The sequence below is a fragment of the Flavobacterium humidisoli genome (assembly GCF_023272795.1).
Lineage (GTDB): Bacteria > Bacteroidota > Bacteroidia > Flavobacteriales > Flavobacteriaceae > Flavobacterium > Flavobacterium humidisoli.
The window spans coordinates 4,555,525-4,670,867 of the sequence record NZ_CP096829.1; the positions used below are offsets into that span (position 1 = coordinate 4,555,525).

The 115,343-nt window shown below is 35.3% G+C and carries 76 protein-coding genes and 1 pseudogene (2 of these 77 only partly in view); 27 read left to right on the forward strand and 50 right to left on the reverse strand.

Translation table 11 applies throughout. The annotated features are described in order from the left end of the window. The 19 genes from M0M44_RS19405 to M0M44_RS19495 all read right to left on the reverse strand — a co-directional run. On the reverse strand, positions 1 to 2,104 hold the 5' portion of the coding sequence (locus tag M0M44_RS19405; RefSeq protein WP_248727183.1) for a DUF6298 domain-containing protein. The gene continues 1,058 nt to the left of window position 1, outside the view; 2,104 of the gene's 3,162 nt are visible here — the first part of the coding sequence; its start codon is at positions 2,102 to 2,104; its stop codon lies off the left edge, out of view. 258 nt (positions 2,105 to 2,362) lie between these two features. Further along, positions 2,363 to 4,069, reverse strand: a complete 1,707-nt coding sequence (locus M0M44_RS19410; protein ID WP_248727184.1) for a polysaccharide lyase — start codon at positions 4,067 to 4,069, stop codon at positions 2,363 to 2,365. 42 nt (positions 4,070 to 4,111) lie between these two features. Next, on the reverse strand, positions 4,112 to 4,801 hold the full coding sequence (locus M0M44_RS19415; protein ID WP_248727185.1) for a DUF3826 domain-containing protein: 690 nt from the start codon (positions 4,799 to 4,801) through the stop codon (positions 4,112 to 4,114). Positions 4,802 to 4,872: 71 nt separating this feature from the next. Further along, on the reverse strand, positions 4,873 to 6,585 hold the full coding sequence (locus M0M44_RS19420; protein ID WP_248727186.1) for a polysaccharide lyase: 1,713 nt from the start codon (positions 6,583 to 6,585) through the stop codon (positions 4,873 to 4,875). A 101-nt stretch (positions 6,586 to 6,686) separates the two neighbouring features. Then, positions 6,687 to 8,663 carry a RagB/SusD family nutrient uptake outer membrane protein gene (locus M0M44_RS19425; RefSeq protein ID WP_248727187.1) on the reverse strand — a complete coding sequence of 659 codons (1,977 nt, stop codon included), beginning with the start codon at positions 8,661 to 8,663 and terminating at the stop codon, positions 6,687 to 6,689. Between the two features lie 18 nt (positions 8,664 to 8,681). Beyond that, positions 8,682 to 12,074, reverse strand: coding sequence for a SusC/RagA family TonB-linked outer membrane protein (locus M0M44_RS19430; protein ID WP_248727188.1), 3,393 nt, complete (start codon positions 12,072 to 12,074; stop codon positions 8,682 to 8,684). Positions 12,075 to 12,740: 666 nt separating this feature from the next. Beyond that, entirely contained in the window at positions 12,741 to 13,523 is a 783-nt protein-coding gene (locus M0M44_RS19435; protein ID WP_248727189.1) for a rhamnogalacturonan acetylesterase, read from the reverse strand. Between the two features lie 4 nt (positions 13,524 to 13,527). Beyond that, on the reverse strand, positions 13,528 to 14,514 hold the full coding sequence (locus M0M44_RS19440) for a pectinesterase family protein (RefSeq protein ID WP_248727190.1): 987 nt from the start codon (positions 14,512 to 14,514) through the stop codon (positions 13,528 to 13,530). A gap of 199 nt (positions 14,515 to 14,713) precedes the next feature. Then, a complete protein-coding gene (locus tag M0M44_RS19445) occupies positions 14,714 to 16,738 on the reverse strand; it encodes an aceric acid hydrolase (RefSeq protein ID WP_248727191.1) in 2,025 nt (674 codons plus the stop codon). Positions 16,739 to 16,860: 122 nt separating this feature from the next. Beyond that, positions 16,861 to 19,116 (reverse strand): pectate lyase family protein, encoded by a 2,256-nt coding sequence (locus M0M44_RS19450; protein ID WP_248727192.1) that lies wholly within the window; start codon positions 19,114 to 19,116, stop codon positions 16,861 to 16,863. 220 nt (positions 19,117 to 19,336) lie between these two features. Continuing rightward, the gene (locus M0M44_RS19455) at positions 19,337 to 21,664 is read right to left on the reverse strand and encodes a DUF5703 domain-containing protein (RefSeq protein ID WP_248727193.1); all 2,328 of its coding nucleotides are present in this window, start codon (positions 21,662 to 21,664) and stop codon (positions 19,337 to 19,339) included. Positions 21,665 to 21,695: 31 nt separating this feature from the next. Next, a complete protein-coding gene (locus M0M44_RS19460; protein WP_248726006.1) occupies positions 21,696 to 22,670 on the reverse strand; it encodes an IS110 family RNA-guided transposase in 975 nt (324 codons plus the stop codon). Between the two features lie 351 nt (positions 22,671 to 23,021). Beyond that, positions 23,022 to 24,455 carry a sialate O-acetylesterase gene (locus M0M44_RS19465; RefSeq protein WP_248727194.1) on the reverse strand — a complete coding sequence of 478 codons (1,434 nt, stop codon included), beginning with the start codon at positions 24,453 to 24,455 and terminating at the stop codon, positions 23,022 to 23,024. Positions 24,456 to 24,639: 184 nt separating this feature from the next. Further along, positions 24,640 to 28,032: a glycosyl hydrolase gene (locus M0M44_RS19470; RefSeq protein ID WP_248727195.1), complete on the reverse strand. Its 3,393-nt coding sequence runs from the start codon at positions 28,030 to 28,032 to the stop codon at positions 24,640 to 24,642. Between the two features lie 211 nt (positions 28,033 to 28,243). Continuing rightward, the gene (locus M0M44_RS19475; protein ID WP_248727196.1) at positions 28,244 to 31,594 is read right to left on the reverse strand and encodes a glycoside hydrolase family 2 TIM barrel-domain containing protein; all 3,351 of its coding nucleotides are present in this window, start codon (positions 31,592 to 31,594) and stop codon (positions 28,244 to 28,246) included. 141 nt (positions 31,595 to 31,735) lie between these two features. Then, positions 31,736 to 32,857: a glycoside hydrolase family protein gene (locus M0M44_RS19480; RefSeq protein ID WP_248727197.1), complete on the reverse strand. Its 1,122-nt coding sequence runs from the start codon at positions 32,855 to 32,857 to the stop codon at positions 31,736 to 31,738. A gap of 192 nt (positions 32,858 to 33,049) precedes the next feature. Beyond that, positions 33,050 to 34,729: a glycoside hydrolase family protein gene (locus tag M0M44_RS19485; RefSeq protein ID WP_248727198.1), complete on the reverse strand. Its 1,680-nt coding sequence runs from the start codon at positions 34,727 to 34,729 to the stop codon at positions 33,050 to 33,052. Positions 34,730 to 34,926: 197 nt separating this feature from the next. Next, positions 34,927 to 37,113, reverse strand: a complete 2,187-nt coding sequence (locus M0M44_RS19490; RefSeq protein WP_248727199.1) for an alpha-L-rhamnosidase-related protein — start codon at positions 37,111 to 37,113, stop codon at positions 34,927 to 34,929. 434 nt (positions 37,114 to 37,547) lie between these two features. Further along, complete coding sequence (locus M0M44_RS19495; protein WP_248727200.1) at positions 37,548 to 38,366, reverse strand: AraC family transcriptional regulator; 819 nt, start codon at positions 38,364 to 38,366, stop codon at positions 37,548 to 37,550. Between the two features lie 100 nt (positions 38,367 to 38,466). Between M0M44_RS19495 and M0M44_RS19500 the strand changes: the two genes are divergently transcribed. Next, complete coding sequence (locus tag M0M44_RS19500; RefSeq protein WP_248727201.1) at positions 38,467 to 39,681, forward strand: MFS transporter; 1,215 nt, start codon at positions 38,467 to 38,469, stop codon at positions 39,679 to 39,681. Positions 39,682 to 40,080: 399 nt separating this feature from the next. On the opposite strand, the gene M0M44_RS19505 is transcribed toward M0M44_RS19500, so the two are convergent. From M0M44_RS19505 to M0M44_RS19515, 3 genes are all read right to left on the reverse strand, one after another. After that, the gene (locus M0M44_RS19505; protein WP_248727202.1) at positions 40,081 to 41,661 is read right to left on the reverse strand and encodes a sodium:solute symporter; all 1,581 of its coding nucleotides are present in this window, start codon (positions 41,659 to 41,661) and stop codon (positions 40,081 to 40,083) included. After that, positions 41,658 to 42,722, reverse strand: coding sequence for a Gfo/Idh/MocA family protein (locus M0M44_RS19510; protein WP_248727203.1), 1,065 nt, complete (start codon positions 42,720 to 42,722; stop codon positions 41,658 to 41,660). The genes M0M44_RS19505 and M0M44_RS19510 overlap by 4 nt, the downstream gene beginning before the upstream one ends. A 150-nt stretch (positions 42,723 to 42,872) precedes the next feature. Then, on the reverse strand, positions 42,873 to 45,380 hold the full coding sequence (locus M0M44_RS19515; protein ID WP_248727204.1) for an L-rhamnose mutarotase: 2,508 nt from the start codon (positions 45,378 to 45,380) through the stop codon (positions 42,873 to 42,875). A 441-nt stretch (positions 45,381 to 45,821) separates the two neighbouring features. Between M0M44_RS19515 and M0M44_RS19520 the strand changes: the two genes are divergently transcribed. Together M0M44_RS19520 and pelA are read left to right on the forward strand one after the other, a co-directional pair. Continuing rightward, entirely contained in the window at positions 45,822 to 47,486 is a 1,665-nt protein-coding gene (locus M0M44_RS19520; RefSeq protein WP_248727205.1) for a glycoside hydrolase family 28 protein, read from the forward strand. Between the two features lie 13 nt (positions 47,487 to 47,499). After that, positions 47,500 to 48,681 carry a pectate lyase gene (gene pelA, locus M0M44_RS19525; protein WP_248727206.1) on the forward strand — a complete coding sequence of 394 codons (1,182 nt, stop codon included), beginning with the start codon at positions 47,500 to 47,502 and terminating at the stop codon, positions 48,679 to 48,681. A 283-nt stretch (positions 48,682 to 48,964) separates the two neighbouring features. Here the strand turns inward: pelA and M0M44_RS19530 are convergent, their stop codons facing one another. The 4 genes from M0M44_RS19530 to M0M44_RS19545 all read right to left on the reverse strand — a co-directional run bounded on the left by M0M44_RS19530 (position 48,965) and on the right by M0M44_RS19545 (position 52,828). Continuing rightward, on the reverse strand, positions 48,965 to 49,801 hold the full coding sequence (locus tag M0M44_RS19530; protein WP_248727207.1) for an amidohydrolase family protein: 837 nt from the start codon (positions 49,799 to 49,801) through the stop codon (positions 48,965 to 48,967). A gap of 6 nt (positions 49,802 to 49,807) precedes the next feature. Next, complete coding sequence (locus M0M44_RS19535) at positions 49,808 to 50,605, reverse strand: SDR family oxidoreductase (RefSeq protein WP_057116106.1); 798 nt, start codon at positions 50,603 to 50,605, stop codon at positions 49,808 to 49,810. Between the two features lie 170 nt (positions 50,606 to 50,775). Further along, positions 50,776 to 51,789, reverse strand: a complete 1,014-nt coding sequence (locus M0M44_RS19540; RefSeq protein ID WP_248727208.1) for a zinc-binding alcohol dehydrogenase family protein — start codon at positions 51,787 to 51,789, stop codon at positions 50,776 to 50,778. A gap of 184 nt (positions 51,790 to 51,973) precedes the next feature. After that, the gene (locus M0M44_RS19545) at positions 51,974 to 52,828 is read right to left on the reverse strand and encodes a fumarylacetoacetate hydrolase family protein (protein WP_248727209.1); all 855 of its coding nucleotides are present in this window, start codon (positions 52,826 to 52,828) and stop codon (positions 51,974 to 51,976) included. Positions 52,829 to 53,228: 400 nt separating this feature from the next. On the opposite strand from M0M44_RS19545, the gene M0M44_RS19550 reads away from it, so the two are divergent. The 7 genes from M0M44_RS19550 (at position 53,229) to fucP (ending at position 61,067) form a co-directional block, all read left to right on the forward strand. Further along, positions 53,229 to 54,377: an ABC transporter substrate-binding protein gene (locus M0M44_RS19550; protein WP_248727210.1), complete on the forward strand. Its 1,149-nt coding sequence runs from the start codon at positions 53,229 to 53,231 to the stop codon at positions 54,375 to 54,377. Next, positions 54,374 to 55,525 (forward strand): CaiB/BaiF CoA transferase family protein, encoded by a 1,152-nt coding sequence (locus M0M44_RS19555; protein ID WP_248727211.1) that lies wholly within the window; start codon positions 54,374 to 54,376, stop codon positions 55,523 to 55,525. Before M0M44_RS19550 ends, M0M44_RS19555 begins: the two co-directional genes overlap by 4 nt. Then, positions 55,522 to 56,661, forward strand: a complete 1,140-nt coding sequence (locus M0M44_RS19560; RefSeq protein ID WP_248727212.1) for a CaiB/BaiF CoA transferase family protein — start codon at positions 55,522 to 55,524, stop codon at positions 56,659 to 56,661. The genes M0M44_RS19555 and M0M44_RS19560 overlap by 4 nt, the downstream gene beginning before the upstream one ends. Further along, positions 56,661 to 57,917 carry an extracellular solute-binding protein gene (locus M0M44_RS19565; protein WP_248727213.1) on the forward strand — a complete coding sequence of 419 codons (1,257 nt, stop codon included), beginning with the start codon at positions 56,661 to 56,663 and terminating at the stop codon, positions 57,915 to 57,917. The genes M0M44_RS19560 and M0M44_RS19565 overlap by 1 nt, the downstream gene beginning before the upstream one ends. A 33-nt stretch (positions 57,918 to 57,950) precedes the next feature. Continuing rightward, complete coding sequence (locus tag M0M44_RS19570) at positions 57,951 to 59,024, forward strand: Gfo/Idh/MocA family oxidoreductase (protein WP_248727214.1); 1,074 nt, start codon at positions 57,951 to 57,953, stop codon at positions 59,022 to 59,024. Between the two features lie 110 nt (positions 59,025 to 59,134). Continuing rightward, the gene (locus M0M44_RS19575; protein ID WP_134142037.1) at positions 59,135 to 59,575 is read left to right on the forward strand and encodes a MaoC/PaaZ C-terminal domain-containing protein; all 441 of its coding nucleotides are present in this window, start codon (positions 59,135 to 59,137) and stop codon (positions 59,573 to 59,575) included. A gap of 187 nt (positions 59,576 to 59,762) precedes the next feature. Beyond that, positions 59,763 to 61,067, forward strand: coding sequence for an L-fucose:H+ symporter permease (gene fucP, locus M0M44_RS19580; RefSeq protein WP_248727215.1), 1,305 nt, complete (start codon positions 59,763 to 59,765; stop codon positions 61,065 to 61,067). A 66-nt stretch (positions 61,068 to 61,133) separates the two neighbouring features. Here fucP and M0M44_RS19585 read toward each other — a convergent pair whose 3' ends face one another. The 4 genes from M0M44_RS19585 to M0M44_RS19600 form a co-directional block, all read right to left on the reverse strand. Then, positions 61,134 to 61,634: a hypothetical protein gene (locus tag M0M44_RS19585; protein WP_248727216.1), complete on the reverse strand. Its 501-nt coding sequence runs from the start codon at positions 61,632 to 61,634 to the stop codon at positions 61,134 to 61,136. Positions 61,635 to 61,813: 179 nt separating this feature from the next. Then, the gene (locus M0M44_RS19590) at positions 61,814 to 63,220 is read right to left on the reverse strand and encodes an efflux transporter outer membrane subunit (RefSeq protein ID WP_248727217.1); all 1,407 of its coding nucleotides are present in this window, start codon (positions 63,218 to 63,220) and stop codon (positions 61,814 to 61,816) included. 18 nt (positions 63,221 to 63,238) lie between these two features. Then, positions 63,239 to 66,409 carry an efflux RND transporter permease subunit gene (locus tag M0M44_RS19595; protein WP_248727218.1) on the reverse strand — a complete coding sequence of 1,057 codons (3,171 nt, stop codon included), beginning with the start codon at positions 66,407 to 66,409 and terminating at the stop codon, positions 63,239 to 63,241. Positions 66,410 to 66,414: 5 nt separating this feature from the next. Continuing rightward, positions 66,415 to 67,569, reverse strand: a complete 1,155-nt coding sequence (locus M0M44_RS19600; protein ID WP_248727219.1) for an efflux RND transporter periplasmic adaptor subunit — start codon at positions 67,567 to 67,569, stop codon at positions 66,415 to 66,417. A gap of 265 nt (positions 67,570 to 67,834) precedes the next feature. On the opposite strand from M0M44_RS19600, the gene M0M44_RS19605 reads away from it, so the two are divergent. From M0M44_RS19605 to M0M44_RS19620, 4 genes are all read left to right on the forward strand, one after another. Continuing rightward, positions 67,835 to 68,884 (forward strand): sensor histidine kinase, encoded by a 1,050-nt coding sequence (locus M0M44_RS19605; protein ID WP_248727220.1) that lies wholly within the window; start codon positions 67,835 to 67,837, stop codon positions 68,882 to 68,884. Continuing rightward, on the forward strand, positions 68,881 to 69,612 hold the full coding sequence (locus tag M0M44_RS19610; RefSeq protein WP_248727221.1) for a LytR/AlgR family response regulator transcription factor: 732 nt from the start codon (positions 68,881 to 68,883) through the stop codon (positions 69,610 to 69,612). The genes M0M44_RS19605 and M0M44_RS19610 overlap by 4 nt, the downstream gene beginning before the upstream one ends. A gap of 19 nt (positions 69,613 to 69,631) precedes the next feature. Beyond that, entirely contained in the window at positions 69,632 to 69,925 is a 294-nt protein-coding gene (locus tag M0M44_RS19615; RefSeq protein ID WP_095930719.1) for a DUF3861 domain-containing protein, read from the forward strand. A gap of 354 nt (positions 69,926 to 70,279) precedes the next feature. Then, complete coding sequence (locus tag M0M44_RS19620; protein WP_420842788.1) at positions 70,280 to 71,509, forward strand: PQQ-dependent sugar dehydrogenase; 1,230 nt, start codon at positions 70,280 to 70,282, stop codon at positions 71,507 to 71,509. A gap of 76 nt (positions 71,510 to 71,585) precedes the next feature. On the opposite strand, the gene M0M44_RS19625 is transcribed toward M0M44_RS19620, so the two are convergent. The 7 genes from M0M44_RS19625 to M0M44_RS19655 form a co-directional block, all read right to left on the reverse strand. Further along, positions 71,586 to 72,200, reverse strand: coding sequence for a thioredoxin family protein (locus tag M0M44_RS19625; protein ID WP_248727223.1), 615 nt, complete (start codon positions 72,198 to 72,200; stop codon positions 71,586 to 71,588). Positions 72,201 to 72,206: 6 nt separating this feature from the next. Beyond that, the gene (locus tag M0M44_RS19630) at positions 72,207 to 72,686 is read right to left on the reverse strand and encodes a TlpA disulfide reductase family protein (RefSeq protein WP_248727224.1); all 480 of its coding nucleotides are present in this window, start codon (positions 72,684 to 72,686) and stop codon (positions 72,207 to 72,209) included. Positions 72,687 to 72,842: 156 nt separating this feature from the next. Then, positions 72,843 to 73,487: an Imm19 family immunity protein gene (locus M0M44_RS19635; protein WP_248727225.1), complete on the reverse strand. Its 645-nt coding sequence runs from the start codon at positions 73,485 to 73,487 to the stop codon at positions 72,843 to 72,845. A gap of 2 nt (positions 73,488 to 73,489) precedes the next feature. Next, positions 73,490 to 73,807 carry a peptidyl-tRNA hydrolase gene (locus tag M0M44_RS19640; protein WP_248727226.1) on the reverse strand — a complete coding sequence of 106 codons (318 nt, stop codon included), beginning with the start codon at positions 73,805 to 73,807 and terminating at the stop codon, positions 73,490 to 73,492. Between the two features lie 95 nt (positions 73,808 to 73,902). Next, entirely contained in the window at positions 73,903 to 75,252 is a 1,350-nt protein-coding gene (locus tag M0M44_RS19645; protein ID WP_248727227.1) for a DUF6138 family protein, read from the reverse strand. A 20-nt stretch (positions 75,253 to 75,272) separates the two neighbouring features. After that, positions 75,273 to 75,779 carry an SMI1/KNR4 family protein gene (locus M0M44_RS19650; RefSeq protein WP_248727228.1) on the reverse strand — a complete coding sequence of 169 codons (507 nt, stop codon included), beginning with the start codon at positions 75,777 to 75,779 and terminating at the stop codon, positions 75,273 to 75,275. Positions 75,780 to 75,799: 20 nt separating this feature from the next. Further along, on the reverse strand, positions 75,800 to 76,498 hold the full coding sequence (locus M0M44_RS19655; protein WP_248727229.1) for an SMI1/KNR4 family protein: 699 nt from the start codon (positions 76,496 to 76,498) through the stop codon (positions 75,800 to 75,802). Positions 76,499 to 76,784: 286 nt separating this feature from the next. Here M0M44_RS19655 and M0M44_RS19660 point away from each other — a divergent pair, with 286 nt between their 5' ends. Continuing rightward, a complete protein-coding gene (locus M0M44_RS19660) occupies positions 76,785 to 77,699 on the forward strand; it encodes a DsbA family protein (protein WP_248727230.1) in 915 nt (304 codons plus the stop codon). Positions 77,700 to 77,767: 68 nt separating this feature from the next. Here M0M44_RS19660 and tnpA read toward each other — a convergent pair. Both tnpA and M0M44_RS19670 read right to left on the reverse strand, forming a co-directional pair. Next, a pseudogene (tnpA, locus tag M0M44_RS19665) lies at positions 77,768 to 78,228 on the reverse strand (IS200/IS605 family transposase). 413 nt (positions 78,229 to 78,641) lie between these two features. After that, positions 78,642 to 79,118: a CinA family protein gene (locus tag M0M44_RS19670; RefSeq protein WP_248727231.1), complete on the reverse strand. Its 477-nt coding sequence runs from the start codon at positions 79,116 to 79,118 to the stop codon at positions 78,642 to 78,644. Between the two features lie 348 nt (positions 79,119 to 79,466). On the opposite strand from M0M44_RS19670, the gene M0M44_RS19675 reads away from it, so the two are divergent. From M0M44_RS19675 to M0M44_RS19685, 3 genes are read left to right on the forward strand one after another with little or no spacing between them, the layout of a single operon-like run. Then, entirely contained in the window at positions 79,467 to 79,955 is a 489-nt protein-coding gene (locus M0M44_RS19675) for a hypothetical protein (RefSeq protein WP_248727232.1), read from the forward strand. 33 nt (positions 79,956 to 79,988) lie between these two features. Next, positions 79,989 to 80,387 (forward strand): hypothetical protein, encoded by a 399-nt coding sequence (locus M0M44_RS19680; protein ID WP_248727233.1) that lies wholly within the window; start codon positions 79,989 to 79,991, stop codon positions 80,385 to 80,387. Positions 80,388 to 80,425: 38 nt separating this feature from the next. Beyond that, on the forward strand, positions 80,426 to 80,698 hold the full coding sequence (locus M0M44_RS19685; protein WP_248727234.1) for a PrgI family protein: 273 nt from the start codon (positions 80,426 to 80,428) through the stop codon (positions 80,696 to 80,698). 77 nt (positions 80,699 to 80,775) lie between these two features. Here the strand turns inward: M0M44_RS19685 and M0M44_RS19690 are convergent, their stop codons facing one another. From M0M44_RS19690 to M0M44_RS19710, 5 genes are all read right to left on the reverse strand, one after another. Beyond that, positions 80,776 to 81,144: a SpoIIAA family protein gene (locus tag M0M44_RS19690; protein ID WP_248727235.1), complete on the reverse strand. Its 369-nt coding sequence runs from the start codon at positions 81,142 to 81,144 to the stop codon at positions 80,776 to 80,778. A 372-nt stretch (positions 81,145 to 81,516) separates the two neighbouring features. Next, positions 81,517 to 83,286 carry a RagB/SusD family nutrient uptake outer membrane protein gene (locus M0M44_RS19695; protein ID WP_248727236.1) on the reverse strand — a complete coding sequence of 590 codons (1,770 nt, stop codon included), beginning with the start codon at positions 83,284 to 83,286 and terminating at the stop codon, positions 81,517 to 81,519. A 5-nt stretch (positions 83,287 to 83,291) separates the two neighbouring features. Next, positions 83,292 to 86,573, reverse strand: coding sequence for a SusC/RagA family TonB-linked outer membrane protein (locus M0M44_RS19700; RefSeq protein ID WP_248727237.1), 3,282 nt, complete (start codon positions 86,571 to 86,573; stop codon positions 83,292 to 83,294). Between the two features lie 71 nt (positions 86,574 to 86,644). Further along, complete coding sequence (locus M0M44_RS19705) at positions 86,645 to 87,568, reverse strand: FecR family protein (protein ID WP_248727238.1); 924 nt, start codon at positions 87,566 to 87,568, stop codon at positions 86,645 to 86,647. Between the two features lie 84 nt (positions 87,569 to 87,652). Beyond that, positions 87,653 to 88,177: an RNA polymerase sigma-70 factor gene (locus M0M44_RS19710; RefSeq protein WP_248727239.1), complete on the reverse strand. Its 525-nt coding sequence runs from the start codon at positions 88,175 to 88,177 to the stop codon at positions 87,653 to 87,655. 263 nt (positions 88,178 to 88,440) lie between these two features. On the opposite strand from M0M44_RS19710, the gene M0M44_RS19715 reads away from it, so the two are divergent. Beyond that, entirely contained in the window at positions 88,441 to 89,505 is a 1,065-nt protein-coding gene (locus M0M44_RS19715; protein WP_248727240.1) for a phosphatidylinositol-specific phospholipase C1-like protein, read from the forward strand. A 411-nt stretch (positions 89,506 to 89,916) separates the two neighbouring features. After that, positions 89,917 to 91,848, forward strand: coding sequence for a metallophosphoesterase family protein (locus M0M44_RS19720; protein ID WP_248727241.1), 1,932 nt, complete (start codon positions 89,917 to 89,919; stop codon positions 91,846 to 91,848). Positions 91,849 to 92,139: 291 nt separating this feature from the next. On the opposite strand, the gene M0M44_RS19725 is transcribed toward M0M44_RS19720, so the two are convergent. The 5 genes from M0M44_RS19725 to M0M44_RS19745 form a co-directional block, all read right to left on the reverse strand. Continuing rightward, entirely contained in the window at positions 92,140 to 93,765 is a 1,626-nt protein-coding gene (locus M0M44_RS19725) for a glycosyl hydrolase family 18 protein (protein WP_248727242.1), read from the reverse strand. A gap of 170 nt (positions 93,766 to 93,935) precedes the next feature. Further along, complete coding sequence (locus tag M0M44_RS19730; protein ID WP_248727243.1) at positions 93,936 to 96,590, reverse strand: beta-1,3-glucanase family protein; 2,655 nt, start codon at positions 96,588 to 96,590, stop codon at positions 93,936 to 93,938. Positions 96,591 to 96,717: 127 nt separating this feature from the next. After that, positions 96,718 to 100,098, reverse strand: coding sequence for a family 16 glycosylhydrolase (locus M0M44_RS19735; protein ID WP_248727244.1), 3,381 nt, complete (start codon positions 100,096 to 100,098; stop codon positions 96,718 to 96,720). A gap of 217 nt (positions 100,099 to 100,315) precedes the next feature. Further along, complete coding sequence (locus tag M0M44_RS19740; RefSeq protein WP_248727245.1) at positions 100,316 to 103,246, reverse strand: triple tyrosine motif-containing protein; 2,931 nt, start codon at positions 103,244 to 103,246, stop codon at positions 100,316 to 100,318. Positions 103,247 to 103,905: 659 nt separating this feature from the next. Continuing rightward, complete coding sequence (locus M0M44_RS19745) at positions 103,906 to 104,550, reverse strand: HAD family hydrolase (RefSeq protein ID WP_248727246.1); 645 nt, start codon at positions 104,548 to 104,550, stop codon at positions 103,906 to 103,908. A gap of 212 nt (positions 104,551 to 104,762) precedes the next feature. Between M0M44_RS19745 and M0M44_RS19750 the strand changes: the two genes are divergently transcribed. After that, positions 104,763 to 105,932, forward strand: a complete 1,170-nt coding sequence (locus M0M44_RS19750; protein WP_248727247.1) for a DUF4861 family protein — start codon at positions 104,763 to 104,765, stop codon at positions 105,930 to 105,932. A 95-nt stretch (positions 105,933 to 106,027) separates the two neighbouring features. Here M0M44_RS19750 and M0M44_RS19755 read toward each other — a convergent pair whose 3' ends face one another. Then, positions 106,028 to 107,098: a substrate-binding domain-containing protein gene (locus M0M44_RS19755; protein WP_420842789.1), complete on the reverse strand. Its 1,071-nt coding sequence runs from the start codon at positions 107,096 to 107,098 to the stop codon at positions 106,028 to 106,030. Between the two features lie 121 nt (positions 107,099 to 107,219). On the opposite strand from M0M44_RS19755, the gene M0M44_RS19760 reads away from it, so the two are divergent. The 6 genes from M0M44_RS19760 to M0M44_RS19785 all read left to right on the forward strand — a co-directional run. Continuing rightward, the gene (locus tag M0M44_RS19760; protein ID WP_248727248.1) at positions 107,220 to 107,669 is read left to right on the forward strand and encodes a NanQ anomerase/TabA/YiaL family protein; all 450 of its coding nucleotides are present in this window, start codon (positions 107,220 to 107,222) and stop codon (positions 107,667 to 107,669) included. Positions 107,670 to 107,672: 3 nt separating this feature from the next. Continuing rightward, complete coding sequence (locus tag M0M44_RS19765; protein WP_248727249.1) at positions 107,673 to 108,335, forward strand: bifunctional 4-hydroxy-2-oxoglutarate aldolase/2-dehydro-3-deoxy-phosphogluconate aldolase; 663 nt, start codon at positions 107,673 to 107,675, stop codon at positions 108,333 to 108,335. A gap of 127 nt (positions 108,336 to 108,462) precedes the next feature. Next, positions 108,463 to 109,275, forward strand: a complete 813-nt coding sequence (locus tag M0M44_RS19770) for an SDR family oxidoreductase (protein ID WP_248727250.1) — start codon at positions 108,463 to 108,465, stop codon at positions 109,273 to 109,275. A 116-nt stretch (positions 109,276 to 109,391) separates the two neighbouring features. Beyond that, positions 109,392 to 110,576, forward strand: coding sequence for a mannonate dehydratase (gene uxuA / locus M0M44_RS19775; protein WP_248727251.1), 1,185 nt, complete (start codon positions 109,392 to 109,394; stop codon positions 110,574 to 110,576). Between the two features lie 178 nt (positions 110,577 to 110,754). After that, positions 110,755 to 112,386, forward strand: a complete 1,632-nt coding sequence (locus tag M0M44_RS19780) for a hypothetical protein (RefSeq protein ID WP_248727252.1) — start codon at positions 110,755 to 110,757, stop codon at positions 112,384 to 112,386. Positions 112,387 to 112,603: 217 nt separating this feature from the next. Beyond that, a protein-coding gene (locus tag M0M44_RS19785) for a two-component regulator propeller domain-containing protein (protein ID WP_248727253.1) crosses the window boundary here: on the forward strand, positions 112,604 to 115,343 show its 5' portion. 1,355 nt of this gene lie beyond the right edge of the window; only the first 2,740 of its 4,095 coding nucleotides appear in the window; the start codon lies at positions 112,604 to 112,606; its stop codon lies beyond the right edge, outside the window.

The following is a 115,343-nucleotide window of genomic DNA, read 5'->3' on the forward strand; positions in this document are numbered from 1 at the left end:
ATTGATCCCATGCTAAATCCTGCCCGCTTCTGGCAAATGGCTGTTCGTAGAATGGAGGCCAAACATCGGCATCAAAACGGCGAACTCTTTCGTGATCGTCCATTCTTCTCTCGTACCACAAACCGTAATTGTGCTCTAAAGCAACCATATTATTGGTACTCAAATAATCTGATACGTCATTGATATTATCTGTAAATCCGGTTCCGGTTCTTCCGGGAACGAATCTTGTAACATCCGGAACCGACTTAGAAATATCACTATCTCTCAGACTTCCTCGCCACCACGGCACGCTTAATCTATTTCCCGCGATTACTTTATTGTCATAAGTAAGCCATCCATTTTTTGTGGTTACTTTTTTATCTGAAATTGTATTTTGTGTCGAATTTATTTTTAAATCATTCGCATTTTTGAGTCCTGAATTGTTTGTATTAATTGGATTTGCTTTTGATACTTCTGCGATCCATTCTACTAAACTTTCTTTTGGAGCTACTGAATTTTTGGTTAATTCGGCAGCAACTTCCATTGTAGGACTTGAAGAAGGTTCTGAACCTAAATCATATATATGCGGATTGACAGGAAGTTTTTCCAATCTGTTTTCTAGTTGTGCATAAAATAAACTTCTTGGCGCAATATGGTTGTTTACGTCTTTCCAATGCCCATCTCCAGCCATAATGCCGCCCCAAGTTCCAAAAGCCCAGTTTTGCGCTGTTGGCGGATTGTAGCATTCTATTTTAGAAGCAGATGTTTCCCAAATCACACTATTAGCAGCAGTCCAACCTGCGCCTCTTCCGTTTTGTTCTCTGTTATTGTAACTTAAAGTGTGGCCGTCTATATAAGAAATCTCAAATAATACGCCTGTTGCCCAGCTTCCGATAGCACCGCTATTATTGAATGGTAAAAATGATTCGCATTGAATAAATACATTTGGTCCTGTTGTTCCAAAACCGCCAACTGCAAAATCGTGGTAACCGTATTCTGAATAACAGCGTTGAAATAAGGTCTGCTGACCTTCTGTATAAAAAGTATGACGTCTAAAACCTGCAATTTCAGAAACGGGTTCTGTAGCAATACAATCTTCAACTGTAATTTGCTGTGCCGATTTTAATACCGAAACGGCTCCTCCTGCAAAATGCTTAAAACTTACTTGTTTTACCCATGCATTTCTTGTGTTTTCTATACTGATTCCGAACCATCTGTGTTCTTCGTCTTTTGGTTTTGAAGTATCATAAGCTGATTTCAACAAAATATTTTCGATTCCGATTTGCTCAATTCTTCCCGACCAAGAATATGTGTTTACTTTTGCAGTTCCGTAAACATCATCTAAAGCCATTGTTAGTGGAGCATTTAGAGTTATTTCATTGCCGTTGATTTTGGTTACGACTCTGTTCCAGGTAATATCCCAATCATTTTTTTTCCAGCCAACCCAACCTGTTTCTGCACCAAAATCATCCATTTTTAACTCTTTAATCCAATTATCTGTTAAAGGTTTTGTGATGATAATTTCATCTGATGGTTTTAATTTTGAGGCATTTTTTAATTGGAGTGTTTTGGTTCCCAGCGGCGTATAATTTGTATTGAATTCAAAGGTTTCACCCAGTTTTTTATCGTCAATTCCTAAAACTCTAATTACAGCTTCTCTTTTTAATCCAGTTCCTAAAAGAATAGTTCCGTTTTCATTATTACCGCTTCCGCGTAAAATAACGCCTGATTTTCTGATGAATAATGTTCCGTTAATTTTAAATGTTCCTTTGTCTAAAAGAACTGCTCCGCGAAAACCTGATTTATTTGGTTTTAAATTACTTACATAATCAATCGCAGCCTGAATTCTTTGTGTTGCATCTTCTTCTTGTTTTGGAACAAAAATTTTATTCTCGACATTCGGAATTGCTTTTTCTGATGCCATATATCCTGCATAAGAAAAATCAGGAATTTGATTTCCTTTATTATCTGTTGTGAAAGAAAGTTTTCCTTCTTTGGTTTTGATAATGTCAGGGAAATTGGTTTGTGCTGTTGTAATGCTAATGCTGAAAAGCATCACGAAAGTCGATAAAATTATTTTATCTTTTTGAAGGGAGATTGTATTTTTTAACTGGATAAAATTCACCTTATTATTTTTTTAGACTTTAAAATTAAACCATATGAGTAATATAAGCTCATATAATTTTTAGGTTTGTCTTTCTCCACAATCTTGTCATTTCGACGGAGGAGAAATCACACTCGCATATAGCCAAAGATTGATCACATACTTTGTGGATTTTCTAGTGTGATTTCTCCTCCGTCGAAATGACAAACTTTGTGTTTAATCTTTATGTTAATTAAACCTGATAGGTTTACGTTAATTCTTGTGACTAAATTTAAGACTTTATTGTAACAATCCCTTTAATTTAGCCAATGTATCGGTGTTATTTTCGGTTTTTGTCCAGTCAATTTTATTGTTTGGATCGATTCCGTTGAAATATTTCTCGATGTTGGTATATCCGTCTCCGTTTGAATCTTTAACCGCATCTGAAGCATCATTCGGGTTTAACCCAAATTTTTTCTCCCATGCATCTGGAATTCCGTCATTATCAGAATCTTTATATGCTTTTCCTTTATACGTTGGATAACCTCCCACTTGGTCAGGATGTGTTATAATACCTTTTTTATAAGAATCTGCAGGTAATCTTCTTTTAACAAATTCTTTTCCAATTGCGTTTTCTAAACCGTCTTTTACTTCGATTTTTCCGGTGCGCACTTGTTTAATGATTCTTTCGTCAACCGCATCTCTTTTTGGAATTGTTGCTCCTACATTCGTCAAAACAAAATCATATGCTTCCTCAGCCGACATGATATTAAACTTTGGCATTGAGAAAGGTTTTGGCTGTTTGATTGCTGCTAAAAAATCTTTTGTTTGAGCTTCCGGAAGATCTTCTAATTGTACACCGCCATTCCAGTTATCTGCTGTAACTTCTGGAGACCCCACAATAAAATTACCTGAAACATAAGCTCTTCCGTATTGTTTTGGTTCAATATACCCAGATTCAGGCTTTACAATTCTATGTGCAATTGGCTGATCTGCTGGTGTTATTGGACCTGGTTTGAAGTAATTATTGATGATATTCAGCATCGAGCGATAATCACCTCCGTCCAAAGTACGATTCCACCAATTGAATACTACGTTATTCACGAAATTGAAGTCGCCATACATTCCGATAGAAGCATTTCTCGAAATGTTGTCTGCCCATAAATTGCGCATAAACGTACTATTTAATCCGCCGATTGTACTTCCAAAAGCGTGATTATACGTATCTAAACCTTCAGAAGAGATGGTGTTTTGAATGGTGATGTTACAAGCTGGTAATTTCTCCAGTTTTGACTTTGCATTTGCTGCGAATTGATGTCTGTACAAAGAAATATTTTCGTCTAATCCCCAACTTACTGAGCAGTGGTCTACGATAATATTTCCCATCGGATTTCCGCCCAATGCGTCGTCTCTTCTTGTCACTTCGGTTGCACCACGTCTAAAACGCATGTGTCTGATAATAACGTCATGAGTATCAATTTCTAAAGTTTCTCCTGCAATGCAAATTCCGTCACCAGGAGCAGTCTGTCCAGCAATGGTCACGTAAGGCGCACGCATGCTAATTCTTTTTTTCAATTGAATAATTCCCGAAACGTTAAAAACAATAGTTCTTGCTCCAACTGCTTCACAAGCTTCACGAAAAGTTCCTTTTCCGCTGTCTTCTAAACTAGTAACCACAAATATTTTTCCGCCACGTCCGCCTTGTGTAAATGCTCCTCCGCCTTCAGCACCTGGAAAAGCAGGAATATCTGCCAAAACAAAATCTTTAGGATATGAAGCCCAAGGTAAATACGGTTTTCCTTGTTTTGCTTCTTCTTTGATTATATGAAGATTAGCATTCCAGATTTCGCTCAGTCTTTTTTCTTCGTCAGCTAAAATAGCATCGGCTTTTTCCTGAACAGGTTTTGGAATTACCGGATATTGGGCATATGCCGATGAAACAAGCGAACAAAATGACAACGCCATAAATGTTCTTTTTAAAGTACGGTTAGGGAAAATAGTATACATTGAATTGTGTGTGGTTGTAGTTAATAGTTGTAATAGAAAAAATTATTCTTTTGAAGTCGAATCTTTTACTTTATTCTTTTCTCTTTCTTCGATACGTTTGTGCCAGTCTGCACTCTCTTTGTTTAGATCGTAACCTTGTTTTGATAAATAATTGTTGATTCTTCCTTTGTATTTACCAAACCATCCGTGTTTTTCCTTAGATGAACCCGCGTCCATTGCATGTTCTCTGGCTTCAACTAAAGCTTTGTAGATATAGTCTTTTTGTTCTGCTGTTAAATTTGGCAACATGTCATTGTAACCTGCAACTGTTATAGGAAGTACGCCATAGGTCATTCCGTCTTTAACTTCAGTAATTTTATCTTCTGATAATTCTTTACCTAATTTTTTGATGTACGATTTGTGCAGTTTTACAATTGATTCATCTGCTTTTGATTTCAGTTTATCAATTTTCTCGTTTTGTTTTTCTTTGGCTAAGCTTGCATTTTCTTTTACTTTTTTGATTTCAGCATCTCTCCCATCCTGAATTTCAGTTAGATCTCTAAACTGTTGCGCAATGATGTTTGAAACCACTTTTTCTTTTGCCTCGTTTTTCAAATCTAATTTGGTAACGATTTTTGCAGCTCTTTCGTTAGTAACCTTTACATATTCAGGATCTAAATGCTGTTGTGCATTTAAAGTTGAAAAGGCAAAAACAAGCGATAACAAACCAGCATTTATTTTATTTAGTGCCATGATTTTATTTTTTAGTTATTTAAAAACATTCTTGCTCATTACTAAACAAGAATGTTTTCAAAAATTATTCCTTATTTTAAATCTAATAAAGGTCTAACTAATGTTTCTTTGTTATTAGCAAGATCTTTCCAATTTACTTTTATAGCAGGATTTACACCGTTGATGTAGTCTTCGATATTAGAATATCCATCTCCGTTTAAATCTCCTTTTGCATCAGATGGATCATTCGGATTTAAACCGTATTTTTTCTCCCATGCATCTGGCATTCCGTCTTTATCAGTGTCTACATAAGGTTTTCCTTTGTATTCTGGATATCCTCCAACTTGAGAAATGTCGGTAATAATTCCTTTTTTATAAGAATCCATCGGTAAACGTCTGTGTTCGAATTGATAGAATTCTTTTTTCTCTAATCCTTTTGCATATTCCGGAACTCCCGTTTTTACAGTTCTTACGATTCTTTCGTCTACTTTATCTCTGATTGGTAAAGTCGCTCCAACATTTTTAAGTACGAATTCATAAGATTCTTCAGCTGTCATAAATTTATTGAACCACGGCATTGGGAAAGGTTTCTCTACCTTCATTTTAGAGAAGTATTCTTTTGCTTCATCGTAAGTCATTAATTCCCCTTTTTTATTCTCTAGCTGAATTCCGCCATCCCAGTTGTCTTTGGTAACTTTTTCGTTTCCATTAACCACATTTCCATTAACATAAGCTCTTCCGAAAACCAAATAAGGCAATTTACTTCTTCCTGATTCTGGTTTTAAAATTCTATAGCTGATTGGCTGTGTTAAATCGGTTACAGGACCTGGTTTGTAGAAGTTGTTTATGATGTTGTAATTTGCTGTATAATCGCCGCCATCTGTTGATCTGTTGTACCAGTTGAAAACTACGTTATTCACAAAATTGAAAATTCCGTTCCAACCTATAGAAGGGTTTCTTCCTGCATTGTTAGCCCACATATTTCTCATGAAAGAACAGTTTTCTCCACCTAAAGTACTTCCAAAAGCGTGATTGTAAGTATCTAATGCTTCTCCAAATAAACTGTTTTGGATTGTAATATTTACAGTTCCAACTTTAATGTCTGGGTAACCTGGCCCTGGATTGTACATGTGTCTGTAGATTGACATATTTTCGTCTAATCCCCAAGTTGCAGAAACGTGGTCGATCATGATGTTTCCAACAGGATTTCCTCCAATAGCATCATCACGACGGCCTACAAAAGTTTCTCCACGACGGAAACGTACGTGTCTTATAATTACGTCATGAGTATCGATCCAAGTTGATTCTCCAGCAATACAAACACCATCGCCAGGAGCCGTTTGTCCTGCAATTGTAATGTAAGGCGCGCGAATAATCAATGGACTTTTTAATCTTATAATTCCGGCAACATTAAATACCACTATTCTCGCTCCTCCTTGCTCGCAGGCTTCACGCAAAGTTCCTGGTCCGCGGTCTTCAAGACTAGTTACCGTGTAAACTTTTCCACCACGACCTCCAAATGTGTACATTCCACCACCCTCAGCACCTGGGAAAGCAGGAATTTCTGCCTGAGGTAAATCTGTTGGTCTAGCTGCCCACGGAATATAAGGTTTACCATGTTTTGCTTCTTCTTCAATAACAACTAAAGCTTTTGTCCAAGCTTCATCAGAAAGTCTCTGAGCTTCTTCTTTAATTGCTTTTTCTTGAGCCTGAACTTCTGGACTTATCTTCGGATATTGAGCAAAACATTTTGCACTTCCTAAAAAAAGCAGAGATGATGCGATAAATAATACGGAATTTTTCATGTTAATTTCTAGTTGTGGTAATTCTTTTTAAACAAATCACCTGTATCTTTTGACGAATACAGGTGAAAAGCTTTGTAATATTTCTGTTTTTTAATAAAAATCTATTCTTGATAATTGAAAGTCCCTAGCCCACCAAAGTTATCATTCCAACCAATAGTTTGTAATAGCCAAGGATTTGCAGTTAAAGCCGTTGTATTTAATCCATTAATATAATAGTTAGGATTGAATTTGATATTAACCGCCGCTCCATTAAAGTTATCCATAGGCGTAACTAATGCTGTACGGATAAAGTTTGTATTATAGAATGTTGCCAAAGTTGCTAATTGAGCTTGGAAATTTGCCGCATCTGGATCTGCTACTATACTTGCACGAGCATTAGCCAAAGGATCGGTAGTCGCTGAAGTTGTTGCAACTTTATATTGTAAAAAGTTACCAGTACGTTTTGTTCCGTTAATTGGTGTTAGACCTAATTTACTTACAGTACCTCCTGTAACTCCAGGCAATACTTCATTATCATATAACATCCATCTTTGAACATCCCAAAAACGTTTTCCTTCGTAAGCTAACTCTACTCTACGCTCATATAAAACTGCTTCAATTGCTTGATACTTATCAGAAAGTGTTCCAATTCCGTAATTGTTTGCTGAAGGAATACCAACACGATTTCTAATTCTTCCTAAATAAGCTATAGTGTTAGTAGTTTGACCTAAAGCTGCATAACATTCTGCGATGTTTAATAATAATTCAGCATAGCGATATTCAAAAATATCTGTACCAGAATACTGGAAGTTTGTTTCTTTACTAGCAGCTGTATTTGTCATTTTTCTTACGAAAGCTGGACTTGATATTGCAGTATTTCCATCTGAAAACCCTGCTTTATTTGAACCATCTAACCAACGGTAAGCCCAAAGAACACTATTTGGAGTTTCTTTGCTTCCCCATTTAGAACCAGAAAAAGCGAAAGTTCTGTAAAATCTAGGATCTCTGTTAAGGAAGAAAGTAAAATCGTTATAACCATTTGCTGCAGTTGGTCTACTACCATCTGCCATCGGAAATAAATCAATCATTTCTTTTGGAGCAGCAACTCCTCCACCTGTACCTCCTAAACTCAATAAACGGATTCCTTTTTCCCAAGAGTTATTAATTGCTTGAGAAGTAACACCAAATCCGCAAAGTTGCACTGTGATTGCTTCTGAACAGAAAGCATTATCAATCAAGAACATTTGTTCCCATTGTTTTGCAGTGCTTCCATATAATCCATAACCGTCAGCTGTCAATTGAGCTTCTGCTTCCAATCCTGCTTTCAACGCCGCTTCCCAACGTTCGTTTGAACCATCCCAATTTTTATTAAATATAGGACTAGCAAATGTTAAAAGTACTCTAGATTTTTGAGCCATTGCAGCTCCTTTAGTAAAACGTCCGTAAGCTGCAGCTCCCCAGTTTCCAGGTAATAAACTTGCGGCCATGTCTAAATCACTAACGATTTGCGCCACCACTTCAGAAACTTTTGCTCTAGGCAACTGGATTGAAGCATCTGTAGCCGATGCATCTTGAACAGTAGTTACAATAGGAACTCCTCCATAAACACGCATTAGATCAAAATACTGCATTGCACGCATATAATACATCTGCCCTTTTGCTTGATCACGGAATGTTTTATCCAAATTAGAACCTTTTACATCAATGTCTTCTAAGAAAGCATTACATTCTCTAATTCTGTTGTATGGATGGTTATTGATACTAGTTGCTAATTTAGCTCCATAATAACCACTTGCATCAGCTGAGTTTATAAGTGTTTTGTTTGGATTGATAAAATCTTGCGTTCCACCCAACTCTTCTGTCAACCTTGAATTTGTATCTGTATAAGAACCAATAATTGTAGCAGTTGGTGACTTATAAGCATTATAAAAATCATAATATTGATTGTCTACATAGGCTTGTGCACGCTCTTGAGTTTGGTAGAATGTATCATCGTAAAAGCCATAACCTTTCTTATCCTTTAGAAAATCATCACTACAAGAAGCAGCACCTACTGCTAGCAATAGTGATAGTGTTATATATTTAAATGGTGTTTTCATAATTTCTTTTAATTTTGATTAGAATGATACGTTAAAATTAAGCGACCAAGTTCTAAGTGTAGGATAATTTACAGAAGAATTATCATACATATTTCTATAATGATCTGGATAAGGATTGTATAAATCCCAAAGATTATTACCTGTTACTCCCAACGTTATAGCAGCAATTTTTGTATCTGCAAAAACTTTCTTAGGGATATCATAGTTAAGACTTAAGTTTCTAACAAAACAACGGAAAGTGTTTAGCTGCCAGAAATCTGATGGGCTAGACATATACGTCCATTGCGCCACGTTTGGATATTTACCATTTGGATTATCCTCAGCATCATACATATCTCTCCAGAAACTCTCACGAGACCACATATTGTTTGCAGATGATGTACCTTGATTTACTAAGTCTACAAAATTAGCTCCTCCCCAAGAAGTTGCAATTTGAGTTCTCAAAGAGAATCCTTCATATTTAAAACCTAAATTGGTTGTAAAACCATAAGTTCTACTGCTGTTAGCCAACTTCACATAATCATTCTCTTTCATGATTTGTCCGTCTGCTGGTGCTAATGTTCCATCTGGATTAAGTTGTCCAGCAACATCTTGATAAGCTAAAGATCCTTTTCTCATTCCAGAAACAGAGTTGATATCGAAATATCTTGGCACTCCTCCAACTGCTGTAGCACGTTCTGTTAAATAGGCCCAGTAATTTGCAATATCTTCATCTGTACGTAAAATACCATCTCCTGTTGAAGTTCCTTTCCAAACTGCAAATCCCCATACTGGATTAAATGATGAATATCCTACACGTGTTGTATTGCTTGACGGAACAAGATTTCCTTGATCTGGATATTTTTTGATCTCATTATTATTGTAGCTAAAGTTGATTCCAACATTGTAGCTCATGTTACTTTTTATCTTATCACTCCAGTTAATAGCAAATTCATGTCCCCATGCGTCAATTTGACCATAGTTTTGTTCAGCATAAGCTCCTCCTACAGAAATTGGCACACCTACAGCACTGCTCATGTCTGTTAACATATCTGTATTTTTATCGTAATAAAAATCATACGTAAAGTTTAATCTGTTTTTCAACAAATTAATATCAAGTCCAACGTTGTTTTTTATAGTAGTATCCCATGTTACATTTCTATTTGGATTTACTCTAGGAGTCAAACCATTTCCATTAAATCCACCACCACTCGTTGCTGTACCAGGTCCAAACTGAAAACCTTTGTCTACGATAAGATCATAATACTGCTCCCATCTCCAAGGCTGGATATTATCTTTTCCTGTTTTACCAATAGAGTAACGAATTTTAAAGAAGTCAACCCAAGGCAATCCTTTTTCAAACCAATTTTCTTTAGACATTACCCAACCCACTTGAACAGATGGGAAAGTTCCCCAATAATTCTCTGGTGCAAATTTTGTCGAAGCATCACTACGTAAAATAAACTGGAATAAATATTTTTGTTTATAGCTATAATTTAAACGTCCAAAATAAGACAATGTTCCTCCTTCAACTTTTGTAGCCTGGCTATTAGAAGTACTTAATGTTCCAGCAGTACGATAATCTCCTAAATAATCTTTACCTGTTTGCTCATAAGCCAAACGTGTAAAAGTATTGTATACTTCAGAAGCTTCACCACCTACCATTGCACCAATTTGATGATCTCCAAAAGTTCTGTCATAGTTGATCATGAAATCTCCTTGAGTACTTTTACCGTCTGTATTGTTATAATACACTCTTGAGTTTCTTACATTCGTCTCTAAAATATAACTACCTGTTGGATTCGTTGTCGCATTATAAAAACTAGGATTAGCAGCACTTGCTAAGTGTTTGTCTTGAAGCTGATAATCTCTAATTCTAACTAAATCATACGGCAATTGAATTTGCTCTGTGTAAGCTGAACTTTGATTTCTTGAATAAGTAACTTTAAAAGATAATCCTTTAACTGCTGCCAGTTTATAATTTAAGGAAGCATTTACATTGAATGTATTATCATCAGTAACTTGATGTGAACCATTATTTAAATTGGCAAAATAGTTCCAACCTGCAATATTATTATTTGCATTTGCGCTTCCAAAGTTTTTGTTTGAATTAGGGAAAGGAGAAACATAATATTGATTACCATCTACAGTTGTTTGCCAAGGCACGTGTTGCGGCATGTGTAACAAGAATCCGTAATCTGCTTGTTCTCCACCAGCAGCAGAAGCATAACTACCGTCACTAATATTTGATGATGCTTTAGTGAATGATTTATCAACTGTTCCAACATTTCCAGAAACAGAAGCAGAAAAATCTAAATTCTTAGCAATTTTCGCGTTGATCCCTGTACGGAAATTCCATTTATCATATTTTTGGTTTCCTAAATTTGCATCTTGCGTTAGGTAAGTTGCTCCTGCAAAATAGGTAATATCTTCATTACCTCCACTCACATTAAAAGAGTGTTTTTGCTGAATAGCTGGTTTCCAAGCTTCTTTTAGCCAGTTATAATTTAAGCCTTTCATTTGCTCCAATTCTGCATCCGAATATATAGTAGCCGGATCAATAACAGCAGGCGCAGCTACTCTTGATTTAAAAAATCTATTGCTAAAAACTCCAAATTCATAAGCATCCAATACCTTACTATGGCTAACTGCATCATTTATTGCAAATTGGCTATTGTATGAAAACTTTGCCTTACCAGCTTTACCGCGTTTTGTTTTTACAACAATTGCCCCTTGTGAAGCACGCGAACCGTAAATTGCAGCAGAACCATCTTTTAATACTGTAATACTCTCAATCTCTGAAGGATCTAATCTATTAAACTGTTCCAATGTAGGCTTACCATTACTTGGATCAACTTGGATCATGTCGTCAATGATGATCAAAGGAGTACTAAAACCTCCATCTTTAGATAAACTAAAAGTTTGACGGATTTGAACACTTCCTGCATCCCCAGGACGACCAGTTCCGCTAGTAACAGTAACACCAGGAACTAATCCTTTTAATGCGTCAGATAAATTTGTTACAGGTAAATCCATTAAGTCGTCTGCCTTAATAGTAGCAATCGCTCCAGTAAGTTCCTTTTTCTTCTGACTACCGTAACCAACTACAACTATATTTTCTAATTGATTAAAATCGTCTTCCATTTTTGCATTAACAATAGAACGATTATTAAGAGCGATTTCTATTTTCTTCATTCCGATGAAAGAGAATACTAATGTAGCTCCGCTTTTAACTTTAATTTGATACTTTCCATTGTAATCTGTCGTCACCGAATTTTTGGTAGATTTTTCAGTTACGTTAACTCCAGGCAATAGTCCACCTAAATTGTCTGTAACGGTTCCCGTTACTGTAACTTGATTTTGAGCATAACTCAATACACTCATCAGTGCAAACAAAAGAAAACTACATCTTTTTATAAGTGCTTGTTTCATAAATGTTTTTTTTGGTTAGGTTATTAATTGTTAGTTAGTCATGTTTAATGTGCCTCTTCTATTAACAAAATTTTTCTTAATGGAATCTTAAATTAATTTTATTAAATGTTTAAAACACATTTATTTTAATATTCCAAAAATATGACGATGGCACATTAGAACCGTCCTGCTCTATCCTGTTTTAATCATGTTATTTCAAAAAAAAACACTTAAAAAAAACAATATTAATAAAAAACGAATGGAAAAAATAGATGAACCAAAATATTAAAGACAAATGTTTGCTTATTACAAAATTTAAAAACTCATTTTGACTAAAAAACAATAAGATTGTTATCAAAAATAAACATATAGTATATATTCTGCAAAACTAATTACTATCACCACTGATAAATAATAGCTTATAAAATACTAATTTTTACGAAAACGATAGAGATAAATACTCTAAGTATATTTTTTTTAGATAAAAAAGCTTACAAAATCAAATACAGGATACCTGTAGGTTACTCCAAAAAAATCCTTATTTTTTTTTATTAAAAAAAAATATTTTTAAACGTAAATTCTGACCAACAAAATTTAAACCGTTTTTTTTCGATTTTTTTGATTGATGAAAATAAAAAAAGCCCGCTAGATCCAATCACTAGCGGGCTAATATTATTCTTTCCAAATCTATAATTTCTTCATTGCATTAAAAACCAATTGAGCGATTTCAATTCCGCCCTGTGTTTGAAAATGCGTATTATCTTTTTGTCCGTTTGGAAAAGCAGGAAACTTTCCAGCTTCAAAATTCATAAAATAGTTTGTAGTTACATAGTCTTGTCCTTTTGAAGAAAAGAAACTCATCGAAAGTTCATTCAGATCGATATATTTTACCTTCAATTCGTTTGCAACCTCTATTGCTGCTTGAGGATATTCACCATGAACATTACTTAATTTGCCATCTTTCCAAGGATAATTTCTGGCAACTGGAGTAAGTACAATTGGCGTTGCGCCTTTTTCTTTGGTTTGATTGATAAAAAGACGCAGAAATTCTTTATAACCTTCAATGTTTACATAACGTTCTGTTTTTTCTACCGATGCATCATTATGACCAAATTGCATCATAACCACATCTCCTTTTTGAAGAGAATTGTAAACGGAAGCCCAGCGTCCTTCCTGAAAAAAAGTTCTGGTACTTCTTCCGCCCTTGGCACGATCGTCAATTTTCACTTCTTTAACATTGCCCAAAATATTTTTGACCAGTTTTAAACTATCCTTCTGGAAAAAAGGCTGAAAAACCTGCCCCCATCCCACCTGCGGAAATTTCTTAGTTTCATAATTTTCTTCTAATGAATAATCGGCAACGGTAGAATCTCCAATTAGGTAAATGGTCGTTACTTTTTGTTTATAATTAAAAGCGCCCAGCACTAGCAGAGAGCACAATCCGATTAATAAAATTCTAACGTTTTTCATTAATTTACTTATTTGGATTCCATCCGTTTAAAACTAAATCTTTACTATATTTTTTAAGGTCTTCTTTATTTAATTGATACGACCATGACACTCTTTGAGAAATCTCTTTAGCGCTTAAACCTTTGCTTCCGAATTCTGCATAATAAGCCGTTTTGTCTTTATCAGGAAATCTTGTATCGATCCATGCATTCCAACCCTCTGGAATAATATGCGAACCTAAATCTGTATTTATAAAAATAGTTTGAGCATAAGGCCTCCAAGGTCTTCCCAAAAATACTTTATCGACTAATTTGTCTTTGGCTGTAAGTTTACAATCAACGAAAACAAATCCGTAAGTTTGACCTTTTGGAGTCGAGGCTGCAGTGATATAAGAGTTCGTTAAACTTTCGATCGTACAATTATAAAAATAAGCCGTTGCTGCACCGAAAATAAAATCGGTTGTACCGTTGATGAAACAGTTTTCAAAGTAGATACGAGTTTTTTCTTCGGATAAATAAAGTGTATCCTGATTGCCTAGAAGATTGCAATTCTTTACAATAACACGATCACTTTTAATATGAAGCGCCACCGCCTGCCCTACTCTTCCAGCGGTATTTTCTACAGTAAGATTTTCTAGCGTACAGTCGTTTCCTTTAATCAAAAATGAATAAGATGTTCCCGTTCCAAAAGCTGTTTTTCCTGATGCATCTTTTTCTCGAAGCGGTTTTCCCGAATAGTCATCAAATGAAATAATCGTTTTGTTTCGATCAGTTCCTTTTAAAGTGATGAACGTTTTAGAAACTGGGATTTCCAATTTCTCCTTATAAACTCCTGGCTTTATAGTTATTACAACACGTTTCTCTGAATTGTCTTTCACATTATTAACCGCTTCCTGAATGGTTTTAAAATCTCCTGAACCATCTTGCGCAACGGTTAAAGCTAATTTGTTATCAAGCGTTTGGGCTGAAATTGAAAGTGTTGTGATTAAAAATAATGCTAGAATATATTTCATATATTTTTTATTTAGTTTTAGTGTTTTTTGTCATCTTGACGAAGGAAAGATCACACTCGAAATTCCGCAATCGTGATACCCAATCTTTGTCGATTTACGCGTGTGATTCCTCGTTCCTCGGAATGACAAACTGTAAGATTAAAATCCGTTTATAATCCGCGTCTTTACGAAGTAAATCCGTTTCATCTGTGTGCAAAACTTAATGCGACATCCAAACCGTCATTTCGCCTTTTCCTTTATTTCCCCATGCAAAATACGGAATCAATTTTACTGGTACTGCAGTTGCATCTTTGGAATTAAGCGGTTTGTACAAAGTTTTATTCCAAGAATTATCAGATTTTATGACCGCTTCTGCATCAATGCTAACTAAGTTTCTATTATTGAGTGTGAAGTTGTTAGTCGTAAATTTCGAATTCACATTTAATGCAATATCATTTACACTTGTTTTTGCAGGAAGCTGATCTGATTCTAAACAATAAACCAGCGGTCCCCTTTTTACAGCTATTTGATTTTTAACTTCTTCCACCAAAGGATTGGCTTCCATTAATTCAACCGGCATCGGAAGATTCAATTCGATCACATCTCCTTTTTTCCATTTTTGATTTAATTTTAAATAAGTACCGGAAACGATTTTTTCATTACTCTTTGCATTATTAACTGAAACCGAAGCATTCTGACTCCAGCCCGGAATTCTTAAAAAGAAATTTTGCAAATCTTTTGGAGCCTTTACAATCTTCAACGTTATTTTTCCGTCCCACGGATAATTGGTTTGCTGTTCGATTTCGATTTCTTCTCCGTTTAACGATTTTGTTTTCAAAGAATTACTTCCGTATAAATTCACATACAAACCTTCTTTTGAAAGATTGTAAGCATAATTTCCAACTTCGGCAATTGTTCTGGTTACATTTGGCGCACAACAGTTTGATAAGGCAATATAACCTTCACGCTCATTTCCCCATCTTTGGTGAAACGGCAGATCATTAGAAACATTCAGCGGATTATTGTAAAGGAATTTTTCTCCTTCTAAATCCATTCCGGAAAGTACACTATTATAAAGTGCCAACTCTACAATGTCAGCATATTTGGCATCTCCGGTAATTTGAAGCATTCTCCAGTTCCATAAAACATTTCCAATATTGGCACAGGTTTCGGTATGAGCTGTTGCATTTGGCAATTGAAAAGGTCTTCCGTACGCCTGGTGAATTTTCTGTACTACCGTTGGATCGTAAGAAGTTCCGTCTGGCGAAACGCCGTCATACAAAGAACCACAGCCTCCTGTAATGTACATTTTACGATACGTTACATCATCCCAAATCGATTCCAGATTGTCTAAGAGTTTCTTTTCTCCTGTTTCGGCGTATAAATCGGCAACTCCTGCATACAGGTAATTCGCTCTTACCGCGTGCCCCATGGCAGTAGTCTGTTGTCTAAACGGAATGCGATCCTGATTGTCGTCGGTTCCATCATTTGTAGTTCCTCTAATGTCAATCAAATTATTGGCAAGTTCCAAATATTTCGGATTTTTGGTCGTTCTATACATTTCGACAATTCCCATATAATGTGAAGGACAAATCGCATTTCGAGCCAGTTCCGGCGATGCTTTTTTGTAGAAATCATATAAGAAATCGGCAACGCCTTTTGCGATATTCAAAAAGTTGGTTTTTCCTGTAGCGCGATAATGAATACAGGCTGCAGTCATTAAATGTCCCATATTGTATTTCTCAAAACCCAACTGTTTTTTTACTTCTTCCGGTCCTAAAGTCCCCCAGCGTTCATCGATTAAAACGGGTGTATGAATGTAGCCGTCTTTGCGCTGTACTTTCGCGAAAAGCGCAATAGCTTTGTCCATTTCCTGATCAAGTTTCTTGTCTTTTGTAACGGCATAAGTGGCTGCCATTCCTTCAAAAATCTTGTAGAAATCACCATCATGAAACGAAGGTCCTTTAAAAGTTCCTTTGCTTATACCTGCTGCAATTTCGAAATTTTTGTAAGCATGCGAAATCTCATCGTTATGATACAAGTTCCACATATAAGGCAGGGTGTTTTTGGTTTCTACATCAAATTGTTCTTTCCAGAATCCGTTTGTCCATTTTACATCTTGTAAGCCAATGCTTTGCAGTTTTGAATACGGACTTTCTGAATTCGCAACCAAACCTTTGTTCTGAGACAGTAATCCAGAGCTAACAAAAAACAAACTAAGGGAAACATTTAAAAAATTTTTCATTTTATAATGATTTTTAACCATATAAGTAATATAAGTTCATTTAAAACAAACTTTCTTAAACTTGAAATGCATAAGATTAAGTCTATCTTATAATTTCTTATATCACTTATATGGTTTACTATTTATTTTACAAAGAAATTAATTGTTCTGCTCATTGAATCTCCATCGGCATCTTTTACGGTTAATACGAAAGAAGCGAATCCTTTTTCAACGGTTGTAAACTGAATTTCTTTTCCTTTTAAAACTACTTTTCCATTTTTAAGATCAGAGAAAGTGTAGACAGGTTTGTTTTCATAACCTTTGAAATAATCTGTTGCATCTAAAGTTTTCTTTTCTCCTGAATTCACAAAATAATGAGGTGTTGACAACCAATCCAGATAATTATCTAATTGCGTAAATCCGTCTTTATCATTATCCTGATTTGCATCTGAAAAATCTCCTGCTTTTGAATTTTCGTTTAAACCAAAAGCTTTTTCCCACCAGTTTGGCAATCCGTCATGATCTGTATCCCAATCTGATGGGCGTGTTTCTGAAGCAAAATTTGGCCATCCACCTGCATCTTGTTCGCTATCAATCATTCCACCAAGACCGCTTTTACTTCCTTTATAAGTGAAAGTTCCTTTTAAAGTTTCATCAACAATTCGGTTATCGTGTTTGTCGAAAAAAGGCTGATTTGCACCAACATCAGAAAGTACATTTTTATAAGCCGCTTTCGCCGATTGCGTTTCTACATACGAAGGAAAAAATGGTTTATCTACGAAAGTTTCATATTCTACTTTTTCATTATGGCTTATAGTAGATTTTCTGCCCTTATCCTGAGATTTTTCATCAAAATACCCCGGCATAATATTTCCATTAAAATAATAACGTTGCATTCCTTTTCCAACACCTTCATGCTGAGCATTCAACGCCACAAATATTTTAGTTGAAGCTCCAGGTTTGTAATAATTGTTTACAAAATTCACCTCGTTTGCACCACCGTCTGTAGTTCTTTGTCCCCAATTGTAAACCACATTATTGGTTATATCCAATCGGCCGGTATAATAACCGTCACCGTTTAAACCTCCACCAATACTCCAGTTACGACCGTAATTATGAGCCAGTAAATTATGGTGAAAACTACCAATATCACCGCCAATTGTAGCAGCAAATCCGTGCATTTTTCCAACCTCATATTTATCATGCCCAGCCACATTTAACGCCTCAGAAATTAAAGTTCTTTGTAAAGTAATATGATGCGCTCCGCGCGAACTAAACGATTCATCTATCGTCCAGCTGATGGAACAGTGGTCAATAATACTATAATCAGCACCTGTTAATCCCATTCCGTCAAAAGTAGTTCCGCCTCCAATTCTCACTTTCAAAAAGCGCACAACACCATCATTTCCAGTCAATCCAATTGGCGCCCTGCTAATGGTAATTCCTTCGCCCGGCGCTGTCTGACCCGCAATAGTGATATAAGGCTGATTTGCCACTAATCGTGAAGCCAGTTTTATATTTCCTGAAACATTAAAAACAATCGTTCTCGGCCCGATTTCCTGATTGATAGCATCACGTAAACTTCCTGGTCCGTCGTCATTTAAATTGGTTACTTCGATTACTTTTCCACCACGTCCACCAACAGCATAACGGCCGTAACCCTCTGCACCTGGGAAAGCCAATTGTGCAGGTTTAAACGACCACACATTTCCTAAAGTTACTTCTCCATTTGCATCAACTTCATCCACTCTCCAGTAATACGTTGTTCCTGAATATAAATCAGAAACCGTAAAACTTTTATCAGTTAATTTTCCTTTGAATTCTTTTGAAGCTTCTGTTGCATTTTCTACCGCATTTTTATCTTCACCAAAATACAATTTATGCGCTGCCACATTTTTTACAGCATCCCATTTTAAAGTTAGAGTTTTTCCCACTTCTACATGTTCATCGCGGTTTCTTGGTTCAGGAGTACGTGCTTGGTTCATCAGATTTGGCGTATCAATTTCAAAACCATTGATCACGATTTGTTTTACAACATCAGGATTTGAAGTTGGATCAATTTCAAAACGAACAATTACATCTTTGCCTTTTTCGGCATTAAAAGTGATATACGCCATCGTAGCATCAATTTTAGCATTGGCTCTCTGACTCGCATTTACCGTTTCCTGAAGTTTTCCGTTTACGAATATTTTTATCGGAGAAAAAGTTTTTCCTGTAATGACATCAAAAGCGTTATGAAAAGTTAAAAGTGTGTGTTTCCCTGCTTTCAATCCGCTGATTTTCAATTCTAAATTTTCAGAAGTTACTAAACCGTCGCTTCCTAATCTGTTGTAAAACGGAGCACTCATTCCAACTTTGTACCATTTTGAAGTAAAGTTTCCTTTTAGTTTAAATGACACATTATTAAAGGATTTAGCATCTTCTTTTCCTTCGTTGATTACCCAAGAATCATAACTCGGATCATGAACTTCTTCTAGTCTTCTTTGAAAAAAGTCAAAATCGATTTTTACTATTTGTTTATCAGTATTCCGAGCTGATTGTGCTTGTCCCGTTTGTGGTCAAAATCAGCGACAAAACAGCAGCGCTTATTAATTTCTTTATCATTTTGTTTGGTAATAGTTAGTTTAATTTTGTTTTTTCTGCTTCAGATTTTCCTAACAGATTTATAATGTCTTTTTTTCTTTCTTCCGGAATAACTTTTAAAACCTTCAATTCGCCATTCAGGAGTTCGGCTTCAATTGTTGTATTTTGTTTTGCATGTAATTTAAAATGTACGTTCCAATCTTTTGGCCAGGCTGGAAAGAGATAGATTTTTCCATCACTTTCCTGCAAAAGCATTTCCTGCATGCCAATCATTCCTGAACCTCCCCAATTATGATCTGGAACCCAGTCAAATCCTGGTCCCCAAAAGGCAGGGAAACGTCGGTCTGAATTGGCCATTTTTAAGGTATTGTATTTCGCAGCTTCTTCTGTTAAACCCAAACGTGCTGATAAAATATTGTCTTGTTTCCAGCCAATATGACTTCTAAATTTTAAAGCATCAGGATCGTATTTCCATGTGTTTAAAGCAGTTTCCAAATCAGGTTTTCCAACTCCGTAAATTCCCCACGGATAAACAGGATACAATTGTGGTACTTCCGAATTATTCACTCGTTCCCACGTTTTGGCAGGAAGTAAAACTTTATGATTTTCAATCTGCCCGAAATTTAAAGGCGGGATTCTATTTTGAAATCCTTTTAAATATTCGGCATCTTCTTTGGACAATTCTTTTGCAGAAAGGTTTAAAAGATTGGCTGTAATAACTTGTAAAGCCGAAATGGTACTATTGGCATTATTTGCCATTTTATACGTTTCTGCTCCCGAACCTGGAAAAAGAACCAATTTACCGTTTCCGTCCAAAGCTTTTCTACCTCTTTGTTTCGCTAAATATTGATAATGTTCATCAAAAAAACGAAGACAGCTGATTATAAAAGCATTGTATTTCTGAATATCTTCTCCAGCATATTCTTTTTGCTGTAACATCATTTGGCAGAATTCAAAAACCGTATCCCATTCATATTCCAGCCACGCATTATATTCCATTCCGGGATCGTAATCTGCAGGACGTTTCCATTCATATTCTGCAGGATTTGGTAAACCGAAATTTTCCAATTGTTCTGTAAATGATGCACCATTATGATTCCAATATACTTTGCTTCTTAGTTCGGCATTTTTCTGGAGACTCAAATAATAATCCAGCTGTGATTTCATCATATCAAAATCACCGCTTTTTACCATCGGAAAATAAACCAATCTTTGATTTTGAGCCGTCATGGTTCCTCCTCCCCAATTCCTGAAATCAGGTGTAAAATCTAAATCGGGATTTGTAAAAACGGGATCAACGGTAAACAATCCGCCGTTAAATTTTGTTGGATATTTTCCGTAAGCATTACAGCCGAGCATATATCGAAACAGCTGATAATTCTGTCCGATTTGATAAACCGAATCTTTATCGTTAGATTGATTTTTTTGCGTGAAAATAAAACTGCGGTTCCAGAAAGCATTCCACCATTTTATCGTGTTTTTTTCTGCTTGTTTCGAAGAATTTTTATTGGATGAAATCTGATTTTTTAAGCCCTTATCCCAAGTTGAAAGATCAGATTGATTGGTATTTAAATAAATTTCTAATGTATGTTTTTTGGATGCTTTTATACTCGTTAAATTAAAACCTTTAAAATCTGTCGATTGGTATTTTCCTAAGTACGTTCCGTCAGGTTTTAGATTATCACCCGTCATAAATCCCCCGAAAGTTAAATTTTTAAGTGGATTCAGCAGTTGTTCTTTAACCGATTCCATTTTTTGCTGTTTTACCGCTACATCAAAAACGGTGTTTTCTCTGTTTCTGTGATAGAATTTTATGCCGTTATTTTCAAATGAAATCGAATCTTTATAGGTAATAATATCTCCCTGAGGCGCCCATTTATAAGAATTGGCATTATTGGCTTTTCCTTTTGAATCTCGGTTTTTATAACGCCAGCTTTCATAAGAAGCTGTCATTTTTAATGCATTTTTACTTTCTAGATCAACGTGAATTATCGGCTTAAAAACATCAACCCAAAGTTTGATTTTAGTGTCATTCTGGCCAACTAAAACATATCCGTCTTTGAGTTTCAATTCCTGATGAAAACCTTCTTTTCTAGCAAAAGGATTTGGACTTAAAGTCACTTTTACTCTTCCTAATTTCAGCAAAGTATTGTGTTCGTCAAAAGTACCACTTCTTGAAAAATAAAAATACAAATCGCCTTTTTCTACCCACACATTCATGCCGATATCACCGCCTCCCAAAGGCATTGATTCTGATGAATTATTGCTCTGCGTATTCCAAACTTGATTGTAATTTTCGAGCACAGGGACTTGTGCTTTAAGGCAAAGCGTTGTGAAGACAAGTATGTATTTTATGTATTTCATTTTTTTTCAATTCTTGTTGTCATTCCGATTTCTATGATAAAACCAAATCTTTTTGATAAGGGATTTGTTTTTTTATTACTGCAAAAACTCTATGAATTATTTTATTTCTCACAGCATTCAAAACACTCATTTTGTTCTTTCCTTCATCAATTTTTCTATGATAGTATTTGCTTAAATCATTATCCAAACGTATTGCACTCATTGCTGCCAGATGTAAGATGGTTTTGAGTCCTTTATCTGCAAGCATGGAAACTCTAGGTCTTCTTTTTAATGATGTTCCAGATTGAAAATCGAATGGTACAACCCCGCTGTAACAGGCCATTTTTCTTGGATCTGTTATAACCGTAAAACCTTCTGTTTTTGATAATAATGTCCACGATAGAACTTGGCCTACTCCTGGAACTGATTTTATCAGTTTCTGCTTCTGGCTTAGACTTTGGTCATCATGGATTACTTTTTCAATATCATTTTCAATAGCTTTAATTTGTTCTTCAACACTTTTAATGAGTTTTACATTTAGACTTTTTAGTTCTTTATCCAATCCAATGCCTTTCATTAATTTATAATCATGCTGCTGGGCCATAAGCTGTTTTTTAATTTTTATCCTTAAAGCTCTTTCGGTCAATAGTATTTTTATCTTTTTGATAGAGCGAGAACTTGGCTTCCATTCTCTATTTTCCTGATAATTTTTCTCAATGAAATTACAAATCCTCAGTGCATCGATTTTATCATTTTTGCCTCTGACAAGACCTATGCTTTTTTTGATATGCAGAGCTGATATGACATAAACTCTAAAATTGAATTTCTCAAGCACTTCAAAGAGATTCCAATTGTATCTGCCTGTGTTTTCCATACCTATAATCACATTTTCATCTGAATATCTTTTGAAAAAACGTTTTATAACCTGAACGTTGTTCTCAATTGAAAAGTAATTTACAGATTCTTCCTTAACACAAATATCCAAAGTCTTGCTGCTGATATCAATGCCGACAATAATGTTTTTCATAACTTTGCTTTTACGATTCAACAATGATTTGAGAAATTCATCATAAGCTCAACTCCTTAATAACGGGTCACTAGCCCAAATTTCTATCTGAGTCTTTGATGAAAGGGAAGCTAAAGTCTTAATCGAAATATGAGTCACAAGCTCTGAGGAACGAACAGTTTACTTTTGCTTCCTTTCTCAATCATAAATCTACTTAAATTTCAAAAAACAAATCTAAAGGAGGAACGAGGAATCTCACTCGTAACCATAAAGATTTTCAATTCTGTTGCGGAATCTCTTGTGTGATTTCTCCTTCGTCGAAATGACAAACTAACGTCTCATAATTCATAATTAACAATTCACAATTATAAATCACCATTCATCTGTTCTAAAAGAAGAAACCGGCAAACCGCCTGCACTAAACAATTCCGCTTTTGCAAAATCCTTCCATAAATAACGGATAGCAACTGGTTTCTTTACTTTATCCGAAGTTAGAACTACTGATTTTCTTCTCACTACCGTTTTTGCCGGATAGAAAACTTTGTCTTCTCCTGCTATTTCAAAACCAGTTACTTCTTTATCATAAGAGGTTATTCCGTTCGCTACATCATCAAAAGAAACCGTAACCGCTCCGTCTTTTATTTCCATCGATTTGTATTTCGGGCTTTCGAACTCGAAACCTTCGATTCCGTAGGTTTTTGCCAAAGCTTGAAATGCCAGTCGGTTTCCTCCTTTTTCTTTATCCATTGGGTGAATATTGTTTTCTTCTCCAACATCCATCAAAACTGCCATTCCTGAATTCGGAATTTCCTTTGAGGCTTTAAACTGCGCCTCTCTCAAATAAGCCGAATTGTATTTCTCCAAATAATCTTTTGGATGGAAAGAGGCATAATTAAACGGCGCAATCTGAGCGTAGTAAAAAGGGAAATCTCCTTGTTTCCACAAAGCTCGCCAGCTTGAAACCATTTTTTTCATTAAAGCGGTGTATTCAGATGCTCTTTCGTAATTCGATTCTCCCTGATACCAGATACAGCCTTTTATTCCGTAACCAATTACAGGCGAAAGCATTCCGTTAAATAAAGTTGTTGGCACACGGTTTGGATCTTTTGCCAACTCTTCTTTTATGGTCGGAATTTTAGCACTGGCGAAATCTTTCAGCATTTCCTGATTCATCCACGCTTCCATGCTTGAACCTCCGTAAGAAACATGGATCAAACCAACAGGAACGTCTAAAACTTCCTGTAAAAGCGAACCAAAATACCATGCCGTGGCACTAAAATTAGAAGTTGATTTTGGCGAAGCAACTTCCCATTTTCCTTCAAAATCCTTGAAAGGTTCTAAAACAGTCGCACGGGGAATGGTGATTAACCGAATATTTTTATTGGTTGATCTTACAATGATTTCGTTTCCGTTTTTAACCGGCTGTCCCTGAAATCCTTTCAAAGGCATTTCCATATTCGATTGTCCGGAACACAACCAAACTTCTCCGATTAACACATTTTTGATGATCACCTTTTCGCTTCCCTCAGCAACTTCAATTGTAAACGGACCGCCAAATGACGGTGTTTGCAAAGCTGTATTCCACTTACCAGAGTTGTCTGTTTTTACCTTGTAGGTTTTAGAATCCCACGAAGTTTTTACTACAACATTAGCGTTCTTTTCTGCCCAGCCCCAAATTGGTGCGTTAGATTTTTGTTGCAACATCATGTTATCAGTAAACAAAGCCGGCAGTTTGATTTTGGCATTGATTTGAAGGGTTGCTAAAAGCAAGAAAATCACAACAATATTTTTTTTAAAATTTTTCATTTTTTTATTTTAATCTATAATTTACAGCCTTAAATCCATTGTTTCAATCTAATCGTTCATCGGGTTAAAACCCGACGCTACAATATATATCGTTCCTCCGGAACTTTTACGTTACACACTAGAGCCATAGGCTCAAAACATATTATAGGGCTGGACTTTAGTCCAGTTTACAATCCAAAAACATTTATTTTTCTTTGACAATACTTACTGGCCCCAATAACCCTGCTTTAAGCAACGGTTCTCCTTCTAAACGAAATGGCGCTGTTGTCCATGTCAATCTCTCTTCTTTTGGCAATTTTTGATCGCCAATTAATCTATTTGCCCAAGTATTTGTGATTTTAATTTCTATTGTATTTTTTCCTTTTTGTAAAGCTTTTGAAATATCAGTTTTGAAAGGGAAAGTCCATAATGTTCCACAATCTTTTCCGTTGATTGAAATCTCGGCGATATTAGAAATTTCACCCAAATCCAACCAGATTTTATCTGAAGTTTTTCCTTTCCAAATAAAATCTTTTTTATAGCTGACAGTTCCTGAATAATACTTAATCTGATCATTTTCAGAAGTGCTCCAATCAAAAAGTTTATTGATTTTGATTATTTCTTTTGGCCCTTTAAATGCTGGATCAAATTGTAGATTCCAGTTTTCATCTAAAGTCTGCACTTTTTCAAATTCAGAAAATTTTGTTTGAGCTAAAACTTCTTTTGTTTCTTCTTTAAAAATTACAAAACCAGATTCGTTAGCCTCTAAAATTATTGAAACAATTGTTCTGCCATTTTCGATTTTCCAATTGGTTAATTCCGAAATTTTATCGGTAACAGGATTGTACCATTGCGGAACTTTTCCAGCTATTCTAAACGACGCATCAAATGCTCTTTTTTCTCCTTTTTGATTGGAAATAAAGTAAACATCTTCAGTATTCGATTTGCGATGTGCCCACGCTAATGTTTCTGAATCTGCTCTGTTTAAATTTGGAAAAGAGATATCTTGTGTAATTCCAATTGAAGCAAAATCATTTCCTAAATAAGGCAATTTGATAATCTTTCCTTTTCCGATTTTCCATGTTGATGAATTAGCATTATTCCAGATTTCATCAATTACATTCTGCCATTTCTTTTGGTCTGTTTCTGATTGGATTCCTGGTAGAATATTTGGTTTTTCATCCACAAAAATTGTAGCTCCGTCTTTTATCAATTGCAATATTTTTTCAGCAGCAGCTAAAGACAAAATTCTGTTTGGTGCCATTTTGTGACTTCCCGGAAAGAATAAAGCTTCATATTCAATTCCACCATCAAAAGAAATTTTTCCGTTTACCACTTTTGCACGATTAATTAAAACATCGGCGTTGAAAGAATCATATTGATAGCCATTTAACGGATTAATCCATTGTGATAAATCGGTAATATTTTTAGAATAGGTAACCTCTCTTGGCATTTTAGCCGTTAGCTGACCCTCATTTTCTAAACGGATTTTCTCGCTTTCTAATCTTGCTGTACCAAACACATTTGGAATAAAAGGCACCAAACGATCCGGCACAAAAGAACGTGAAGGAAAATCTTCGCCAATAAAAACTGCAAGATCAATCACAGGTTTTCCTTTCTGCAACTGAAACTGCACTCTTTGACAATACTCAAACCAAGCCTTTCCAGGTTTCCACCAAGTTTGGTCTCTTTGGAAAAAAGTTCCAATATCGTCCAAAGTCATTCCCGGTTTTCTGTCTGTCCACGGATTATGAACAAAAACGTGGTAAAACAAACGGTTGATTCCTAAAGCATAATTGCGGTCTGCAGTTGTTTTCAGATTTCCGGGATGTTCATCCCAATCCATTCGCAAAGCTGTAAAAGATTCTGCCTGAATAATATCTTTTCCGTAAATATGTCCACCCGAAATGGCATCTACCATATCAAAAGGTTTATCATGAGTTGGGCTTTTCAGCCAAAATTCACCTCCGGGATAATCGACATATTTATAATGCAGCAAAGCATCACTCATCATGGTTGGCGCAACGTTTTCTGAACTTAACTTAACGTTATTTTCTTTTGCAATCTGAGCGACGGTTCCGTAGAAATTATCAGCTACTAAATCGGCAATGGTTTTTCTGACATCGTATAAGACTTTCTCTGAGAAATCGGCACTTTCTATCGGGATTCCTGCCATAACTGGAAGATATTCTACAAGATCATAACCACGTCTCTTTTTAAACTCAGTCTGAAAAACAGAAGACCAGTTTTGGCTTCCGCATTCCCAGCTGTCAAAATGAAGGATTTCCAGAACTTTTGAAGCCAGTTCTGGACCAGCCGAACGAACTGCTTCACCAAACCAATGATCCAGCTGAAAACGAATTAATTCGGGATTAAATTTATCTACTTCCAACCCTTTTCCTGCTCCGCCAGTTGCATTTTCATGTCCTGTCGAAGTGTGTCCCATTCGGATAATTTTCCATTTCCCCTTTGGCGCTTTCCAATTCAGATTTCCATCAGCATCAACAAATTTGGAAATATTAATGATTTCTGATTTTTTAAATGACTCTGAATTCGGAATCTGTTTGTCTGTAGTCTGTGGAGTCAAACGCCAAATTGCGCCTGATTTTCCTTCGTAATTATTTATTAATGACTGATTCGAAAGTGTTATTTTACTCACTTTCAGGTTTTGTTTCCATTTAGCAAAATCCAAATCTTCTGCTCCCGGTTCTGTTCCAGTTGGATCATAAACAAATCTGAAATATTTTGCCGTAACAGGCGTAATAGTATGTGTGTTAGAAAAATCCATGTTCTGCCAGCCGTGACGAGGTGCGATCATTCTTTCGTGAAATCTAAAATTGATTCCATCATCACTCACTTCTACAATCAGACGCTGTGCCTGAAAATCTCTTCCTTTGGTTTCTATGACAATTGATTTACAGGTAAATGGCTGTGCAAATTCGTATTGAATCCATCCTTTTTCTGCAAACTTGAAATTTTCATCTTTTTTAGGATCAGCCAAAAACGAAGCATCAGTACTGTTTGATGTCGTTACTTTTGGCAGTTGCATCTGCGAAGTAATTTGATATTCTTTAATAGGAAGGGCAAAAACTGCAATGTCTTTATAATAGTCTTTGTAATGTTCTGGAACTGGCAGTTTTGAAGTCGCCTTTTTACCTCCTAAGATTTCTGAAGTTGACCAGACTACTTTCTGCATCGACATTTCAGGTGTAATCCACGGCCCACCTGCAACGGCAAATCCGTCAGCTCCGTGAAAAGCCAATTTCAAACCTAAACGATCTGCTTCTTTAAAAGCCCAATGAATCATATCCCAAAATTCAGGACTCAACTGTAAAACTGGCGGATCTATCAATGGCGGATTTACTGGCCCTTTAATAGTCATCAAATAAGCCCCCGCAATTCCAGCTTGTTTCATCGCTTCTAAATCGGCTGTGATTCCTGCTTTAGAATAAGCCGATTTCATCCAATACCAATATACCCAAGGTTTTGAGGATTCGATTGTTGGCTGAAAAAAGTTATTTTCTTTTTTATTGATCTCTTGTGCGGAAACGAAGCTCGCCAAAAGGAGGATAAAAAAGAGGTGTTTTTTTTGAAACATTATTCTTTGTTTTATTTCGTTTGTAAACCCGACAGGTTTTGAAAACCTGTCGGGTTTGATATATCGCATTTTTTTGTCATTTCGACGGAGGAGAAATCACACTAGAAAATCCACAAAGTTACATCTCCAATCTTTGTCGATGTACGTGTGTGATTTCTCCTTCGTCGAAATGACAAACTGTACTTTTTAATTCTTAATTTTTAATTATCAATTAATACTTAAATTTCTTCAAACTATTTTCTAATTCATTTTTTGAACCGCTAAATGGCGTCAAATAAAAACTATATTGATAATCTCCTGATTTAATTTGGTATTGCTCTATTGGCTGTGCTACAATTGTCCAGCTGTCATTTCCTCCCACTCCCATCTGCATTAAATCGATGTTTACCGTTAAAAATCCTGGATCTTTCAGATCGTACGTATGACCTGCAGAACTTAAGTTTTCCTGTGTATACGGCCACGCGCTCATGCTTAAAACTTTGGTATCGTTTACCACTAAAAATCCGTTGTTTTTCTGCGGAGTAGTCAACGCCATCCATCTTACATCGCATCTATTTCCGTTTTCCTGTGGTTTTGGGTAATGTTCAATAAAATCATTTATTGGCAGTGAATATTTCCCAACAAATGAACCGAAACTTCTGTCGCTGTAATTTTCCAATTCTCCTTTTCCGTACCACGAAATCTGATCGAATTTTCTTTGCACTCCCATCTGCATTCCGATTTTTGGAATGTTTGGCAGTTTGCTTGATGCTTTTAAACTGTAATCTACTTTTATCAATCCGTTTGGTAAGATATTGTAGACCACATTCACGCTTGCGCTGTCCTTTATAATTTCGTAATCGCTTGTAATTTTAATTTCTGAAGCCGATTTGTCGATTATAATATTTACCAATTTTGGTTTTGCTTTGTACCATTGTTTTAACAGCTTTTGCGATTTCCAACCTCTTTTATCGTTGTCTGTAAGCGGTCTTACGAAATTAGGAAGCAATGGTGCAAAAACCTGTTCTTCGCAATTAAAAATATACGAACTCAAAGCTCCGTTTCCTTTGTTGATGTTAATGTCGAAATTTTTTCCTTTGATTTTAAAATCAGAATCGGATTCTGAAACGTTTAAAGCCTCTTTTTTAGTTTCAGGCGAAACCGCTTCTTTCTTTTGCAGCACAAATTGATCTTCCGCGACAGCGTAACCTTTTGAAGCCCAAAGCTCCTCTTTTGAAAGCTGGAATTCTATATTCAAAATATACTCGGCACCCCTTTTCATTTTTGGCAGATACTGACTTACATTTAAAGTTGTGGATTGTCCAGCTTCTACTTTGAATGGTTTTAATATTTGTGTTTTGATTACATTTCCGTTTTCTAAAACTTTTAGAACCGGAATATAATCTTCTAAAGATTTAACGGCCTGACGGTTTTTAATTTCTAACTGATTTCCGTTTAAAGTGGAAACCGCTGGCTGATAAACCCATTTATTCTCAAAAATCGATCCTTTTGGTTTTCCGTTAGAATCTACAATTCCTTTTGTATTGAAGTTTCCGTCATGGTATTTTTCGCCAAAATCTCCTCCATGGGCAAAATAATTCTGACCTGATCTTGAATCGAATTTTACCAATCCCTGATCTTTAAATTCCCAGATGCAACCGCCGATAACTCTTGGAAGTGAACGGAATTCATCCCATAATTCTTTTAAATTTCCAACGGAATTTCCCATTGCATGAGAATATTCAACGAAAATAATAGGCCTGGTATCTTTCTTTTGATCGACTAAAAATTTCGGAGTAAAAACGCCCGGATAAAAACGGCTGACCATATCTACATACGAATCATCCTGCGGATTTTCGAATCGGTAAGCGTGATCGATTGTTTTAGGATATCCCGGATCCAGCGGATCGATGTAACCGTCTAATTTCGCATTTCCCTGCGCTGGTTCGTAATGCACGGGACGCGTAATGTCGAAATCGTGAACCCAACCCGACATGGCAGCGTGATTTGGCCCTTTTCCGCCTTCGTTACCTAAACTCCACATCACAACTGACGGATGATTTTTATCTCTTTCTACCATTCTGATCATACGTTCCATATAAGCATTTGTCCAAAGCGGATCGTTGCTTAATTTTCCGCCAATCCCATGTGTTTCCTGATTGGCTTCGTCCATTACCATGATTCCATATTGATCGCATAATTCGTAAAAATAAGGATCGTTTGGATAATGGCTTGTACGTATAAAATTGAAATTGAACTTTTTAATCGTGGTAATATCTTGTTTGATATCTTCTCTCGTAACAGCTTTTCCTCTTGTTGGATGATGATCGTGACGGTTTACGCCATACACATAGGTTTCTTTTCCGTTGATGAGCATTTTACCGTTCTCCTTTGAAAATTCAATCGAACGGAAACCTACTTTACAGCTTTTGGCTTCGGTAATAGTTCCATTTTTATCTTTTATCGAAATAACCATCGTATATAAATTCGGTTCTTCTGAACTCCATTTTTTCGGATTTTTGATGGTTTCCTGAAAGAATCCAAAACGAACATTATCCAGACGAGGATAACTTTCGTTGATTAAATCGATTACGGGTCTTTGAAGCGGTTCTTTGAAAATTGGCTGATTATTAGCATCGTACAATTGAACATTCATCGTATAATCTTTGACTTTTTCTCCTGTAAGATTCTCCACTTTCGGACGCAGTTTGAAAATCGCATCGGTATATTGTTTGTCTAATTTGGTTTGAACAAAGAAATCCTGAATGCGTAATTTCGGCTCTGCCATAATGAAAACTTCACGCTGGATTCCGCTCATTCGCCAGTGATCCTGATCTTCCAGATAAGAACCATCTGCCCAGCGAATTACCTGAACAGAAACAACATTTTCACCTTCTTTTAAATAAGGCGTAATATCAAATTCTGATGGCAGAAAACTGTCTTCTCCGTACCCTAAAAATTCTCCGTTTAACCAAACCTGAAAACCTGAACTTACGGCTCCAAAATGCAGTGTAACCGTCATGTCTTTCCAGTTTCCCGGAACGGTAAAACTGCGTTGGTAAGAACCAATTCCGTTATAATCTTTAGGAATATAAGGCGGATTTATTGGTCGAAACGGATAAACGGCACTTTTGTAAATTGGATTGTCGTAGCCTTTCATTTCCCAATTAGATGGCACTTCGATTTTATCCCAGCCCGAAACGGTACTTTTATAGAAATCTTTTGAAGCTTCTTTAAGGTTTATGGCATATTTAAAATCCCAATCGCCATTCAGCATCTGGATTCGGCTTTTGGTTCTGTCGCCTTTTAGAGCGTCTTCAACAGATGTATAGGAATAAGCAGTTGCTCTCGAAGGCTGTCTGTTGATGCTCGTAACCGTTGGATCTTCCCAAGGTGCAAATTGGTATTTTTTATGTAATTCTGGAACTCCTGCCGGCTCTCCTGTAACGGATTGGGCGTGGGTTGTGTAAGATGTTAGAAGTAAGATTACAGTCAAAAAGTCGAAAGTCAAAAGTCGAAAGTTGAAAAATGGAATTTTATATTTTGATTTTGACGTAAACATTGGCTTTATATTTTGTTTCATTGTTATTGCTTCAGATGTCCCTACGGGACATAAATGCGTATTATTTATTTTTTCTACCGACCAGTGCCTCCTAACGGAGTCTTTTTCATCGTTTATTTTTTGCTAAGAGTATTAGTGCACTTCATAACTCATAACTCATAACTACTTTTTAACCTTTACTGGCGGAGCCACAAAAATCAATTTGCTTTTTCCTAAATCTTTAGAAGTTGCGATTGCAATTCCTCTTTGTTCCGCTTTGTTAACCGCACAATAGAAATGATAAACAACACCATCATGTTTTACCACAAATGATTTATGCGCAAACAAATCGTCATAAGGTTCAGAAGATTTAACCAAATCATCCCCTTTCCAGTCTGTCCAGTTTATTAAATCATTTGAAACTGCGAAGCGGTTAAATGCACCTTGGTTCCACCCTGTCCAAAAAGCTCCAAAATAGAACATTACCCAAGTATCATTTATACGCTGAATATAGGCATCTCCCGAAATTCCTTTATGATGATTGATTAATGGTTTATCGCCATAACGCTCCCAATGTTTCATGTCGTTTGATACCGCCATGGCAATACGTTCAGCACCTTTAGCAGGATTTATACTATCTCCTCGGGCATTATAATACATGATAAAATCGTGTCCTGTCAGTTTATCTTTATCACGAATCACACTGTTTTTATACATTGTGCTATTATCCCACCATTTTGCATCTTTGTCCTTTGGCGTTAAAACCGGATTTTCTAATCTTTGAAATTCGTGTGGTTTTGTTGGTGCTTCTTTCGTATACGCCATTCCGATTGATAAAACGCCTGCTTCGTAACCTTTGCTGTCTCCGCCAAAATAACTCATCCAGTATTTATCATCGTATTTTTCCCATTCGTAACTTCCACCCCACGTTGGGTCTTGTAACGAAATATATCCTGCTTTTTGGTTGACATCCCAATGTTTTTCATTTTCTGAGAAAGACATTACTTTTCCTAAATGTTTCCAATCTAGAAGGTTGTCACTTTCTGCTAACCAAGTTTCGTAACCTCTACCGTCGTAAATTAAATACGTCATATACCATTTGCCATCTTTTCTGAATACACTCGGGCAATCCATTTTATATGAGTTGTCAGTCGGAACCATCACCAAACCGTATTTATAAGGCGTTTTGATTTCTTCGTAAATCTCCTGCATTACGGTGTCGTTGATTTCTCTTTTCTTGTACTTGGTTGCACAGCTGGTTATGGCAAGTGCTGAAATAGTTAGAATTAGGTATTTAAGTTTCATTTTTGGTTATGTTTTTTTGCCACGAAGGCGCTAAGGCTCTAAGTTTTATATTTATTCTGTGGACAATTTAATCTCGCAAAGTCGCAGAGTCGCAAAGTTTCTATATTCTATATTCTTTATTCTATATTCTTTACTCTATTTCTATGTTCTAAAATCTTGCTTCTTGCCTCTTGCATCTTCCCACTCTCTCTTCTATTTCTTCAATTCTTTCAAACGAGACTCCATCACATCTTTATTCAATTTTACTTTGACCATTCCTGTTGGATGAAATCTTCTTTTCAAATCGATTGCATTGTAAACTATTGTGTAAACATCATTTCCTTCTGGGATCAAACATAAAGGTGTTCTCATAATATCCCACCATTTATCGACTTTGGTTTCTATTGGAAGATAATGCGCTTCTGTCCAATTTATTCCGTCTGCTGATAATGAATAGGCAATCATATTTGGTAAATGATGTCCCCATCCGTCTGGTCCTCCGTCAAAAATAGCAATGTACAGACCGTTTGGTAGCTGACTTACAATTGGATTTTCAACAAATTGTGGATGCATCGTTTTAATAGGTTCCAAACCTTTGTTCATTCTTGTCCAAGGTCCTTCTAAACTTTTAGATTCGGCTAAAGCCACAAACCAGCCTTTTCCCGATTTTTTCGGATAATCGGCCCAAGAATTAAACGGATACGCCCCGCTGTAAAATCCGAAATATTTATCACCAACTTGATAAGGAAAAAACGAAGCGACTCCCTGACGACCTTCCCAAGGCTGAGAATCTAATCCCGGTTCCATAATAATTCCCATATCTTTATAAGGTCCTCCTATTCCGTTGATGCCATCTACAGTTGATTCACATCTCCAAATTCTTCCAAATGAATGATTTGGTTCTATTTCTTTACTAACCGTATAAGCCAAATAATAGCCGTACCATTTGTTTGCCTTTTCGTTAAAAACCGGCATATACGACCAAATTGCGGCACGGCGGTCATTCATCGGGTTATCATCTTCGGTTACGGCGTAAGTTCCGCTTGCTTGGTAGATTGTGGATTCTCTTTTCCAAGTAATTGCATCTTTACTAGTCCAATGTCCGATTCTGGTTTTTACACGATCATAATAATAATCAACACCTTTTTCTCCTGCTCTTTCGGTTGGAAACATATGATAGGTATCGCCGACTTTCACCACACGTCCGCCTTCAAATCCACCCTGAATTCCTTCTGTTCCAGACATTCCTTCGTCAATAACGGGTTTGTTTTCTCCACCGATAATTTCGAAAAGTGGTTTTTCATCTGAAAATCCTTCTACAATGAAAGTTGGATTCCACAATTTTCCGTCTGGTAATTTTGCATCTCTAGCATTCAACTGCTGATCGATTTTTAAAACTCCCAAAACAGTAAATAATCCTTTTTGGTTTGGCAAAATAGTGTGAGTTCCTTTTCCGTACGGAATTGCATAAACATCAACAGGCGGTAAACCTGTAATGGTAACTCCGTTTGAAAGGATCTCATTATTATTCCCGATTTGATTTACTTGCAGATATTCTGCATTTTTATCTTGAAAAACACCAACCAAAACAGTTACGGGTTCTTTAAATTTTAATTGTAATGGAGAATTGGTTCCGTTTTTATATTTATCCAAAGGAAGTTCAACGCCTGTTAATCCTTGTAATTCTGGAGCTAAACGAACGATATTGTGTTTGCTTCCTGAAAATACGTGCGCGTATTGTGTGGTTTTGAAAGTTCTGTAATTGGATTTTACAACTTCAAAGGAAGCAGGTTTCCATGCAGTATTTTGTGCTGAAACTTGAATGCAGACAGTTAACAGCATTAGAAAAGCTGTTTTTAATTTGAAATTGTATTTTGTGTTTTTTGAAAACATTGGTTTTTTATTTTTTTATGAATTCTGAATTCCCTCAATCTTGTCATTTCGACGAAGGAGAAATCTTCGCGAGAAACTCTACAAAGTATTGACGATATTCTATGCGGAGCTACTTGTGAAGATTTCTCCTTCGTCGAAATGACAAATTGGACGTTACAAACTATGAACTAAGAACTAATTTGCTAATCACTAAGAACTTAAATAGCCCTATAACTCACTTTATACTCCACATTCGGTTTTACAATCAATTGATATTTATTTTTCGTTAATTCCTTAATCGTTCCTGAATTGGTTTTTGGTTTGCTTGAACTTTCAATAATCAATTTTCCTTCTCCTTCGCCTGCTTTTACTTTAATCTCTTTGGTACTGCAATAGATGGCAACTTCGCCGTTTGGTGTTGGCACTTTTCCTTCCATCCATTTTAAACCACCAAGATTTGGTTTGATTTCATATTCTGAATAACCCGGTTTTATAGGTTTTACACCTAGATAATATTTCCCTAATAAGTAAATCGGACTTGCTCCCCAAGCGTGGCAAAGGCTTTTTCCATAAGGACGACCGTACATCGTTAAATGTTCCGTTCCTTTTTTGTTTGGATTGTATTCTTCCCAGAAAGATGTCGCGCCCTCATTCAGCATTCCGCCCCAATAGTCTTTCATTTCTTTTAAAACGTAATCCTGTTCACCCATCGCACACAACGCTTCCAACTCGTAAAAACGCATGTATGGAGTTGTAATTTGAAGAACATCTTTATTGAGCAATACCTTATTTTTTACGCTTTGTTTTTGTTCTTCATTAAAATAATTGAAAAAAATACCGAACATATTAGCGTATCTGGTTACAATATTTTGGATTTTACCATCGATACGCTGGTGCTTCATCACATTTTCTTTTTTATCCCAAAACACATCAAATAATTTGGTTTTCAAATCATCTCCTAATTTTTGATATTCTTTTTGGTCCTCACTTTTACCAGCAATTTCAGCACTCACCGCCATGGCTTCAAGGCTTCTGGCTAAAAGCATTTGCTCAAAACTAACCTCACCCGTTTTTGGCAATCCGTCTGCCCAATCAATAAAAACCCAATCACCTTCTAAAGGTTCCAGAAATCCGTTTTTGTTTCTTCTTTCTAAACAGAAATCCATAAGCGATTTCATTCTTGGGTAAAAAGTTTTAATGAATTTCGTATCGCCTGTATGTAAGTAGTAATCGTAGACACCCACAAACCAATACAGCGAATAATCCATGATGATATTCACGTGAGCCGTTACAGGATCTTTTCCACGAAGTGCTAACAGCGTTCGTTCTACAGAAGCCGAATCAAAGAATAAATAATAATTCATTAAATAACTTTGATAAGCATCGCCAGACCAAACCCAGCGGTCACGTTTAATACCGTCAATAAAAAATTCGCGAGAGGTTAAATGCATCGTGTAAGCCGACACGTCCCAAATTTTATTCAATTGTTCATCCGATGATTTGAATACACCACGGTAATCTAATGGCAAATATTCATAAAGCATCGAAATAGAGTCATATTTTACACCTGCATCTGCTTGAACCTGAACATAGCGGAATGCTTTCGATCCGTCATGTGTGTATGTTTGAGACTGCTTTCCATCAAAAGACAAATGATCTAAAGTTTCGCATTTAGCAGAATCCAGCGCTTCTTCGCGGGATTCGCCATAATACAATGCTACTTTACCTTTTCCTTTTAAGCCATGAATTTTAATATAACCAAAAGTTTCTTTACCAAAATCAACCAACTGCCCAGCTCCTATTTTTTCTGTTTTCTTTGCGCTTAAAGGTTTAGTCGTCAGTTTAAACTCAGAAGGTTTGTTTTCTGGTGAATTAAAATTCCAAGACCCAACAGGTACCCAAGGTGTTCCAGATTGCTGTGCTTTTCCAGTTTCATCGATCCAGAGTTTATCTTCATTGGTTACTTTCCAAGAAGCATTAGATTTAACATATTTCCCATTAATATAAATAGCCGGCAACACTTCCTGATTGTAAACTTTAAAAGAAATTTTGTGTTTTCCGGCAGGAATTTTTATTGATTTTGGCTGTCCATAAATCTGAACGCCATCTAAAAGTAGTTGAAAAGGTCCTTCAGAAAAGATTTTTGCCTCGTCTGGTTCCGGAATATCTACTTCTGTTTGAAAAGTTACTAAAGCATAAGGACTGTAATATTGCCAAAGTGGCGGAAATACGGCTTCACGTTCTGTACGTCTTACCTGCATTTTATTGCTTAACCAAACTTCGAAATCGCCTGGATACCAGATCCATGTCGCTTCTTTTGATTTTTCTTGAGCTGATGATAGCGAACAACAAAAAAGGGCAACAAAAAGAAGTAAAGTCTTAAAAATGGAAAAGCGGTTTAGCATAGTAAGTTTATTTTGGGACTAAAGATAAGTGTTATCTTTACATTTCACAACCTGCACTATCCTGCTAATTCATAAAAAACACTACTTTTTGATAATTTTTTAAGGGAAAAATTATGGGTTATCACTTTTTTAGTATTAAAAAAAATGATGTTACAATTTTTAATGGGACGCGGATGAAAACAGATTCGCTTATCGCGAAGACGCAGATGAAACGGATTTTTTTTAAAACACATAGAAACATAGTCTTTCTGTGCGCGAAAAAGGCGTTTCACTTATTTAAATGCACATAGCTATGTGTTAATGAATAGTCATTTTTTAACCATCTCTATTTCTTTAAGCATGTAAAAAATCTATGATTCTATGTGTTTAAAAAATAAAAAATCAGCGTCAATTCGCGTCTTTACGAAGTAAATCCGTTTCATCAGCGTTCTAATCTAAGCAATCAGCTTTTCAGATTCATTTTCATCTTCTAAAATATAATTAGAAGGTGTTGTACCTAAATGCTTTTTAAACATATAAATAAAAGCGCTCGCCGTTTCGTAACCTAAATCTAAAGCAATTTCTTTTATCGATTGTTTTTCGCCCAATCTTTTAATCGCTTCTAATAGCTTCATTCGGGTACGCCAATCGCTGAAATTCATTCCTAATTCTTTTATGAATAAACGTGATAAAGTTCGACTGCTCATAAAAGAAAGTTCGGCATAATAATCAATGGTTTGTTTACTCGAAACATCACTCATTAAGAGTTCTACAACTTTCTGTAATCTTTCGTCATTTGTAGTAGGCAAAAAGGTGGCACTTGGCATTATTAAAGCCAATTCATCTAAAAAAACATAAATGATTCTTAATTGTGATTCTGTTAAATTTCCGCTTGTTCCAAAAGAAATGATTTTAAAAACCAATTGTTTTAAAAACATCGGAATATCAAATGAAAAACTCTTCTCTGGCAGTCCTGCAATTGCAGAAGGATCAATAAAGACGCTGTAATAATTTACATCTTTCTGAAAAGTAACCTGATGCTCTACTCCGCTTGGAATCCAAAGGCCTTGCAACGGATTTACCACCCAAATGTTATTGCCAACGACAACGTTCATTACACCGCGAGTTGCATAGATTAATTGCGCTCTCGGATGCGAATGTGAGATACACATTTCGTTATTAACTGCTTCGGTATAACCTATAACTGGGATTAAGGAATCTACTTTGTATCCAAAATCAGTTGCTACTCTATATGTCCGATATTGACTATTCATTGTCCAAATATAGCAATTTTGACATTCTTATTTATTTCAATTTTGTAAAAAATTAATACAGCTGTAATTTTCATTAATACCATTAACCTAAAAAACACTCATGGAAACCGTTAAAGTACAACCAGAAGTAATTAAAAAAACCACGTATTCAATACTTTTTATAATCAGCTTTTCGCATTTAATCAACGACCTTTTACAAGCTGTTGTTCCTTCAATTTATCCACTCATTAAAGACAATTTCGGACTGAGTTTTACTCAAATCGGAATTATCACTTTTACTTACCAGATCGTAGCTTCAATCCTGCAACCATTTGTGGGAATGTATACCGATAAAAACTCTAAACCTTATTCGCTGATAATCGGAATGTGTTTTACAATGATTGGGCTTTTCTTAGTTTCAATTGCTACAAATTTCACTTTCTTATTAATGTCAGTGAGTTTAATCGGAATTGGATCTTCTATTTTTCACCCAGAATCTTCTCGTGTAGCGCATTTGGCATCGGGCGGTAAAAAAGGGTTGGCGCAATCTATCTTTCAATTAGGAGGAAACGCAGGAAGTGCGATCGGACCATTATTGGCTGCTTTTATCATCATTCCGCACGGACAAAGTTATGTGGCTTGGTTTTGTATTATTGCTTTGGTCGGAGTTTTTGCTTTGTATAAAATTGCTCTTTGGTATACAGCTCATTTATCTGAAAGAATGGCTAATAAATCAGCTCATAAAATTGAAACGCACCATTTATCTAAAAATCGTGTAATTGTTTCCCTAATTGTTCTGTTGATTTTAATTTTCTCTAAATACTTCTACATGAGCAGTATTACAAGTTATTATACTTTCTTTTTGATTGATAAATTTCATATTTCAATTCAGCAATCACAAATCTATTTATTCTTGTTCTCGGGAGCTGTTGCAGCAGGAACTTTAATCGGTGGACCAATTGGAGACCGTTACGGAAGAAAATATGTAATCTGGGTTTCTATTCTTGGAGTTGCTCCATTTACGTTGATGTTGCCTTACGTTTCTTTATTCTGGGTTGGAACTCTATCTGTAATCATCGGATTAATTCTTTCTTCTGCTTTCTCTGCAATTTTAGTTTATGCAACTGAATTAATGCCAGGAAAAGTTGGTTTAGTAGCAGGTCTTTTCTTCGGATTTGCTTTCGGAATGGGTGGTCTAGGTTCTGCTGTTTTAGGAAAAATCGCCGATGCAACGAGTATAGAATATGTATTTAAAATTTGTGCTTTCTTGCCTTTGATTGGTGTTATTACTGGGTTCTTGCCGAATATTGAAGGAAGAAAAAAAGCTGAAAAATAATTTAATCTCGCAAAGTCGCTAAGACGCAAAGTTTATTTAAATTATTATAATTCAATTACGTCCAGCTTTAGCTGGATGATAAATTAGTACAAAGCTCAAAAGGCTTTAGCCAAACTACACGTTTTTTGGCTAAAGCCTTTTTCTATTCTTGCTTTATACCTCCAGTTAAATCTGGAGGCAATTCATAAAAAAGCAGATAGTTTTCTAGATTGAAAACTATCTGCTTTTTTTTATAATCCTTTTCAGAACATAGCCCAAGGTTTCAACCTTGGGTTATGTTTTAGATTCTTTGAGAAAGAGTTTTTTTTTTAATCTCGAAAAGTCGCTAAACCTTCATTCTAAAAACTTAAAACAAATAAACTTTGCGTCTTAGCGACTTTGCGAGCAATTTTGAATGTATTAATGGAAATTGAAAATTAGATATAAAACAAAGATTGTCAATCCTAATAAACCAAATAACACTTTTACTTTCTTACTAGTCTTAGGAATATCAGTTTCATCTGAAACATTAACTTCAGGATTTCTATCTACTAAAGAAATAATAACTGCAGCAATTAAAAGCACAGCAAAAATGTAAAACGAAATCAATAAAAAGTGAGGCCAGACTGGATATTTATCGGCTGGGAAAATCCATAAATATAAAACCCCAACAAATAAACTAAAAGCAGAACCCCAAGAAAGCGTTGCATTTACGGCTTTTTTAGTAGTGCGTTTCCAGAAAACACTCAAAAGGAAAACAACAGATAACGAAGGCGCCAAGAAACCTAAAACCGCCTGAAAGATATTGAATAAATTCTGTCCTTTGATATTGTCAATTGCAACGGCAATCAAAATTGCAAATACACAACCTGCTGCAATCGTTAAACGTCCAATTCTAATTTGATCTTTAATAGTCGCTGTCGGGTTGATTTTCTTTACATAAATATCATTTGTGAAAACGGTGCTCAAAGCATTCAGCGAAGAACCAATTGTTCCCACCAAAACCGCTATCATTACGCAGATTACCAAACCATTCATTCCGCTTGGAAAAAGGTTCGTTACCATCGTCATATAAGCTAAATCTGAGTTGCTTCCTAATTCCGGATATAAAGCATAGCACAAAATTCCAGGTAAAATAAATAACGGAAGCGCCATTACTTTCAACCATCCAATAAAGTTTACTCCAAGTTGTCCCTGTTCTAGGTTTTTCGCTCCCAGAACGCTCTGCACCATCGATTGATCGGTACAGAAAAAAGCAACTGCAGCAACTGGATATCCTAATAAAATAGCTGGCCACGGATAACTTGCGTCATCAGAAGGACGAACTAAATTCCAAAAATTTGATGGCGTTTTTGCTGCTAAAGCTTCGATTCCGCCTACTTTCTGCAATCCTAAATACGAAAGGGTTAATGAAACTACAATCAACAGAATCATCTGAAAAACGTTGACTTTAGCAATCGCTTTTAATCCTCCTGCAAAAGTGAAAATTCCTGAGAAAATCACTAAAACGGTAACGCTCTGCCACATCGGAATTCCCAGAATCTGACGCACTAAAACGCCTCCGCTGAACAATCCTAAAGACAACCAGCTTACCAAGATTTTTACCAAAGCATACCAAGCCAAAATGTTTTGGGTGCTGTCGCCATAGCGTTTTCCCATATATTCAGGCATGGTGCTTACTTTACTCGCAATATAACGTGGTGCAAAAACCATCGCCAAAAGCAGTAAAAAAACAAAGGCGTACCATTCGAAATTTCCTGCTACAATTCCCGTTGCGTAACCAATACTCGCAAAGGCTAATAAAGAAGACGGACCAACATTGGTTCCCCACATATTAAACCCGATGCTGTACCAGTTTAATGAATTTCCAGCCAAAAAAAGCGTTTCGTCTTTCTTTCTCTGCTTGACACTTACCACATAACCAATGATTAATAATGCGACTAAATAACCCGCCACAATTACAAAATCAAGTGTCGTTAATTTATCGTAGATACTGTTCATAGCCCGTATTCGTTAAGAATATCGGCAATTTTAACCGGCATTCCAGTTTGCAAAGATTTGTCCATTGCTTGTAATAAAGCTACGGTTCCAATTCCTTCTTCCATGTTTGGATAGGCTTCGAAATTCTGTTCGATACTGTCTACAAAATATTCTAAATAATTCTGATATTCTCCGCCGTGATGACTTTGCCCTTCAAAACGGAAATAATACTTTAAAGTGCTATCTCCCCAAGTAACCACTTTTTCCTCACCAGTTTTATCGGTAACCGCATAACGCAATTCGTGATAATCAGCTTGGCTTGCTCCTTCTGTTGCTCTTAAAATGGTACTCATTCCGCTATCGCGTTGCGCTGGCTGCGTTGGTGAAGTATAAACACCGCTTACACGTGCAATTCTACCGTCAGTTGCTTTGAAGATAAAATGCATCGTATCTTCATTTTTCAATCCAGCTGATTGTCCGTTAGCGCTGATCATTCCGTAACCCATTACTTCCTGAATATTTGGAAGATACCATCTGATGAAATCTACAGGATGGCTCAAACCTCCGTACAACCATTTAAATGACTGTAATAAAGACCATTCTTTCTTTAAAAACCATCTGTGATCGGCATGATATTGCGCTTCAATTGTAATTAAATCTCCAATTAATCCTGCTTCGTAATCGGCTCTTTGTCTTTTGGCTGGTTCGAAGAAACGGGAACTTTGTCCAATGAAAACCTTTTTTCCTGTTGATTTACTTAATTCTAATAATTCTTTAGCATCAGATAAATCATCAATAAACGGTTTTGTACAAACGACATGTTTTCCACTTAATAACGCTTGTTTTACGTGTTGTGCGTGTAAATAATCTGGCGTATAAATCGCGATAATATCAATTGATGCGTCGTTTAATAAATCATCGTAATTGGTTGTGTACGAATGAAAATCGAATTCTTTTGCTCTCTGATTACAGATTTCTTCGTTTCTGTCGCACACTTTTACAAGTTCTAATTTTGAACTCTCCAAAGCCGCCGACATTGTGCTTCGTCCCTCTCCAAGTCCCAGAATGGCTATTTTTAACATGGTTGTTATTTTAGGTTTTTGATAGTTTTTTTCCGCCACGAATTCACGAATTTTCTTTTTTAAATCTTTGCGCTTATTTTTTCGAATAATTCGAATTAATATTCCGTTTAGATTGTAAAAAAATAATTCGTGAATTCGTGGCTATCTTTTTTATTTCGTTTCTACTTTGTTTAAGAAAATCCAAGTCTCGTCTGGTTTTGTGCCATCGATGCCACTTTGGTATTTTTTCATTAAAGCATTCCAATCGTCTACACGAGGATTATTTTGTGTTGTTTTCGGATTCAGCTTATCCAGATTTTCACCTTTCGGAATACTGATTACCAAGATTAATTGTCTGTCTTTTTTGAAAACCTGCAATTGCTGGAAATCGGCATTACAGAAACCTTTTGCTACTTCTGGCCATTTTTCAAATTGCGTTTTATGATACTCTACATATTCTTTCTGCAGTTTTTCATCAGCAGGAAGATTCGCTGTTAAAACCACATTTTCCCAATCTGATGCTGGTTTAGAATCTTTACATCTCTCGAAGTTTTGGAAATCGTAAACCAGATCTTCATAGATTTTAATTTCTAAAGAAGGAAAAGCGCCCGCCAGTTTTCGTTTTGTTCTTTCCGGCTGATTCATTTTTCCGTAAATAACCAAATGATTTTTCCATTGGTACAATTCCTGACCCACGATTCTAAATCCTGTCAAAGTCGATTTGATTTTTTCGATATCAAAATCAGAACCTATTAATTCGATTACATACGGTTTTGGCATTTCCTGCAATCCCCATTTTTCATCGATTACAACTTCTTTTTCTAAATCTTTGTAAGGCGCTCTAATTCCCGCAGCATCTTTAATTTTAGTACTTACATAAGGATCATTGTGTTCCCAAATATTTCCTTTTGGACCATTATGGTTTTTAAGGATTTTCTTTTCGGCAATCCAGTTGTTTTTAATCGTAAAACCTTCAGAACCTTCATCAGTATACAAATACAACCATAAAAACGGATCATGAGCGTACGGACTGTTGTAAACTTTATCAATATAGTTTTCTTCAATACGGCTTCCTGGTTGTGCAGAAAGCGTGTAGATTCCTGCTACATCGTGTAAATGTTTCGCGTAATGATGAATTTTATTTCCTAGAATTTTGTTGTTCTGCATCACGTTTGGCGTGTGCGTCCAACCCCAGCCCATTGCCATTCCAGAGTACGATACATCTGAAATTTCGTTATGTTCGATCGTAATATTTCGAACGAAACCAGCACTGATTCCCAAAGTTCCCCAATCTTCATTGGTTACGTTTGTGATTAAGTTATCAGCAATTACTTCATCAGAACACATTTCTCTCTCATCTTTTATGATTAAAGGCAAATGCGCTTCAAAAGCTTCTTCGGAGAAAATGCCGACATTGATGGCACTTCCGCCAATATCTTTAAATAAATTTCCTTTTACGGTATTGTGATTTGTTCCTTTATTTAAATCCAAACCAGTCGAAGCCAAATGCTCAAAACGGCAAGATTCAAACTGAATATTATTCGAATAATTGACTTCAACTGCTGCACGAGGTCTTCCAACCCAAGCTTGATTTTCTAAATTTGCCTGATTTGGAGTTCCAGGCTGTTTCAATTTATAAGCGTCTAACAAATACAAACCAGACTGTAACGGCACATGACCTTGCTGCGAAGGACGAAGCCAGTTACTGTATTGAAATGAAATTCCTTTAAATCTAAAATGATGCACAGGAGAATCGATTGTTCCTTTTACTTCAACTAAATTTTCTAAAACCGGAGCTGTAACCGTTACCGAATTAATCTCTTCACCAGCTCTTGGAATGTAATAGATTTTGGCATTTTTCTTGTCTAAATACCATTCTCCTGGTTCGTTTAAAAGTGAAAAAGCATTGTTTAAGAAGTAAGCAGAATTTCCGTTGTTTTTAGAAATCCATGGTGCAGGCCACGGATGCTCACTTTGAATACGGCTTTCTGGTTCTTCAAATGAAAGTTTCGCACTGTCTTTTTGTACTTCAATATTTTTGATACGCAAGTTGGCATTTGACCACCATTGTACAATAAACATTTCCATTCCCGGTTCGAATTTAACCGATTTATCTTTAAACGGAATCCAACAAGTTTGCTCTTCGTGATTCCATGATAGAATACGCTCCATTGTAGTTCCTTCAGTATTTTTAGCTCGTACGGCTTTTTTACCATTTACCCACAATTGTCTGTAATCGATAATGCTTCCTGCTTTTTTCGGAGCATCGGCGACCCAAACCGAACCTTTTTTAAGCCCGTTGATAACAGTTGTCGATTTTGACCAGTTTTTGATTTCGATTCCACCACTAATAATTGGTTTTGCATTTGCATCAGCTTCAATTGTGGTTGGACTTTCTGCTGTTCCGGAATCTTCAGGTCTTACAAATAAAGGTTCGTTTAAGTAATACGTTCCGTTCATGACAATGATACGAATCCCGTCTTTTACTGATGAATCTTTTAAACGACGAAGTTCTCTGGCTTTTCGCATCGCCATGTGAACCGTTGCCAGCGGACTTTCTTTTGTTCCTGAGTTTTTGTCGTTCCCTTTCGGGGAAACCCAAATTTCAGCCGCATTTGCCGAAATTGCAAATACCATTAAAAAAACAATCAGTAATTTGTTGAAAGGAATTAGTCGCATTATTCTATTTTTTACTTTTTATGTATTAAAATTATCAGTTAACAAATTTAAATCCCTTTAAATTTTACATCTTAAATTATTTTAACACTTAAATTAAATATTTGGCACAATTTAATTGAACATAAAAAACTACGCATCCTGTACCTTCCTGTATCATGAGCCAACATCATATTTTATTGGCATTTACCCAAAATTCAGCAACAAATAATAATCTAAATTTGATATTTAAAAAAGATCAAATTCATAAAATATCTGTCATAAACTAATGAAAATTGTCATTTCATAATATTTTTTTAATAGATTTGTGTAATCGATTACATTTAACTATTTCAAATTATAAATGAATAATTTTATTTATTGAATAAAAATTTCGCTGATAAAAAATTGAATTAACAGTAAATCGATTTCTCAAAAAAGACTTTTAACTATAATACAATACGAATGAAAACTAACCGAATTAACCATTTATGTGTCGCCCTCACATGTTTTGCTTTAAGTTTTAATACTACTATTGCGCAAAAATCTGCTGATACGTATAAAAACATTGAATTTAAAATGTCTGAAGTCCAAGAGCCAATTATTCCGCAAAACAGTGTGAATATAAAAGACTTTGGAGCAATAAATGGAGGTTATGTTTTAAACACAAAAGCTTTTGCAGATGCGATTGATGCGCTTTCTAAAAAAGGTGGAGGAAAACTAATTATTCCTCCAGGAATTTGGCTTACAGGACCGATTATTTTAAAAAGCAATATCGAACTTTATGCAGAAACTGGCGCTTTGATTAAATTTTCTACTGACAAATCTTTATATCCAATCATCGAAACCAGCTTTGAAGGTTTAAATACTTGGCGATGCATTTCTCCTATTTATGGTAAAAACCTAGAAAACGTAGCTTTTACAGGAAATGGCGTTTGGGATGGTTCTGGCGAAGCTTGGAGACAAGTTAAAAAGAGCAAATTGACAGACGAGCAATGGAAGAAATTTGTAGCTTCTGGGGGAGTTTTAAACGAAAAGAAAGACAGCTGGTATCCTTCTGAACAATATTTAAAAGGTGCAAAAGGCGCAGATCAAAATGTTCGTCCTGATTTGAAAACTAAAGAAGATTTTGAGGCGATTCACGATTTTCTTCGTCCGGTTTTGGTGAGCATTCAAAATAGTAAACGAGTGATGTTTGACGGACCCGTTTTTCAAAATTCTCCTGCTTGGAATATTCATCCTTTATTAATTGAAGATTTAATTGTGAGAAATGTAACCGTTAGAAATCCGTGGTTTTCTCAAAACGGTGACGGACTTGATGTGGAATCTTGTAAAAATGTTGTAATCGAAAATTCAAGTTTTGATGTGGGTGACGATGCGATTTGCATTAAATCTGGAAAAGACAAAGATGGACGCGACAGAGGTGTTCCTTGCGAAAATATTATTGTAAAAAATAATATCGTGTATCACGGTCACGGCGGCGTAACGGTTGGAAGTGAAATGTCTGGCGGTGTGAAAAACCTCCACGTTTCAAACTGTACTTTTATGGGAACTGATGTTGGACTTCGTTTTAAAAGTACACGCGGACGTGGTGGTGTTGTAGAAAACATCTTTATTTCTGACGTTTTTATGACTGATATTCCATCTCAAGCGATTTCTTTTGATTTGTATTATGGAGGAAAATCTATCGCTGAAACGTTAGCAGAAGGCGGAAATACCGTTACAACGAAATTAGTTCCTGTAAACGAAGAAACACCTCAATTTAAAAACATTTCAATCAAAAATATTACGATTAGAGGCGCTCAACAAGCCGTGTTTTTACAAGGTCTTCCTGAAATGAATTTAGAAAATATTGAGATTTCAAACTTGATTGCAAAATCACAAAAAGGCTTTTCAATCATTGATGCTAACGGAATTAAAATCAACAATGCAAAATTAGATATCGAAGCTAAAAACGCATTTGAAATGTACAATGTTCAAAACCTTTCTTTAAAGAGTGTAGAATTTAATCCTGGTTCAGCAAACACCATTACAATTGATGGTGGAGTAACTAAAAATATCGATTTAAGTGGTTTATCTAAAACGACTACGGTTGGAAAAGATGTTCCAAAGAAAGCGGTAAAATTCTAAAATCTTAGTTGATATGTTCAAAGTAAATTCCGCAACGAGTTCTAAATTGCTTTTATCAGCTTTTTGTACGCTTTCATTTGTATGCTCGAATGCGCAATCAAGTGAAATCAGTACAAAACCTTTTACAGACGGCACAAATCATTGGTATTTTATTAAAGATCCGAGCAATATCATAAATCCAGTTCCGAATCAGCCTAAATATGCTGAAACGGATTATACCAAAATCGCCGATAATATTCTGTATTTCCAGCGTGACAATGGCGGATGGCCAAAAAACTATGATATGAAAGCCATTCTGACTCCACAGCAGATTGACAGTGTGGTTAAGACAAAATATATTGAGCATACTACTTTTGATAATGAAACGACTTATACTCACATTCATTATCTGGCACAAGTATATACGCTTACAAAAGATTCGAGACATAAAGATGGCGCTTTAAGAGGAATAAATTTCATTATAAAAGCACAGTACTCAAACGGAGGCTGGCCACAATATTTTCCTTTAGAAAAAGGCTACAGCCGTCATATTACTTTTAATGATGGAGCATATATGGGAATCATGAATCTGTTAAAAAAGATTGTAAATAATGATTCAGAGTATGCTTTTATAGATGCCAAAACCAGAAAAAAAATAACTACAGTCTACCAAAAAGGACTGGATTGTATTTTGAAAATGCAGATTAAGGACAATGGAAAATTAACCGCTTGGTGTCAACAGCACGATGAAATAACACTTGAACCTGCCTGGGCACGCAAATTTGAACCGCCAAGCATCTGTAATGCAGAAAGTGTTGATGTTGTTTTATTTTTAATGGACATTGATAATCCAAATGAAAAGATTATTAATGCGGTGCAAAGCGCTGTAAAATGGTTTCAGGATTCTAAAATATACAACACTAGAATCGAGAGTTTTGAAGCTCCAGAAATGACATCCAAATACAAGAAAATCAAAAATGATGTAAGAGTTGTACACGATACTACTGCACCGCCAATTTGGACTCGCTATTATGAACTTAAAACTCATAGACCTTTGTTCTCTGACCGTGACAGCGAATTTTTATATTCACTAGCAGAAGTAAGCCGTGAAAGAAGAACTGGTTATGCTTGGTACACGGATAAACCTGAAAAAGTTTTAAAGAAATATCCAGCGTGGCAGAAGAAATGGGCACCGGAAAATGATGTTTTGAAATAATCTTTAGTTCAGTCGTTGCGAGTAACGAAGCAATCTCAATAGAGTAATCCGTAATTAATATCACCAATTTTTGTCGATCCTTGCCTGCGATTTCAAACATAACCCGTGGTTTCAACCACGGGAACACAATTCTAGACGTGGTAACATTGCGTCCTCGTGGTTGAAACCACGAGCTATGTTTGACAAGTTTATGAGTAAAATCTTTATCAAAGTTTAAAAACAAAAACAAAAAAAAACGTGAATTAATGATTCACGCTTTTTTTTATAAATGTAAAATTAAATATTAATTATTTAAATTGTAGAACGAATTCGCATTCTCAAACCAAACTTTATTCTGGTCTTCAATTGAAAATCCTGAAATATAATCTTCTAAAATTTTTACCACTTCATTATAATCCGAAGCTACATTAAGAACCGGCCAATCTGATCCGTACATTAATTTATCGATTGAAAAGTTTTCAAAAATTACATCTAAATACGGTTTTAAATCTTCTGGTTTCCAATTTTTCCAGTCGGCTTCGGTAACCATTCCTGAGATTTTACACCAGACATTGTCGTACTTTGCAATTTCTTCAATGCCGCTTTTCCAAGAATAAATAGTTTCTGATTTGATGTTTGGCTTTGCTATATGATCGATTACAAACTTTTGGTTTGGAAAATCTTTTACCAAACTTATAGCTGCCGGCAATTGACGTTCGAAAATCAATATATCGTACGTATAATCAAATGGCTTTAAAGCCGCTATTCCTCTTCTAAAAGCTTCTCCATACATAAAATCATCTGGCTCTCCTTGAACAACATGTCTAAATCCTTTAAGCTTTTTTTGGTCTGAAAAGAAGTCTAAACGTTCTTCGATATTTTCATTTCGTAAATCTACCCAGCCGACAACACCTTTTATGAAATCATTTTTTGAAGCCAAATCCAATAAAAAATGAGTTTCTTCTTCAGACTGACTTGCTTGAACTGCCACACAGCCTTCAAACTGATTAGCTTTTAATAATGGCTGTAAATCTTCAGGAAGAAAATCTCGCTGAATATTTTGCATCGTTTCGTCAATCCAGCTGTCTCGAACGGGATCAAACTTCCAAAAATGCTGATGGGAATCTATTCTTTTACTCATATCTTTTTAATTAACATCGCTGATTAAAGCGCGGTCTAAATGTACGTAACCTCCATCCACAAAAACAAATTGTCCTGTAGTATGTGATGATTTTTCTGAAATGATAAAAAGTGCCGTATCTGCAATTTCCTCTGTTTTGGTCATTCGGCTTTCTAACGGAATACTTTTATTGATTTTATTCAAAACTGTTTCGCCGTCTGGCAATGTTTTAATCCAATCTTCGTAAGCAGGTGTATAACTTTCAGCAATAATAATCGCATTTGAACGGATTCCAAACTGAATCAAATCTACTGCCCATTCTCTCGTTAATCCCAAAACCCCGCCTTTCGCAGCAGCGTAACCTGAAGTGCCGCCCTGCCCTGTTAAAGCTACTTTTGAGCCAATATTTAAGATGTTTCCTTTTGATTCTTTCAAATATGGAAGCGCATATTTAGCCAATAAAAAATAACTTACTACATTCAATTTCAAAGAATTCATAAAATCTTCGTAGCTAGAATCTAATCCTGCACCGTCATTTACACCAACATTATTAATAATAGCATCGATTCTGCCATATTTTGCTGCGATTACTTTTACAGCATTTTCTATTGCCACAGGATCGGTTACGTCAGTTTGTACAAATAAAGAATTAACGCCTCTTTTTTGAAGTCTTTCTACGTATTCGAAACCTCTTGCATTTCTGTCAACCAAAACCGGAATTGCGCCTTCATCTGCTAGTCTGTTAACGATCGTTTCTCCAATACTGCCTTCCTTTCCAGCCGAACCAGAAACAACAACTATTTTATTTTTTAAGTTTAAATCCATTTTTGTGGTTATTAAAGATTTATTTTAAACACATAGAAACATAGTTTTTAAAGATGAATAAAGGCGTTTCACTTGCATTAACACACATAGCTATGTGTTAAGAAACTAGTTTCTTTTTTATTCTCTTTTTATAACACAAAAAATCTATGTTTCTATGTGTTAGAAAAAAACTATTCTATTTCAATTAACGCCTTAATCACATTATTCTTCGGATCAATAAGATTTCCAAAATCAGTAATCATTTCAGAAAAACTCGTCCTGTGTGTAATGTATTTTTTCGGATCGATTTTACCTTCTTTCAGGCATTTCATTACATATTCAAAATCTTCTATCGTCGCATTTCTGCTGCTCATTAAAGTAGATTCTCTTTTGTGGAAATCAGGATGACTGAAACTTAATTCTCCTTTTTGAAGTCCGACCAAAACAAATCTTCCGCCATGTGAAATATAGTTGAAAGCGCTGTTCATTACTTTCTGATTTCCAGTTGCATCGATCACCACATTCGCCATATCGCCGTTTGTCAATTCAGCTAATTTTTGCGCAACATCATCGTTCAACGGATTAATCGTTTCATCTGCATTTAGTTCTGTTTTACAGAAATTCAATCTGTAATCGTTGATATCCATCACAATCACTTTCGCTCCTGCAATTTTAGCAAATTGAATCAAACCAATTCCGATAGGTCCTGCGCCCATAACCAAAACTGCGTCTGTTGACTTAACAGCCGCTCTTCTTACTCCGTGTGCTGCAATTGCCAAAGGTTCAACCAAAGCCAATTCATCGTAATCCAAACCTTGACCGTGCAGTAAATATTGTTCAGGAATTGAAACATATTCGGCCATTCCGCCATCGATATGAACACCAAAAACTTTAATATTTACACAGCAGTTTGTCAAACCATTTCTGCAAGCCACACATTTTCCGCAGTTGAAATACGGAATAAAAGTAACTTTATCTCCGGGTTTAAAACCTGCTGCATTTCCTTTTACATATTCCGCCGCCAATTCGTGTCCCAAAATTCTTGGATATTCAAAGTAAGGCTGAGTTCCTCCAAAAGCATGAATATCAGTTCCGCAGATACCAATTCTTTTTATTTTTAATAAAACTTCGCCTTCTTTTGGTTCTGGAATACTGGTTTCTTTTAAAAGAAATTCCTGCGGTTTTTCGCAAACAATATATTTCATTTTTTATTTCGTTTAAATTTCTAATTAGACGCGGATGATACAGATTCGCTATCGCAAAGACACGGATTTAAACGGATTTTTGATTAATTTTCTTAAATATAAAATCCGTTTAAATCCGCGTTTTTACAAAGTAAATCCGTTTTATCAGCGTCATCATTCGTTAGTACAATAACAGATCGTTATACTACTTTTTATAAGCTACAGCTTTTTGTTTACTTGTCCCTAAACCTTCAATTCCCAATTCTACAACATCTCCTGCTTTAAGATAAATCGGATCTGGTTTGATTCCTAAACCAACTCCCGGAGGCGTTCCTGTACTGATAATATCTCCAGGAAGCAAAGTCATGAACTGGCTTAAATAATGTAATAGATAAGGAATTTTAAAAACTAAATTTAAGGTATTGCTGTCTTGGTATTTTTTGCCATTTACAGTCAGCCACATCTTTAAATTGTCTACATCTGCGATTTCATCTTTGGTTGCCAAAAATGGTCCAAGAGGTGCAAAAGTATCACTTCCTTTTCCTTTCGCCCATTGCCCGCCACGCTCCAATTGAAAAGCTCTTTCGCTGTAATCGTTCAACAAAGCATAACCTGCAACGTAATCTAAAGCTTCCGCTTCTTCTACATAACTTGCTTTTTTGCCTACAATAAAAGCCAATTCTACTTCCCAATCTGTTTTCTCGCTGTTTTTTGGAATAATCAAATCATCATCTGGTCCGCATAAAGAAGTGGTCGATTTGAAGAAAATGATAGGTTCAGTCGGAATCGGCGCGTTTGTTTCTTTGCAATGATCGATATAATTCAAACCAATACAAATAATTTTAGAAGGTCGTGCAACCGGTGATCCCAAACGTACCGAAGTGTCTACTTCTAGCAAAGTCGGATTGCTTTCTAATGCTTTTTGCAGTTTTTCTAATCCGTTTTCCTCAAAGAAACTTTCGTTAAAATCGGTTACAATCGAAGAAACATCATATCTCTTTTCTCCAATTAAAACTCCTGGTTTCTCTTTTCCGATTTCTCCAAAACGTATTAATTTCATAATCGTATATTTTTAATTGTTAGTTTATTTTTTTCTGATGAATGAACTTCATCAAACACTTCTGTTTTATGGGTAAGTCTTCTATTTACCAATTCAATTTTGATAAAAAAGGCCTAGCAAAAACAATAAATGTAAATTTTACAATTACAAAAGTAATTTTTAAAAATTAATATTCGAGATATATTTTATTTTCCATTACTTAAAATGACTAAAGTTTAAATTTTTATAACATTTTTTAGATGGTTTGTAAAAATTATATCACTAAATAAGGATTAACACAAAAAAAATCTGCAATAAACATTGGATTTCTTGTTCATTTAAATCTTATTTTTACTTTTGTAATTGTATTTTTTACATTTATTATTTCAAACGATTTCACTACCCAAAATTCCTATACAAAATGATAAAATTAAAAGGCATAACTTGGAACCATACAAGAGGTCTGCTTCCTATGGTTGCCACATCGCAGCGTTTTACTGAACTACATCCAGAAGTTGAAATTTCATGGGAAAAGAGAAGTTTACAAGAATTCGCAGATGCTTCTATTGAAGACTTAGCCAAAAGATTTGATTTATTGGTAATCGATCATCCTTGGACTGGTTTTGGAGCGCAGACCAAAGCAATTCTTCCGTTATCTGATTATTTATCAAACGAATATATTAAAGATCAAGAAATTAACACTGTCGGAAAATCATACGGAAGTTATGTTTTTCATGATAAATTATGGGCGCTTCCTATAGATGCTGCAACTCCGGTTGCCTCTGCCCGCTTGGATCTTTTAGAAAAAAATAATTTAGAAGTACCCAAAACCTACGACGATTTATTGGCATTGGCTAAAAAAGGCTTAGTGGCTTTTGCTGGAATTCCGGTAGATGTTTTAATGAGTTTTTATATGTTTTGCTGCAGTTTAGGTGAAGCTCCTTTTCTTTCTGAAGAAAAAGTAATTTCTGAAACAACAGGAATTAAAGCGCTTCAAATGTTTAGGGAATTGGCACAATTGATTGATCCGGCTAACTTTAACAGAAACCCAATTCAGGTTTATGAGGCAATGGTTAATTCAGATGAAATTGCTTATTGCCCGTTTGCTTATGGTTATTCTAATTATTCGCGAATTGGCTACAGCCGTCAACTTTTACATTTTTACGATTTAGTAAAATTGAATGATAATCCGATGATTTCGTCTTTAGGCGGAACAGGATTAGCGGTTTCATCTTTCAGCCAGCATATTGATGAAGCGGTTAAATATGCTGAATTTACTGGTTCATCTCAAGTACAGCAAAACATTTATACGGATAATGGCGGTCAGCCAGGCCATTTGCAGGCTTGGAAAAGTGAGCGAATTAATGGTGTGACACATGATTATTTCAAAAATACTTTACCCGCTTTAGAACGCGCATTCCTTCGTCCGAGATATTACGGACATATGTATTTCCAAGATCACGCAGGTGATGTGGTTCGCAATTATCTGATGAAAAGCGGAGACGAACTAAAAGTATTGGAAGAAATGAATTCGCTTTACGCGGAATCTCTAAAAATTCAGACAATATGAAGCCTTTAGAAGGATTAATTGTTTTAGAATTCTGTCAGTTTCTGGCAGGACCTTCTGCTGGTTTAAAACTAGCGGATTTGGGGGCACGCGTCATCAAAATCGAACGTCCTGTAAAAGGTGAAGCCTGCAGACAATTGAGTATCAAAGATTTATTTGTAGACGACAGCAGTTTGCTTTTTCATACCATAAACCGAAATAAAGAATCTTTTGCAGCCGATTTAAAAAATCCTGACGATTTAGTTTTAATTAAAAAACTGATTGAAAAGGCTGATATTATGACACATAATTTCAGACCTGGTGTGATGGAAAAAATCGGTTTAGATTTTGAAAATACACTTTCTATAAATCCACAGATTATTTACGGAACCATTACAGGTTACGGAAATGAAGGTCCGTGGGCAAAAAAACCGGGACAGGATTTATTATTGCAATCGCTTTCTGGATTAAGCTGGCTGAGCGGACGCAAAAGTCAAGGTCCAGTTCCTTTCGGTTTGGCTGTAGCCGATTTAATGTGCGGGAATCATTTTGTACAGGGAATTTTGGCAGCGCTTTTAAAAAGAGCCAAAACTAAAAAAGGAGTTTTGGTTGAAGTCAGTTTATTAGAATCGATTCTCGATGTGCAGTTCGAAGCCATTACTTCTTTCTTAAATGACGGTGGTCAATTGCCTGAAAGAGGTGATATTAAAGGAAGCGCACATGCTTTTTTAAGTGCCCCATACGGTGTTTACCAAACGCAAAACGGTTATTTATCGCTTGCGATGGGCGATTTACTTTTCATTGGAAAAGCATTAGGCTTAGATTTAAGTGAATTTACAGATAAACATCTTTGGTTTGAAAAACGAGATGAAATCAGAACGATTTTAAGCGAGAGAATTCAAACGCAAACTTCTGATTATTGGATTGAAATCCTGCAAAAAGAAGGAATCTGGTGCGGTAAAGTTTTCAATTACGAAGAACTGGATAATCAGCCTTTTGTAAATGAATTACAGCTGAAACAAACCGTAAAAAATGCCGAAGGCGAAACTTTGGTTACAACCAGAAGTCCGATTCAATTGGATGGAGAAATTCTGCTAAGCGAAAAAGCAGCGCCAAAAGTAGGTCACGATAATTTAAGGATACACGAACAATTTTTAAACGATTTGAAATGAAGCCATTACAAGATTATTTAATTGTAGATTTCAGTCAGTTTCTTTCGGGCCCGTCGGCGAGTTTACGTCTGGCAGACTTGGGAGCGCGTGTGATAAAAATAGAAAAACCTGGAACGGGAGATATCTGCCGCACTTTATATACTTCTGATTTGATTATGAACGGCGAATCGTCTGTTTTTCATACCATCAACAGAAACAAAGAATCATTTGCAATTGATTTTAAACAGCCAGAGGAACTTCAAAAATTAAAAAAATTATTAGCTAAAGCTGATGTTGTGATGCATAATTTCAGACCTGGAGTTATGGAACGCATTGGTTTAAGTTATGATGACGTAAAAAACATTAATCCAAATGTGATTTATGCTTCGATTTCGGGTTTTGGAGAACATCCTGATTTAAAAGATTTACCAGGTCAGGATTTGCTTTTACAATCTTTAACGGCTTTGACTTGGCTGAGCGGTAATCAGGAAGACGGTCCAGTCCCCATGGGATTATCGATTGTTGATATGCTCGCCGGAGCGCATTTGGCGCAGGGAATTTTGGCTGCCTTATACAGAAAAGCAACGCATAATATTGGAGCGCAGGTTCAAGTAAGCATGCTCGAATCGGCATTTGATTTTCAATTTGAGACGATTACGACTTATTTTAATGACGGAGGCGAATTGCCTGTCCGAACCAAAACGAATAATGCACACGCCTATTTGGGCGCGCCATACGGAATTTACAAAACCAAAAACGGTTATTTAGCACTAGCAATGGGATCAATTCCTGTTTTGGCTTCTCTGCTAAAATCTGATGCTTTATTACAGTTTCCTGAAAATAAATTCACATTAAGGGACGAAATCAAAAATATTCTTGCGGATCATTTGCAAACGCAGGAAACACAGTTCTGGTTAGACATTTTAGAACCCGCAGATATTTGGTGTGCAGGAGTTTTAAATTATCAGCAGCTATTTGCTGAAGATGGATTTAAGGTGTTGAATTTTACCCAACAAGTCGAAATGCTTGACGGCTACACTTATAAAACTACACGCTGTCCGATAAAAATAGACGGCGAATATCTGACTTCAGGAAAAGGTTCGCCTAAACTGGGTCAAGACAACGAGAAAATTATTAAAGAATTTATAGACTGCTGATGGAAAAAATTAGAATCGCCGTTCGAAAATTCGATCCGTTCGAAAGTACACTTCAAAAATTATGGGATGCTTTCTGCCTTCAAAACAATATAAAAATGGAAGCAGAAATGATTGCCTTAGAACTTCATGACTTGTATGAAACCACAATTTTAGCGAAAGGTTTAAAAGAAGGAAAATGGGATATTGCCCATATCAACACCGATTGGATTTTTGATGCTGTAAACGAAAATGCGGTTCTTAATTTGTTTTCCTTAATTGGAGAAAATCCACCAGAAAATTATCCTTTTGGATGGCATAAATCGCTTTTGCATTTACAAAAACTAAGTAATGGCATTTTCGGACTTCCCTTTCACGATGGACCAGAATGTCTCATCTACCGAAAAGATTTATTTGAAAACGAAAAGGAAAAAGAGAATTTTAAAAAACAGTTTGGTTACGAACTTTCTACACCAAAAACGTGGCAGGAATTTGCAGAAATTGCAACATTTTTTAATCGTCCCGAACAAAATTTATACGGTTCTGTTTTTGCCAATTATCCAGACGGACACAATATGGTTTTTGACTTTTGTCTGCAATTATGGACAAGAGGCGGTTCTTTATTAAACAAAAAAAATCAGATTGACATTCATAATGAAGCAGCCATAAAAGCATTGGATTTCTATCGAAAAATGGTCACCGATAAAAATGCTGTTCATCCAAAATCGAGAGAATTTGGTTCGGTTGAAGCAGGTTTGGCTTTCGCCGAAGGACAAGCTGCAATGGCCATAAACTGGTTTGGATTTGCTTCTATGGCAGAAGTAATTGAAGATTCGAAAGTAAAAGGAAAAATCGATATCACTTCCCTTCCATCCGATCCGGGTTATAAAACAGCTTCTTTGAATGTATATTGGCTGTATACCATTGGATCTGGAAGCAAACACAAAAAACTGGCATACGATTTTTTACGTTTTGCCACAACGCCAGAAAGCGACAAATTATTAACCACTGAAGGAGGTATTGGGTGCAGGAAATCGACTTGGAAAGATGAAGAAATTAATACTTTAATTCCGTTTTATCATAAGTTGGAAATGCTGCACGAAAATGCATTGACACTGCCTCAAACACCAATCTGGCCAAAAGTAGCAGAACTGATTGACAGTACTGTTTTGAAAGCCATTGAAACTGATATTTCGTCTGAAATATTGTTAGAGGAAACTCAGAAAAAAATTAGCCAATTAAGTCAAGGAACAACATTACACAGCTCTGTCAAAAATTAAACTTGGCAGGCTCAAATTCAAAATATAGAACAAATGAATATTCCCTATAAACCATTACTGCCCGAAACAGAACAGCCAATTATCATCATCGGGGCGAGCGGAATCGTAAAAGATGCACATCTTCCCGCTTACGAAATGGCTGGTTTTAAAGTTTTTGGTATTACAAATAGAACAATCTCAAAAGCATACGATTTACAGAAACAATTCAAAATTGATCATGTTTTTGAAAGTGTTGCCGATGCGGTTAAAAATGCGCCGTCAAATGCTGTTTACGACATTACCGTTTTACCTGATCAATACATTGAAATTTTAGAGCAGCTTCCCGATGGAGCTGCAGTATTGATTCAGAAACCAATGGGAAATGATCTCGCTCAGGCACGCGAAATTGTAGCAGTTTGCGAAAGAAAAAATCTGGTTGCCGCAATCAACTTCCAGCTTCGATTTGCTTCATTTGTAAGCTCCGCCCGCTATTTGATTAATGAAGGAATTATTGGCCAATTATACGATTTAGAATTTAAAGTTACCGTAAATACGCCTTGGGAATTATTTCCTTTAATTAAAGAACATCCGAGATTGGAAATTCTTTTTCACAGCGTGCATTACATTGATTGTATTCGATCTTTCTTGGGAAATCCGAAAGGAGTTATGGCCAAAACGGCTAAACATCCGCTTAAAAAATTATCTTCAAGCAGATCGACAATTATTTTAGATTATGCCGAAGATATGCATGTGGTTATTAATACGAATCATGATCATCACTTTGGTCCAAAACATGAGGAAAGTTACATCAAATGGGAAGGAACAAAAGGTGCCATTAGAGCAAAAATGGGCTTGTTGATGAATTATCCTGACGGTCTTCCAGACGTTTTTGAATACGCTTTAGCTAAAAAAGATAATGAAAAAGAATACGAATGGACCGAAGTTAAACTGGAAGGATCTTGGTTTCCAGAAGCATTTATTGGCGCAATGTCCAATCTGATGCGCTACAAGGAAGGTTCTGATAAAATATTATCTGCCAGCGTTCAAGATGTTTTAGGCACAATGAAAGTGGTAGAAGCCTGTTATATCAGCAGTAAAAATGGCGGTATTTCTTTTGATGAAGTGTAATTAAAACACTATATTTCAAAACCAAAAAACAAAATTTAAGTCCTCTTCAAAACAAACATGATTTTGACATTTATTTGAAAGAGTATGACGAATAAAAAGTAAATTAGATTATGTATTTTAAATCCACTTTTTTCGAAGATTATCAAATCGACGACAAACGAGTAACTTTAGGCAGAACCATCACAGAAACTGACTTCGTGGTTCATGCCGGACATACGGGAGATTTCTTCCCGCACCATATGGATGAAGAATGGTGTAAAACACAACCCTTCGGACAAAGAATTGCACACGGAACTATGGTTTTCAGCATCGGAATTGGCTTAACGGCATCTGAAATTAATCCAGAAGCTTTTTCTAGAGGCTATGACAAAATGCGCTTTGTAAAACCTGTTCATATTGGTGACACTATTCACTCTGAAATTACGATTTCTGAAAAAGGCGAAGCTAAAAATCCAGAAATGGGAACCGTAACTGAACATGTAGAAATTATCAACCAACGAGGTGAAGTCGTTTTGGTATGTGATCACTTACTTTTGGTGAAGAAAAAATGATTTTTCTTCAAGTTGCAAAGGTGCAGAGGTGCAGAGGAACAGAGGTTTCTTTACTTTGAACTCATAATCTTTGCCACTTGAACTTCAATAAAAAAGTACCGCTGGGATAAAAGTTAAAAAAACTTTGAACCTTTGTCCCTTTGTCACTTTGAACCTTCAAAAAAACAACTAAAAAACTATCTAAAAAATGCAAATTACAAACCAAGCCGGGGATCAACATCAAGTGCCGACAGAAGGCGGAAATCAAAAACAATATCTTCTTCCTTTTATTTTAGTTACATGCCTATTTTTTCTTTGGGGAATGGCGCACAATCTAGATTCTGTATTAATTCCGCACCTAAAAAAAGCCTGTGAATTAAACAACCGCCAATCTACTTTAATTGATACCTCAGTTTTCTTTGCTTATTTTATTATGGCGATTCCTGCCGGAATGCTTATTAAAAGATTTGGTTATAAAAACAGTATTATAACAGGATTGCTGGTTTTTGCTGTTGGAGCATTTCTATTTGTACCTGCAGCCAATACGAGAACTTACGAATTGTTTCTATTTGCCTTATTTGTAATTGGATGTGGTTTGACGATTTTAGAAACAAGTGCAAATCCATATGCTGCGATATTAGGACCAGCTGAATCTTCTTCTAAACGATTGAATTTAGCAGCTTCTTTCAACGGTTTGGCAGCAATGGTTGCTCCAATTGTAGGTTCATTATTTATTCTTTCTGGAACAAATCATACGCCAGAACAAATGGCTGCGATGCCAGAAGCCGAAAAAGCGGCCTATTTATTAGGAGAAGCTGCTTCTGTAAAAATGCCATATATCGTATTAGGAAGTATTTTGGTTTTGGTTGCCATTATTTTCTACTTCGTACAATTGCCGTCAATGAAAGCAACACATACCGAAGCTGAAATTAAACCGGGATTTTTCTCTGTTTTAAAATTTAGACATTTAAGCTGGGGAGTTGCTGCCCAATTTTTCTATGTTGGTGCACAAGTTTGTATTACAAGTTTCTTTATCAGAATTGCACAGCAAGGTGCTGGATTAGACGAAAAAACGGCAGGATATTATCTAGGAATCTACGGTTTCCTTTTTATGGCAGGACGTTTTATTGGGACATTCTTTTTGCGTTATGTAAAAGATTACGTTTTACTGTCAATCTACTGCGTAATGAGTGTTTTATTATGTTTAGTAGCTATTTATGGCTCTGGAATTGTAGTTATTTACGCTCTTGGAGGAATCGGATTTTTCATGTCAATCATGTTCCCAACTATTTTCTCATTAGGAATTAAAGGTTTAAAATCGAATACAGAAACAGGTTCTTCTTGGTTGGTAATGTCAATTGTTGGGGGAGCTATTATTCCGTACGGAATGGGGACTTTAATCGATATGAACCATGATGACATTCAATCAGGATATATTATTCCGTTAATTTGCTTTTTGATTATTCTTTCTTTCGGAGCTTTTGGCCATAAAGTGAAAACAGTTTCGGAATAATTTTAGATATATTATAAAATCAAAAACGTCCCGAAATTCGGGACGTTTTTTTTTTAGTCATGTTTATTAATGGTGTTTGCCATTACCGTGATCGTGGTTCTTGTCTGACTGTTGTTTGGAGTTATTATTTCCTTTGTTTTTTCCTTTATTATCTTTATCATTTCCGTAATGATTTCCGTTGTTGCCTTTCGGTTTTTCTCCTCTATTTTTTTGAGGTTTTCCGTGGTAACCTTTAGGATATTCGGCTCTATGTTTTGTGTGATAGTAATAAGGAGAATCTCCTCTGTAATCAGTCAAAACTACTTTGTATCCTGAATATAAATCATATCCTCTATATCTTGACGGAAGTCTTTTTTCACGAACCCATTTCCCGCTGTTATCGTAAATAAATACGCTTTGATTTACATCATAATATACATCAATGTCTGGCAAGTAATAATACCTGCTGTCGTCATAACCCTGTGGACCCCAATTAGGCGGTGTTCCAATGTTTACGTTTATCGATACTTGCGCATGAGCAAAAAATACACTCATAAAAAGCATTGAGGCGAATACTAACTTTTTCATGTCTTTAGAATTTAAATGTTAATTGTAGTAGATATAAATCGAAAGTAATGCCAAAAATTTGCGTGATAAGCATTCATTATACAAAATTACTAAACTAATCGACGAAGAGTGCTTTTTAAACGATATACCTTTCAAAAAAACGTCTCAAAAATTTGAGACGTTTTTATCATTATAAACAATTATTTCCAACCACCACCCAACGCTCTGTACAAATTAATAACAGCCTGTAATTTTTGAAGATTATCATTAACTCCGTTTAATTGTGCTGCTAAAAGGTTTTGCTGCGATGTTAATACATCTGTATAATTAGTTGCTGAACTATATTCTAAAAGCTCTTGCGTAAAGTCTACTGCTTTTTCTAAAGCTGCAATCTGTTTCGCTCTAGAATCTTCTTTTTCAACAGCCATCTGGTACGCGTACAAGGCATTCGAAACTTCCTGACCCGCTACTAAAAGACTTTGCTGGAAATTATTGTATGCTTGCAATTGTTGCGACTGTGCTGTTGTAAGTCTCATTTTATTTAAGCCATGATTGAATAAAGGCTGTGTTAATCCTCCAATAATAGAATAAAAAATAGAATGGCTGAAGAAGTCATTCAATTCTAAATTTGAAAATCCCGTACTTGCAGTAAGCGTCAGACTTGGATAAAAATAAGTTTTAGCCAAATTAGTAGACTCAAAAGCCACTCTGAAATTAAATTCCGCTTGACGGACATCAGGACGGTTATTCAATAACTGAGCAGGCATTCCGATTGCGATTTTTTCAGGAATAATCTGTGATCCTAAAACTCCTCTGTCAATTGGTCCAGGTCCTTGCCCTAGTAAGATATTTAAAGCATTTTCGGTTTCACGAATGCTTTGTTTCAAATCTGGAATTAAAACTTCTGCCGCATGCTGATTGGCTTCACTCTGAACAACCGCCGCTCCAGTTACAATTGCACCTTCTTTTAAAGCTTTAATCGTTTCAACGTTTTCAATACGGCTTTTTAAGGTTTCTTCCGTGATTTTTAGTGATTCATCATACGATAATAGCAAGAAGTAATTATTGGCAATATCGGCAATTAATTGCGTTTGAACTGCTTGTTTTGCAGCATCAGAAGCTAAATAGGTTGCCAAAGCGGCTCTCTTGGAACTGCTTAATTTTCCCCATACATCAATCTCCCAAGAACTGCTTACTCCTAATTTGTAAGTTGTTGTTAAGGTATTAATATTGATTCCAGCTGGAAAGTTTAATCCTGCCTGAGATTGCTTGTTATGCGTTACATTGGCGTCTAATTGCAGGCTTGGGTAATAAGCCAATTTACTTTGACGCAAAGAAGCTCTTGCCTGAACAATATTCTCAATTGCATTTTTCAGATTCAGGTTTTGTTCTAAACCTTTTTGAATTAATGCATTTAACTTTTCATCTTTAAAAACAGTATTCCAAGGCATGTCGGCAATTGTAGTTGAATCAGTTGTTGACTGATCGCGGTACAATTGATCTGTTTTTAAAGTAGTGGGACGTTCGTATTTCTTGGTAACAGAGCACGCACTAATAAGTGCGGCTGTTATTACCAGTAGAATATATTTATTTGAACTATTCGTCATTTTTCTTGTAATTAAATTTTACTCTTTGTGCGCTTCTATTAAATGAATTTCGTCTTCATCGTCGTCGTCGTCATCATAACCATCTTTCGCTGGACCGCTTATTCTTTCTTGTAAATTTTGGAAAATGATAAACAGAACCGGAATAACAAATACTCCTAAAATAGTTCCAATTAACATACCTCCAACAGCCCCAGTACCAATTGATTTATTACCAACAGCTCCTGCTCCAGAAGCAAACATTAATGGTACCAATCCTAAAATAAAGGCAAATGAGGTCATTAAAATTGGACGTAAACGTGCTACAGCTCCTTCAATTGCAGCTTGTACAACCGGCAATCCTTTACGCCTTCTATCCAAAGCAAATTCGACAATCAAAATACCGTTCTTCGCCAGAAGTCCGATCAGCATGATTAAGGAAATCTGCAGGTAAATATTACTGTTCAGTTTGAAAATAATCGAAAATAAATAAGCTCCCGCCAATCCAAACGGAATTGAGAATAATACTGCGAATGGCAAAATATAACTTTCATACTGTGCACTTAACAAGAAATAAACGAATACCAAACACAAGATGAAAATGAAAATCGTCTCACTTCCTGATGCTAATTCCTCACGTGTTAAACCTGAGAATTCGTAACCATAACCCGCAGGAAGACTCTCTGCAGCTACTTCCTGAATTGCTTTAATAGCATCTCCAGAGCTGTAACCCGGTTTTGGCGCACCTGTAATCGAAATTGACGTAAATAAGTTAAATCTCGAAATAGATTCTGGTCCAAAAACTCTTGTCATTTTTACAAACTCGGTAATTGGCGCCATATTTCCTGCACTATTTCTAACAAATATCTTATTCAACCCTTCAGTATTAGCTCTAAATTCTGGAGCTGCCTGAACCATTACACGATATTGTTTCCCGAATTTGTTGAAATTCGAAGCGTACAATCCACCATAATATCCTTGCATAGTAGATAAAATCGTATTAATAGAAACTCCTGCATCTTTCGCTTTCGCTAAATTAATATCCATCATATACTGCGGGAAACCAGGGTTAAATGGTGTAGTTGCATATTGAATTTCTGGACGCTCAGATAATTTTGCTAAGAACTCGTTATTCACTTTATAGAATTCAGAAGTGGTATGGCCACCTTTATCCTGCAATTGGAATTCAAATCCACCACTTTGTCCAAAACCTTGAATAGTTGGAGGCGAAATGAAGAAGATACTTGCTTCTCGAATACCGCTTGTTTTAGCAAAAAGCTGTCCGATTACATCATCAACACTTAGATCACGCTGATCCCACGGATATAATTTCACAATAACCATACTATAAGCACTACCTGCTCCAGCGGTAAAGTTCTGCCCGACAATACGAAGTGTATTTTTAACTCCCGGAATTGTCTTTGCAATACTATCTACTCTTTTTGCTATAATATCTGAACGCTCCATAGAAGCTGATGGCGGCAAACTAATATTAGCAAAAACAGTTCCCTGATCCTCTGAAGGAACGAAAGCAGATGGCGTAGTTTTCATCATATAAACCAATGCGATACCAGCAATTATAATCGAAGCTAATGCAATCCATTTTTTTACAGAAAGAAAACTTACTGAACGTTTGTATCTAGCGGTAACATTATCGAATGCAACGTTAAATGAAGTGTAAAAACGCTGTAAATAACTTTTATGTTTATGATCGTCGGCATGCGGTTTTAATAAAAGCGCACATAAAGCCGGACTCAAAGTCAAGGCGTTTACTGCCGAAAGAATAATCGCAACGGCCAGTGTAATACCAAACTGTTTGTAGAAAACCCCAGTTGATCCACCAATAAAAGTTACTGGAATAAATACCGCAGCCATTACCAATGTAATCGAAATAATTGCTCCGGAGATTTCGTCCATAGCATGAATCGTCGCTTTTTTAGCCGATTTATATCCGTGATCGAGTTTGGCGTGAACGGCCTCGACGACGACAATCGCATCATCGACCACGATACCAATGGCGAGAACCATCGCAAAAAGCGTCAATAAGTTGATCGTAAATCCGAATAAATTCAGGAAGAAAAATGTTCCCACAATCGCAACCGGAACTGCAATTGCTGGAATTAACGTAGATCTAAAATCTTGAAGGAAAATAAATACTACGATGAAAACCAATATAAAGGCTTCAACCAAAGTATGGATTACTTTTTCGATGGAAGCATCCAAGTTTTCGTTAACGTCCACCATGATAGTGTACTTCATTCCTTTTGGAAAACTTTTTGCCGCTTCTTCAATCAGCTTTTTAGAATTGATAATTACGTCACGTGCATTTGATCCGGGCGTCTGGCTGATTGCCATCGCTGCCGATTCTACACCGTTTGTTTTAATTGTTGACGAATAACTTAAAGATCCTAATTCAACTTTAGCCACATCTTTAAGTCTCAGCATCTGTCCATTTCCAACAGATTTTATAACAATGTCCCCAAATTCCTCAGCACTTGTTAAACGTCCTTTATATTTAATTACATATTGAAACGCCTGATTTCCGTTTTCACCAAATTTACCTGGTGCTGCTTCGATATTTTGTTCGGCTAAAGCTGCCGAAATATCACTTGGAATCAGTTTATATTGCTGCATTACATCTGGTTTCAACCAGATTCTCATCGAGTAATCTTTTGCACCAAAAACGGTTACATCTCCTACCCCAACAACACGCTGAATTTGGGGTACAAGGTTAATCTTTGCATAGTTTTGAAGAAAAGTCTGATCATACGCTTTATCATCACTATATAAAGAGAAAATCAATAAGTTACTACTCTGGCTTTTGGTTACTGTAACCCCAGCCTGAGTTACCTCTACTGGCAGTAAACTTGTTGCTCTTGAAACCCTGTTCTGAACGTTAACCGCTGCTAAGTCAGGATTTGTTCCTACTTTAAAGAAAACTTTGATCGAAGCATTTCCATCATTTGTTGCTGTAGAAGTCATGTAAGTCATGTTTTCTACACCATTAATTTGTTCTTCCAACGGAATAACGATACTTTTCAGTACTACATCAGCATTGGCTCCTGTATAACTTGCTGCAACGTTTACAGTTGGAGGCGCAATATCTGGATATTGCGATATCGGTAACTCAATTAGGCCTAAAACACCTAAGATGACGATAATAACAGATATTACCGTCGAGAGTACGGGTCTTTGTATAAATTTTTTAAACATTTTCTTTATTTTAAATCGGCGTAAACTTTTTCTGGGCTTTGATTTTGAGCTTTAATTTCAGTTCCTTCTTTTAATGAGGCTACTCCTTCTAGTACAATTTCATCTCCAGGATTTAAACCGCTTGTAACTACATAATAATTACCTGCTGAATTTTCTAGAACCGTGATATTCGCATTTCTTGTTTTCTTGTCTTTACCTACAACTACTGCAAACATTTTATCTTGTAATTCAAAAGTGGCACTTTGAGGAATAATCAAAGCCTCTTTTACATCAGTCGGAATACGAACTGTTGTACTGCTTCCGCTTCTAATAATTCCTTTTGGATTTGCGAAACGTGCTCTAACGTTTACTGTACCAGTTTCTGTATTGATTAATCCGTTTACCGTCTCGATATTTCCTTTTTGATCGTATAATGAACCATCAGAAAGCAATAAAGAAACTGCTGGCATACTTTTGATTTTTTGGTTTAATGAACCTCCTGCATCTTTAGTGAAATTTAGCAGTGCTTTTTCATTCATTGCAAAATAAGCGTACACGTTGCCAATACTTGAAACTGTCGTTAAAGGTTCTGCAGTGTTAGAGCTTACCAAACTTCCTAAACGGAAAGGAATTGATCCCACAACTCCATTTACTGGGCTTGTAACTGTTGTATATCCTAAATTTACTTTGGCATTTACTAAAGCTGCATTTGCCTGCGCTAAAGATGCCATAGCAGACTCATAAGTATATTGAGCCGACTCTAAATCGTATTTGCTGATAATGCCTTTTTCAACCAAAGGCTTTACTTTATTTACAGCCAATTTTGCTGTACTCACCTCTGCTTGAGCACTTTTAATGCTTGCTGTTGCAGTACGAACCTGCTGCTCATATTCTGGTGCACTAATCTTAAATAATGGCTGGCCAGCTTTTACTACTGCTCCTTCATCAACATAAATCTTATCGATGTACCCTTCCACTCTTGGACGAATTTCTATATTTTGCTGTCCTTGTATACTAGCAGGAAAATCGCTGTTTAACGTAGCTGATTCTGGCTGTAATGTAACAGTCTTATATTCTTTAATCTGAGGTGCACCTCCGGCTTGAGCGGATTTATCATTTTTACCGCAAGAAGCGATAATAAGTGATGCTGCAAGGATGCTTAAAAATGATTGCTTATTCATTGTGAAAAATGTGTAATTATCGATTATATGACAACAAAAGAAATAAAATATAATATACAAAATTTTTCAAATAGACGAAGAGCAAAAGATAATCGATAAAGGCAAGATGAGAACCGATGGAATTTTTTTAAATATTAAACAAGTGTTTAATTTTTATCCCGTCGGCTCTAAAATGCTTTTTAGAGACTCTAAAACGAGGTTTAGCGATTGCCAAATTTTCATATTCAAATAAAATGTAATATTGCCCTAAAAATCACAAATTATAATGGCACCAAACTTTTTTAGACCTTATTTATTTACTGGACTACACATTCTTGGCTGGTCTCTATTAGGGTATCTTATGCTGTTTTATATTCCACTAACATGGAATGTTGTGCTTCCGCAAGCATTCTGGCTTTGGCAGAGTATTATATTGTTTTTATTAATGATTCTTTTTTATTCTACGGCAAAAAAAATAGTTCCAAAAACCATTATTAGAGACAATACTTCGGCATTCTTAGTTTGGGCATTTGCTGCAATTATTGCCATGCAATTAATTGCCTATTTTTATACATCGCAAACCGATCTTCATAATCAAATCAGCAAGGCTATTGGCTTTAAAAAATATAAAAATCCGTATTTTGATAATTACGTATTTACTTTGACATTATTGGTTTTAGGAATAAGCACCAGTTGGGCAATGTTAACGCATTGGCAAAAGGCGGCACAGCATAAACAGAAACTAGAACAAGACAAAACAATGGCAGAATTGGCCATGTTGAAAGCGCAAATTAATCCGCATTTTTTCTTTAACTCTTTGAATAGCATTTATTCTTTGACTTATACTGATATCGAAGATTCTAGAAATGCACTGCATACTTTAAGCCGAATGATGCGTTACTTGCTTTACAGTACAGAAGGCGAACGAACGACATTACTTAAAGAGGTAGAATTCTTAAAAGATTTCATTGCTCTGATGAAACTTCGTGCCAATAGCAAATTGACTATCAACACAGAAATCCCCGAAAAACTACACGATTATCCAATTGTTCCGATGTTATTATTACCTTTAGTAGAAAATGCGTTTAAGCATGGCGTTCATGCGACTGATAAAAGTGAAATACACATTAAACTTTCGCAAAATAATACACATCTAGAATTTGAAGTAGAAAATACTTTTTTCGAAAAAACATCGGTTTCAGATGAAGGCGGAATTGGTTTAACCAACACCAAACGCAGATTGCAATTGATTTATCCAAATCAGCATTATATATCTTTTGGAGTTACCGATCATGGAACATATAACATTAAACTCAAAATAACTTTAGAGCAATGACCGTATTAAAATGTATAGCAGTAGATGATGAACCATTGGCTTTAAAACTGGTAGAAACGTTTATACAGCAGACTCCTTTTTTAGAATTAATAACAACTTGCGATAATGCTGTAGAGGCAATGGGCATTATTAGAGAAACAAAACCCGATTTGGTTTTCTTAGACATTAATATGCCTAATTTAACTGGAATGGAACTGGCAAGGCTTCTTCAAGATCAAGCTGGACCACTGCCTAAAATCGTTTTTACAACAGCTTACAACCATTATGCAATTGAAGGTTATCGCGTAAACGCTGTAGATTATCTTTTAAAACCTTTTAGTTACGAAGAATTTCTACGTGCTTCAAGCAAAGTTTTGCAATTAACCGAAGAAGCTAACAATACCTTTACAACAATTGCTGCAGATGACGAATTTATCTTCCTAAAAGTCGAATATCAGTGGGTTAGAATTTCTCTAAAAGACATCACTTATATCGAAAGTTTAAAAGATTATGTAAAAGTACATCTTGAAGATTCTCAAAAAGCTTTAATGTCTCTTATTTCGCTTAAAGCATTAGAAGAAAAACTTCCGTCATCCAAATTTATGCGCGTTCATCGTTCGTTTATTGTTTCGCTTGACAAGATAAGTGCTATTAGTAAAAACTCAATTTTTATAGATAAAATAGAAATCACGGTTGGCGAACAATACAAAGAAGCTTTTAAAACATTGGTCGAAAAGTGGCTGAAATAAAATTAGAATTACAAAAATCATGGAAAAAAGATCAAACAAATATTATCTTACCTTAAGTCTTAAGGAATATTCAAATGGTGAAACCGAACCAGCAAAAGAACTCGGAATCGAATTTGATAATCACGATGAAATCTTCGGAATTATCGAAAGAATAAAATCTAAGAACATTTTCGCAAACGAATCGGAAGCAGTTCAATTTGCTTTAGGATTAAAATTATTCAGCGAAATCAAATTAAAAAACCGAAAAAATCCTCTCTTTGAAGAATTAAATGAAGTTTTTCCGGTCTTCATGAAAAAATTAAAAAGTCTTTAAAATTCTCTTTAAAAATAAGACTTCAGCCTTATTTTTATAGAACTTTTGAATGTTAAATTTCTGCTAAGAAAAAAACAATACAATTCTTACTGGCAATATTTTGTCACAATTTTCCGTTCCAATTAGGCATGTCCCACTAAATGCTTTTTCCAAAAGAAGTTTAATTTCTGTTTTTGAAATTCTTCTGCTTCACATAAAATGGCATAAGCATTTAGGCATTCTTAATTGAAAAAATAGAGCATTCATTTGAAACTGACCATTTCAAATTTACTGAATCTCTACTTATAATCTTCACTTTCGAAATGTTCGATAATGCAAAAATTATTTTTTAACCATTAAAATAAAAGCATTATGATGATAATTCAAAAAAGTTTTTTTCTTCTTGCCACCATTCTTGTTTTGGGCAGCTGTTCGAATAATGACAATACTGATCCAGACACCGATCCAGGACCAACTGGCCCACCTGTAGAAACTGGTACAGCCAACACTACTTATCAGCCCGCATTTTCTGGACAGACACGAGCAGGAAGCATTCAAACTACCACAGAATATGAAGCTAAAATAATCACTAGCGGTTTAAGCGCTCCTTGGGGAGTGGCCTATCTTCCTGACGGACGTCTGCTGGTAACTGAAAAAGCGGGTAAGATTAAAATTGTTACTCAAGCGGGTGTTATTGGCAATGCCTTAACTGGTGTTCCTGCTGTTAATCCTGATAGCCAAGGTGGTTTATTAGGGATTTGTCTAGATCCGGCATTTGCTACTAACCGAATGATCTATTGGGTATTTTCTGAAATCGTTGCTGGCGGAAATATTACTGCTGTCGCAAAAGGAAGAATATCTGATAATGAAACTGCGATAGAAAATCCAACAGTTATTTATCGTTCGAATACGCCAAACGTAAGTACGCTGCATTATGGAGGCCGTGTATTGTTTGATAAAACTGGAAATTTATTTGTAAGTATTGGAGAGAGATCTGTTTTAGAAACGCGTCCATTAGCACAATCCGTTACCAGCAGTTTGGGTAAAATTGTCCGCATCACAACAAGCGGGCAAGCGGCACCGGGAAATCCTTCTTTTACACAGGCTGGGGCTTTGCCAGAACTATATACTATCGGACATAGAAATCCGCAGGGCTTGGCTATACACCCAACAACGGGCGAATTATGGCAAAGTGAACATGGACCAAGAGGTGGTGATGAAATTAACCGAATTACAGCTGGAGCAAATTACGGCTGGCCAACAATTACTTACGGAATTGAATATAGTGGTACGAAAATTGGAGAAGGTATTACACAGCAAACTGGAATGGAGCAACCGGTCTATTATTGGGATCCTGTAGTGTCACCAAGCGGTATGACTTTCTACGCTGGAAACCGTATTCCAGAATGGCAAAATAACCTATTTATTGGTTCATTGAGTGGCATGCACATTATACGTTTAGCTTTTAAAGACAATAAAGTAGCCGGTGAAGAAAGATTATTAGCAGGACAAGGTCAAAGATTTAGAGATATTACGCAAGGAAAAGATGAAGCATTATACGCCGTTACCGATCAAGGAAGACTTTACAAAATTGATAAAAAATAGAAAGTAAACTTGTTCACCATACATGCCAAAAACGCCCCAAATATGGGGCGTTTTATATTTTATAGAATACTTAAAATTAAGCTTTTGCTTTTCTTTTTACCGTACAGCCAATTTCTTTAGTTTGTGTAATTGCTGGTTTTTGACCGCTTTTTAATGATGCTATTACATCTTCTGCATATTTTACTTTCTGCGGATTGTTCCCTTCTGGATCATTATCAATTGCTCCAACATATTCTACCACATTTCCTTTTGGCGTTTTAGAAACGATAAAGATGTGAGGCGTACGTTTTGCACCATATTCATCAGTGATTTTTTGTCCTGGATCAAATAAATAAGGGAAAGAATATTTTTTTTCTTTTGCCAAATCCTGCATTTTTGCAAATGTATCTGCTGTAGAAGCTTCAGGATCATTTGGATTAATAGCTATTACAGGATATCCTTGCGATTTGAATTTTTTATCTAAATCGATAATTCTCTGTTCGTAACCAATTGCATAAGGACAGGTATTGCAAGTAAAAACAACAATATATCCTTTTGCATCTTTAAAAGTTCCAAAAGAAACGTCTTTGTTGTCAACATTTTTTAGTTTGAAATCTGGTGCCGCATCGCCCGCTTTAAGTGTTACCGCATTTTGTGCATGAGATAGAAAAGCAGAAAATGCTAATGCTAGTAATAAGATTATTTTCTTCATAATGGTTTACAGTTTTTTATATTCAGTTAATAATTGTTCGTAGGTAAATTCGCTTTCAACAAATTTTCTTTTATCATTTTTAATAAAAAGCGTTGCTGGAATACTTCCGGACCAGCTTGGATCAATTCTATCAATAAACTCTTGTGGATCACTTTCGTTTAAAAGAAAAACTTCATTCTTTAAGTTTTTCCTTTTCACAAACGGAACTACATTTGATTGCAATTTTGATTTAAAATCTAAGCTTACTAATAAAACAGCTAGCTTTTCTGATTTATGTTCTGCTCCTAATTTCTCGAAATGCGGCAATTCTTTTATACATGGCGCGCACCAAGTGGCCCAAAAATTAACTACATACGTACTGTCTTTTCCGTTTTTAATTCTCTCATTAAGCTGATTTATATTTAAAAGCTTTACGTTCTGATTGTATCCTTTTATTGAAAAAAGCAGCAACAGAAGAAAGGAAATTTTTAAAAGTTTATTTTTCATAGACCTTTTGATCTTAAAATTAATTTGTTTCCTACAAATATAAACTAATGCTCCATTAGATTTTGTTAATAAAAATTTAATGATTCTTTTTAAAACTCTAAGGTATTAAGGTGCTGAGATTCTAAGTTTTTACTTCGTTCCTGCGGAACTTTATTTTTATTCCTTTAGAATCTTGTTCAATTTTACCACATCTTCCAGATAACGTGGATATCCTGTTACGTTTCTTACACTATGATTTTCATTATTTGTCAAGCCAATTCCTTCTATTTCTTCAAATCGAGATTGCATAATTAATCCGTTTAGGAGGCAATCTGCAATATAATTGGAATGTGCATCAAACTTCGGAATTGTGTTTAAATGTTTTATAACAATGGATTTTAAAATCACTTTTTGATCTTTAGAAATCCCAGTCATTGGCAAAAAAAGGAGAAATAGATTGGGATATTTTTCAAAAGACAACAATTCTTCCAATGTAAAAAACCAAGCTTCAAAATGTCCTCCTAAATTTCCAATATAAAAATCATTCAGAAAAAAATTGATTTCATATTCGGCAAACTCAACCGCAAAATTTAAATTATCATTTATTCTGCCTGCAACATGTCTTGGATTATCTTCTATATCCTCATAATTAAAAAATATCCTTTCCCATTCATAAGCTTCTGTTTCGTTGGTCTCTACAACTTCTAGAACCTCATCAATATTTATTTCTTGTTTCTCATCATAACCACGTGACCAGCAGAAATAATACTTCCAGAAAAAGGTGTTGTTTTTAATTTCTTCTATTGTAATCTGTGTATTCATAATTACAAATTATCTTGCGGTGTCCACATTCTAAAAAATTTAAACATTTTAGAGTATTCTTCCCGCGGCACAAATGCCATACAAACTTCTCGGTTATCTAATGCTGACTCGGTTAAAATAATATGGTCGGGTTCTTTTTCTGCATTTAAAAATTCTCTTTCAGAAACTACGCAGACGACTTTTTTAAATATTCCGTTTATCCATTTCTGCATATTTTCGTTTTGCTCAAATTTTCTAAAACAGGCCAAAGATGCGTGGGCAGTTATTACCGGAACCAATTTGTCTGGAACGTCCTGTTTTACTAAAATGTACATTTTCATATTAAATCTTATTTCCTTTTTTGGGTATTATTGATGCTACGAATATTGATAATTACTTCTTCGTTTGATATTAGATCATAAACTACCAAAATTATTTAGAACAACCTTTCAAATACTATTTTTTGTTCGTCTGATAATTGTCTGGCAATTTTAGCAAAATCTTTACTTTGTCCAAAAATCGTATACATAATACTTTCCCAACAATAATCTGCCATTTCCTGCGGACTATCTCCACTATTTGAATACTCTTTTAAATCCTCTTCTGTGAAATAATACGAAACGAAATTTTCCTTGCTATCCAACAATAATTTCAAGCTCTTTTCATTTGCAAAGTAAGAAATGAAAGCCTTATTGTGCGGATGTTCCTGCATGGATAAAACAGCATTGATAAAGACTTTTATAGATTTTTCGGTTACGCCGAATTTCTCTAAAAATACGGGTGTAAATTTGGCATGAACAGACTGATGTTCGTCATCGACCGTTTGATAATAATCAATCAGTGTGTCAAAATATTTTTCGTCTTGTAATCCTAAAGCGAAAACAGCAAAAGTTGAAGGCATAGCGCAATTTTCATCTTCAAGATTGGTGTACCATTCGTATTCTTTTTTAGCCAGATTAATATATTCTAAAACGTCCTTTTGAAGGTTTGGATATTGAACAGCTCCAGCAAAAAGATAGTTTTGTCCGCATTTTGGAATTCCTTTTATTGGAAGCAACTCTTTGTTTTTAGATGAAAATGCGATTTCGAAACTTTTAGGGAAATCAGCTTTTAGAAGGTTATTCACAAAGTTTAATGCTTTTGCATAACTTTCTTCAGTTTCTGTAATCAGCTTAATATTTATTTTAGCAAAAACATCATTTGCTTTACCTGTAAAATCTTTGTCCTTATATTCTGTAAGCTCTTTTGAAAGCTTCCCTGTTCCGTTTTTCTTAAGTTTTTCCACTTCATCAGAACCCAATTCCGTTACAATATCAAAATACTCATTTGCTGCAACTGTACCATAACTTGGACCATATTTAATATGAGAAACAGCAATATAACAGATGAAACTTAAAAGCTCTTTTTGTTCTTCTGTCAATATTGGCTTCGGTAATTCTTCTTTTGTTTTTGGTATAAAAATCTTGTATTTGCCTTTTTTTACTCTTTCAAAACTATTACAAACCAACTCTTCCGCTTGCAATCCTAATGTATATCGGTAGCTATCAAATCCAGTAAGTTTTCTCAATTTTTCAACAAATGAAATATACATCTCTTTTGAGAAAGATCTGGTCTGGAAAAAATATTTAATTATGGGTGATAATAGAAATTTTTCTCCTGAATCTAATATATATGGGTTTGGATATGCTTTATCAATTTTAACTGTATTATTATCAATCGCTTCAATAAATCTTTCTAAAAGCGCTTCGTTTCCTTCTATTTTTACTAAATAATTTAATTCTCTCATTTTTTAGTTAACTGAATTCATTAATCAAGTTCATCTTCAATATTGGTGGTATTGCTTAAAACATCTTCCATTGTATTTCCTAAGAATGCCCAGCAATCCTCTTCGTAACCGATATTTCCTGAGGAAACAACAATTACAGGAAATTTACCTTCTTCTCTTAAGTCATAAGCATAAAACTTTCCTCCGCCATTAAATGCTACAGGAAGAAATGCTGGTGCCCAAAACGGAAAACCATAAGCAATGTACATTTCTCTAATGCCGTCAAACGAAAAATAACCAAACTCTCGCTCGCCGTTCAAAATACCGCCTCCGTTAGAATGTTTCAAAAGTTCTATGTATTCTTCGGGAAGTCTAAGCTGTTTTGGAATAGAAACAATATTCGGCGCAAGACCTTCGGGATATAATTTTCTGATATTATTTAATGCTTCTAATTCACTTTCTGAATACGATTTTGTAAAGAAATCTTTTGGAAATGGTTCTGTTAACCCTGATTGCTTATCGAAAAAATTAAACTTATTAAACCACATAATTATCTGCTTTTAATTCGTTAATCTTCATCATCCTCGTCATATTCTTCGTCATCATAAGAAAGATAAGACCAATCGATATCTATTCCATCCAAAATATTATCAAAACGTTCTTGATCGCTTGAACCAATAAACGCTGCCAGACATTTGTTATTTTGATCGAAAGAAAGGCTTATTACATCATAAAACTCATCGGTGTAAACTTTCTGATTTTCTCTGCTTATTTCTGGAACTAATTTCCAATTGTCTTCAACAAATTTTACGATTTCGGGTTCAATTTCTCCCATATAATTTCCGTTATATTGCAGTCCGCCCAAAGTGCCGCTAAAAACCGCCATAAACAGGAAGAAGTTGTCTGTGGTTTGGGTTTCGATTTCCCAATCCGATTTTTCTATTGTATCGTAATTGCCATAAACTGGCGGATTGTCTTCTTTTAAATCCTCTTTTTTGATTCCCCAAAAAGCAACATTTTGATTTTCTTCATATATAACCAGATAATCATCATCCGAAAATCCGATTTCATTTTCAGGTTTCAAAAGTCTATTGTGCGAATAATTAAGATTTTCTTCTTTCCCTAATTCCAGATAATATTCTCTGAGTTTTGAAGGAAGTTTAATATTTAATGTTTTCTCAAGATCGAGGATTTGATTTTCTGAAAATCCGTAGTTTTCATTTTCAGATAAATTGTAGAGGCGCTTAATTTTTTGAATGTAATTCATTTTTGGCTGTAGATTAAATCAAATGTGAAAATACGCAAAAACGATGTAAGATTGCAACTACTTAATACTAGAAGTTTATTTTTTTTTGAGAAGAATAGACAATTCGTAAAATTTGATTTTTTTCTAGTCACTTTTTTTTGACTAATTGACTAGCAAAGATATTCGACTGAACTTTGCAGTAAATTCAAAAACTCGGGAGTACATTTTAAAAATTTCTATGAAAATACTGTCGCTATTATTAATCTTGATTTGCAGTGCCAGCTGCCAGTCGCAAACAAATTCAAAAATGAGTGAAGCCAAAACAAATCCGCTAATGTGTGATCCTGTTAGCGGAATGTGTGAAATGCCTGTTGGCGAAAAATTGAATGAGAAAACGAACATTCCAACGGAAAATAAACCAATAAAAATTATTTACTATACCGATCCAATCTGCTCGTCGTGCTGGGGAATTGAACCTCAGCTTAGAAAATTAAAACTTGAATATGGCGATTGTTTTGAAATTGATTACCGAATGGGCGGTTTATTACCCGATTGGAGTTATAACAGTGGCGGAATAAGCAAACCTTCTGACGTTGCACATCATTGGGATGAAGCGAGTTTACATTACGAAATGCCAATTGATGGAGATGTTTGGGTTGAAGATCCGTTAGATTCTTCTTATCCTTCTTGTATTGCAATGAAAGCGGCTCAAATGCAGAGTAAAGAAAAAGCGATTTCTTTTATGCGTATTCTTCGCGAAAAGCTTTATCTCGATAAAAAGAATATTGCAAAATGGGAAAACATAGCAGAAGCTGCAAAAATTGCTGGTTTTGATGTACAGAAACTAAAAGCAGATTATGATGATGCCGAAGAACTCTTTCAAGAAGATTTAAATCTTGGAAAGGCTCTTGGAGTAAGAGGTTTTCCAACATTATTTTTTGCCGATACTGATAATAATCAGCTTATTGTTTATGGTTCTAAACCTTATGCTTCTTATGAAAATGCGTTATTAGCATTATTTCCCGAAGCAAAGAAGAAGAAATTCATAAATACTAATTCATTATCTATTTTTGAAATTTATCCAACACTTGCCCCAAAAGAATATGCCGTTATTCATAATATTTCTGCTTACGAGGCAAAGATTATTCTGGAAGAATTATTCAGCAAAGGAAAACTGGATAAGAAGACAATTAAAAATGGTTCGCTTTATATTAAAAAATAAGTGAAGAAGAAGAAATATCCCATTGAAACATCTGATTGCTAAAACATATCATCTTAAGATATGTAGAATTATAAAAGAGGTTCTTTAAAAATATACTCTTTATCATATTCTATTTCAAAAGCCTTCAGCTGTTTCTGGTATTCTTCTAAAAATGTTTCTTTTGCATGATGCTGTTCTTGATTTTGAATATATCGAATTACACGTTGCACATGACTTCTTGAATAAGAAAAAGCACCATATCCTTCTTGCCATGAGAAATCAGAGGACAATTTTTGTTCCTTAATCCATTTGCTTGTTTCTGTTTTTACATTTTGCACTATTGCAGAAATGGATTGTGTCGGTCGCATTCCTATAAAATATGGATATGATCCGGCATACTATTAATACATAACATTTTATGGTTATTGGATTGAATTATACCTGTAATATATTGATGCAACTTGTCTTTCCACTCTTTTGCAATTAAAGCTTTTCTGTATTTCACTGCAAAAACAAATTGTATATGCAATTGTGTGTATGTATTTGCCATTACCGATCAAACGTCCCTACGGAACGAAAAAAAAATATTATATTTAAAGTTCTACCGATGAGATGTTCCTAACGGAACATATTTTGTATGTATCGCAAATTTTAAAAATGCTTCTATCTTATGTGTCTGTTTAAAGCCTAAAGAATAATAGTTTAAGACAAAAAAAATGTTCCGTTAGGAACATCTCATCGGTAGACAAAAAAAATGTTATGAGGATTTTCGTCCCGTAGGGACGTTTGATTGGTTTATTACGCAAGTATTTCAAATTCAAGAACACAAGCATTTAATAACCCTTCTAAAAATCTTAAGAATATTAGTTCACGACAAAAAAGATGTTCCGTTAGGAACATATCATCGGTAGACAAAAAATAAATGTTATGAGAATTTTCGTCCCGTAGGGACGTTTGATTGGTTTATCCAATTTCTTTTAGAATCAAATCGGCTACAACATCTATCGCCTGATTGATAATACTTTCTGGCATTCCTTTAAATTCGAAACGTTTGGCAATTTGTTTTTCACCAAAAATGATATGGATAAAAATAGTTCCAACAGGTTTAGACTCACTTTCGCTTCCGCCAGGTGTAGTTAATCCAGTTAATCCAACGCAGATATCCGAATTAATGTAACGGTAAAAGTTCTGTGCCATTAACTTTGTAACTTCTGCAGATTCGGCACTATATTGCTCAATTGTTCCCCACGGAATATGAAGCAAATCTTCTTTCATAGACGAATGATAACAAACCATTCCTCCTATAAGGACTCTTCCAGAATTAAAAACTGTTGAAAATTCATAACACATTTTTCCTGCCGAAGCACTTTCTGCAAATGCTATAGTTAAATTTTTTTCTATTAAAGCCTTACAACATGCCGTTACCTTATCTGATGCCATATTGAATAAATTTAATTGCACATTAATTTCATTTCAAATGTAGATTGTTTAAATACAATTACCTTACATAATTTCTTACAACATTTATAATATAAATAACTGTTAATTATGCAACTATCATGTTTTTTTCTATAAGGCTTCTGATCTATTTAGAGGCTAATTTTGTAAATACAGCTTTTCTTAGATGACTTTATAAAAGTACAACTCAGAAAAAAATAAAAGCCGATATTTCATTTAAAGAAAAGCTGAAGGGACACGGATTACAGTAAAAACTGTAAAGATTAGCGGGGTCTTCTTCGTGAAGATTCAATATTGGAAAAAAAATAACAAATCAAAAAAAACACTATTATGGAAAAGCAACATAACCATGATTATGGTCAATTTGATCCTGATTATATCGAACAAAACACACTTGTAGATGGTTCTTATTCTAATGAAGACGAGTTTAGGCAAGTTCTGAAAAAACATGACAATCGAGAATTTGGCGAAAGCGATCCAGATTATCACGAACAAAATACGCTAATTGATCATGACAATTATGCGCGTGAGGAAGATCCGTATCAATATCAAGAGGAATTTATTGAAGATCCTTTGCATCTAAAAGGTGATTTTGAACCAAATACCACTATTCGTTCAGAAAATATTCCGAATCAGGAAAGAATTATCAACGAAGATGATGCCATTACAAACGACGGAACCGAAGACGACTTAAATGATGAGTACGATCCTGAGTTAGATTATGAAAATGATATTGAAAAAGAGGAAGATTTGGATAAAGACGAAGAATTGGATGATTTTGACGCAGAACATTATCCAGAAAATCATCCTCGAGAATAACAAAATTTATCGTAAATTGTAAAGCATGAATTTATGACTATAGCAGTTCAAATTGTCTGGCTTTTTGTATTAGCAATTCCGATTGCCTGCATCAGCTGGACTGTCACACATGAAGAAATTTTCAGAGAACCACATGAGTGGTGTGTCAGACGTTCTAAAAATGACAAATTTATACTGTCAAGAAAGTTTTTCTATCTCCTCACCTGTGAATATTGCTTTAGTCATTATGTTACAATTGCCTTTCTGATTATCTGCGATTATAAACTTTTGTTAAATGATTGGAGAGGATATATTTTGGCAGGGTTTTCTCTAGTTTTTATGGCAAATGTTTATATGAGTCTTTTTGCTCTATTACGCCAAGCTATAAAAAAAGAAAAGGTCGAAATTGAGAAAATTGAGAGTGAAACTGACACTGAAAACAGTAAAAATTAAAAAGTAACAAATAAGTATAATTAAAATTAATTGGCATTATGGAGAATTTGAATTTTATAGACCCATTATTACACGGAATTAAACCTGAAAGCAAACCGTTAAATCTGTCAGTAAAACAAATGGTATGCGCTGGCGTTGGTGTTCTTGTAGCATCAGCTGTTTTAAAAAAAACTGGGCATAAAAAAGCAAGCGCTCTTGTAGGTGGTCTTGCGTTACCAATTTTGGCATCGGCTTGTTATAAAAAATACAGTCAAGTATCTAAAGAAAAAATTGATGCTCAGACAAGCAGCGGTATCGAATACAATCATTAAACATTAAAACAATAAACTATCATAAAAAAGAGCGCTTATAAAATAATAAGCGCTCTTTTTATTTTTGAGGAGATTGATTAAGAAATATTTCCTTCAACCCAATTTAATGCTTTATTAAAATCAGCCTTTTTATAACCACGAAACTCACCTGGAACAATATAGCTAAATCCATTTGTAAAGGAGATAATTTCTTCTGTATCGGTAACAATTGCTGCTCTATTCCACTTTCCTAAATGCTTAAGTCCCAAAAGTCCATCTTCCAGCCAGGAGCCAGGTGTAAAGTTTTTAATGTCTGTATCTAAGACCAATAAAAAATTAATTTCATTGACTTGTTTTACCAAATGCTCAACCGCTGGAGTTACTGTAGTCAAAAAATCTTCTTTTGTTACTTCTGCCAATGCTCTAAAGGCAACAATATTATCTGTGGTATCAATTTGATGTATCATGATTTTTATTCTTTTTGAGTTATTTAATACTGTTCATTTTTAAACATTTTAAGGATGTTCATTACACACTCAAATATACTCATTATCAATCAGATAACACTTACATTTAACTATTCGTTTATTATATTTTTTTAAGGTTTATTTTAAGGTTCAAAGCTTCAGAGCTGCAAAGGTTTCAGAGGTTTCTTTGATTGTGAGAAATTCTTTGAATTAGATGCACTGCAGTGCATCTCTACAATTCTGCACATAAAATTAGAAAAAAAAATCTCTGAACCTTTGAACCTTTGCAACTCTGAACCTTAAAGAAAAAAAGCCTGCTTTTTTTGAAACAGGCTTTTTGAAAAAAAATAAAAAATAAACTAACACACAAACTTAATTGTATCCTTGATTTTGTTTGAATTCTTTCGTCACGTCGATTGTAGACTGCGGAATCGGGAATACTCTTCTGTATGGTTCTGAAGCTGGTTTTGCTGTTCCTGGAAGATCAAATTTTCCAAAACGGATCATTTGTGGTCTTCTGTATAATTCCCAGTATAATTCAAAACCAATTTCGTTATACAAAACAGTTTGATCGATTGCAGTCAAGGCTCTTCCTGCAGTACTTCCGTACAAAGATTCTCTTTTTCTACTTGTTCGCAATTTGTTTAAATCATCCATCGCCTGACCAGTATTTCCTTTTCTAAAATAAGCTTCAGCTCTCATCGTGTAAATTCCTCCTAAACGGAATAAAGGAATATCAACATTACTGTTTCCGTTTCCTCCTTCTGGATCAAATTCATATTTAAAAATACGAGCTCCCTGATTGATTTCGTTCTGAGCAAAAACTGCCTGTGCAGGATTTTTGAAAGTTAAAGAAGGCGTAAAATCCATTCTTGTAGTTGTACTTTTTTCCATGTATAAAGGCGAAACTTTAATACGTCCGTTAATCATTTCTAAAGAACCAGAAGACAATAGTATTGGTCCGTATTGTGGTCCAAATTCAATCCCCCTATTAAAGTGAAACCAAGGTAAATTAGCACTTTTCGGAACGATGTCTGTGGCTGGAACACTTACATCTGTACCATCATTTTTAAACCAAGTTCCGTCAGAGTACTGGTATTTTTGCTGAAATCTTGGATCATCATGATTGCCATCCCATGTCGCAAAAAACTCAGGAGTTGTACAAGCTGCATTAGTTCCTCTATTGGCTGCAGATGTTCTCTGGTTACGTTCCATACACACGTATGCAAAACTGTTAGAACCATTTCTGATGTAATCTATTTTTTGAGAAATAGCAAAAATCAACTCTTTTCCTTTATCATTGTCTCTTGCGAAGTTTTTGAAATAATCACTTTCCAAAGAATATTTTCCAGAATCAATCAATAGTGAAGTATAATAAATTACACGATCCATATCTGTTCCTGTACCAGTTGCAGCCGCTTCAGTAAAATTAAAATTTGAAGACGCATTAAAACGATCTTTAAAAACAGCGCGATTCAAGTACATTGTAGCCAAGAATCCATATGCCGCTTCTTTTGTAAATCTTCCATGATGTGTTTGCTGCGTTCCCATTTCTGCTAAATCTGGCAATAAAGCTTCAACATCTTTTATCAGCTGATCAATTTGTGTATCGGCTTTTAAAATCTGCAAAGGCGCATTCGGGTTCATTGGATCTCTGTAAGGTGCTTGTCCGTACAAATCTAATGTTGTGTATAAATAATACGCTAAAAGTCCTTTCGCTTCCGCTAAAAACAATTTCTTCTCCGGAATTGAGCTTTCTTCTACTGATTGAATTGCAGTTAACGAACGAGTAATTCCGTTGGTCAATTTATTCCAGTTATCCACTACAACAGCATTATCCGATTTCCAAGTAAACTCGTGCATGTCTCTCCATTTTCCTCCGTCTCCCCAGTCACTTCCACGCGTTGGCAAGATAGCTTCGTCTGTAGTGTATTCCTGCAAAGAAAAAATACCACCATGATCTACAAATGTTCCGTCTCCTAAACGGTCGTAAGCGGCCGCCAAAGCTCCGGCAGGGTTTGAAGCATCTTCTCCTAAAACCTCATCCAAAACAACTTCATCAAGGTTGGTACAGCTTGCAAAAAGCCATATAAAAGAAAATATTGCTAATGTTTTTATATTAAAAATTGTATTTGTCTTCATAATAATTATAGTTTTAAAGTTGCTCCAAAACTGAATGTTCTAGAAGTTGGATAACTTGCATAATCGATACCAATAGATTGATTTCCTCCGTTTGATTTTGGGCTGTTAATTAACGGATCATAACCAGTGTAGTTTGTAATCGTAATTAAATTCTGACCCGTAACATACAGCGTTAATCCGTTGATCCAGTTTAATCCTTTCAAATCGAAGTTGTAACCGATGCGAGCGGTATTCAATCGAATAAAATCTGATTTTTCTAAGAAAAGAGTTGACAAGATTGGTGAGTTTGCAGCATTTGCTCCAGACTCGTAATAACCTGTCGCCACGTTACGATCTGATGCTAAGTTGTTTATATTTAATGCATTTAAACCTGTATTATTTAATAAATAACCACCTGTTTGTCCGATGATAGAGAACGAAAACGTAAAGTTTTTGTATCTCATGTCACTATTAAATCCGTAATAGAAAGTGGGTAGCGCTCCTTCAATAATAACTCTATCACTATTATCAATTACACCGTCTCCGTTCTGATCTTTAAAGATATTTCCTCCATTTGCATCAAAACCAATGTGCTCCAACAAATAGAAAGATCCAGCTGCATATCCGCTTTTATAAATGTTTGCATTTACACCAGATTGTCCAGGTCCTGAAATAGTTCCTGTTAAGATTTCTGAAACTGGAAGATCTTCAATTTTATTATTTAACGTTGCACCGTTCATGTCAATGTTCCAAGAAAAATTCTTAGTATCTACTATTTTTGAACCTAACATAAACTCGATACCCTTATTAATAATTTTACCGTCAATATTGGTCCAGATTGTAGTGGTCGGACTCAAAGCTTGAGAAGGAACATTCAAAATAGCATCGGTAGTGGTTTTATTAAAATAATCTAACGTTCCGTACAATTTGTCGTTCCATAAATTGAAATCTAAACCTACGTTAAATTGCGTTACAACCTCCCATTTCAAATCAGGATTTGGTGTTCTGTTTACAGAAACTCCGTTTACTAGATTTAAATCGTCGTATAGATAATATCCATCAGCGCCAGACAATGAATAACTTGCCTGCGTAATTTTATTTTCAACTTCTTGGTTTCCTGTCTGTCCCCAGCTCGCTCTTAGTTTTAAGTTGTTTAAAGTAGAAGATTCTTTTAAGAAACTTTCGTTAGCAATGTTCCATCCTAAAGCAAATGATGGGAAATAACCGTATTTATTGTTTTTACCAAAACGAGTCGATCCGTCACCTCTCATAGATGCTGTTAGAAGATATTTATTATCGAAACTATAATTTAACCTTCCAAAATAAGACTGTAACTCGTTTTCCTGCGCATAACCTGTTGTTCCAGATTGAGTACCTTTAAATCCTGGATTAATTGAAGGAGGAACTCCTTCGCCTTGATTTGAAATTCCGTCAATACTGAAACTTGTCCCCGATCTTTCAAATTTTTGATAAGAGAAACCGCCAAGAGCTTCAATTTTATGCTTATCCAAATTTAAATTGTATGTCAGATAATGCTCTACCAAAGAGTTTTTAGAATCTAAATTATTCTGAACATATTTTCCTTTCGAATTCAAATCTGTTAAGTTTGGAAAAATAGTAGTATTTCTCTCTGACATCGAACGATCAATCCCAAGGTTTAACTTATACTCTAATCCGTTAACGATTCTAAAAGAAGTTTCAAAGTTCCCTAAAACTCTTAAAGTACGAGTCTGATCGGTATAAATACTTAACAAATACGCTGGATTATAATGCGCATTCATATTAAAATTGGTATAATTTCCATTCGCATCAAAAACCGATCTAGTTGGATTTGCCATTAATGTGTGAACCAGCAATTGTCCGTTAGAACCTCCGTCATCACTTGTAGGAACTCCATCGTCTTTGGTTTCACTAGCCGTAAGATTAAATTTTATTTTCAAACGTTTATTGTCTAGAAATGACTCAGCGGCATTAATTCTTCCTGTCAAACGCTTAAAATTGCTGTTTCTAATAATACCTTCTTGATCTAATTGTGATACAGAAGCATAGTAATTTCCTGATTCTGTTTGTTTAGAAAATGCTAGCGAATTGCTTTTTGTAATAGCTTCTCTAAAAATAACATCTTGCCAATCTGTATTACCTCCATGATCAAAAGCTTTATCTTTAATTGCATTTCTATATTGTCCTGCACTCAAAACATCTAATTTGTTTGCTACAGTAGAAATCCCCAAAGACGAATCAAAAGTCAGAGTTCCATCTCCTTTTGCTCCCTTTTTAGTCGTTACCAAAACAACCCCATTAGATCCTCTTGCTCCGTAAATTGCAGATGCAGATGCGTCTTTCAAAACTGTAATAGATTCGATATCACTATTATTCAAAAAGTTTAAAGGATTTTTAGCTTGAGAACTACCAAAACCAACATTAGTTCCAGATGGGCTCACATCGTCATTAGACAATGGAATTCCGTCAACAACAAACAAAGGCGTACTTCCGCTTCTAATAGATCCAACTCCTCTAATCGTTACATTTACTCCCGCTCCTGGCTCACCACTTGTACTAACCACACGTACACCCGCAACCTTTCCTTGAATTAAATTATCTGGCGAAATGCTTACCCCTTGTTTAAAGTTTGCCGCTTCCAATTGTGTAACTGCTCCCGTAACGTCTTTTTTAGATTGTTTTCCGTAACCAACAACCAAAACCTCATTTAATTCTGCAGTAGCTGGCTCTAATTGAATTGTCATAAAACCACTCTGTGCAGGAACCGTTTTAGATTTATATCCTACATACGAAATATCGATTGTTTTTCCTTCTCCTACAGTAAGTTCAAAAACACCGTCAAAATCCGTCACTGTTGAGTTTGAAGTACTGGTTTCTATTACAGATGCACCCGGAATAGGCAATTTATTTTCGTCAACGACTTTTCCTTTTATTTTAATTCTCTCAATAGCTTTGGCATTTACTGCTTTTGGCTCAGCTGTTTTTTGAATTAAAATTAATTTACCGTTAATGTTATAATTGAAATTGGCCTTTTTAGAAAGATCATTCAAAATCGCAGTAATAGACTCTGTATTATAATTTACTGTATATGCTGTATTATCAGCAATTATGGCTTGTCCGTAACTGAATTTGTAATCGGTCTGTTGTGTTAATTTTGAAAAAATAGAGACAAGAGTCGCTTTTTCTATTTTATTTGCTACTTTTGACTCTTTTAATAAAGTTTTACTATAACCTCTCTGAAAGGCAAGTAAAGCTAGAACTAAAAAGAAAAGACTCTTTAGATTTAAATAAGAAGGTTTAAAATACATGATTTAAGTAATTGTTTTTACGATGCTTAATTTATTAATGGCAGTTGTTCCCGCAACTGCTTTTTTTGTTTTTAATCCACTTTTACTATTTCGCCATAGACTTTGAATTTTAGGTTTGTGATATAATTTATTTGTTCCAAAACATTTTCTAATGTCGCGTCCTTCTTAATGAATACCGTTAACGGCGTTGCTAATACGTGTTTATTGTTATACTCAAATGAAACGCCGTATTTATATTGTAAAATCGTGATTACTTGTTTTAAAGTAGTTTGCTCTAGCGTTACATCTTCATTGTACCAATTCACCAAAAATGCTCTATCGGCCTGCTGTTTGGTTAGCTTTTGGGCTTCAAATAAAGCTTCTTGATTTGGTACCAAGTCAATGCTCTGCCCTTTTCCAGACACATTTACTTTTCCGGTTACTACAATTACCTTACAGTTTAATTTTGATAATTGAATGTGAAATGAAGTTCCCACAACTCTGGTTTTTATTTCGCCAGAATGAATAATAAAAGGATGTTGTTTGTCTTTGGCAACTTCAAAAAATGCATTTCCCTTTAATAAAGAAACCGTTCTTTGATCACCTTTAAATTTTTCAGGATACTGAAATGATGAGTTTGCTGCCAGATAAATTTTCGAACCGTCACTTAATTGGATAGATTTGGGAATCGATGACGTTTTAAATGTGATTTGTTTTTGGTTTAAAACATTTGGTCTCAAGAAAAATCCTAAACCAAGCAGAAAAAGAATGCTGGCAGCAGCTATATATTTTAAATAAGGACGGAAAGATTTCTTCTTTCCAATTCTTAACTGAATTTCATCGTACATCTTTTGAGATTCGATTTCTGGGTTTCCCATAAAATCATTATCCCATTTTGATTTTTGATATTCGCTGAAAGCAAAATCATGTAATAAATTTTCTTCTGCCGATGAAGTTTTTCCTCGCGAACTTTTATCCAGCAAATACTCTAAACTATGTTTGATTCTTTTTATCATAAATACTTATTGTTATGAATAAGTACCAGAATCTCGAAATCGTACTATCGCCAAATATTATGAAAACATCAAGCGAAAGTTATTTTAAAATTTTTGATTAAAAATAATGAATGGCGCCAGCCATGCCAAGTCTTTTAAGCCTTCTCGAAGTTGTTTCACCGCCGATGAAATCTGATTTTTTACGGTTTGTTTCGAAATTCCAAGCTCTTCGGCAATCTGATCGATTGTCATATCTTGAAATTTATACATCAGCAAAACCTCTTTTCTTTTCTCTGGAAGTTTATCTAATAAGGAATAAAGCAGATCCATCACTTCTGGATCAATTGTCGAAAAATTATCTATAATGTAGTCTTCAAATTTTTCTTCTAAAATCGTCTTATCAAAACGATTGTTCTGATAATGTTTGAAAACCTGATTTTTTACGGCGCGAAACAAAAAAGGTTCAATCGCCTGAATATTCAGCTCTTCTTTCCTTTCCCATAAATCAACAAAAACATCCTGAACGATGTTCTGTGCCAAGTCTTTATCCTGAGTCATCGTATAAGAAAACGCATTGAGCTTTTTCCAATATTGATTGTACGTTTGTTCAAAAATTTCAGGATTGTTCATATGGCAATTACAGGCTTTTTAATATCGTAAAATAATAAAATGAAAAGCCAATGCTTTTTGCGTCAAGGTTATCTTTAAATTAATAAATAAACACGTTTGTTGTATTAATACTACTTTTTTATGGACGAAATAAAAATGTCTTTGCGATTTCTTTTTTTTAATCTAACATAAAAAACAATAGCAGCCTTTAACTTAGTCCCTTTCAAAAATGCAATTTTCTTTTGATGCGTCCCAGTCAACAGTATCAATTACATTTTAGAATTATGAAACCATTTTTGTTCACTTTATTATTTGTCAGCGCTGTAAATTTTGGCGTTCAGGCTCAAAACAACAATCTGAAAATGAACCAGCTTCAGGTTATCGGATCGCATAACAGTTACCGTCACGCGATTGAAACTGACTTATACAATACGATTCAGGCAAGAGACACTTCTCGTTCGCTCAAAGGCTTACAGTATACTCATATTAGCATTACCGATCAATTAAACAAAGGTTTGCGCAATCTGGAAATTGATATTTTCGCCGACGCGAAAGGCGGAAAATATGCACATCCGAGAGGTTTAGATATTGCAAAATCTGAAGAAGCTTACGACCCAGAGGGATTAATGAAAAAACCAGGCTTTAAGGTTTTCCATATGCCGGATATCGATTTTAGAACTTCTTGCTATACTTTCGAAATCTGTCTTCAGGAACTAAAAAAATGGTCTGATGCTAATCCGAATCATGTTCCCGTTTTTATCACTTTAGAACCAAAAGACGGCGATGCCAATTTCTTCGGAACAAAACCAGAAGATTTCACCGCAGCCGTTTTTGATGAAATGGATAAAGTAATCAGAAAAAAATTAGGAAAAGACAAACTGATTACACCAGATATGGTTCGCGGAAAATATAAAACGCTTGAAGAAGCAGTTCTACACAATAACTGGCCGACATTAAAAGAAGCAAAAGGAAGATTTTTATTCATCTTAGATAATAACGGCGCAAAAAGAGATTTGTACGCATTGAATCATCCGTCCCTTAAGGGACGCGCCGTTTTCATTAACGCCGAACCCGGAAAACCAGAAGCTGCAACTTTATTTAGAAATAATTCTGAAGATCCACAAATTGAAGATTTAGTAAAAAAAGGCTACTTAATAAGAACTCGCGCCGATTCTGATACCAAAGAAGCACGCGCCAACGACTATTCCCATTTTGAAGCAGCTAAAAAATCGGGCGCACAAATCATCACAACCGATTATTATCTGCCAAGTACTTTCTTTAATTCACCGTATCAGATTAAATATGATGACGGAAGCTATGTTCGAAATAATCCTGTGACTGGAAAATAGTTTTTTTGTTTCAAGTTTCAAGTTATTGCTGGAGCGAGAAACTTGAAACTTGAAACAATAATAATTTTAACCGCAAAGAGCGCAAAGTTCTTTTTTAAGATTACGTTTATAACGCAAAGTTCACAAAGTTTTACCACATATATTCATGAGTTTTTCAAACATAGCCTGCGGTTTCAACCACGGGAACGTTCAGAGAGAAATATACAGAAAGAAAATATACATTGTGTACCTGCGGTTGAAATCACAGGCTATATTAAAACCAGATTTGATAATTATACTTAAAAAACTAAAAATCCACAAAGCTTTGCGAACTTATTTATTTTATAAACTTCTCTCAAAATCTTTGCGGTCTTTGCGAAAAACCTTAACGGTCTTTGCGGTTAAAAAAACACTCAAAAGTTAAAAACAATTATGAATTCAAGATATACATTTTTACATATACTGTTCTTTGTTGTTTTCTTCAACAATACTGCATCAGCACAAAAAGTAAAAAACCTCAACGGAACACAAATAGCTTTTCTGTCTGATGTGCATTTACAAGATTTATTTGGCAGCTTTTCAGATTCCGATTATAAAGGAGTTCTGAATCCGAAAACGGGACAATATGTTTTGTTGCGAACCATGTCGTCTCAGCTGCATTCCACTAGAATTTTCAATGAAAATTATTTTGCATTTATAGCAGCATTAGAAGATATCGCCAAACGAAAAATCAAATATGTTGCACTTCCAGGAGATTATACAGATGATGGCCAGCCAATTCACGTTCGTGGATTAGCCGCAATATTAGAACAATACACCCAAAAATACGGAATAGAATTCTTTATCACTACTGGAAATCATGATCCTGTCGGGCCGTTTGCGCAAGAATCTGGAAAAGAAGATTTCTTAGGAAAAGAAGGCAAAAGTCAGCCCATTTTTAGCAAAGAAGGCCTTTATAAGCCAAATTTAAACATCGAACAGCCAGTAGTTGTTACCGCCGACATTGCTAAAATGGGTTATTTAGGAATCACCGAACAGCTTCAGAATTTTGGCTTTCATCCGAATTCAAAATACAAATTCTGGGCAACGCCTTTTTCTAATTATACTAGTGAAAATTACTCGTTTGAAAAAGCAGCGGAAAGTGCTAAACTGGCAAACCGTGTGTATGAGGTAGCTCCAGGTTACGAAGTTCCAGATGTAAGTTATGTTGTAGAACCTATTGACGGACTTTGGCTAATGGCCATTGACGGAAATGTTTATATCCCAAAGAAAAATGCTTCTACTGAAAAAGATTCTAAAAATTACAACGAAGCCAGTACGGGTTATAACAATGTGCTTTCCAATAAAAAACATCTAATAAAATGGGTTGAAACTATTTCGGCTGAAGCCAAGAAACAAAGGAAAACTTTAATAGCTTTCAGTCATTTCCCAATGATTGATTTTAATGATGACGCTTCTGCGGAAATAAAAGAGTTGCTTGGTCCAAACAAATGGCAGTTAAATCGTGTTCCAGTTGAAGAAGTAGCTCAGGTTTTTGCAGATACAGGGCTTAAAATTCATTTTGGAGGCCATATGCACATCAACGATACGGGAGTTCGGACTTCTGCAAAAGGAAATACTTTGGTTAATATTCAAACACCATCGCTTGCCGCATATATTCCCGCTTATAAATTATTGACTTTCAAAAAAGATAATCTTGTCGATATTCAAACCATTACTATTGATAATGTTCCGAGGTATAACGAACTTTTTGATTTATATGAAATGGAATATCAGTTTTTGAAAAGCCAGAATGTCCAAGACATTTGGAATATTGATATTTTAAAAACAAAAAACTATCATGATTTTACCGATTTTCATTTAAAAGAATTAGTTCGCCTTCGATTCTTAAAAGACGATTGTCCTTCTGATTTTAAAGATTTCATTTTGAATGTTTCTGCAAAAGATTTACTGGTTTTGGCCAATATGCAATCTGATCAAGATTTTGATTTTATACTAAAAAATAAAGAACAGTTTCAAACAGAATGGAAAGAAGCTGAAGCTAAATCGCAAAAAATCTTAACTCAGAGTAATTTCAAAAAAGACGCTTTTAATTGGACAGGTTACGATCTTTTAGTAGATTTTTATCGTTTTAGAAGTGCAGATGAATTGGCTCTAGTCGATGTTGGAATTCAAAGAGCAAAAGAATACAAAATCTTATCCAATTTATTTTTAGAAGGTTCTAAAGCTGATCTTTCAAAAGACACTCCGCTACAAAAACAAATGAAGTTATTCCTGATCATCTTCAATAAATTTATGCATGAAGTCCCTGCGGATCATTTTACAGTTGATCTGAAAAATGGCGAAATTAAAAGTGTGAAGTAATTTATTCTAAGAGACGCTTTTTACCGCAAAGAACGCTAAGGTTACGCAAAGGTCACAAAGGATTTTGAGTATAGTTTTATAAATTAAAGTTCGCAAAGCTAATCCCATAATACTTTGCGAACTTTTTAATTTATAAATTTAGCTTTAAAAAAACTTAGCGCTCTTTGCGTAAACCTTTGTGCTCTTTGTGGTTAAAACAAAAAAAGGCCATCATAAAAAATGACAGCCTTTTCATCACATTAAAACCTAAAATTTAATGTATCTAAAACCATTATGGCAAATGGGTTAGGGTTATTTTTTAATAAAACGTCTTACCGTTTTGATTCCGTTTTTCTCTACCGAAATTAGATAAATTCCTGTTTTTAAAGTCGAAACATCAATGCTGTTATTGTTTACGGTTTGAGAAAAAATAGTTGCACCACCTTCTGTATTGATGACATTTACATTTCCACCGGAAACCTCTGTGCTGAAGAAAAGCTGACTTTCAGTCGGATTCGGATAAATCTCCAAACTTGCAATTGATTGTTCTGGGTTTACAGGAGCAGATTTTGCCGTTGAACCCGATTTTGTAATTCTAAACCAGTTTATATTAAACCCTGTATTTTGAACATATATCCCGAAATTATACGTTCCCGCATTTACGGTTACAGTTTGAGTAATTGTCTGCCAGTTTTGCCATCCTCCTGTATTTGGCACATTTACAGCACCAAGCTGAATAGTTCCTGCATTTAAATCAGAGGATAATCTTCCGCCTGTAACAGCACTTGAAACACGATATTCTATTTGATAAGAACCAGAAGTTGGGAAATTAATATTATAATAAGCCATCCAATCGCCTGTATCGCAATATCCTACATTTAATCCACCGCCTGTATCGGTTGTTGCTTCGGTTTGAACACCACTCATTGTATTGTAATTTTCGGCTTGAATTAAAGTTCCTGTTGCGGGAGGATTGCTTCCTGTAATTACCTGATTAATTGCTGTCAGTAAAGATTTAGTTCCTGTTGCATCCTGGGACAATTCCCAAATCATAACTCCCCCTGCGTTCTGAATCGCAAAAGTTGTTTTTTGTTTGATTGTTGGAATTCCGTTGTAATAAATGGTGTTTCCTACCTGATCTAGATTTTCAGCCCCTGGATATTGAGCTACGATATTAGCATACGAAATTCCTTGATTGGCAGAAGCACCAAAACCATAGCCATAAAAAGGAAGTCCGATGATGGCTTTACTTGCAGGCAATCCTCTTCCTGTCCAATAATTAAACTGATTTACTGCCATGCTGTAAGGCGAATGCTGTCCTGGATTGTTTGGTGCCCAAGGCCCTGTTGCATCATAAGCCATGATATTAATCCAGTCGTAAGCTGCAAAAGTAGATGAAGGTACATTGGCACCACCATATCCTTCTGAAAGCGCTGCCGAAATCAATTTGCCATTGGCATGCAGTTTATTCGCAAGAGCAATAACAAATCCGCCGTAATCTCCATTAATTGCTGGGCCTTCCAAATCAACGTCTACACCATCAAAATTGTGAGCTACCACATAATCGTAGATTTTTTGAATAAAAGCCGTTCTGTTGGCTGGCGTAATCAAATTGAAGTAATTATCGCGAATAGAGCCTCCTTCTGAAACTGAACCTCCTCCAAGCGAAACAAACACTTTTACATTTTGGGCATGTGCCGCATTTATTATGGCATTACTTCCTGAATTAAAACTCAAATATCCGTTGGCATCAGGATTTTCAAAAGCAATATTAATGTGCGTTAATTTACTGTATTGAACAGTGCTTGAAAAAGCATTCAAATCAATCCAGTTCGGAATGTAAGCAATGACTTTTTTCTGAGCTGTCGCTAAATTAAAAGCGCCCAAGACTAAAATAATCATGCATTTCTGCAGCATTCTTTTGTAATTGTTTTTCATAATAATTGTTTTAATAGATTAATAAACTCGTAAACATGGGACGGTTATTTGAGTTGCATTTTTTTTGTTTTTAGATTTCAGACTTTAGATTTGATTTAAAATCCAATTTTTTAGAACTAACACTACCTAATTTATTATCTAAATCTAAAGCCTGAGATCACTTTTTAAAACTATTTTTTTATGAAACGTTTGATCGTTTGTTTGCCCTCTTTTTCGAAAACTATAAAATAGATTCCTTTTCTAAGATGCGAAACATCAAAACTATTGTTGTTGATTTTTTGAGATGCTACAGTAGATCCTGTTTGAGAATCTACAATTTTTACGCTTCCTCCAGAAAGATCTGCTGTCACATAAAGTGTGCTTTCAACTGGACTTGGATAAACATTTAAAATTGTTTCGGCTGGTTCTTCCATTGTTTCAACTGAAGCCATTCGTGCTGTTCCTCCCGCTACTTTTGTAATTTTAATCCAGTTGATATTCATTCCTGTATTTTGAATGTAAATTCCGAAATTGTAAGTACCTGCATTAACATTCACAGTTTGTGATACGGTTTGCCAATTTTGCCAACCTCCAGTATTTGGAATATCAACATTTCCTAAAACAACTGCTCCAGCATTTAAATCAGATGATAATCTTCCACCATTGACAGCACTTGCCACTCGGTATTCTATTAAATAAGAACCTGTTGTTGGAAAATTAATGCTATTATACGCTAACCAGTCACCTGTTTCTGTATAACCAACATTTGAACCTCCTCCAGTATCTGTTGTTGCTTCAACCTGAATACCGCTCATCGCTGAATAATCTTCTGCTTGAATTAAAACTGAAGTCTGCGAACTAGTTGCTGGAACTAATTTCCATTGTCCGCAAGTCTGGTTGTTATTATCCCATTGCTGTACAATTGCTCCAGAAGCTGTACTTGCTCCTGCCACCTCAACAATTCTTCCGCTGTGACGGGCAACAATTTTATAATAGCCATCACCAGTTGAAACCAAAATAAACTGCTGGTTTGTCGTTGCATTGTACGGATACTGCTCTATTCTTGCGCCATTGGCTTTATTGAAGTTATTGATATCCATTGACATTCCGCTGTGGTTGGCAATGATTTTGTACATTCCGTCTCCTAAATGCGTAAAAGTAAATTTCTGATTGTTACCAGAATTCAAAACCCCTTGATTGATTCCTGCTCCGTTTGACATGCTGGAATTCCAAACATCCATGTACAAACCGCTATTTCTGTTTTGAAGAAAGAAAGTTTGGTTTCCTAAAGTCGTTGTTCCGTTTGCAATAACTCTAATCGAACTTACTTTATCATTCCAAGTGGCATTCAAACAAGAATTATCAGAATTAATTACGGTCGAAGCTCCTGTAAAATTATCATCTTGATATAAAATTGCCTGATAACCTTGAGTAATTTTTAGTGAAGAAATATCATCATTTAAAACACCTAAAGAATTTAAACGAGCTAGATTGTAATCACCAATTGTCAATCCCCCAGAGAAACCAGTGTAGTTGCAATCTTTGTAAACTGTTATTACATCTGTCGTAGCTGGAACTGAAGGCGTCGTAAGTCCGTAATAACCCCCAAATGTTGCGATAACTTTTGTTGGCTGTGGCGAATGAAGCGATGGCGACTGATCGGCAACATCATCATAAGCAAACCCATAAGCCAAATTATCGATATTAATTCCTGGTAAATGCCAGAATTTAGAATAATGATTGGTTGGATTTACTTGATAATATTTCGATGCATCGTACCAATTCTGCTGTCCAGGATTTGTCGTTGTTGTATTTACCACATGTCGATTAATCGCAGCTGTTAATTGCGCCTGAATTACAAGATCTAAATCCCCGTCCACCAATCTTCTGTCCAAAACGCCTTTTCCTTCAAGAGCTTCCTGCGTTGTTGGTCGGTTTTGTACACGTCCTGTTCTTCCAACAAAAGCGCCAGATTGCCCAACCATTTCTAATTGTTCTCCAATAACTCTTCCTTTGAATACTCCCGCATCTCCTGCATAAAAAATCAAATCTTCATTTTTGTATTTATTCCAAATTGCATCGATATATGATTTTAAATAGTTTGCGTATGGCCCTGATCCTTCCGCATAAGCTGGAGTTTTAGACGGAGCTGTAATTTCTCCTGTTGCATCATTGACACAGCCTTGAAATTCCGCTGGAACATTGGCTTTAAAAGCAGCAACAATATCAGCGTGCTTCTTCAAGTCTCCCACTTTCTTTTGATAACCGTTAGCACCAAACAACTCCAATCCCATTGGATATTTGTATGAATCTACTCTTGTTGGATTTCCGAAGAAACCATATTGATTATTGGTCAATTCGATCATTTCATACAAAATACCCTGATTCGGATCTGTTGCGTTCTGCGGATTTGGCGATGCATATCCCGAAGGCGCTCCACTGGTTCCAAAGAAATAAAAATAAAGCTGTGAACCTTTAGAAATAAAAACTCGACATCCTGCAATTAATGGCAGTGTAAAGGTCTTGTTTGGAATTTCACTCAACTTAGTAAAACATGCCGCATATTTTGAGTTTTGTCCTGGTCCTGTATTTCCGCCATAAGTGGGTCCTGTGACTGTGTTGTAAGAAGCGCTCATTGGTAAAACCTGACTTGTTTTGGCATTTACCCAAACGTGATTTCCTGTAGTATAATCGATTCCTACAATGGCAACATATAAATCGCTGTCGGCAAACGTCGAATTATTACTAATCGTAAATGGTACAGGCCCTTGAGCATGTATTAGGTTTGAAAACACTAAAAAAAGTGTCATCAAAAAAGAAAATCTTTGAAGTCTAATTTTATTCATATCTAAATAGTTTTGGGGTTAATAAAATAGATTCTAAAACGAAAGTCATTTTCAAATAAATGACTAATTAAATCCGTCAGGTACAACTGGTATGCCCTCCTTGAATTGCACCCAACGGACTTAAAAATTATTTCTTAATTAACTTCTTACTCCAGCTTTTTTGATCTGATTTGAAGTTCAGAATGTAGATTCCTCTGCGAAGTTTACTCACATCAATTACACTTTCATTCCCTTGAGGCTTGTTTTGCAAAATTAAAGTCCCAGAATCATCATAAATCGTAATGACTTTATTGTCTAAGTTTTCAGGAGATGAAACTTGAACATAATTTGTGGTCGGATTTGGATACACTGCAAAAACAGCTTCTTCCGCCAGAGGTTCTTCAGCAACATTCAAAGCCATTCTAGCTGTTGACGAAGATCCGTAAGCTTCAATTTCATACAATGAATATCCGTAAGGAGCCAAAGCTTTTGCTGTACATAAAATGCGAAGATATCTTCCCGTTCCGCTTACCGCTAAATCATCCGTTCCGCCATCGCTTGCCGTTTGTGTATTGATTGTTTCATTTTCTGTAAAAACATTATCTGTAGAAAGCTGTACTTTATATTGAGTCGCGTAAGCTGCTTCCCATTTTAACACTACGCGATTAAGAGTGTAATTACTTCCTAAATCGACATAAATCCATTCTGTTGCATTGGCAAAAGAACTTGCCCATCTTGTACCTCCATCTCCATCTGTTGCTTGGTTTGCAGTAAAAGTCGCATTTTCTAATGTTGAAGCCGTTGCTGTTTTAGCCAAAGCTAAATTCACATTTGGAGTTTCTGTAGAAACTAAATTTAAAGCTCTCAGGTTATCAAAATAATACGTGTTTCCAGAATTGGTTCCCGGCTCAAACAAGAAAACAAAACGGTTGACATCATTATCTGGAGTTGAAGCGTCTGGCGTGCTTACATACGTAAAAGTAATCGTATGCCAAGCGTTGCTTTGTTTTACAACTCCCTGATAAATACTATGTCTTCCAACAGGATAATTGGACGGAATTGAAGCACTGCTTTCTGCCTGCCAAGAAATAATAGATCCAACTGGTGCAGAAGTATACACGTCCATCGCGAATTTTTTAGTTCCCGCTTTAAAATCACCTATGTTGTTTAAAGTCGTATTAAAGGAGAAATTATCATACAATTCTGTTGATTTACGAACGTATTTCCCAACATTAGAAGAAGTGTTGATTCCGCTTGCATTCGGATTTGCTGTATTTGGCGTATAAGTTCCAATAGCATCTCTAAACGTAATATTGTGAATCGTTTGATAATCCTCATACACAACTCCTGGCGTAAATGTATCTGGCAGTTTAGTCGAACCAATTCTAATATTATCAAAATAATACGTATCACTTGTATAAGAACCCGAATTAAACAATAAAACCATTTGATTCACAGCCAAATTTGAAGTTCCAGCATCCGGACTTGAATTGTAATAGAAAGTCAGTGTTTCCCATTGATTTTGTTTGGTTGTAATGGCTACGTAACTGCTATTTCTTCCTGTCGGATAATTGGCTGGAAGCGAAGTGGCACTATTTTCAAAATTCATGCTAACAACCGTACCAATTGGCGCCGTTGTATAGACATCGATCATAATTTTATTGGTCTGACTTTTAAATAAACCAGCATCTTCGATTGAAGTTTGTGTATTAAAGAAAAGAACATCGTACTGTTCTGAGGCGTTTCGAACATACCTCGCCACATTTGCAGATGAATTAATAGAATTTGATCCCGGATTTGCCACAACAGAATACGTTCCCGTTGTCGTTCCTTTAATAATTTTGTTGATGCCATCGTAGTTTTGCAGAACATCTGTAGCAATAATTGGTTTTTCTGGTGCAGCTTTTGTCAATAAATTATCAAAGTAATAAGTCGCTCCAGAATTAGAATTCGATTCAAAAAGAATTACGACATTATTGATTGACAAAGCGCTCGTATTTGGGTCTATTACTTTTTCGAACTCAAATTCAATCGTTTCCCATTTGTTCTGAACTGTTGTCGTAGCTTTAAAACCGCTATGTCTTCCTAACGGATAATTGGTTGCAGTCGTTACATTGCTGTTTTCTAATTGCATGGATATTTTTGTTCCAACAGGAGCCGAAGTATAAATATCAAACGAAAGTCTTTTTCTTCCGTACACATAATCATTCGCATTGGTAATGGTTACATTTCTGATGTTTAAAACATCGTACAATTCGCTAGAATTTCGAACATATTTACCAACCAAGGCAGAAGTGTTAATTCCTGTAGCAGAAGGATTCGCCACAGCTTCTGTCAAAACTCCAGTTTTTACAGGATATAAAACATTTCGATTGCTTTGAAAATCCTCATGCATTTTTTCAACTGGCAATGCAGGTTCAGCGGTAACTGCTAGTTTGTAAGTGTTGACATTACAACCTGAAACTGTTGCAGCTACAGAAACATCTCCTCCAGAAGTTCCCCAATTTACAGTAATCGAATTTGTTCCCTGTCCTGACGCAATTGTTGCTCCTGCTGGAACTGTCCAGTTGTAGGTCGCCCCCGCAATTGCATTAACAGAATAGGTTTTACCAGTTTCATTTTGGTATACTTTGTTATCGCCTGTTACCGCATATTTAAAACTCCCATCGTAAACACGAACATAATCGACTTGTAATTTTGCAGGAAAATCACCTGGAACTGGCGCTACTCCCGCTCCATTTACACTGGTATATGGCGTTCCTGCGCTACCAACAGCAAGGTTTAAAATAATGTAAAACTGACTATCGTTAAAAGGCCATCCGCCATTAACTGTTGTATTTGGGGTTGCAGTGTGAAATAAAACATCGTCAACAAACCATTTTATAAAGTTTGGTCCCCATTCTACCGCATAAACATGAAAATCAGAAGATAAATCTGTTGGAGAACTATAGCTTCTTCCTGTAAAATGATATCCGTTTCCATCATAGTGAATAGTGCCGTCTACAGATTGCGGATTTCTGTGTTTGGCTTCCATAATATCAATTTCACCAGTATACGGCCAATTTCCATTTACAGGAAGCATCCAAAAAGCAGGCCACGCTCCCTGGCCATTAGATAACTTCATTCTAGCTTCAACTCTTCCGTATTTTAAAGCGTACTTCCCTTCTGTTGTTAATTTGGAAGAAGCATACGGCTGATCTGGAAACTGTGACGTTGGCTGATATTTAGCCTCAATGTTCAAGTAACTATTCGTTCCTTCTTTTACAATTGTTGCCTGATTCGGTTCGTAACGCTGAGCTTCGGCGTTTCCAAATCCGCAGAGCGATGGACAGCCGTTCCCTGAAATACTCTGCCATTTGGTTAAATCGACTGCCGTACCATTAAATTCATCAGACCAAACAAGCGTATTGCATTGAGCTTGGGTTTTCAGAAATGGCAGCAGTAGAAATAAAACTGCAACACAAAATTGTTTTAATAAATAAGAATTGCTTTTCGGTGGTCGGCCGAAAAAAAAGTCATTTTGCTTCATTTTGAATAGGTTTTTAGTTAGTAAATGCTATTTCTTCAATACAAACCATTTAAAAAAATAGTTTGTATTTTCCGACAATAACAACGCAATATTAACTAAAAAATCAGGCAAGACTTACATTTTAGAGTACGGTTTGACTACGGTACTATCGAAGAAATGTAACAAATCATCGATGAAAAGCATAAAATCACTAAAAATTTCACTTAAATGAGAAAAATTAAAAATTGAGAATAAATTCGGTAATGTTTGTATCTGATGGAAGCTGCAATTTTTTACGAATGCGATAACGAGTATCTTCAACACCACGAACAGAAATTCCTAAAAGCGGAGCAATTTCTTTTGTATTGAAATTCATTCGCAAGTAAGCGCATAATCGCATATCGCGCGGAGTCAATTCTGGATAACTCGATTTTAATCGCTGCATAAAATTATCATGCAATTGATTAAAGATTTCTTCAAATTCGTTCCAATGCTTGTCTGCCTGCAATTCGTGGTCTATTAATTTATTGATTTTAGTAAGCAGACTAAAATTTACATTCGGATCATTTTTCTTATCAATCTGTGCAATCAATTCTTTTATGGAAAGTAGAATTTCATTCAAGTGAATCAAATTGACTGTATTTGAAGCTACTTTGGCATTTTTAAGATTTATTGTCGTTTCAAGATTCTCACGTACAATAGCCATATTCTGTTGCTCCCACGTCAGTTTTTGTTCGTTAAGTTCTGCACGGCTTCGAAGCAATTCTCTTTCTTGATTCTCTATCAATTGACGGCGTTGACGCTCAGCAACAGATTTCTGATATCTAACAATGAAATAAATTACAATACTATAAAGTGCAAAATAAAATAAGTATGCCCAAAAAGTTCTGTACCAAGGCGGTAAAACTTCAAATCGAAAGACCGCTTCTTCGCTAACCACATCATACATGTTTTTTGCCCTTACATGAAAAACATATTCTTTTTCAGGCAAATTGGTATATTCTTTTTCCGTTTGAAGACTATAATCTGACCATGTTGGTTCAAAACCCTCCAACCAATATTCGTATTTTGTTGCATCGGCATCTTCAAAACAAAGCGATGCAAAAGAAAAATGAAGTGCATTATTAACATAGGGTAATATAGTGGAAAGTTTATCGTTTGTAGATCCCGTTTTGTTTGGAAGAACATCATAACGGCTAGAAAACAACAGACTATCTTTTGGGAAGATGCATTTTACTTCTGAAATAACCGCTTTATATTTCGTTTGATATTTCTTGTTTTTAATTGCACTGTAATGAATTAAACCTTCTTGTGTTCCGAAAAAAACATCGCCACTTTTTGTGGTCTGAATATTTTCAAAACCAGGAACATACATAAATCCGAGTTTCCGAAAAGGAAGTTCATCAATCTTAAAACTTCCATTTTTCTGTTTGTTCATTTTCCCCGTATTTTCTCCAGAAATGTACCAAATATTATCCTGATGATCTGGTTTTACTAATCGGATATGATTCTCTAATCCGAGATATTTCTTGAAAACGGGATCTGGAATCATTCTCTTTGAAGATACATCTTGTCTATAAACGCCTTTTGTGGTTCCAAAGAAAATTTGATTATCCACTTTAAAAGTATTCAAAAACAAACTCGACGGAAAACCATTTTTATCATTATAAAACTGAATATCCATAACCGAATCGTATTCAGCATTGAATTTAATTTTATAAATGCCTTTGTATCCATGTGCGATCCAAATGTTTCCTTGTTTGTCAGTTTCGATAATTCTACTGCTTTCTTCAAACCCTTTTATCCTGTGCTGAAAAACCCAGAAACCGTTTATTTGTTTCAGAAGATACAAACCAGTATAACCGCCAACAAGAAGCAAATCAGGACGATTTGGGATTAGAATTCCTTGCCAAGCGCCATCAATTTTTGCTAGTGCTTTCGCGGAATTTCCACTGATTTCGAATATTCCATTTTTTTCAAAAGCCAATAACGAATTACCGAAAACGCCCACATTCCAAACATTTTCAGACATTCCAGAAATATGCTGAAAGGTTATATTCTCTCTTTTTCCGCTTTTATAAGCTTCCCAATCCAGCCAAAATAAACCGTTATCTGTACCGATATACAATTTATTCTGGTAAATCTGACTGCAATAAATTTTCGTTTCAGAATTAGAACTGTCTATAATTTTTGACAACGGAGAAGAAATCTGAATCAGTGAAATTCCGCCTTTGAGCGTTACCCACAAATTTCCTTCTTTATCAATTTTAAAATTGGTCACATATTCATTCTGAAGTCCCATTTGTTTGTCAATGTGTTGAATCAAATGTCCTTCACTATCAATAACTATCAACCCCGATTGACGGGTTCCAATTCCGAAATATCCGTCTGAAAGTGCAATTCCTGCCGAAATCTGATTTTGTTTCAACAAATGATCAACTTCGGTTACAAATGGCTTTATTTGATTTTCGTTGAAGGTAAAAAGACCATTTTTTTGGGTTAATAATAAAAAGCCTTTTTTCGTTTGAAAAATCTTTCTAACCTGCATTCCAATAAATTTCTGACCATTTTCTACTGGAATTAGAGTATTGCCATTTAATTTCAGTAATCCTTTTTCATTGTCAGAAACATAGATTTCTTTTCCTGCTTCAAAGAAATCATCAAAGCTTGTTTTTGAATTTATTACCTTGATTGTATTGTTTTTATAAATAAAAATCCTTTCGTAAGAGAAAAAAATGACTTCGTTATTTCGAATGACTGTATGAAGTACATCTCCAAAATTTCGAAATTCTTTTGGAAGTAATTTTACCAATGAAGTATATTGATATTGTCCATTTGACAGCTGAATCACAAATCCAAAATCGCCTTGAGCGCCAACATAAAGTTTATCTTTTTTATCGATTGCCATGGAGCGAACCATACTTCGGTTTTCTGGCTGTGTTACAATAGCCCAACGCACACCATCAAATTGCATCACACCAAAATGATTCGCAAAAAACATCATCCCTTTAGAATCTTGTAAAACATCCCAATTTTCAGATGCAGCTTTATATGCTTTCGGACTATAATTGGCTATAAAAGGAACTCCAATCTTTTTGATTTGAGAGTTAATAAATGGAGAGATAAATAAAAGTGATAGAAATAAAATCTTGATTTTAAGTTTCGTCATTTTGTTACAATGTGTAGGTTAATGCAGTGATTTTGGGAAGTCACATTCTAAAAAAAGATCCTTTGGGAAAAATCATTTTCTAGGCAAAAAAGACACTCTTCTTTAAATGTATTAATAACAATTATTCATTATTAACAAACCAAAAAAGAGAATGTCGAAACTCAAATATATAAAAATTTATTTTAATGCAACAAATTACATTTTAACGAGAGAATTTGATAATTAGATAATGGGGTAATTAAGCTTTGTCAAAGTTTGAAACTTTTGACAAAGCTGTAAAACTAGTTTCATCCATTATATTTCCTCAATATATTATTCATTCCGAAGGAATGTTTGGTTGGTAGATTTTAAATGGATTCGGTGCTGTACGTTCCGTAGGAACGTTTGAATTATGCACATAACATTCATTTCGTAAAACAGGTGTCCCTACAGGACACTATTCAAATGCGTAATTTTATTTACTACCGACCAGATATTCCTAACGGAATAATTTACTCGTTAACCAAACCCGACAGGTTTTTAAAACCTGTCGGGTTTAATTTGAAACGTGAAACAAAAATCATTATATAATCCGTCTATCTTCGACTTCGCTCTGGCTGGCAAATTTTATTTGGTGATCGAAGTCGAAGCCCGCTCCAACCAAATTTGAATGTTTTCTTCTAAAAAGCTAATTTTTCAAGTAATTCTTTATAAGAGCTAAAAAGCTTCGCTCCCTCTTCTTCTAAATCTTCATTATTAAAACCATTTGTAAAACCGTAAACTTTAAATCCGCCACTAATTCCTGCTTTTACACCCGCTTTACTATCTTCTAAAACAATGCAGTCTTCCACCTCAAAACCCATTTCTTTCGCGGCATGTAGAAATATTCCAGGCTCTGGTTTCCAACTGCCAATTTGATACGAACTAAATATTTTATTTTCGAATTTATCCAATAATCCTGCAACTTCAAGGTTCAAACGAATTTTATCTACCGGTCCACTAGAGGCAACACAATACGGAATTTTTAATTTTTCGATATTTTCGATAAAATCAATAATTCCTTCCATTGGTTTTACCTGAGTTTTAAAAGCTTCAAAACTCTTTTCGCGATATTCGTTTTCAAAATTCTCAGGCAATTTCTGATCGATTGCTTCTTCGATATGGCGGAAACAATCTTTTAGATTTCGGCCATTAAAATAACGATAAGCGTCTTCCAATTCCATTTCGAATCCGTGTTGCTGTGCCATTGATAGCAATATTCCGTTACCAATTTTCTCTGTATCGACCAAAACTCCATCGCAATCGAAAATAATACATTTAACCATTTCTGTTGATTTTCATTTAATTATAATTTCTCCTGAAATCAAAATCAGGAAATGTAAATTACAAAAAATAATCGATTTCTTTCCCAAAGCTTTTCTTCTCATTTCCAGACTTCTGTACAGAATTACTCCTATTTTGTACTTTCTTTTGGGTTTTGATTTGTACTTTTATAATCCTATCCAACCTATTTTGAAAATATTAAAACCTTAGCATTTTGAAAAAACATCTTTTTATCATAACCGTTCTGACAGCCAATTTTGCTGCTTTTTCGCAGAATAAAATCATCACAATTTCCAACTCTTTAAAAGTTGACCGAGAATTTGAGACCATCGAATTGACTAAAAAAATTCTTGGTCTGACTGATCACGCAAAACTTGAAAATTATGCTGTAAAAGATATTAGCACTAATTCGTTTTTAGAAACTCAAACTGTAGACAATGACGGTGACGGAACTATGGATGTGCTTTTGTTTCAACCTAAAATAAAAGCTTCTTCTAAACAAGATTTTGAGGTTTTAGTCGGTACAAATCCTTCTGCGTCAAAAGTTGTTAGCTGTTATTCACGCTTTGTTCCAGAACGCACAGATGACTATGCTTGGGAAAACAACAAAGTCGCTTTTAGAACTTACGGCCCTGTCGCTCAAAAAATGGTGGAAGAAAATATTCCAGGCGGAACATTAACCAGCGGAATTGATGCTTGGCTTAAAAGAGTAGATTATCCAATCATCAACAAATGGTACGAAAAAGCCACAAACGGAACCGGAACGTATCATAAAGATACAGGAGAAGGCCTGGACAATTTTCACGTAGGAGATAGTCGTGGCGTAGGCGGAATCGCCGTTAACGTGGATGGAAAATATTATTTCTCTAAAAATTTCATCAGCTGGAAAACGATTACGACGGGTCCAATTAGAACGAGTTTTATTTTGACTTATGCCGATTGGGATGCAAAAGGAAATAAAATAACGGAATCCAAATTAATCAGTTTAGATTACGGAAGTCAGCTTTCTCGTTTTGAAATCAATATTACTGGAACCAAACAAATTGCTGCCGGATTAACACTTCATGATAAAAAAGGAACCACTGGAACGAATTTAAAAGAAGGCTGGCTGAGTTACTGGGAACCTATCGACGATTCTGAAATTGGAATAGGTCTAGTCGCTCCAAAAAATACTTTATTAAGTTTTGACAATCATGTAACAGACGAAAAAGATCTAAGTAATCTGTACGGAAATATTGCCGTCCAAAATAACAAAGCCATTTATTATGTTGGTTTTGGATGGAAAAAAGGAAGTCCGTTTCAAACCAAACAAGAATGGGAAAAATATTTGAGTTCTTTTGCGGAGAAGGTTAATAATCCTTTGATTGTAAAGGTTAAAAAGTGATTTTTTTCTTGCCACTAAGACACTAAGGCGCAAAGTTTTTTTCTTAATTCAAACATAGCCCGTGGTTTCAACCACGGGCTATGTTTGAAATGTATTTATTTTCTAACAGGAAAATAATTCTCCTTCAAAATAATCTCGAGCGGAATGTAATGCGTCCGTTCTGTCTCTTCTTGTAGAACCAGTTTTTTATACAAATAATTAATCCCCATATAACCTTGATCTTCGGGTCTTTGATTGATTAAAAAATCAATTACGCCTTTATTTAAGTATTCAATGTTTTCTTTTAATAAATCAAAACCAATAATTCGAACACCTTTTATATTGTTTTTTTCTAAAAATTTGGCGACAATATACGCTCTAGAATTGGGTACAAAAACGCTGTTTACGCCAGAAAACATTTCTAAACTCAATTGATCGATTCCTGAATCTTTCAGGGTAAATTCAGAAAATTTAAAATTGGTCAATTCATCGTGGTCTTGAAAATACGAATAGAATCCTTTAATACGCTGCTGATACACAGAAGTGCTTTCGATTTCTCTAGTAATCTTAAAAATTAAAACTTGTCTCTCATTTTTTACAGCAAAACTAATTAATCTTCCAGCCAAATAGCCGCTTTGAAAAGCATTTTGTCCGACATAAGCATGTTCATTTTCTTCAGAAATATTCGAATCGATCATCACAATTGGAATATTTTTCTTTTCATATTCCTTTAAAAACTGAACAGAATCTTCGTAGAAAATTGGCGCAAATAAAAGTCCGTCGCAGTCAAACCCTAACACTTTTTGCGCCGATTCTTTAAAAGATGCCAAATCATAATCATAGAAAAAATAATCCAATACAATTCCGAATTTACTGAATTCTAAAGCTGCTTTTTCGATTCCATCCACCTGACTTTTCCAATATTCCAAAGTTTCAGATTTTGGAAGGAAAACTGCAAAATGAAATTTTTTGTTCAACGCCAGATTACTTGCCAAAATATTTCGGGTATAACCAAACTCTTCAATTATAGCATTCACCTTATCTACAGTTTCCTGCGCGACTTGCCCGCGTTTGTGTATAATCCTGTCGACAGTTCCGGCAGAAATATTAGCTAGTTCAGCAATTTTTTTAATTGTTATGATATTGATTCTTTTTAAGTTAAAAAAATAAAAGCAGTCAGGTAAAATTAATTTATTTTATTAAAAATAAGTTGTTTTACATCACTTTTTGCATACATTTGTAAAACACCGTGTGCGTACACGCAAATATACATATAACATCAAAAAATAAAAATAATAACCCATTAAAATGATACTAGACTCATTACAAAATGCACCAAAATATTATGGTCTGCATCCAAATTTCAAAAAAGCTTTTGATTATGTAAATCAAAATGACATTGCCAATTTAGAAGAAGGCGCTTTTGAAATTGGCGAAGGCTTAAAACTAATTGTAATTATCGGACAAGGAAATACAAAAGAAGAAGCGGTTAAAGGATTTGAATGTCACGATAAAAACATAGACATTCAGATTTCTATTAAAGGACCTGAAACTTTTGCATGGAAACCAAGAGAAAAATGTGTGAGCCCAAATGGCGATTACAGTGAGGAAAGAGACGTTCGTTTTTTTCATGACGCACCTGATACCTTTTTTCAAATGCAGGAAAAACAATTTGCCATCTTATTTCCAGAAGATGTTCATACCGCAATGATTGGTGAAGGAACACTGAAAAAGATCGTTATTAAAGTAAAAATATAAGTTATGAGCACTATTCAGAATTCGATTGATGTCATTGTAAAACAAGGAATGCTTCCATTGTATTTTAATGCAGACGAAAGCAAAAGCATCACGATTTTAAGAACACTTTATAACGCTGGAATCAGAGCAGTAGAATATACAAGCCGTGGTCCAGAAGCACTTTCTAATTTCAAAAAAATGATTGAAGTAAGAAACGCTGAAATGCCAGGAATGCTTTTAGGAATTGGGACCATCAAAAATTTAACGCAGGCAGAAACGTATTTTTTAGAAGGAGCTGACTTTTTTATAAGCCCAGGATTTGTTCCTGAAATTGCTTCGTTTTTAATTTCTAAAGAAGTTTTATACGCTCCAGGCTGCATGACTCCAACTGAAATTATTGCAGCTGAAAATACTGGAGTAAAATTCATAAAACTTTTCCCTGGAAACATCTTAGGTCCAGATTTTATGAGTGCCATCAAAGATGTTTTTCCAAACTTAATTTTTATGCCAACCGGAGGTGTTGATACTACTAAACAAAGTATCGAAACTTGGTTTAACGCTGGTGTGTCTGCTGTGGGAATGGGAAGCAAATTAGTTAGCAAAGAATTAATGGAATATGGTGCTTACGAGACAATCGAAAAAGAAACCAAAAGGGTTTTAGATTTGATTGAAACAATAAAAGGTTAAATCTCAAATTTGAAATTCCAAATTCCAAAACTCACAGAGATTAAACGAAAAAATTAAATTAATTATACAGAAGATACTTTATCTATCAAATTGGAATTTAAAGTATTGAATTTTTAAATAAACTCACATGAATTCAATATTCAATCTAAAAGGGAAAATTGCACTGATAACAGGAGGTGCAGGCGTGCTGGGAAGCAGATTTGCAAATACTTTGGCTCAACAAGGCGTTGTGGTCGGAATCGTTTCGCAATCACTTGAGAAAGCAGAAAGCACTGTAAAAACTTTAGAAGCCAATGGCGGACAAGGTTTCGCGGTTCAGGCAAATGTCTTAAACAAAGAAGAATTAGAAAAAGCCAAAGATTTTATTGTTGAAAAATACGGCCGTCTTGATATTTTAATTAATGCCGCAGGCGGAAATATGCCAGGCGCAACGATTCAGCCAGATCAAGCGATCTACGATATGAAAAGCGACGATTTACAAAAAGTAGTTGATTTGAATATTATTGGAACTATGCTTCCAACTCAGGTTTTTGCTGAGCTTTTTGCGAAACAGAAATCAGGAAACATTATCAACATTTCATCGGCTTCGGCGCAAAGACCATTAACGAGAGTTGTGGGCTATTCTGCTTCAAAAGCGGCAATTGACAACTTTACACAATGGATGGCGGTTGAATTGGCGCAAAAATATGGAGAAGGACTTCGTGTAAATGCTATTTCTCCAGGATTCTTTATTGGCGAACAAAACCGTGCTTTATTGCTGACTCCAGAAGGAAAACTGACTCCAAGAGGCGAAAAAATCATCGATCACACGCCAATGGGAAGATTCGGAACTCCAGAAGATATTGACGGTGCGCTTTTGTTTTTATGCAGCGACATGTCAAAATTCGTAACAGGAACGATCTTAAAAGTTGATGGCGGGTTTGCTGCAACAAGCATTTAAGATTTCTCACGTCCTGCAAGGTTTTAAAAACCTTGTAGGTATTTTTAATTTATATAAGCATTAATTTAAACCTACAAGGTTTTTAAAACCTCGCAGGAACTCAAAAAACATAAAAAATGGAACAAACATTAAGATGGTTCGGACCAAATGACCCTGTTTCTTTACAAGATATCAAACAAACCGGAGCAACTGGAATTGTAACAGCGCTGCATCATATTCCAAATGGAGAAGTATGGAGCATTGACGAGATTATTAAACGAAAAGTAGAAATCGAACACGAAAACGGCGATCCTAAAAAAGGGGCTTCTGGTTTAACTTGGTCGGTTGTGGAGAGTATTCCGGTTCATGAAGACATTAAAAAACAAACTGGAAATTACCTTCAATACATTGAAAATTACAAAGAAAGTATTCGCAATCTGGCTTTATGTGGAATCAAATGTGTTTGCTATAACTTCATGCCGGTTTTAGACTGGTCAAGAACTGATTTATCGTACACGGTTGAAGATGGTTCAAAAGCTTTACGTTTCGACATTAATGCTTTTGCTGCTTTTGAATTGTTTATTCTAAAAAGACCAGGTGCAGAAAACGAATATTCTGCTGAGCAAATTCAAAAAGCAAAAAACTACTTTGAAGCGATGACGCAAGAAGATAAAATTAAATTACAGCAGAACATTCTGGCTGGGCTTCCAGGGGCTGAAGAAGCTTATTCTGTTGAAGACTTCTTAGTTACTTTAAGTGCTTATAATCATATTGACAGACAAGCTTTAAAGAATAATCTTTTCTACTTTTTAAAAGAAATTATTCCGGTTGCCGAAAGCAAAGGTGTTTTAATGGCGATTCACCCAGATGATCCTCCTTACCCTATTTTAGGTTTGCCAAGAGTTGTAAGTACAGAGGAAGATTTAATGGAATTAATGAATGCTGCTCCTTCTCCATCAAACGGATTTACCATGTGTACGGGTTCTTATGGTGTTCGTGCTGATAATGATTTGCCTGGAATTGTGAGACGTCATGGTGATAAAATGAATTTTATTCACTTAAGAAGTACACAACGTGACGAAGAAGGAAGTTTCTACGAAGCAAATCACTTAGAAGGCGATGTTGATATGTACGAAGTTGTAAAAGCAATTCTAGAAGTTGAAAAAAGAAATAACAGCAAATTACCGATGCGCCCAGATCACGGACATCAAATGTTGGATGATTTAAAGAAAAAAACAAATCCAGGTTATTCTGCAATTGGCCGCTTAAGAGGCTTGGCAGAATTGCGAGGACTTGAATTAGGAATCAAGCGATCTTTATAATTTGCTTGCCACGAAGGCGCTAAGACGCGAAGATTTTTATTTTAGCCACAGATCAAAGAGATTTTATTTCACGCTCCCGATAGTTATCGGAGGGTGAAATAAAAAAATATAAAACTTTGTGCCCTAGCGCCTTCGTGGCAAACCAAAAAAACTAACTAACCACAAAAACCACAAAACCATGATTCGCCAAGCCATTCTTCTATCCTGTGGCTTTTTTATAAATACTTTACTGGCACAGGAAATACCCAAAATCATTACTTCAAAAACCGATTATCTGCCTGATTTTAGTTATGCAGGTTATCATTTTGGAGAAACTAAACTTCCAGAATCGGATGGAAAAATTATTAATGTAACAGATTTTGGCGTAAAAGCAAATGATAATTTAGACGATTCAAAAGCGCTTTTAAAAGCCTTTAAAGCCGCTAATGCAGTTGAAGGAAATGTCATTTTGCAATTGCCAGCAGGACGCATTATTTTAAGCGAAATTCTCTATATCGAAAGAAGCAATTTTGTACTTCGTGGTGCAGGTTCTGGAGATAATGGAACTGAAATCTACTGTCCAAGACCAATGATGTATCTAAAAGATTCGGATGTTTTGGCAGAACTTCGCGAATACTTAACCACTTTTGATAAAAGACAGCGTGAACCTGAAAACAATATTGATCTGCCTTTCTCTCAATACGCATGGTCTGGCGGTTTTATCTGGACGCAAGTTCCGGGCGAACGCGTAAAGTCCTATTTGGATAAATACGAACCAGAATCTAATCCGTTGGCGAAAGTCAGTTCGGGGAAAATGGGCGAACATATCATTACTGTCTCTGATGTAAAAGGACTAAAAGTTGGTGATGTTGTCGAATTGCAATTGTTCAATAAAGACGGCGAAAATGGCGAAATTATTCAAGACTTATATCAAGGAGCCAAAGTAAAACCTGGTTCACATCACTGGAAATTTCCAAAACTTCCCATTGTGAGGCAGCAGGTCGAAATTACAAAGATTTCGGGTTCTAAAATTACTTTAAAAACACCTTTAACTATTTCAATTAAACCAAGCTATCAGGCGCAATTGGTTGAGTGGAAACATCTAAATGAAGTCGGAATTGAACATCTTCGTTTTACTTTTCCTGATATTCCGAGAGTGGCGCATCATGTTGAACCTGGCAATAATGGTATTTTCTTAACCCGTCTTTTCAACAGCTGGGTTAAAGATATCAAAATCACCAATGCTGATAGTGGAATTTTAGCCGAAGAAGTTTCTAACGTTACCATACAAGATATTACAACTGACGGCCCGCATTTAGCACATTATACCGTAACTTTAGGCGGAGTGCATAATATTTTGGTTAAGAACCTGAAAATCTATAATTCTGCCGTTCACCCTTTAAGTTTCAACACTTTTGCGACTAAAAATGTGTATCAGAACTGCGAGATATTTACAGATCCGGTTTTAGACCAGCATTCAGGAGCCAATCACCAGAATTTATTTGACAATATCACGGTTCATTTAAAAGCTTATAAAAATAATAGTTATGCTTTATTTGGCGGTGGCGGTGCTGATTATTGGAAACCTTCTCATGGTCCTTTCAGTACTTTTTGGAATTTAAATGTTCAGGTTGAAAATCGAGATTCATCAAAACCAGTTTTATTGTATGGAATGAAAGACGGCGCTTTTGCAAGAATTATTGGAGTTCATGGAAATGCTAAATTTGAAATTAAATACGATGTCGATCCTTATATTGAATTTTTGAATACGGAAATAGAAAAAATTCCGTCTTTGTACGATTATCAATTTAAAAAGCGATTGAAAAAATAATTTAAACACATAGAAACATAGCTTTTTGGGGCGTAGAAAGGCGTTTCACTTACATTAATAATCATAGCTATGTGTGAAAAATAGTTTTTGAAAATCAAATTTTTGTCGAGCTTCTCGTGGAGATTTCTCTCCTGAGGCTTCGGGATCGAAATGACAAAAATGAGAAAACCTCTGCTCCTTTAAACCTTTGCCTCTCTGAACCTTTAAAAAAAACGCTATGAAACTCAAAATAGCTCTTTTGTTTATCGTATTTATGAGCGGAAATTTGTTTTCCCAGAATAAATACCGTCTTAAAAATTTCTCTACGACAGATGGGCTTTCGCAGAGTTCTGTCATTGCTATACATCAGGACAAATTTGGGCAAATGTGGTTTGGTACACGTGACGGTCTGAATAAATATGATGGAAGCCGTTTTACGATTTTCAGGAACGATGCTGCCGATAAATATTCAATCAGCAACAATGATATTTTAGCCATTGAAGAAGATGATTCAGGGAAAATCTGGGTAGGAACGTACAACGGACTCAACTGTTATGATCCTGTTTCGAATCGTTTTACAAGATACCTTCACACCAAAGCCAATCATACGATAAGCAATAATGCCGTTTGGAGCATCAGAGAAATTGGCGGTGAAATATGGTTTGGAACCTCAAAAGGATTAACGATTTATAATAAAAAAACAGGATTATTTACTTCGGTTTTTCATTCAGACGACGATGCTTCTACCCTTCCGAGCAATAATATCTTAAGCATTCTAAAAACGCAAAAAGGAGAAATCTGGATCGGAACCACGAAAGGTTTGTGTAAAGTAACAAATCGAATGAATGGAAAGTTGTTCTTTAAAAATTATCCTTTAAATACCACCGATTTATTAAACGTTCAATCGGTTATTGAAGACAAAGCCGGCAGCTTGTGGGTCGGGACAAAAAACAAAGGCCTTTTAAAATTCGATCTAAAAGAAAAAGCTTTTGTTTCTTTTTTACCAGTTGAAAAATACCGCGAAATCAATACGGACATTCGTTCTTTGGTAATTGACAATCAAGGTTCTCTATGGGTTGGTGCTTATGACGGAATTTATATTTTAGGAAAAGACAAAAGCCTACAAAAAATAAATAACAGTAATAATGCAAACGGAATCGACAAAGTAAAGTCGGTTTTTATGGATAAAAAAGGTTCTATTTGGATTGGCTGCTATTACAAAGGCGTAAATCTTTGGGATGTTTCGAATGTTAATTTCTCCAATTACAATCAGAATTCGAAAAAGATTCCGATGAGTTTTGATGTCGTTAGTTCTATTATTTCAGATAAAAACCAGAATATTTATTTTGGAACTGAGGGTGGTGGAATTACCATTTATAATACAACAAGCGAAACTGTAAATTATATCAATAGTAAAACTGGACAAACTCATAAAAATGATATCAAGGCCATGTGTCTTGCAGATGATCATATTTTATGGATTGGAACTTTTTCGAAGGGACTATCGGCTTACAATACCCTTTCCAAAAGAATGGAAGACAATAGAATTGCATCTGATTTAACCGAATTATTAAAAGAAAGCGGTGTTTATTCTCTTAAAGCTGAAAATAAAATCTTATGGATTGGAACCTTTGGCAAAGGTTTAATTCGTTACAACACATTAGACAAAACCTTCCAAATTATTGGAAATGATACTTCTAAACCTGTTTTTCTAACCAATAATATGGTTCGCAGTATTTTGATCGACAAACAAAATTCAATCTGGCTCGGAACACAAAATGGTTTAAATCGTATTTCACTTCAAAATTTTGATTCTAAGAAATACCAAATACAACATTTCTTTTACGATCATTCGGCTCTGTCAGGAGATGATATTTTGACTTTGTTTGAAGATTCTCAGAATAAAATATGGGTGGGAACAAAAGCCAAAGGACTTCATGTTTTTGATGGAAAAAAGTTTACCAGAATCAATCTTAGAATTGGAAATACGGTTATTACTTCTATTCATTCAATTTTAGAAGATGATGATAAAAACTTATGGATTAGTACCAATCAGGGAATTATAAAGTACAATACGATTAAAAAATCGGTTGTAATTTACGATCAGAAAGATGGTTTGGCGAGTAATGAATTCAACGATAATTCGGCCTTAAAATTAGGTTCAAATCAGTTTTATTTTGGAAGTCCGTTGGGTGCCACTTTTTTCGATGCCACAAAAATTTCCTTGAATAATTATGCTCCACAGGTTTTAATTACCGATTTAAAAATTAAAAACGAAACGGTAAATGCGCATGACAAAGACGGAATTTTAGAACAAAGCATTGGTTTTACCAAAACGATCACTTTGGATTATGACAAGGCGAATTTCTCGATCAGTTTTGCGATTCCGAATTACATTCGATCTAAAAACAATCAATACAGTTATCGTTTGGTCGGTTTAGAAAATAACTGGACAACCACTAAAAACAGTGAAGCTAATTTTGCGATTCAAAATCCTGGGACTTATACGTTTGAGGTTCGCGGGGCAAACAATGACGGCGTTTGGAATCAGGCTCCAACGACTTTAACCGTTATTGTAAATCCAGCTCCGTGGCGCAGTATTTGGGCATTTATGCTTTATGGAATCATAATTGGTTTAGGTTTATATGGTCTGATTTGGATTATGAAATCTAAAGCGAGATTGAAACAAAAATTAGAATTGGAATATCTGGAAACACAACGAATTGAAGAAAACAATAAACTAAAATTAGATTTCTTTACCAATATTTCGCATGAATTCAGAACGCCTTTAACCTTAATTTTAGGTCCGTTACAGCAAATTTTAGCTGATTACAACGGAACAAATGAAATGTACAAAAAGCTTCTTGTGATTGAAGGAAGCGCGAATCATCTGTTGAGTTTGATTAACCGTTTAATGGATTTTAGAAAACTGGAAAATCATCAGGTTACGCTGGAATCAGCAAAAGGAAATATTGTCA

Bases quoted from the DNA above. Each gene is read 5' to 3' on its own strand.
- M0M44_RS19480 (WP_248727197.1), bottom strand. From the start codon at position 32,857: ATGAAACTTAAATACCTAATTCTAACTATTTCAGCACTTGCCATAACC.
- M0M44_RS19460 (WP_248726006.1), bottom strand. From the start codon at position 22,670: ATGAAAAACATTATTGTCGGCATTGATATCAGCAGCAAGACTTTGGAT.
- M0M44_RS19570 (WP_248727214.1), top strand. From the start codon at position 57,951: ATGAATATTCCCTATAAACCATTACTGCCCGAAACAGAACAGCCAATT.
- M0M44_RS19445 (WP_248727191.1), bottom strand. From the start codon at position 16,738: ATGAAAAATTTTTTAAATGTTTCCCTTAGTTTGTTTTTTGTTAGCTCT.
- M0M44_RS19640 (WP_248727226.1), bottom strand. From the start codon at position 73,807: ATGAAAATGTACATTTTAGTAAAACAGGACGTTCCAGACAAATTGGTT.
- M0M44_RS19505 (WP_248727202.1), bottom strand. From the start codon at position 41,661: ATGAACAGTATCTACGATAAATTAACGACACTTGATTTTGTAATTGTG.
- M0M44_RS19585 (WP_248727216.1), bottom strand. From the start codon at position 61,634: ATGAAAAAGTTAGTATTCGCCTCAATGCTTTTTATGAGTGTATTTTTT.
- M0M44_RS19575 (WP_134142037.1), top strand. From the start codon at position 59,135: ATGTATTTTAAATCCACTTTTTTCGAAGATTATCAAATCGACGACAAA.
- M0M44_RS19555 (WP_248727211.1), top strand. From the start codon at position 54,374: ATGAAGCCTTTAGAAGGATTAATTGTTTTAGAATTCTGTCAGTTTCTG.
- M0M44_RS19745 (WP_248727246.1), bottom strand. From the start codon at position 104,550: ATGGTTAAATGTATTATTTTCGATTGCGATGGAGTTTTGGTCGATACA.
- M0M44_RS19415 (WP_248727185.1), bottom strand. From the start codon at position 4,801: ATGGCACTAAATAAAATAAATGCTGGTTTGTTATCGCTTGTTTTTGCC.
- M0M44_RS19630 (WP_248727224.1), bottom strand. From the start codon at position 72,686: ATGAAAAATAAACTTTTAAAAATTTCCTTTCTTCTGTTGCTGCTTTTT.
- M0M44_RS19550 (WP_248727210.1), top strand. From the start codon at position 53,229: ATGATAAAATTAAAAGGCATAACTTGGAACCATACAAGAGGTCTGCTT.
- M0M44_RS19740 (WP_248727245.1), bottom strand. From the start codon at position 103,246: ATGACGAAACTTAAAATCAAGATTTTATTTCTATCACTTTTATTTATC.
- M0M44_RS19605 (WP_248727220.1), top strand. From the start codon at position 67,835: ATGGCACCAAACTTTTTTAGACCTTATTTATTTACTGGACTACACATT.
- M0M44_RS19610 (WP_248727221.1), top strand. From the start codon at position 68,881: ATGACCGTATTAAAATGTATAGCAGTAGATGATGAACCATTGGCTTTA.
- M0M44_RS19670 (WP_248727231.1), bottom strand. From the start codon at position 79,118: ATGGCATCAGATAAGGTAACGGCATGTTGTAAGGCTTTAATAGAAAAA.
- pelA (WP_248727206.1), top strand. From the start codon at position 47,500: ATGTTCAAAGTAAATTCCGCAACGAGTTCTAAATTGCTTTTATCAGCT.
- M0M44_RS19690 (WP_248727235.1), bottom strand. From the start codon at position 81,144: ATGATACATCAAATTGATACCACAGATAATATTGTTGCCTTTAGAGCA.
- M0M44_RS19650 (WP_248727228.1), bottom strand. From the start codon at position 75,779: ATGTGGTTTAATAAGTTTAATTTTTTCGATAAGCAATCAGGGTTAACA.
- M0M44_RS19545 (WP_248727209.1), bottom strand. From the start codon at position 52,828: ATGAAATTAATACGTTTTGGAGAAATCGGAAAAGAGAAACCAGGAGTT.
- M0M44_RS19520 (WP_248727205.1), top strand. From the start codon at position 45,822: ATGAAAACTAACCGAATTAACCATTTATGTGTCGCCCTCACATGTTTT.
- M0M44_RS19660 (WP_248727230.1), top strand. From the start codon at position 76,785: ATGAGTGAAGCCAAAACAAATCCGCTAATGTGTGATCCTGTTAGCGGA.
- M0M44_RS19625 (WP_248727223.1), bottom strand. From the start codon at position 72,200: ATGAAGAAAATAATCTTATTACTAGCATTAGCATTTTCTGCTTTTCTA.
- M0M44_RS19675 (WP_248727232.1), top strand. From the start codon at position 79,467: ATGGAAAAGCAACATAACCATGATTATGGTCAATTTGATCCTGATTAT.
- M0M44_RS19705 (WP_248727238.1), bottom strand. From the start codon at position 87,568: ATGATAAAAAGAATCAAACATAGTTTAGAGTATTTGCTGGATAAAAGT.
- M0M44_RS19620 (WP_420842788.1), top strand. From the start codon at position 70,280: ATGATAATTCAAAAAAGTTTTTTTCTTCTTGCCACCATTCTTGTTTTG.
- M0M44_RS19500 (WP_248727201.1), top strand. From the start codon at position 38,467: ATGGAAACCGTTAAAGTACAACCAGAAGTAATTAAAAAAACCACGTAT.
- M0M44_RS19465 (WP_248727194.1), bottom strand. From the start codon at position 24,455: ATGAAAAATTTTAAAAAAAATATTGTTGTGATTTTCTTGCTTTTAGCA.
- M0M44_RS19730 (WP_248727243.1), bottom strand. From the start codon at position 96,590: ATGAATAAAATTAGACTTCAAAGATTTTCTTTTTTGATGACACTTTTT.
- M0M44_RS19430 (WP_248727188.1), bottom strand. From the start codon at position 12,074: ATGAAACAAGCACTTATAAAAAGATGTAGTTTTCTTTTGTTTGCACTG.
- fucP (WP_248727215.1), top strand. From the start codon at position 59,763: ATGCAAATTACAAACCAAGCCGGGGATCAACATCAAGTGCCGACAGAA.
- M0M44_RS19700 (WP_248727237.1), bottom strand. From the start codon at position 86,573: ATGTATTTTAAACCTTCTTATTTAAATCTAAAGAGTCTTTTCTTTTTA.
- M0M44_RS19765 (WP_248727249.1), top strand. From the start codon at position 107,673: ATGAGCACTATTCAGAATTCGATTGATGTCATTGTAAAACAAGGAATG.
- M0M44_RS19595 (WP_248727218.1), bottom strand. From the start codon at position 66,409: ATGTTTAAAAAATTTATACAAAGACCCGTACTCTCGACGGTAATATCT.
- M0M44_RS19455 (WP_248727193.1), bottom strand. From the start codon at position 21,664: ATGAAATACATAAAATACATACTTGTCTTCACAACGCTTTGCCTTAAA.
- M0M44_RS19420 (WP_248727186.1), bottom strand. From the start codon at position 6,585: ATGAAAAATTCCGTATTATTTATCGCATCATCTCTGCTTTTTTTAGGA.
- M0M44_RS19515 (WP_248727204.1), bottom strand. From the start codon at position 45,380: ATGCGACTAATTCCTTTCAACAAATTACTGATTGTTTTTTTAATGGTA.
- uxuA (WP_248727251.1), top strand. From the start codon at position 109,392: ATGGAACAAACATTAAGATGGTTCGGACCAAATGACCCTGTTTCTTTA.
- M0M44_RS19680 (WP_248727233.1), top strand. From the start codon at position 79,989: ATGACTATAGCAGTTCAAATTGTCTGGCTTTTTGTATTAGCAATTCCG.
- M0M44_RS19425 (WP_248727187.1), bottom strand. From the start codon at position 8,663: ATGAAAACACCATTTAAATATATAACACTATCACTATTGCTAGCAGTA.
- M0M44_RS19635 (WP_248727225.1), bottom strand. From the start codon at position 73,487: ATGAATACACAGATTACAATAGAAGAAATTAAAAACAACACCTTTTTC.
- M0M44_RS19720 (WP_248727241.1), top strand. From the start codon at position 89,917: ATGAATTCAAGATATACATTTTTACATATACTGTTCTTTGTTGTTTTC.
- M0M44_RS19565 (WP_248727213.1), top strand. From the start codon at position 56,661: ATGGAAAAAATTAGAATCGCCGTTCGAAAATTCGATCCGTTCGAAAGT.
- M0M44_RS19590 (WP_248727217.1), bottom strand. From the start codon at position 63,220: ATGACGAATAGTTCAAATAAATATATTCTACTGGTAATAACAGCCGCA.
- M0M44_RS19475 (WP_248727196.1), bottom strand. From the start codon at position 31,594: ATGAAACAAAATATAAAGCCAATGTTTACGTCAAAATCAAAATATAAA.
- M0M44_RS19470 (WP_248727195.1), bottom strand. From the start codon at position 28,032: ATGTTTCAAAAAAAACACCTCTTTTTTATCCTCCTTTTGGCGAGCTTC.
- M0M44_RS19485 (WP_248727198.1), bottom strand. From the start codon at position 34,729: ATGTTTTCAAAAAACACAAAATACAATTTCAAATTAAAAACAGCTTTT.
- M0M44_RS19770 (WP_248727250.1), top strand. From the start codon at position 108,463: ATGAATTCAATATTCAATCTAAAAGGGAAAATTGCACTGATAACAGGA.
- M0M44_RS19725 (WP_248727242.1), bottom strand. From the start codon at position 93,765: ATGAAAAACAATTACAAAAGAATGCTGCAGAAATGCATGATTATTTTA.
- M0M44_RS19530 (WP_248727207.1), bottom strand. From the start codon at position 49,801: ATGAGTAAAAGAATAGATTCCCATCAGCATTTTTGGAAGTTTGATCCC.
- M0M44_RS19760 (WP_248727248.1), top strand. From the start codon at position 107,220: ATGATACTAGACTCATTACAAAATGCACCAAAATATTATGGTCTGCAT.
- M0M44_RS19510 (WP_248727203.1), bottom strand. From the start codon at position 42,722: ATGTTAAAAATAGCCATTCTGGGACTTGGAGAGGGACGAAGCACAATG.
- M0M44_RS19735 (WP_248727244.1), bottom strand. From the start codon at position 100,098: ATGAAGCAAAATGACTTTTTTTTCGGCCGACCACCGAAAAGCAATTCT.
- M0M44_RS19710 (WP_248727239.1), bottom strand. From the start codon at position 88,177: ATGAACAATCCTGAAATTTTTGAACAAACGTACAATCAATATTGGAAA.
- M0M44_RS19410 (WP_248727184.1), bottom strand. From the start codon at position 4,069: ATGTATACTATTTTCCCTAACCGTACTTTAAAAAGAACATTTATGGCG.
- M0M44_RS19615 (WP_095930719.1), top strand. From the start codon at position 69,632: ATGGAAAAAAGATCAAACAAATATTATCTTACCTTAAGTCTTAAGGAA.
- M0M44_RS19440 (WP_248727190.1), bottom strand. From the start codon at position 14,514: ATGAAATATATTCTAGCATTATTTTTAATCACAACACTTTCAATTTCA.
- M0M44_RS19560 (WP_248727212.1), top strand. From the start codon at position 55,522: ATGAAGCCATTACAAGATTATTTAATTGTAGATTTCAGTCAGTTTCTT.
- M0M44_RS19600 (WP_248727219.1), bottom strand. From the start codon at position 67,569: ATGAATAAGCAATCATTTTTAAGCATCCTTGCAGCATCACTTATTATC.
- M0M44_RS19780 (WP_248727252.1), top strand. From the start codon at position 110,755: ATGATTCGCCAAGCCATTCTTCTATCCTGTGGCTTTTTTATAAATACT.
- M0M44_RS19490 (WP_248727199.1), bottom strand. From the start codon at position 37,113: ATGCTAAACCGCTTTTCCATTTTTAAGACTTTACTTCTTTTTGTTGCC.
- M0M44_RS19540 (WP_248727208.1), bottom strand. From the start codon at position 51,789: ATGAAATATATTGTTTGCGAAAAACCGCAGGAATTTCTTTTAAAAGAA.
- M0M44_RS19655 (WP_248727229.1), bottom strand. From the start codon at position 76,498: ATGAATTACATTCAAAAAATTAAGCGCCTCTACAATTTATCTGAAAAT.
- M0M44_RS19435 (WP_248727189.1), bottom strand. From the start codon at position 13,523: ATGAAAAACGTTAGAATTTTATTAATCGGATTGTGCTCTCTGCTAGTG.
- M0M44_RS19495 (WP_248727200.1), bottom strand. From the start codon at position 38,366: ATGAATAGTCAATATCGGACATATAGAGTAGCAACTGATTTTGGATAC.
- M0M44_RS19695 (WP_248727236.1), bottom strand. From the start codon at position 83,286: ATGAAGACAAATACAATTTTTAATATAAAAACATTAGCAATATTTTCT.
- M0M44_RS19685 (WP_248727234.1), top strand. From the start codon at position 80,426: ATGGAGAATTTGAATTTTATAGACCCATTATTACACGGAATTAAACCT.
- M0M44_RS19645 (WP_248727227.1), bottom strand. From the start codon at position 75,252: ATGAGAGAATTAAATTATTTAGTAAAAATAGAAGGAAACGAAGCGCTT.
- M0M44_RS19715 (WP_248727240.1), top strand. From the start codon at position 88,441: ATGAAACCATTTTTGTTCACTTTATTATTTGTCAGCGCTGTAAATTTT.
- M0M44_RS19535 (WP_057116106.1), bottom strand. From the start codon at position 50,605: ATGGATTTAAACTTAAAAAATAAAATAGTTGTTGTTTCTGGTTCGGCT.